Genomic DNA, 114,991 nt, shown 5'->3' on the forward strand with positions numbered 1-114,991 from the left:
GCCCATTGTCAAGGACTGCACTATGAAGACGAAATGGATGTTTGTTTCACTCCTTGCTTCGTTTTTTTTCATGCGACAGGAGACAGCATCAGCTCAGACTTGGATAGTCTGCAGCAATTGCAACACCACGGCTCAATTCTCCGCGAGTGCGCGGAGCGCCCACGGCTCGACTTGGGGGAGTGTTTTATATGGTGTTGTTAATCCAAGCAGCGGCGCCTTTATGTGGGTCCAGGTTGCCAGACAAACAGGGCCTGCACCGTTGTCAATACCTGAGATAAAGGAAGATAGGTTTGCCTTCGCTTCGGTAGAAAAACTTGCTTTCACTACATCCTCTGGAATTCGCGTAGTGGGTGTCCGAATGTCAAGTGACGCACCTACCTCATCACCTCCTGAAGAGCAATTGCCTAATTCGAGAGCGGCTGGGCCGGGAGATACTACTGTAATTACCCTGGATGCCACTGCTGTAGAGAGGCAGAAAATTCAAGATATCGTGCGTATATCAAAGAGTAGCGTCCTGTTAGCGCCAGATTATGCAACTGGTAAATTCAATAGCTACCAAGATGCTTATTACACCTATCATGCGGCATTAGATAGCGTAATTTTTACAGGATTAACCATTAATAACCCTGTCTGGACCGAGCAGTCAATGGGGGGGCTATGGAAAGCACTCTCAAATTTTTGGGGTAAGGGACCTGTGGGGTGCGTCATCTTCTTAAACGGAGATACGGCGTGCTTTCAAGTAAATCCCATGGCTCCTGGGGCGTCTCGCGTACTCTCGGGTACCGCTAAGAACGTTAATGGTGCTCAAATCAATATTGGCGGAGATAATCCCATTCCTAATGGTGGAACCTCTGTTGAAGTCCTCCCGGATAACCCTTCGACTGGTCAGGTGAGTTACGCTCCCTCTGGAGGTTTCACGCAGCCTAAAATGGCTTGCGTGATAGTCAATAAGTCAGTCCAAAGCTGCCGAGCTATTTTTTGAAAAACTAGCAATTTTAGCTTTAATCAATTGAGCCAATTTCAATAAAACGGGATTGCTGTGATGATAAAATATCTGGTGTGCGCACTTTCTGGGGCAGTTATAGGCGCTGCTGTAACGTATCCGCTTGTCTCGCCATCCGTGGAGGATTTGGCAGCGTTACAAGCCAGTCAGCTTCAACTAGAGTATGGCATTGTGGTTTCGCCGCTAGGCGAGATTCGGCCGCCAGAGATGATTGCAAAGAGTGCCAAGACAGCATTGGCTGTGCGCTTCTTAAATGTTGCTCCGCTTTACTCTAAGTTAAATAATGGGCATGCAAAAGAAAGCTTGTGGAACATGTCAAAGACGTTATTGCAGGTCAAATTTTTCGATGCTGTCGATCAGGGTAGCACTAAAGATTATAGTTACGTATCGGCCCATTGTATTGCTTCTATGAAAAAAAGTAGCGAAGATCCCTTGCCTTGTCTAAAGGCCGCTTCCGATAAATCGATGGGCGGTGCATTAACTGCGCTTTAAGATGAAGTGGCTCAATTGCATTTGAACTTAGGCTTCCCAACGCCCAGCCATTATCTAAATTGAAAAATGCAAGACCCGCTTCGGGTCTGCTGGCATCTCCACCTACCTCTGTAAGGGGTAGGTGGAGGAATAGAAGATTTTCTATGAGCGCACCTACTTGAATCAACCTGCAAAATTTTTCTGAACAAAAATGTGCGGGCTGTTCGGCGTAAACGCGAGTGTCAATTCCAGAGCTGCTCCAAGTATTTGGCGCGCCATGCTTTGATTAGTCCTTGCCGGCCATGCGCGGCAGCCCGTCCTTGGCCAGCCGGTCGATCAGCTTTTCCAGGACCTGCTGTTCCTCGGCGCTGAACACCGACATCAGCCGCTGTTCCATCTCGTTGACCAGTGGGGCAACGGTCTCGTAGACCTGGCGTCCGGCCGGCGACAGCGCCAGCATCGAGCGGCGGCGATCGTCGCCATGGGTCTCGCGGCGGATGAAGCCGCGCTCCAGCAGGCGCGCCACGGCGCGGCTGACGGCAACTTTATCCATCGCGGTGCGGTCGGAGACCTCGCTGGCCGAGGACCCCGGATACAGCGCCAGGATGGTGATCACCCGCCACTCGGGAATGGCCATGCCGTACCGATCGCCATAGACCTTGGCGATGTTGCTGCTGATGCGGTTGGACAGCACGCTCAGGCGATACGGCAGGAACTGCTCGAGGTTGAGCAGCACAGGATGTGGCGGCGGGGAGGGGGCGTCGAGATCGCTCATGTTGCACTGTGTCTTGATTTTGGTTTCATTTGCAACTACAAACCTTGGGTGGCCTGCGCATTCTCGCGGGTCTTCTGCCACCCCGCATAGCCCTGCGGACGGCCCAGCGTGGAGAAACGACGATGAGCGCACAACCGAGCAGTACCGCATCCCGCCCCAACCTGGGCATGCAGGTCACCACCTTCGACAATCCGATGGGGATCGACGGGTTCGAGTTCGTCGAATTCGCAGCGCCCGCCGACCAGGCCGCGCAACTGCACGACTACTTCCGCAAGATGGGCTTCAGCGCGGTGCTGCGCCACCGCAGCCGTGCCATTACCGTCTATCGCCAGGGCGGGGTCAACTTCCTGCTCAACGAAGACCCCGATTCGTTTGCGGCCGATTTCGCCGCCGCGCACGGCCCCAGCGCCTGCGGCTTTGCGATCCGCTTCCGCACCCCGGCCGAAACGGTACTGCAGACCGTGCTGGGCAACGGCGGCGAAGCGGTCCAGGACAAGGCCGACACCCGCGCCGTCCCGGCCCCGGTGGTCAAGGGCATCGGCGACTGCATGCTGTACCTGGTGGACCGCTACGGCGATGCAGGCAGCATCTACGACGCCGACTTCGAGCCGATCGAAGGCGCCGACCAGCAGCCGGCCGGCTTCGGGCTGACCTTCATCGACCACCTGACCCATAACCTGTACTTCGGCAACATGCAGCGCTGGTCGGACTATTACGAGCGCCTGTTCAACTTCCGCGAGATCCGCTACTTCGACATCAAGGGCGCCAAGACCGGCCTGGTGTCCAAGGCGATGACCGCCCCGGACGGCGTGGTGCGCATCCCGCTCAACGAATCGTCCGACCCCAAGAGCCAGATCAACGAGTATCTGGACGCCTACCACGGCGAAGGCATCCAGCACATCGCCTGCTTCACCGACGACATCTACAGCTCGGTGGAAAGGATGCGCGCGGCCGGCGTGACGTTCCTGGACACGCCCGACACCTATTTCGACGTGGTGGACCTGCGCATTCCCGACCATGGCGAGGATGTCGAACGCCTGCGGCGCAACAAGATCCTGATCGATGCGGATGTGGACACCAAGCAGCGCAAGCTGCTGCAGATCTTCACCACCAACTGCATCGGCCCGATCTTCTTCGAGATCATCCAGCGCAAGGGCAACGAGGGCTTTGGCGAAGGCAATTTCCAGGCGCTGTTCGAGAGCATCGAGCGCGACCAGATCAAGCGTGGGGTGCTTTGAGGGCGGGGATTGGGGATTTGCTGTTCGGGATTCGCTCAAGGCAAATCGTTCAAACACCACAGCATCGGGACCCGGTTGTCTGACAAGACAAATCCACAAGAGCTGACGTAGTCAAAGCCCCTCTCCCTGCGGGAGAGGGGTTGGGGTGAGGGTACGGTGGAATGATGAAAATCAAACCGCCATTACCCACCGTCGCGCTCACCAACGCGCGTGCGTTACGGACAGGGATGACAGAAGCAGAGCGCGCACTTTGGCGCTGTCTCCGCGGCAGTCAGCTACAAAGTTTCAAGTTCAGGCGTCAGCATCCGATTCCGCCTTTCATCGCAGATTTTTGTTGTATTGATGCGGCGTTGATTGTTGAACTGGATGGCTCGCAACACCATGTCTCAAGCGATCTCGCACGGACGCAGTGGCTTCAATCGAAAGGATGGACAGTGCTGCGCTTCTGGAACAACGATGTGTTGTTTTCGCTGGATGCGGTGGTTGAGACGATCTGCAAGATGGTCGCTGCGCCGTACCCTCACCCCAACCCCTCTCCCGGTGGGAGAGGGGCTTAATCCGCCAGGCCTTGGCTCTTCTTCGGTAGGAAAGCGGCCTGATTCCATTCAATCCCGACCTTCTGCATCCGGGGAGGGAGGGCCTAGTCCGGACGCATGCCATGCACGACACCCCGCAGTACATGACCGGTTTCGGCAACGAGTTCGCCACCGAAGCGGTGGCCGGCACCTTGCCGGTGGGGCAGAACTCGCCGCAGCGCGTGGCGCACGGGTTGTATGCCGAGCAGTTGTCCGGCACCGCATTCACCGCGCCGCGTAGCGAGAACCGGCGTAGCTGGCTGTATCGCATCCGTCCGGCGGCGGTGCATGGCGCGTTCTCATTGATCGCGCAATCCACCTTCCACAACGACTTCGGGCGCGGCCCGGTGCCGCCGGATCAACTGCGCTGGAGCCCGTTGCCGTTGCCATCCACGCCAACCGATTTCGTCGATGGTCTGTACACCATGGCAGGCAACGGCGGGCCGGAGGCGATGTCCGGCGTTGCCGTGCATCTGTATGCGGCCAATGCGTCCATGCACGATCGCTTCTTCTACGATGCCGACGGCGAGCTGTTGCTGGTGCCGCAACTCGGGCGCCTGCGCATCCACACCGAGCTCGGGGTGCTGGAGCTGGAGCCGCAGCAGATCGGGGTGATACCGCGCGGCGTGCGCTTCCGTGTCGAGCTGCCCGATGGCGCGGCGCGCGGCTATGTCTGCGAAAACTTTGGCGCATTGCTGCGGCTGCCCGACCTGGGGCCGATCGGCTCCAACGGGCTGGCCAATGCGCGCGATGTCGAAACGCCGCAGGCGGCGTTCGAACACCGCGAAGGCGCGTTCGAACTGGTGGCCAAATTCCAGGGCCATCTGTGGCGCGCGGACATCGGCCACTCGCCGCTGGATGTGGTGGCCTGGCATGGCAACTACGCGCCGTATCGCTACGATCTGCGCCGCTTCAACGCCATCGGTTCGATCAGCTTCGACCATCCGGATCCAAGCATCTTCACCGTGCTGACCTCGCCCAGCGACACGCATGGCACGGCCAACATGGATTTTGCGATCTTCCCGCCGCGCTGGCTGGTGGCGCAGCACACCTTCCGCCCGCCGTGGTTCCATCGCAACGTGGCCAGTGAGTTCATGGGGCTGGTGCACGGCGTGTACGACGCCAAGGCCGACGGCTTCGCGCCCGGTGGTGCCTCGCTGCACAACTGCATGAGCGGGCATGGCCCGGATGCGGCGACCTTCGACAAGGCCTCGCATGCCGACCTGACGCGCCCGGACGTGATCGCCGAGACCATGGCCTTCATGTTCGAAACGCGCGCGGTGCTGCGCCCCACGCAGCAGGCCTTGCAGGCTGCGCATCGGCAGGGTGACTACCAGCAGTGCTGGTCCGGCTTGCGCGCGGCGTTCCAGGTGCCACGCCCGGGCGACGCGCAGTAACGCGGATTGCTGGCCGGGTGGGCTGAGCGATTGGCAGGACAGTGCGAACGTCGCGGTCGCCGGAACGCATCGCCTGCCACGCACCGGTTGCCTGCGTCCGCGCCAGCGGCCGCACAACGACCTCCCCGGCGCGTTCACCTGCGCAGGGCCGATGCGCCCGCCCGGCCCGCATCGCTGTTCGAGACCGCTGCCGACGGCAGGGTCAGCAGCTGGCGGGGCGGGTAGCCGCCGCCAGCGACCTCAGCGCCGATCCGGATCCGGATCGGCGTGCTGCGCGGCGGTGTCTGCGTTCTCGCCGACATCGCCCCGGGTCTGCGGCGTGGGCAGGCCTTCCTTGTTCATCTCGCCGTGGTTGGGCACTTCCGGGCGGTTTTCCATCATCAGCGACAACGCCGCCTTGGCCATCAGATGGGCGCTGATCGGTGCGGTGATGAACAGGAACACGGTGATCAGCAACTCGCGCGGCTGCGGGTCCACTCCGAGGAACAGGTGGTAGCCCACCGAGCCCAGCAGCACGCAGCCCACGCCCAGGGTGCTGGCCTTGGTCGGCGCATGCAGGCGCTTGAAGAAGTCCGACAGCTTCACCAGGCCGAACGCGCCGATCAGGATGAAGAAGGTACCGACCAGCAACAGCGCGCTGAGCAGGTATTCGGTCAGGGCGATCATTCGACGATATCCCGCCGCAGCACGTACTTGCTCAGCACCACGGTGCTGCCGAAGCCCAGCATCGCGATCACCAGCGCGGCTTCGAAGTAGATCGGCGAATCCAGGTACATGCCCAGCAGCATCAGTTCGGCGATGGCGGTGACCGACAGCGTATCCAGCGCCAGGATGCGGTCGGGCACCGTCGGCCCGCGCAGCAGCCGCCACAGTGCCATCAGCATGGCCAGGCCCACCGCATGCATGCAGATGACGATGGTCGATTCGATGAAGGTGTGGCCGGTCATGGAAAGATCTCCATCAGGGGCTTCTCGTAGCGGGTCTTGATCTCGGCGATCAGCGCATCCGGATCGTCCAGGTGCAGCACGTGCACCAGCAGGTACTTGCGGTCGTCCGAGAGCGCGGCCGACACGGTGCCGGGCGTGAGCGTGATCATGCTGGTCAGCGCGGCGATGCCGTGGATGTTGGCGATGTCCAGCGGCACCCAGATGAAACCGGGGTGGATGCGCGACTCCGGCCCCAGCACCTGCCCGGCCACCTTGAGGTTGGAACGCACGATGTCGCCAGCGGCCACCAGCAGCATGCGCGGCACCGAGCGCAGCGAGCCGATGCGGGCGAACTCGCGGTCCAGCCGCGCCGCAAAGATCGGCACCACCCAGCCCAGCAGCGCGCCCAGCACCCATTGCTGGGGCCCGAAGCTGTCGCTGAGCAGCAGCCAGAAGATAAAGACCGTCACGCTCAGCGAGGGCGACGGCAGCAGGCGGCTGCGCAGCGGCATGCGCGAGCTCATGGCTGCCTCCGTTGCGGCGTGGTGGCGCGCACCTGCTCCACGTAGGCGCCGGGATCGCGCAGCTGCAGGCCGGCCGCGTCGGTGTAGCGCATCAACGGGCCGGCACCGGCCGTCATCGCCACCAGCCCGCTCAGCAACAGCAGCGTGGCGGCGGTCTCCACCGGGCGCATGCGCGCACGACGTTGCGGCTGCAGTTCGGGGACATCCTGCACCGCTTCGGGCACGCGCCAGAACAGGCGCACGCCGGCGCGCGTCAGGCCGATCACCACCAGCAGGCTGCTGCCGAGGATGGCCACCCACACCGGCCCGACCAGGCCGGCAGGCACATGCTGCAGCAATGCCGCCTTGGCCAGGAAGCCGGACAACGGCGGCAGCCCGGCGACCGCCACCGCGGCGACCATGAACATCGCCCCGGGGATCCCGCGCCGCGGCAGTGGCGCGACCACTTCCTTGCGGTCGCTGGCATTGCCGCGGCGACGCCGGATCAGGTCCGACACCATGAACAACGCCGCGGCCACGAAGCTGCTGTGCGGCAGGTAGTACAGCCCCGCACCCAGGGCGCCGGCATCGTCCAGCGAGAAGGCGATGAACAACGTCGCCGCCGAGAACACCACCAGGTACGACACCATCACCCGCAGCCGCGATGCGGCCATCACCCCGAAGGCGGCCATCAGCAGCGTGGCGATGCCCAGCCACAGCAAGGCGTGGCGGCCGAAGCCCTGCAGCGCGCCGGCACCGGCGCCAAACCACAGCGCCGACACCCGCAGCGTCGCGTACAGCCCGACCTTGGTCATGATCGCAAACAACGCCGCCACCGCCGCCGGCGCGCGCGAATAGGTCTCCGGCAACCACAGGTACAGCGGCAGCAACGCCGCCTTGCTGCAGAACACCAGCAGCAACAGGCCCAGGCTGGCCTTGGCCAGCGGCAGGTCCTGCGCCGGCAACGTGGCGATACGCTGCGACAGTTCGGCCATGTTCAAGGTGCCGAACACGCCGAACAGCAGGCCCAGCGCAATCAGGAACAGGGTCGATGCGCACACGTTGAACACCACGTAATGCAGGCCCACACGCATCTGCAGCCCGCGCCCGCCGCTGAGCAACAGGCCGTAGGAGGCGATCAGCATCACTTCGAAGAACACGAACAGGTTGAAGATGTCGCCGGTCAGGAACGCACCGTTCAAGCCCATCAACTGGAACTGGAACAAGGCATGGAAATGCGGCGCGCGCCGGTCCCAGCCGGCGCAGGCATGCAGCAGGCAGGCCGCGCCCAGGATCAGGGTGGTCAACAGCATCCACGCCGACAGCCGGTCGCCCATCAGCACGATGCCGATGCGCGCCGGCCAGTCGCCGAGCAGGTAGACCAGCACCTGGCCGTCGGCAGCGCGCGCGAACAAGGCGATCACCGACACGGCCAGCAACCCCATGCTCGCCCACGCCACCGTGCGTTGCACGCGCGGCCCGTAGCGGCGGTGCTCGACGAACAACGACGCCGACGCGCCCAGCATCGGGATCAGGATCGGCAGGATCAGCAGATGATTCATCGCCGTGCCTCGCGCGTGTCCACGCCGGTGGCGGCGTCTTCGTGCGCGTCGACATGGTCGCTGCCGTTGTCGCTGCGGCTGCGGATCGCCAGCACCAGGCTCACGGCGGTCATCGCGAAGGCGATCACGATCGCGGTCAGCACCAGCGCCTGCGGCAACGGATCGGTGTAGTGCATCAGGTCGGCCGGCACGTCTTCGCGCAGGACCGGCGCCTGGCCGCTGCGCAGCCGCCCACCGGCGAAGATCAGCAGGTTGGTCGCATAGGACAGGAAGGTCATGCCCAGGATCACGTCGAAGCTGCGCGCGCGCAGCAACAGGTAGATTGCCAATGCGGTCAGGACGCCGATCGCGCTTGCCACTGCCAGTTCCATCAATGCTGCTCCGCGGTGCGTGTCGAACGTTGGGTGGGGTCGATCTCGCCGCGCTGCGAGCTGCGCGTACGCGAAGGTTTGATCGTGCCCATCATCGACAGCATCAACATCGCCGCGCCGAACACCACCAGATACACGCCGATATCGAAACCCAGCGCGCTGGCCAGTTCCAGATCGCCCAGCAGCGGCAACGGAATCTCCAGATGCCCGCTGCTCAGGAACGGCATGCCGAACACCAGCGCACCGGCGCCACTGACCAGCGCGCACAGCAGGCCGATGCCGATCAGGCGGATGTAGTCGAAGCCGAAGCGCGATTCCACCGACGCGGTGCCCTGGATCACGTACTGCATCAGCAAAGGCACCGCCAGCACCAGCCCGGCGATAAAGCCACCACCGGGCGCGTTATGCCCGCGCAGGAACAGGAACAACGACACCGTCAGCGTCAGCGGGAACATGATCTGCGCCAGGTCGGCCGGCACCGGCAACTTGATCGGCGGGCCGGGCATGGTGCGCTCCGGCGCCATGCGCGAGCGCCGCAGCAGTGCATGCACCACCAGCCCGGCGATCGCGAACACGGTGATCTCGCCGAAGGTATCGAAGCCGCGGAAGTCCACCAGGATCACGTTGACCACGTTGCGCCCGTAGGCTTCCGGCAGCGCACGCTGCAGCAGCTCGCCGGCGACCGTGTGGCTGGGCTGGGTCATCAGGGTGTAGGCCAGGGCGGCCAGCCCGGCGCCGCCGACGACGGCGATGGCCGCATCGCGGAGTTTGCGCAGGCGCGCGGGCTCGGGCACCGAGCGCTCGGGCAGGTAATTCATCGCCAGCAGCATCAGCACCAGCGTCACCATCTCCACCAGCAGCTGGGTCAAGGCAAGGTCCGGCGCCGACAGGAACACGAAGGTCATGCTGACGGCCAGGCCGGTGCCACCCAGCACCAGTACCGCGAGCAGGCGCTGCTTGTACAGGAACAGGCTGCCGAGGGCGCAGGCGATCATCAGCAGCCAGATCGTCCAGCCCAGCAGCGGCAGCGGGGTGGGCGCCGGCCAGGCCGGCAGGGCGCCGCCCTGCAGGAACGGCGCCAGCGCCACCACCACAGCGCTCAGCACCAGCAGCATCAGCATGCGCTGCAGGTTGCCGTTGGTGACCGCATCGGTCATGCGCACGGTGCCGGCGAACAGGGCGCGCAGGTTCCAGTTGAACAGCGCCTTGCCCGGCGAGCGGTTCTGGATCGCGTACATGTCCAGCATGCGGCGCAGCGCCATGTACAACAAGGTACCGCCCACCATGCCGGCGATGCTCATCGCCAGCGGCCAGTTCCAGCCATGCCACAGCGCCAGGCTGTAGTCGGGCAGGTGCTCGCCCAGGATGGCGCCGGCACCGGCGCGCAGCACCGGCGCGATGGTCCAGGCCGGCACGATGCCCACGGCCAGGCAGATCAGCACCAGCACATCCACCGGAATCCGCATCCAGCGCGGCGGCTCGTGCGGGGTGGTGCCCAGATCGCGCGGGCCCTGGCCGAAGAAGGTGTCGTGCACGAAGCGCAGGCTGTAGGCCACGCCGAGCAGGCCGGCCAGCAGGGCGGCGATGCTGGCCAATACCCGCATCGTCTGCGGCGCCTCGGTTTCCAGCGCCACGGCAAAGAACATTTCCTTGGACAGGAAGCCGTTGAGCAGCGGAACGCCGGCCATCGCCAGCGAGGCGGTGATCGCCAGCACGCTGGTGACCGGCATCAGTCGGCGCAGATTGCCCAGCTTGCGCATGTCGCGCGTGCCGGTCTCGTGGTCGATGATGCCGGCGGCCATGAACAGCGAGGCCTTGAACACCGCATGGTTGAGGATGTGGAACACGCCGGCCACCACCGCCATCGGCGTGGACAGGCCGAACAGCATCGTGATCAGGCCCAGGTGCGAGATGGTCGAGTACGCCAGCACGCCCTTGAGATCGTGCTGGAAGATCGCATGCCAGGCGCCAAGCAGCAGCGTGATCGCACCGATGCTGGTGACCGTGTAGAAGAACAGATCGGTGCCGGCCAGCGCAGGATGCAGGCGCGCCAGCAGGAACACGCCGGCCTTCACCATCGTGGCCGAATGCAGGTACGCCGACACCGGCGTCGGCGCAGCCATTGCGTGTGGCAGCCAGAAGTGGAACGGGAACTGCGCGCTCTTGGTGAAGATGCCCAGCAGCACCAGCCCCAATGCATATGGATACAGCGGGCTGGCGCGAATGAGATCGCCGGCCACCAGTACCGCATCCAGCTCGAAGCTGCCGACGATGTCGCCGATCAGCAGGATGCCGCCGAGCAGCGCCAAGCCGCCACCGGCGGTCAGCACGAAGGCCATGCGCGCACCTTCGCGTGCGTCCTTGCGGTGCGACCAGAAGCCGATCAACAGGAACGAGCTGATGCTGGTGAGCTCCCAGAACACCATCAGCAACAGCAGGTTGCCCGACAACACCATGCCGAGCATCGCGCCCATGAACAGCATCAGATAGGCGAAGAAGCGCGACGCGCTGTCGCGCGCGCTCAGGTAGTAATGCGCATACAGCACCACCAGCGCACCGATGCCCAGCACCAGCAACGCGAACATCCACGCCAGGCCGTCGAGCCGCAGCGAGAACATCAGGCCGATCTGCGGCAACCACGCGTGCTGGCTGCCGATCACCTCGCCGCGCAGCACGGCCGGCGTGAGCATCGCCAGGATGACCAGCCCGCCCAACGGCGCGGCCGCAGCCAACCACGCAGTGATCGAACGGGAGGTGCGCCAGAGCAGCGCAGTGGCGGCGGCCATCACAAATGGCAGCGCGAGCAGGATTTCCAGCGAGAAAGGCATGCAGGGAACACAAGATTCGCGAGCAGGCCAGAGAGCTTAACAAACCGTTGACTGACGCCAGCGTCAACGTCGTGGTTGCACGCTGGCGCACATCGCCGCCGGATCGGCATCGCGCCGCTACGTGTCACTCGCTATGCTGGGATCATCCAGACTGCCTCCGAGCCCCGTGACCGCTGCCGATCCCGCTCCGTCCCCTGCCGTTTCCGCGCCACGCGCCCTGGTGTTCGGCGGCAGCGGTCAGATCGGCGAACGCCTGCTGACGCGGCTGCTCAGCCGCGGCTGGCAGGTGACGGCATGGTCGCGCCAGCCGCGCGCGGCGCGCTCCGGGCTGATCTGGCGGCAGGGCGACCTGGCCATGCCGGCCGCCGCGGGCGAGGCCTTCGAGGTGATCTTCAGCTGCGGCCCGCTGGACCATTTCGCGCGCTGGTATGCCGAAAATCCGGTACGCGCTCCGCGCATCGTGGCGTTCGGTTCCACCAGCCTGGAGGTCAAGGAACATTCGATCGACGCGGCCGAGCGCGCTGTCGCACAGCGCCTCGCGCACGCCGAACAGGCGCTGTTTTCCGCAGCCCAGGCGCGCGGTGCCACGGCGACGGTGCTGCGCCCGACGCTGGTCTATGGGGCCGGGCGCGACCGCACGCTCACCCAGATCGCCGCGATGGCGCAGCGCACCGGCGCCTTCGTGCTGCCGGCCAATGCGACCGGGCTGCGCCAGCCGGTGCATGTGGACGATCTGGCCAGCGCCGCGCTGGCGGTGGTCGCCCAGCCGGCGACACAGCAGCGCAGCTATGCCGTCGGCGGTGGCGAGGTGCTGGCCTATACGCAGATGGTGGAGCGCGTGCTGGCGGCGCTGCCGCGACCGGCGCGGCTGTACCAGGTGCCGCCCGGCCTGTTCGGCCTTGCCCTCACCGCCGCGCAGCGGCTGGGGCGCCTGCGTGGCATGAATGCGGCCGCATTGCAGCGCATGCGCGATGACCTGGTGTTCGACCTGGAGCCGGCGCGTCGCGACTTCGGTTACGCGCCGCGCGCCTTTCGTCCGCTGCCCGAAGAGCTCGGCATCGGCGAGTGATGGCCCGCAGGTCCACGTGTGTGCCCTGCAGCGCCGCGTGGCGCGCGATCGACCACGCCAGGGGTGCAGCAGGCGTGCGTCATCAGCGTGAGCCGTGGAAGCACGCAGTCGTACTACGCCGCTTCAACGCATGACCACGCCGGCGATCGGCGCTGCGCCGGGCCTGCCGGCCGTGCTCAGTACCGCCAACCCAACTGGCGATACAACTTGGCCAACACCCAGATCGGCCCGATCAGCAGATAGGTCAGGTCGGTCAGAAAGCTCGGCCTGCGGCCTTCGATCCGGTGGCCGACGAACTGCGCGATCCAGGCCAGCACGAACACCGTCAGCGCCGTGGTGAACAGGCCGCCGAGCCCGAGCCTGGCTTCGATCAACCGGCACAGGCAGCCGAAAAAGAAGAAGATGCCCAGCATGCCCAGCCCGAGCGGACGCGATAGGCGGTTGTAGTACGACCAGGCCGCGAACATCGACAACGCCGCCCATACGCCGCTGCTGAACCAGGTGCCGCCGACCGGGATGCACCACAGCAGGCCCACCACCGACCACAGGATCGCCGGCACCGCCAGCACATGGATCTGCTGATTGGTCGCGTTGCGATGGTCGTCGGAATAACTGGCGAAATAACGGTCGATCGGTCGCGCGGTCTTGGTGCGTTCGGTCATGTTCCCTCCCAGGAATGACCCAAGCATACGCGCGCCGATGGCGCTGTGGCAGCCGCGCCCCTGCCACGCGCAGCGCGCGTGACAGGGAGCGGCATCCATCAGTTGACCGACACGGCGCTCCACGCTGCGGCAACCGCGCGGTACTGCGTGGAGCTGCTGCCGTACAGATCGGTGGCCGCGCTCAACGTCGCCCGGCGTGCGGCCGCATAGTTGGTCGAGGAGGTCATGTACACCGTCAACGCGCGGTACCAGATGCGGCTGGCTGCCGCCCGGCCGATCGCCGTCAATGCCGTGTTGCCGTTGCAGACCAACCCGGCCGGCGTCACGTTCCAGCTGGTGCCCGCTCCGAAGCCGCTCGGCACCACCGCGCCTTCGGCCAGCAGGTAATAGAAATGGTTGCCCACGCCGGAGCTGTAATGCACGTCGAGCGAGCCCACGCTGCTGCTGTAGCAATCGGGCGAGTCGCCATCCAGGCTGGGCTTGAACATGTAGCGCAACGCCAGCGTTCCGCTGCTGTTGCCGGGAATGATCTTCTCGCCGATCAGGTAATTGCCCGGCTGCGCGCTGTTGTTGGCGGAATACTCCACCATCGCGCCCATGATGTCGGAGGTGGCTTCGTTCAAGCCGCCCGATTCGCCCGAATACACCAGGCGTGCGGTACGGCTGGTCACCCCATGGGTCATCTCGTGGCCGGCCACATCCACCGGCACCAATGGCGTGAAGGTCCTGCCGTCGCCATCGCCGAAGGTCATGCAGAAGCAGCTGTCCTGCCAGAACGCGTTGTTGTAGCGGCTACCGTAATGCACCCGGCTGCGTGCACCGACACCGTCGTTGGCGATGCCGCTGCGCGCATGGACGGTGCGGAAATAGTCCCAGGTCAACGCGACGCCGTAATGCGCATCCACCGCCGCGGTCACCGTATCGCTGTTGGCGCCGCTGCCCCAGGTGTTGTCGGCATCGGTGACCAGCGTGCCGTTGCCGGAGGTGCTGTTGCGCATGTTGTAGGTGGCTCCGCTGCCGCGGCCCAGATCGGTCAACTCGTAACCGCTGCTGCAACGCGTCGTCGCCAATGCCACGCTGCCTGCATACAGCGACCGCCCGGTGCCGGCCGCGCTGGTGCCACCCGCGCAGGCGGTATGCACCGTGTCCCAGGATTCGAGAATGCGTTGATTGATTGCGTCGACGATGTAATGCATTTCGGTCGGTGTCTGGTCAGGCTTGATGCCGCTGTAGATCACCTCATAGACCAGCCGCGGCGCACCCTGGCGCGCATACAAGGCCAGGCTTGCGCGCGGCGCGGCATCCGGTGCCAGATCGAACTGCGCACCGGCCGCACGCACGGCGGTGTCCGCATCGATGCCCGGCACGATGCTCGGGCGCACGCTGGTGTCCATGCTCTGGCTCAACTCACGCATCACTCCGCGCCGCGAATGCACCACCACATCGCCGCCGATCACCGGCAGGCCCTGATAGGTGCGATCAAAGCGCACATGCTCGCTGCCGTCGGCATCGACAATGCTGTCGCGCGCGACAAACGCATCGGCCGTTGCACGATTGGCCAGCGCCGCAGCGTGATTGCCCAACAAGGATTGCGCGCGCGACACCGCGGCAGTTGCGGAAAGATCCGCGGCAGTGGCGACGGCAGACAACGATAGCGCGCAGCAGATCGCCGCGCCCAGGACATGAACTTGCATGACGACTCTCTCCCCGAAAACGTGCAATGCAAAGACCGGCGGCGATACACATCACGGCCGATCGCGACTGGCAACAGGTGCCGGCAGATAAACTTGCACAGTCCATGACGGCACAGTAGTAAAAGTTACAGCTGTGTTGCGTTCTGTGCGCCGCGCCACTTTGCGATGTGGATGGCATCGCAGAGCGCCCGACGTGGCGCTGCGTGTGGGACGTCATCAGCGCTGCAGGCCATGTCTAACCCGACGTCTGGAAGGTGTGTCGATCTCCGGTGGCAAGCAATCGGCCAACGGCGAATGGCGTAAGCAAGGCGCTGATGCGTGTGTGCCGAGGTACGGTTGCCGCATCGCTCTCTGCGGCAATGCCGAAAGGACACGCACAAAAAAACCGGCCAGAGACCTGGCCGGTTTTTTCTTGCTGCACCGTTGAGCCCTCAGCGGCCGCCGATCGCGACCTTCTGCTGCTCGTCCTGCGCCTGCTGCTGCGCACCCTGGCCGGCCAGCAGGCGCGCGCTGGTCTGCTCCAGCGTAGGGGCGGGCTGGCTCAGGTCCACCGCCGCCCGAAAGCCCGGCGTGGTCCCCATGACGAACGCCTTGCCGTCCTGCACGGTGACGTTCTGCAGCTTGTCTGCCGAATCGATCCCGTTCTGCTTGGCCTGCAGGGTGACGTGGGCCGCCGTCTCGTTGGAGATCATGCTCGGCAGCTTGCTGCGGATCGCGGTGTGCAAGGCATGGTCCGGGTGCGAGGCATCGTCGAGCGACGGCCCCCTGTGCGCTGCAACCTGCGTCTCGCCGGCCTGCGTCCGTGCCTGTGCCGGCTGTGCGGACAGCGCGGCCTGCGTATTGCGGCCGACCACGCCATCGGCTTGCAGCCCGTGCTGCTTCTGGAACGCGATCACCGCCTCGCGCGTGTTGTCGCCAAAGCGGCCATCCTCGGCAAGCCGGTTGCCCTGCGCATCGCGCACGCCGAGCCGGTTGAGCTCCTGCTGCAGCTTGCCGACATCGCCGCCGTGTTCGCCATGACGCAGCGTGCCGTTGCCGGCCGGTGCCGCTGGCTGGGAGTGGCGAGCGCCCGCCGTCTGTCCATGCCCTTGGTTCCAGAACGTCTCCGGACTGGTCAGCTTGCCGTTGGCATCGCGCAGCTGGTAATGCACATGCTGTGCGTACTGGCTGTTCCCGTTCGGGCCGCGTCCACCCATCGTGCCGATCGCATCGCCCGCGGACAGCGCCTGGCCCTCCTTCACCTTGAGTGCGTCCAGGTGCAGGATTTCGTGCGAGTTACCCTGCGCATCGCGAATCTTGACGGTGCCGTAGTTGCCGCCCGCAAACGTCACGGTTCCGGAGACCGGCGAATGCACCGTCGGGTGCTGCAGGTTGCGGCCTGTCTGGCCACCTTCATAGTTGAAATCTGTACCGCCGTGCGGCCCGCGGCTACCGCGGTGCTCGCCATAATGCCCGGTGATGTGCGGATCGATGCGGCCTTGGCCAGGCAGCATGCGTTCCATCGTTTGCTGGAACGAGCTGGCTCCGGCCTGCTGAGTCGGCGCAGCGACTGGTGCTGCCTGCGGCACCGGCTGTCCGAGCTGGCCGTGTGCCAGGTTGTTCATCAGCTCTGGAGTGATATCGCGCTGCCAGCGGGCAAAGCGGTTCTCGCGGTCTGCCAAGCCATTCGGCGGATCGCCGCCGTTGATTGCAACGCCTGCCGCATGCGCGTCCTGCCTGGCGGCCTGCGGCACGTTGTTCTGCCAGTACCAGGTCGCGATGCGGGATGCGTTTTCGGGTTGTGCAGCCAGATCCGGATGCGCGACCAGATCCAGGTTCAACGCTTCGCCGGCAGCACGATACTGATCCTTGCCGGTGAGCTGCATGTAACCGCGGCCACGGTACAGGTAGCCATCGCCTGGCTCGTTATTGCCCATGCGTCCGCCATACATCAATTCGGCCAGTTTTTCCGGTTGCCCGCGCAGGGCATCCAGGCGCGCCTGCTCCAGGGCCTCGGGACCCTCGCGCAGTGCGGAGCGCACCTTCGAACTCACCTGCGAGGATCCGTGCGTATAGCGGAACCCTTCTTCCAGGCGGTTGAGGCCCATCGACTCATGACCCACCTGGGCCATGAAGTTTGCCAGCTCCTTCGGCTGGGTAATGCCTGCTGCATAGGCTGATTGGAGCAGCCCTGTTTCACGATCGGTTGCCATGGTGTAACTCCTCATTGCTCAGCAACATGAAATAACGGACTCCATCCTTGTCCGTGCAAACCATTACTTCCGTTTAATTCGCTTTCTCGGCTGCGGCGTCGTCCAATGGCGCAGCTTTCTTCAATATGGAGGGATCGAAGTCCGGGAATGCCACCGTGCCGAAATCCTTGGCGGTCAATTCCAGGGTGTTGTGGTGTTCGGTCTCGGTATCGGACAGGTCACGCACCACCTTGTCCAGCAACCAGGTCTGCTTGTCCGGCGAATACCTGAAGGTGAAGTCGTCCGCCCAGCGCTCGCGCGATCCGCCGGAAATGGACACGGTGAACTGCCCGGTCTGGATGCGCGAAAAAGCATACGGGTCGCCTGCCAGGCCGCCGCAGCGGGCGCAGGGAACAATCTCGCTGTTTTCGGCAGCCTTTTGCAGCGCACCATCGGCGGCCTGTGTCAGCAGCAGGACCGTACGCGGCTGCCCCTCGCCAAGCTTTTCGGCACCGGTGGCCGGCGGGGAAATCACCACCAGCGCATCGGAGCGCCCCGCGCCAGTCAGGTCGCCACGGATGGTCTCCAGCGCCTTCGATCCTGCCGGAATGAAGGAGTCTATCGTGCCCATAGGTACAGTCCCTTGTGTCGGTGATGCGGGGGGTGTTGCGGCAGGTGCGGACGACTGCGTCGCCGCGGTATCGGCAGCAGCCGTCGGCTGCTCGGTTGCACCGCCGGCCTGGGGGCCGTTACAGGCCGCAAGTACAACTGCCAATGCAGGGCCGATCAATCGGAAAGGACGCAAGGTTATCTCCTGGAACGTTGGCAGGTACGCCATGGACGGCGCTGCCGCTGGCGCGCAGATTACAGGGATTGGTCGTCTACCTTGACCAGCGTCCAGCATGGGCGCTGCGCGAAGTGGTAGACCTGTTGATCGCCGGTGTCCGGCGTGCGGACCAGCACCTGGCGGCCATCGGCTTCTTCGGAAATCGTGACTTCGCGGCCGCCATTGCGGGCTGCCTCAAGGTTCGGGATGACAGGCCATTCGACGTCGGCCAGCGCAACCGTACGGGTGACCGGCGCCGGCTCGGGCTGTGCATCCGGGTCGAGTTGAATCATCGTGAGCGGATCGGCCGTGGCCTTTTCCTGCACCGCGATGTCTGCACTGAAGCTTTTCAGAAACGCAGAGAAGTCAGTGGTAGGGCAGGTCGCCGCCTGAGCAGCTGTTGCCGGAACGGAGGCAGGTGTCGAAGCTGCAGGTGTGGCGGTTGCAGCAGGCGTTGCAGCGCCGGCCGGTGCTGCTTGCGGCTTGCAGGCAACCAGCGCCAGGCTCAGGACGAGCGCGTGCAGGGACGTTCGGAAAAGGGCCAAGGGATCCTCCTGATCATAACGGGGCAACTGGAGCGCGGCGGGATGTTATCTGCGCACTGCGTGCAAATGTGTGAAGGCGTGCGGAGTCGATGGCCAGGCAACCGGCCGGCGTGCAGCAGGGCGGACCCCCGGGAGGCCAACCAGTCTGCGTGCCCGGCGCTCGGGGACGTCCTCTGCCGTGTTGCCGTCGACACAAGTCAGGCCGTCTGCATCGCGCCCGGGTGAGGGCGATATCAAGTCGATCGGGGTTTGCCCGGAGAGCTACCCGGTTTACCGCGGGCGACTATATCCCGTTTGAAAACACCTCGAGTGCATCCGCGCCCACCCATCCCTGCGCGCAGTCACCGACGTACGTGCCGGGCGCGGCGGGATGGCAGCGATCGCCAGTGGCGGGCGTGGAGCGTTGGATCGGCCGGTCGCCATAGGTCCCGCATGCCAGGTTGTTCCTGCATTGGGCGACACTGTCTGCAGGGATTGCGATGACGTAGTAATACAGCGGGTTCTGTCCGGCGCGACCGATCGCTTGGATGCACACGAGCTGGCCCTGCGCCAGCCTGGCTCTGGCAACCGCGCCACTGCCAGTGGTCGGCACCGCATCAAGTGCATCCACCCCGTTTGCCTGCGCCACGCCGGCAAAGAAGCCCGCGTTGCCACATGCAGGCGAGAGCGCGACGTCATAGAAATCGCCGGCATCGACATTTCCGGCCGTGCAGCCTTTTGCCATGTCCGCATCGGCGCACTGCACGCCGCTGGCCTGCAGTAACGTCGCGAGCCGGGCATTGTCCGAAGCGCCAGCAGCAGCGGTGGCATGTGCTGCTGCAGACGCCGATGCCGTGGATGTGATTGGCGGTGCGGCAGGCGCTGCCGATTCGCCGGCGCTGCACGCGCTTGCTGCAAGCAGCACGGGCAGGAGGGCGTTGCGCAACATCGGCAATCTGCGCGAGGAAGAACAGGAGAGAGCCATTGCGACTTCCTTGGACAATGGATGGTGTCGGGTGCGTGCTTCGGCGCTCGATAACGAGCGCCGGCCGCCAGTGCTGCTTTGGCGCAGCGTCAAAGCCCCGAGTGCGGGGCCTTGAAGATCAATCAACCGAAATACCCGCCAACCGCTGCAATGCCTCGGCATATTTTGCGCGCGTGCGTTCGATCACGTCTGCCGGCAGGCTGGGGCCGGGGGCGGTCTTGCCCCAGTCCAGGGTTTCCAGATAGTCGCGCACGAACTGCTTGTCGTAGCTGGGCGGGCTGGTGCCCAGTTCGTACTGGTCGGCCGGCCAGTAACGCGACGAGTCCGGGGTCAGCATCTCGTCCATGATGTACAGGCGGCCATCGGCATCGGTACCGAATTCGAACTTGGTATCGGCCAGCAGGATGCCGCGTTCGGCGGCGAAGTCGGCGGCGAAGCGATAGATGCGCAAGGTGGCATCGCGGACGCGTTCGGCAAGCTCGGCGCCGACGGTCATGACCATCGCGTCGAAGTCGATGTTTTCGTCATGGTCGCCGACTGCGGCCTTGGTCGACGGGGTAAAGATCGGCTCGGGCAGTTTCTCGGCCTGGCGCAGGCCGTCGGGCAGTTCGATGCCGCTGATCTTGCCGGTGCGCTGGTAATCCTTCCAGCCGCTGCCGATCAGGTAGCCGCGTGCGATCGCTTCCACCGGCACCGGCTTGAGCTTGCGCGTGACCACCGCGCGCCTGGCATACAGCGCCGGGTCCACGCCGTCGGGCAGCACCTGCTCGACGGTGATGTCGACCAGGTGGTTGGGCATCAGGTGTTCGGTCTTGTGGAACCAGAAGTTGGACACCTGGCACAGCATCTCGCCCTTGCCGGGGATCGGGTCGGGCAGCACCACGTCGAACGCGGACAGGCGGTCGGTCGCCACCATCAACAGATAGTCGCCCGGGGGCGCATCGGCGGGCAGGCGCTCGCGGGGAATGTCGAAGACATCGCGGACCTTGCCACGGTGACGCAACGGCAGGCCGGGCAGATCGGATTGCAACAGCGTGGTCGACACAGGCACTCCTAAGGACGTCGCAATGACGCTGTCCCCGGGACCCGGCGGGCCCGCGGGTGGGCAGCGGGCCGCGTAGTGTACGGCGCTTCGCTGCGCGCCGCTGGATTTATTGGAGCCCGCCTGCAGGCCGGCGTGCAGGCCGCGTCAGCCAAGCCGGGCGGGCGTTCGGGTAAGATCGCCAGCCCGCCTTCCCGCCCCCCGATCGCCCATGTCCTGGTATGGAAAACTGCTCGGCGCACTGGCCGGCGCCCTGCTGTTCCGCGGCGCGCCGGTGGTCGGGCTGATGATCGGCCTGGCGATCGGGCATGCGGTGGACGCCGGCTGGTTCAAGCGCCGCGCCGACAACCCGTACGAAGCGCTGGGACTGGAGCCGGACGCCACCACGGCTGAGATCGACCTGGCCTATCGCCGGCTGATGTCGCGCTACCACCCGGACAAGGTGGCCAACGCCGAGCCGGAAGCACGCCGCCAGGCGGAGAAGAAGGCCAGCCAGATCAATGCGGCCTACGACCGGATCCAGCGCCTGCGCAAACGCTGATCCAGCCGCCGCGCTCTGGTATCGGTGCCAGGCGGGACAGCGCCCGGTGCCAGGAGCGGCATCGGCGCAGCAATCAAAAACGCCCGACCCATTGCGGGTCGGGCGCGCTCACTCAGACGCCGGAACTCAGAAGCGATAGGTCGCCGTCAGGCGCACCGCATTCGACGAGAAGTCCGTGTCGGTGCGGCGCAGATCGGTACCGGCCGGATTGACGCGCAGGAACGGGTTGGTGGCCGGTGCGGTACCCGGCCCCACGCGCACGCGGGTGTCTTCATCCTCCAGGCGGGTGAACAGGTATTCCACACCCACCGAGACGTTGTCGCTCAAGCGGCGCTGCAGGCCAATACCGGCCTGATAGCCATCGGCGCTGTCGCCGCCGCTGCTGGTGAAGCTGTTGGCGGTGTTGCTGCTGGAGAAGCTGTGGTCGAACTCGCCGCGTGCCACGCCGGCGGTGAAATAGGCCAGGTAGTCGCCCTGCGCGCCGAAGGCATAGCCGATACGGCCGCGCAGGGCAGCGGTGCGGTTGAGCTGGCGGGTGAAGGTGTAGAACGCCGGGGTGGTGCTGAAGGCGCTGACGCTGTCGCGCAGGTCGTTGCGGGTGTATTCGGCGACCACGCCGTAGACCCAGTTGCCGGCCTGCCAGTCGTAGCCCAGCCGCGCACCGTATTCGGCGCCGCCCTTGTCCTTGCTGCAGCCGCTGGCCGGAGTGCGTCCGGCCGCCGCGCCGCCGCAGAACCCGGGCGAGAAGGCATCGGCACCGGTCGGGGTGCTGACCTGGTCGCCATCGCGGCCGTCCAGGTTGGTGTCGAAGCCGAAGCGGCCGCCGGAAACGCCACTGACGTCGGCACCGCCGACATTGGCGCCGATCGAGAAACCTGACCAGTCGGCCGGGCCGGTCTGTGCCCAGGCGGACGGGGCCAGGGCCATCAAAACAAGCGCAGCGGAGGCGAGCGGGGTGGTCTTCATAAGGTGTCCTTGGCGAAAGGGCGCAGTGCGCCGGTCAGGTGCATACGCAGGCGGGACCGCCGCGGATGCACTGGCTTTGCGCGCCTGCGACAATGTGTTTTCCGTTCCTTGACGAGCTGCCCATGCAACCGACGGCGATTGCCCCGTCCATCCTGTCCGCCGATTTCGCCCGCCTGGGCGAGGAAGTGGACAATGTCCTGAAGGCCGGCGCCGACTGGGTGCACTTCGACGTGATGGACAACCATTACGTGCCCAACCTCACCATCGGCCCGATGGTGTGCCAGGCGCTGCGCAAGCACGGCATCGTCGCGCCGATCGACGTGCACCTGATGGTCGAGCCGGTGGACCGCATCGTGCCGGACTTCGCCGAGGCCGGCGCCACCACCATCAGCTTCCATCCCGAAGCCAGCCGCCATGTGCACCGCACGATCCAGCTGATCAAGTCGCACGGCTGCCAGGCCGGCCTGGTGCTCAACCCGGCCACCCCGGTGGACATCCTGGACTGGGTACTGCCCGAGCTGGATCTGGTGCTGGTGATGTCGGTCAACCCCGGCTTCGGCGGCCAGGCCTTCATTCCCTCGGCGCTGGACAAGTTGCGCGCCATCCGCAAGAAGATCGACGCGCTCGGCAAGCCCATCCGGCTGGAGATCGACGGCGGGGTCAAGGCCGACAACATCGGCGCGATCGCTGCGGCCGGTGCCGACACCTTTGTCGCCGGCTCGGCGATCTTCAACGCGCCCGACTATGCGCAGGTGATCGCGCAGATGCGCGCGGCGGTGGACGCGGTGCGATGAGCGCGCCCACGCTGCAGATCCGCGCTGCCACGCCCGACGATGTGGCGCTGCTGCACGAACTGATCACCGCATTGGCGGTGTACGAGCGCGAGCCCGATGCGGTCAAGGCCAGCCCGGAGGACCTGCGCGCCAGCCTGTTCGGCGCCGGCGCCACTGCGCATGCACTGATCTGCGAGCAGGATGGCCAGGCGCTGGGATTTGCGGTGTATTTCTTCAACTACTCGACCTGGCTCGGCCGCAACGGCCTGTATCTGGAAGACCTGTTCGTGCGTCCGCAGGCGCGCGGGCAGGGCGCCGGCCTGGCCTTGCTGCGGCATCTGGCCCGGTTGGCGGTGCAGCGTGGCTGCGGGCGTTTCGAATGGTCGGTACTGGACTGGAACCAGCCGGCCATCGACTTCTACCAGGCGGCCGGTGCGCGCCCGATGGACGGCTGGACGGTCTACCGGCTCGACGGCGAGCGCCTGGCCGCCTTCGCCGCTGGCGCCTGAGCGCGGCCTGCCGCGCCGCCGTGGCACGCAAAGAGAAGGCCGCCCCCAGGGGAGCGGCCTTCAGGAAAATTGGAGGCTGATCCTGCCTCCGCCCGTCGTCCCTGCTATGGCCTTCCACTCTCCGGGTCGTCGGTGACAGGCCGATGACAGCCCGGCGACGCTGCGTATTCACGAGGCACGCAGCGGGCCGCTGCTAGCCTGCGGCCACCACCCTCACAGCATTGGCAGCGTGCATGGCCGCGTCCCACTGGCGTCTGATCCTCAACGGCAAGTCCACCGACAACCCGGACCTGCGTGAGGCGGTGGAAACGCTGCGCACGCGCGGCATCCAGCTCGAGGTGCGGGTCACCTGGGAAGATGGCGATGCCGAGCGCTATGTCGGCGAAGCGGTTGCCGACGGCGCCCACACCGTGGTCGCGGCCGGGGGCGATGGCACCTTGAGCGAAGTGGCGGCCGCGCTGGCGCATCACACGGCCGACGCCGCCACGCTGCCGTCGCTGGGCCTGGTGCCGCTGGGGACCGCCAACGACTTCGCCACCGCCGCCAACCTGCCGATCGAGCCGCTCGCTGCGTTGACGCTGATCGCCGAGCGCCCCGCCGAGCCGATCGACCTGCTGCGCATCGACGCCGAGCACGGCCCGCACTGGTGCGCCAACGTCGCCAGTGGCGGGTTCGGCACCCAGGTCACCGTTGAAACCGACGAAGGCCTGAAGAAGATGCTCGGTGGCCTGGCGTATCTGATCACCGGCATGTCGCGGCTGGGCCGGATCGACCCGATCAGCGCCCGCTTCAGCGGTCCGGACTTCCGTTGGGAAGGCGAGTTCATTGCACTTGGCCTGGGCAACGGACGCCAGGCCGGCGGCGGCCAGGCGCTGTGTCCGGAGGCCCTGATCGACGACGGCCTGCTCGACGTCACCATCGTGCCCGCGCTCAACGGCGAGGTGGCCGCCACCCTCGGTACCCTGGTCACCGGCGGCAAGCAGGCCGCGCTGGAGCGTGTGGCCGTGCGCGCGCGGCTGCCGTGGCTGGAGATCGTCTCGCATCAGCCGCTGACCTTGAACCTGGATGGCGAACCGGAGACCTCGCTGCATTTCCGCATCGAATGCGTGCCGGCGCGGTTGCGGATGCATTTGCCGGTGGAGTGCCCGTTGCGGAGCGTTTGAGCGCTGGGAATGGGGAATCGGGAATCGGGATTGGGGAATCGGAAGCGCGATGCGCGTGGTGTTGCGGGTGCTGGAGGTCGGCGTGTACGACACCAGTGCGGACTGGCCCGGCTTTGCGGTTTGCGCGGCTTTGGCCTCGCGCCTGCTGCCCTTGCGCGGCAGTTGCGCTACAGTAGCGGCGTGTCCCGCCTGACGACTTCACGCTCCTTCTCTTCCGCTCGCCGCTGGTGGCGATGGTGGCCCGTTGCCGTCGTCCGCCCCGCCACAGAGTCCCGGAAGGAAAGTCGTCTTGATCACTGCAGAGCAGTTCCAGCGCCAGGCCGCTGAAGGTCACACCCGTATCCCTGTTGTCCGGCAAGTGCTGTCCGACCTGGACACGCCGCTGTCGGTCTATCTGAAGCTCGCCGACGGCGCCTACACCTACCTGTTCGAGTCGGTCGAAGGTGGCGAACGCTTCGGGCGCTATTCCATCATCGGCCTGCCGGCGCGGCGCGTGTACAGCTTCCGCGGGCACACGCTGGAAATCAGCGAGCACGGCGAAGTGCTGGAAACCCGCGAGGTCGCCGACCCGCTGGCCGAAGTCGACGCCTTGCGCGCCGAGCACTCGGTGCCGCAGCTCGACGGCCTGCCCGGTTTCACCGGTGGCCTGGTCGGCTGGTTCGGTTTCGAGTGCATCCAGTACATCGAGCCGCGCCTGGGCAGCGGCGACAAGCCCGATGAGCTGGGCACGCCGGACATCCTGCTGATGCTGTCCGAAGAGCTGGCGGTGTTCGACAACCTCAAGGATCGGCTGTACCTGATCGTGCACGCCGATCCGCGCCAGCCGCAGGCCTACGTGCGCGCCAACCGGCGCCTGGACGAACTGGCGCACCGCCTGCGTCAGGGCGGCGCCGGCTATCCGCAGGCGCAGATTTCCGATGCCATCGACGAGTCGGATTTCCGCTCCTCGTTTAGCCGCGAGCAATACCACGCGGTGGTGCGCAAGGCGCAGGAATACGTGCGCGCCGGCGACATCTTCCAGGTGGTGCCGTCGCAACGGCTGCGCGTGCCGTTCCGCGCGCGTCCGGTGGATGTGTATCGCGCCCTGCGCGCGCTCAATCCATCGCCGTACATGTATTTCCTCGATGTCGGCGGTACGCAGGTGGTCGGCTCCTCGCCGGAAATCCTGGCGCGCCTGCGCGATGGCGTGGTCACCGTGCGTCCGATCGCCGGCACCCGTCCGCGCGGGGCAACCCCGGAGCTGGACAAGGCGCTGGAAGAAGAATTGCTGGCCGATCCGAAAGAGCGTGCCGAGCACGTGATGCTGATCGACCTGGGTCGTAACGATGTCGGCCGCGTGGCCGAACCAGGCACGGTCAAGGTGGGCGAGCAGTTCGTGATCGAGCGCTATAGCCACGTGATGCACATCGTCAGCGAGGTCACCGGCACGCTCAAGGCCGGCCTGAATTACAGCGACGTGCTGCGCGCCACCTTCCCGGCCGGCACCGTCAGCGGCGCGCCGAAGATCCGCGCGCTGGAGATCATCCGCGAGCTGGAGCCGGTCAAGCGCAACGTCTATTCCGGTGCAGTCGGTTACATCGGCTGGCACGGCGATGCCGACACCGCCATCGCGATCCGCACGGCGGTGATCCAGGATGGGTATCTGTACGTGCAGGCCGGCGGCGGCGTGGTCTACGACTCCGACCCGGACCTGGAATGGCAGGAGACCATGAACAAGGGCCGCGCGCTGTTCCGCGCGGTTGCGCAGGCGGCCAAGGGGCTGTGATGGACGGGCAGGGCAACGCCGTGCGCATCAGCTTCCGCAACGACTACAGCGAGGGCGCGCATCCGCGCCTGCTGCAGGCCCTGGCACAGGCCAGCACCGAGCAGAATGCCGGCTATGGCACCGATCGCCATACCGCGCGTGCGGCTGCGTTGATTCGCAATGCAGTCGCGCAGGCGCAGGCCGACGTGCACCTGCTGGTCGGCGGCACCCAGACCAACCTGACCGCGATCGCGGCGTTCCTGCGCCCGCACCAGGCGGTGATCGCGGTGGAGGCCGGGCACATCGCCACGCACGAAACCGGCGCCATCGAAGCCACCGGCCACAAGGTGCTGACCGTGCCCGCGTTGCACGACAAGCTGACGCCGGCGCTGATCCAGCCGTTGCTGGACGCGCACGGCAACGAGCACATGGTGCAACCACGCCTGGTCTACATCTCCAACAGCACCGAGAGCGGCACCATCTACACGCGGGCCGAACTCCAGGCGCTGTCGCGTTTCTGCCGCGCACACGACCTGCTGCTGTACCTGGATGGCGCACGCCTGGGCGCCGCGCTGACTGCCGCTGGCAACGACCTGGACCTGCCGACGATTGCCGCGCTGACCGATGCGTTCTACATCGGCGGCACCAAGAACGGCGCCTTGCTCGGCGAAGCGCTGGTCATCGTCACTCCCGCCTTGCAGGCGGACTTCCGCTATCTGATCAAGCAACGCGGCGCGCTGCTGGCCAAGGGCATGCTGCTGGGGTCGCAGTTCGCCACCTTGTTCGAAGATGGCCTGTTCCTCGAACTGGCCGCGCATGCCAACGCCATGGCGCAGCGTTTGCGCGCCGGCTTGCTGGCCGCTGGCGCGCAGTTCACCAGCGACTCGCCGACCAACCAGCAGTTCATCGTCGTCAGCGCAGCGCAGGCCGAACAGCTCGCCCGGCGCTACGATTTCGAACGCTGGGAAACCCGCAGCGATGGCCGCCTGGTCATTCGCTTCGTGACGTCATGGGCCACCACGCCGGCGGCGGTCGATCGGCTGTGCGCGGACGTGGCCGTGCTTCTGCAGGACCCCGCGCTGTAGAGTCATCACTCGCCATCAAGGAAGACGACAATGAACAGATTCGCCGGCTGGATGCTCGCCACCGCCCTCATGCTACCTGCCGTGGGCACAGCGCAGATCAATACGCTGCCCTCGCAGCCGCACTTGCTGGTGAAGGGGCAGGCCTACCGGACCGTGGACCCGGACCGGTTCATCGTCGATCTGAAGGTCAGCAACACCAATCTGCAGCCCGATCTGGCACGCACGTTCGTCGAAGAGCGCGCCCGTGTGGTCCTGGATGGGTTGCAGCGCAACCGCGTGCTCAAGGACTCGCTGTATGCCTCCGCGCTGTCGATTGCGCCGCAATCGCGCTACGAGGCGGGCAAATCCGTCTTCGAAGGAACCCGCGTGGAGCGCAAGATCCGCGGCACCTTTACGTCCTTGAAGGATGTGCGTGCCTTTCTCGGCGGCCTGGAGGCCAACGAGCATGTCCAGGTGCTGTCGATGCAGACCGCCTACGCCGATGCCGCTGCCTTGCGTGCGGACCTCAAGCGCGAAGCCGCCGCGCAGTCGCGCGAATCGGCCCAGGGACTGGCCGCTGCTTACGGCGTGCGGCTTGGCGGGATCTACAGCATCTCCGATGTCGCCCCCAATTTTGCCTATGGTGTCCAGGCAGGCACCTGGTCGGCCCCCGCAGCGCCGAAGCCAGGCTCGGTGGTGTCTCCGCCTTCGCCGCCGGCCCCGCCGCCGCCGCCCGCGCCAAGCGCCGGAGCCCAGGGCCTCGGCGAAAGCCTGCTGACCGGCACCATTACCTACACCGAAGACATCTATGCGGTGTTCCTGATCGCGCAGTGAGGCAGGGCTGCAGCAGATTGATGTCGGGGCGAGGTTGTTGGTGAACCTTGGCACCAGTCCATGCGTTGCCGTGCAGGCCGACCATCCCTGTCCGTGCAACGCGATGGATTTGACGATGCCCGGTTCCCCGAAGGACGCGCCGCAAATGCGAACGTGGGATCTGCGCCCGGGCTGGCCCCTCCTGTAGCGTTGGCCGACACCGCCAAGCCCCATCCTTATGTCCCTATGCATCACTCGACGCCAGCTGCTGCGTGGCGCGGGCACACTCGCCCTGCTCGCGCGCCTTCCCGCTGGCTGGGCATTGCCGACCGGTCCGGCGCGGCCGCCCGGCTTCATCGATGCGTTGATCGCACGCATGAGCGTGGAAGAGAAAGCGGGCCAGCTCAGCCTGTTCAGTTCGGCGCAGCAGGATGGCAAGGCGATCGTCGCCAATCCACTGACGCGCACTGCCGATGGGAACGCGCAACTGGCTGCCGCCCGCGCCGGGCGGCTGACCGGCGTGTTCAACGGCTCCAACGTGCGCTGGCATCAGCAATTGCAGCAGGCCGCGCTGCAGAGTCGCTTGCGCATTCCGCTGCTGTTCGCAGCCGATGTGATCCACGGCTACACCACCGTGTTCCCGGTGCCGTTGGCCGAAGCAGCCAGCTTCGAGCCAACGCTGGCGCAGCGCACTGCGCGTGCCGCGGCGAGGGAGGCCAGTGCGGTCGGTCTGGACTGGACCTTCGCGCCGATGGTGGATATTGCCCGCGATGCACGCTGGGGCCGTGGCGTGGAAGGCGCCGGGGAGGACGTGCTGCTGGCGCGGCTGTTTGCGCAGGCAAGGGTGCACGGCTTCCAGGGCGATGCGGGGCTGGCCCATCCCGAGGCGTTGGCTGCCTGCCCCAAGCACTTCGCCGCCTATGGCGCGGCCGAGGGCGGGCTGGATTACAACCGCGTGGACGTGTCCGAACGGACCCTGCGCGAGGTGTATTTCCCGCCGTTCCAGGCGGCGTTTGCCGCCGGCGCGGTCACGACCATGGCCGCCTTCAACGAACTGTCGGGCATTCCCGCCACGGCCAATGCGTGGCTGCTGGAGACGACGTTGCGCCAGGAATGGGGCTATCCCGGCCTGGTCGTGTCCGACTTCAAGGCCGACCAGGAACTGGTCGCGCACGGCGTTGCGCGCGACGACCGTGACGCGGCAAGGCTGGCGTTCCTGGCCGGGGTGGATATCAGCATGGAAAGCGGCCTGTATCTGCAGCACCTGCCGGCCCTGGTGGCCGCAGGCGACGTGCCGATGGCGCGGCTGGATGCTGCGGTAAGGCGCGTACTGGCATTCAAGGCGGCGCTGGGGCTGTTCGACGACCCGTTCCGGCGCATCCGGCCCGCGCGTGCGCAGTCAGCGCAGCGCACCACCGATACCCTGGCACTGGCCCGCGAAGCGGCCTGCAAATCGGTGGTGTTGCTGAAGAACGATGGCGAGCTGTTGCCATTGCGCCGCAGCGGGCAGCGCATTGCCCTGATCGGGCCGATGGCGCGCGACTGGATCAATCACGCCGGGCCATGGAGCCTGTTCGACGAGGAAGACAGGCGCAATACGCTGGCCGCCGCACTGGCGAACGCGCTGCAGGATCCGCAGGCGCTGCAGGTGGTGGACGGTTGCGGCTTCGAGCAAGCACTGCCGGATGGGGTGCAGGACGCGGTGGCGGCCGCCAGCCGTGCCGATGTCGCGCTGCTGGCGATCGGCGAACCGTTGCGCTACTCGGGCGAAGCGCAATCGCGCAGTGAAATCTGCATCCCCGAGCCGCAGCGACAGTTGCTGGCGGCAGTGGCCGCCACCGGCACGCCTGTCGTAGTGCTGCTGAGCACCGGTCGCGCGCTGGCGCTGGAGGGGCCGGTGCTTGGCTGCGCGGCAATCCTGGTGACGTGGTTTCTGGGCTCGGCGGCCAGCGTTGCACTGGCCGACATCCTGTTCGGTGCACAGGCACCGTCCGGCCGTTTGCCGGTGAGTTTTCCGCATGCGCTCGGGCAGGTGCCGTACACCTATGCCCACCCACCCACCGGCCGCCCCACTCCGCAGCCGGACGACCTGGAGCCGTACACCACGCATTACCGGACGGCACCCAACGCGGCGCTGTTTCCATTTGGTCACGGACTTACCTATGGGCGCATCGACTATGCCGAGCTGCGCTTGAGCGATGCGCGCCTGCCAGCCGACGGCAGCCTGCGCATCAGCGCACGCATCTACAACCACGGCACGCGCGATGCGGACGAAGTGGTGCAGCTGTATATCCGCGACCGCAGCGCCAGCGTCACCCGGCCGGTGCGCGAGCTGAAGGATTTCCGCAAGCTCACGGTGCCTGCAGGCGGCAGCGCGCCGGTGGAGTTCGTGCTGCGGCGTGCGGACCTGTTGTTCATCGGCCAGGCGTTGAAACCGACAGTGGAGCCGGGGATGTTCGATGTGTGGGTGGCGCCATCGGCCGAAGCTGCAGGGGTGACGGCGAGCTTCGAGCTGGTGGATTGAACCAGCGTTCGGTGGCGCCTGTGCACCCAGGCAGAGGTGGGTGAGGATCGCGGCCGGGGATATCTACCGGAGCATATGTCGCCGGGCCGCGTTCCACGGCGGCGCGGGAGGATCCCTACCGAATGACGGCGCTGGAATCGGGCGCCGGGCGGTGAGGGCGGCGGCAGGCACCTGAGGCAGCGCCATCGCTGCCTTGCAGAGGCCTGCCGGTGCGTACCCGCTCAGCCCAGCCAGCTGCTGCAGTTGCTGGCGGCCTTGCTGTCGCAGCTGGCCTGCATCTTCTGCTGCAGCCGCGCCAGCACCGCGCCGCCTTGCTGACGATGCTGCTTGCTCCAGGTCTTGAGCGAGCTGCCAAGCGCCTGGATGCCTTGACGGTTACGCCGACCGTAGCGATCCGGCTGGCCTGCCACTTCGGCGATCACCTGCGCGCTGGCAGATTCGACGGCAGCGGCGTCCTGCGGGGTAAGCCGCAGCACGCCATCGGCATACCGCAGCGCCGACTCCACGCGCGTTGCAGGGCCCTGGGAGCCTTCGTAGGACTTTTTCAGCCACGTCACCGCCGTCTTCGGATCGTTGCGTTCTTCGGCGAGATAGGCCAGGAACTGCATGTAGTGATAAGGCGTCTTGCTACGCGTCAGTTCGCCCAGCAGCAGTTGTTCTGCACCGGCGTTGTCGCCTGTTGCGTCCAGCAGCTCCGCGGCTCCAGCAATGACGGACTCGCGTTCTTCGTCGGTCTTTGCTGCCTGCACCGCCCATTGCACGCGCTGGCGAACGGTGTCGAGCACCGCTGCCGGCAGCGGTGGCTGTGGCGTCTTTGGCGCGCTGTCGGATGTCTGACCTTGTGCCAGGCGAGCGAGATCGATTCGCGTCGAGGCCGTGATCATCCTGTCCGCGATCGGAAGGCTGGCGTCGGCGTAGACCGTGTCCAGCGCCTGATTCAGCGCCAGCGAGAGCGCAGCGCGCTCGCCAGGATCGTTGGTGGACGCCACCACCAGGCGCGGTGCAAAGCGGCTCAGCTCACTTCGATTCGCGCGCACTTCCGCGGGGTCGGCCAGCACCGACTTCAACAACGCCAGATGTGCCGGGCTGGTCACCGGCGGCGTGGTTGCCATGGACAGCGCCAGCAGCGCGAACCTGCGCTGCAAGGCGGGCTGCGGCGCGGAAGCGGCCAGATGCTCGAGCACCTCGCTCGCACTGCGCGTGTTCGCCGGCTCGCGCGCCATGCCCCACCACTCGTAGCCGGCCAGCAAGGTCCAGTCGTCGGCGCTCAGTTCCTTCGGCGTCTGCAACGCCCGCTCGAGCAGCTGCTCCGAGGTGGTGGTCCGCGTGGCAGCTACGCGCAGCGCGTCGGCCAGGCGGGCATTGTCGCCATAGCCGGCCAGGCGCGTGATCTGGCTGCGATCCGGGCGCAGCACGATGATGGTCGGATACGCCTTGACGCTGTAGTGATCGCCCCACTTCTGGGCATCTGCAAGGTCCGCGTTCAGATGCACCACCACGAAGTTGCGCGTCAATGCAATGAAGGCAGGATCCTTGAACAAGGTGGCCTGCAGCCGGTTGCACGGCGGGCACCAGGCGGCGCCCCAATAAAGCATCAGCGGCTTGCCGCTCTTCTTGGCCTCGGCGAAGGCAGCCTCGACGTCACCCTCGCGCCAGGCGATGCCGGCGCTGGCGGCAGAGGCGGCGCCGGTCCGGGTCTGCGCCGGCGGGGCTGGCGTGTCCGGCTTGCCGCAGCCGGTCAGGCTTGCCAGCACTGCCAGCAGCGCGATCGGTAAGGGCCAGGGGCGCTGGAATGGCAGCAGCATGAGAAATCACCAGATGAGAGCAGGGGAGGATCGAATGACTGGGCGCGCGGCATTGCGCCTGCGCTGGATGACGTCACGTCCTATTTAGCTCTGCCGGCAACCTGGCTGCGTCACTGGATGCGAAGTGGCGTTGGCGCCAGCGCAGCGCGTCAAGGTCTCGATGACGCACGGGGCATGGCGCCCGTCGTGCGCGACGGTCCGATCAACGGAAATTGAAATTGGAAGCGACCGCCCCGCATTGCGCGCTCCTTCGCCGGCTGTTGCCGGTGCACATCGCAGCGCTCGGCAGCGCCTGCGTGCAGGGCCCTGCGAGTCATCGATAGGCCTGGTGCTGCAGGCGTTTTGTTCGTCTCCCGATCACCGCGATCGGGGTGTCACCCTCCAGTCATCGACGGTCAACGGATCAGCGATGCGCATGGCATCGCCGGCTCGATGACAGCGCTTCTTGCTTCAGTCCAGCAACCCCATTCGCCAGGGAGCCCGGATCACCGGGCCCTCCGGCCGGTTGAGGCCTAGAACTCCTGCCAGTTGGCTGCGTCCATGGCGGTGGGAGCGGTCGGCTTTGGTGGCGCAACCGCTCGGCGTGTCGGCGTCTTGCCAGGCGCCGGGTTTTTGACCTGGGCGAGGTTCTGGGCTGCTGTTGCCCGCGCCGGGGCGTGCGCGGTGCGGACCGTGGCCGCTTCTATCTTGAACACCGCCACCGCCTGCGTGAGTTGCCCGGCCTGCTCTTCCATCGAACGTGCCGCCGCGGTGGCTTCTTCCACCAGGGCCGCGTTCTGCTGGGTGGTTTCGTCCATCTGGGTCACGGTGAGGTTGACCTGCTCGATGCCGGTGGACTGTTCCTGCGAGGCGGCGGAGATCTCGCCCATGATGTCGGTGACGCGCTGCACGCTGGAGACGATTTCCGCCATCGTGGTGCCTGCGGTCTGCACCAGGGCAGAGCCTTCGGCAACGCGCTGCACCGAGTCGTCGATCAGCCCCTTGATCTCCTTCGCTGCTGCGGTGGAGCGCTGGGCCAGGGTACGCACTTCCGAGGCCACCACCGCGAAGCCGCGGCCTTGTTCGCCGGCGCGCGCCGCTTCCACGGCGGCATTCAGCGCCAGGATATTGGTCTGGAACGAGATACCGTCGATGACGGAGATGATGTCGGCGATCTTCCTGGACGAAGCCTCGATGCCGGTCATGGTGCCGACCACCTTGTCGACGAGCTCGCCGCCCTGCGATGCCACGCTGGCCGCGCCGATGGCCAGCTGATTGGCCTGGCGTGCGTGTTCGGCATTCTGGCGGACGGTGGAGGTGAGTTCCTCCATCGAGGCGGCGGTCTCCTCCAGATTGGCCGCCTGCTGCTCGGTGCGCTGCGACAGGTCGTTGTTGCCGGCGGCGATCTCGCTGGCGGCCGCGTTGATCGACACTGCCGAGCGCTGGATGCGCCCGACGATCTCCGCCAGCTGCACGGCAGTGCCGTTGGCGTCGTCGCGCATCTGCGCGAACACGCCCTTGAATTCACCGCTCATGCGCGTGGTCAGATCGCCGGCGGCGATGGATTGCAGCAACGACGACAGCGACTGCAGATTGCCATCGGCGGTGGCCATCAGCTGATTCAGGCTGTCGACCATCACGTGGAAATCGTACTGGAAACGATCGGCGTCGCCGCGCGCGGTGAAATCGCCGTTGGCGGCGGACAGCGCGAGCTGCTTGATCTGGTCATTCATCGCGGTCAGATTGGCCTTGACCTCGTCCATGGTCTGGGTGAGTACGGCTTTCTCGCCCGGCAGGCGTTCCATCTCGTCGGAGAGATCGCCGATGGCATAGCGCCCGATGATCTGGGTCAGGCGCATCGTCACGGCGATGTGCGAACTGACCAGCGCATTGGCATCGCGGACCATGTGGCCGTACTCACCGGGGAATGCGCCTTCGTCCATGCGATAGCTCATCTCGCCCGCATCGTGTCGACGCGCCATTTCCAACTGCGCAGCGATGACTCCCTGCAGGCGATCGCGAATGCGATAGACCGCACTGGCAAGTTGCACGGTTTCGTCCTTGCCGCTGACCTTGACGTCGATATCCAGCACGCCGCGCGACAGTTGCTCGACAGCGGCCACAGCCCGCTGAATCGAGGCGGAGATGGCGTTGCCCAGGATCAGTGCGAGGCTGACGCCGGCCAGCGCAATCAGACCCAGGGCGATCGCCGACAGCGTCATGGCGCGCGTGTTGGTGGCTTGCTGCTGCTGGTAACGCAGCTTGGCGGAGCTGCCCAGTTCATCGCGCAAGGTGGCGAGGCCGGCGAAGGTGGCATTCGCGTTGTCCTTGACCTGGGTGCGGTTGACTTCCGCACCGCCCGCGATATCTCCCGCCTCGATCAATTCGATCTGGCGCTGCATGCCGGCTTGCATGGCCGCGTAGCTCGTCTTGATTTTCTGCAACTGGGCCGCGTGCTGCTGTTCGTTGTGCAGCATCTGTTCGAGTTCCACGATGCTGGCTGCTACCTGCGTGAATCGCTTCTCGTTCTCCTGTTTCCACTGCGTGATCAACTCCGGCGTGCCGATGGCAATCATGCGCAGGATGTTGATGTCGACGCGCGTCAGCTGGCCGTCGATGCTGCTGGCAAGCGAAGAGCCGATGAAGTCACGGTTGTAGAGCGTGCCGACATTGTTCTTGGAGGTGTGCAGGCTGTTGAGTAGAAACAGGCAGAGCAGGATGCTCGGGATCAGCGTCCCCAACAATGCCAGTAAGAATTTGCTCTTGATCGTGGTTAGCATGACGGGCCTGGTGATGCGGCTGAGTGGGTAGGAGAAGCCGATGGCGTGGAAACCTGGTCAGCCGGAAGCTTCACCCGGGCAGTCGGTTGGTTCAGCTTGGTAGAGGTTGCTTCGTGTCTACTGCATAGCGGCTCCGGTCGCGGGATCTTGACTGCGGTGTCGAGGGTCGCGACTTCGCCACCGGGCGCGATGCCTGGCCGGCGTTGGCCGGTGATTGGCTCCGACGACCTGTGCAAGGCGGTCTTGAGGCCGACCCGGCCAGGTCTCGAGTGACAACCGCCGCGGCAACGGCGCATAAACGGCCGCCACAGGTCGTTGGCAGTGGGCAGATAGCGCGATCATCGCTCTCCCCGGAGAGGGTGAATGACGTCCTGCCACACGCGGTCCTGCTCTTGACAAGGAAGTCATCCTTGTCGATGATTGATCAATCACTCACTCACTTAAAGGTGGCAGGGCAATGGCGCGTCCGCTGAGCGAAGAGAAGCGCGCTGCGCTCCTGCAGGCCGCCTGTGCGCTCATCGCGCAGGCGGGCACCGGGGCGCCGACCTCGAAGATTGCCAAGGCCGCGGGGGTGTCCGAAGGAACCCTGTTTACCTACTTTTCCTCGAAGGACGACCTTCTCAACGCGCTGTTTCTGGCATTGCAAGGCGAACTTGCCGAATCGGTGGCAGGACCGTATCCGGCCGACGCTTCAGCGCGTGACAGGCTCTTGCTGGTCTGGAGTCGGCTGATCGATTGGGGGCTGAACCATGCCCCGGCGCGCAATGCGCTCCGGCAGTTGAAGGTTTCCGAGCGTGTGACGGACGAAAGTCGCATGCGCTGCCACGCGATCTTTTTCGATGCGCGCGCGGTCGTGGAGCGGTGCCTGGCAGATCGGTCGGCACCCGGCAGGCTTGCCTTCTACATCGACACCGTGTTGTTCGAGCTGGCCGATATCACCATGAACGCCATCGCGGCAAAACCCGCCGAGCGCGAGGCGATTGAACAGGCCGGATTCGACCTTTTCTGGCAAGGATCGGCGGCCTGATTTTTTTTCCTTTTTTAAATGCGTAAGTACTCACTCACAATGGAGCGGCCATGTTGCTGGATCGAAGAGGCTTTACCGAAACGGATGTGCCGGATCAAGCCGGCAAGTGTTTCATCGTCACCGGCGCCAATGCCGGCGTGGGCTTTGAGCTGTCCCGGGTGCTCGCCGCGCGGGGCGCGCGGGTGCTGCTGGGCTGCCGCGAGAAGGGCAGGGCGGATGCAGCGATTGCGCGCATCAGGCAACTGACGCCTGGCGCCGACCTTGGGTGGTTGCCACTGGATCTGGGCGATCTGGAGAGCATCCGTGCAGCGGCGGCACAGGCGTCGAAGGAGCCGCGCATCGATGTGCTCATCAACAATGCCGGCATCATGAATCCGCCGCTGACGCGCACCAGGCAGGGATTCGAATCGCAGTTCGGCGTCAATCATCTGGGCGTGTTCGCGCTGACCTCGTTGCTGCTGCCCACGCTGGCCCAGGGACCCGCATCGCGCGTCGTGGTCACCTCCAGCATCGCGCATTTGAAGGCAAGCATCGATTGGGATGATCTCAACGCCGAGCGCAGCTACTCCAGGGGCGATCGCTATGCAGCGAGCAAACTGGCGAATGCCTTGTTCTTCTTCGAGCTCGATCGGCGGTTACGCGCGGCCCGCTCGCCCATCATGGCGGTTGGTGCCCACCCAGGTGTGGCCAGCACCAGCCTGGGCCGGCACATGGGGCCCATCCAGGTGGTAGGTCCACTCGTCGGCCTGTTGCTCAACACTGCTGCGACGGGTGCATGGCCCGCGCTGCTGGCAGCGACCGGGCCCGTGCAGTCCGGGGGCTATTACGGCCCCACCGGCTTCCGCGGGATCAGGGGGATCGCCGGAGAGGCCAGACGCGCCCCGCAGGCTGCAGACCCGGCGCTTGCCAGGCGGCTATGGGACATCTCCGTCGCCATGACCGGAATCGACCCCGGCCTGCCTGCGGTCTGATCTCGCCGCAGCCTGGCCGATATGGCTTGTCGCATCCCCCGGCGCTCAGGCGGTGCCCAGGTTGTCGGCTGCCGAGGTCTCAGGCCGTCGCCGCGTTGGTCGGCGCGGCGTGCCGCCGCTGGACGTCGGGTCCGGGCGAAGCGCCGAACCGGCGTCGATACTCGCGACTGAACTGCGATGGGGGTTCGTGGCCAACGGTGAATCCGGCAAGCAGCGTCGATCAGGTCAGCGGCGCGGGGGTACACCCCGCGTGCCGGCAGGCACCCTCAAGCGACAGTCGATGCCCGAATCGCCGACTCAGTCGAGACGGATACGCGGGTGCAGACGGGAGTTGAGCACGTCCACGAACCACATCAGGCTTCCTTTCCAGAACCCATGCAGCCGCGATTGATGCTCCCGGTAGAGCAGTACGTGACCCAGCTGGGCGATACGACCACGCAGCGTGACTCCCTTGAACAGGCCGGTCTTGCCCAACGAGCCGTAGGCATCGTAATCGCCCAGCGACACCAGCGATCCCATGTCCCGATACCGAAAGGCCGGCAGCGCAGCGTCCTGCTGCATGATGGCGTCGATGTGTCGGACGAAGTGGTCGGCTTGCTGGTGAGCGACCTGTGCAGTGGGCGGCAACGGGCGTTCGGCCCCGTCCATGAGCAGGCTGGAACAATCGCCCAGCGCAAAAATGGCCGGGTCACGCGTGGTCTGCAGGCTGGCGTTGACGGCCAACTGATTGGACCGTGTCGTCTCCAGGCCATCGAGGTGCTTCAGGAACGCCGGCGCCATCACGCCGGCAGCCCAGACCACCGTCGAGGCAGGGATGTGGCTTCCATCGTCCAGCGTCAGGCCTGCCGCATCGACCGACTTCACGGTGGAGTGCAGCTTGACGGTGACACCCAGGGACTGCAGCCGTTGTCGAACGGCATCTGCCACTTCCGTCGGTAGCGCAGGCAGCAGCCTGTCACCGCTTTGAATCAGCAACACGTTGACGCGAGTGTCGAGCTCGTTCGCCCCGTACGCCACCGAGGTTTGCACGAGCTGAATCAGTTCCGCGGCGAGTTCCACGCCGGTCGCTCCACCTCCGACGATGGCGATGGCGACATCGTGCCTGGCTGCGAGTGCCTGAAAGAGGCGGACGCGGACCTCGGCATTGAAGTGCACGGCCTGAGGACGCGAGTCGATCATGAAGCAATGCTCGGCAACCCCGGGCGTTCCGAAGTCGTTTGCACGGCTTCCCACCGCCAGCACCAGTCGATCGTAACCAAGCGTACGGGCCGGAAGCAGCTCCCGGCCGTCGGCGGCCAGCAGCGGCGCGATGGAGATCGTGCGCTTTGCCCGGTCCAAGCCGCACAACGCACCTGGCTGGTAGACGAACCCGGCGCTATGCGCCTGTGCCACATACGGGGTTTGCTGCTGGGATATGTCGCGGGTGCCAGCGGCAATCGTGTGCAGCATGGGCTTCCAGACGTGGGCACTGTCGTGATCCACCAGCGTGATGCGCGGTGCATTGCGCTTTCGTTGCCATTTCCGGGCCAGCCGCGTCGCCACCTCCAGCCCGGCCACGCCGCCGCCGACAACCACCAGATGCTGCCTGCCCTGGACGGACTTGGACATGTCCAGGCCGTCTTGCGCTGCGGTGTTCAACGTTGAAGTCATCGGCCTGGCGGCCGGGTCTGCATGGCGATCGTGAGTCAATGCGCGTTCCTTTCTGTGTTGAGTACCGCCGCAGGGCGGGGTGACGACGGCAGGCAGGCCTGAAGAGGGGGAGTGCCGGAGCGCTCGGCCGGATAGCAGGAGAGCGACGCGGCCAGCGCCTGCTGGTGTGATTGCTTCCTCTCGCGCACGCCGGTGCTACTGCGACACGAACAAGGGCAGGGCCGCATCAGCGAGCAACGTCGATGTGACGTCCTCGGCAAGGGAGGCAGCGTCCCGGGCATGGCGGCAAGTGCCGATCACCAGCATGCCGGCGTCTACCGAAGCGGCGTATGCCTGGAGCCTGTCATCGGTGGACGCGCCATTGGATGACATGACGGCTACATCGGCAGCGACCCGATGCCCTGCCAGGAAGCTGGCCATTTCCACCCCGCTTGGATCGCCGGGGAGGTCGGCCTGGTTCTCCGGGGCAATCACGAGCAGCTTGACCACCTCCGCAGCGGTGAGGAGGGGCAGCGCATCGACGATTGCGCGTCTTGCGTGCTCGCTGCCGTTCCATGCGACAACAATTTTCCGAGCGATGGGCTTGTCCGCCCAGGCCCGGGGGACGATGAGGATGGGGCGTCCGGTCCGCAGCAGGCTGGTGTGTGCCTCCCATGCCCGCGGGGTGCCCGAGAGCTTGGGACTGGACAGCACCAACAGGTCGCAGCTGAGGGCGTGCAGGGCGGATTCGCTGCTCGACCCGGCGAAGGAAATGATCCGAAGCTCTGCACTGCTGGCGTGCCGCTGCACCGCGCCGTTGAGGCGCTGGCCGGACGCAAGCAGGCGTGACGCCATGATGGATTGGTGGAGGGCGAGTGCTTCAGCGACTGCACCTCCAGCGGCAGAACCCTGATGCGGGGGTTCCGGACCCTGGTCCATTGCGGTGACTCCGATCAGGTGGCTGCCCAGCCCGCCCGCCAATCGCGCAGCAGTTTCCAGGATATGCAGCCCCGGAGGGCTTGCATCGAACAGCACCGCGATGTTTTTCAGGGTGGGCATGCCCGGTCCTATCCGTCGGATGCTCGGCGGGGCTGAAGCCCCGATCCGCGCATCTAGAATGATCATTCTAGTTTTTCGCATCGTACTACAATCGCGTCGGTTGCATCGCCGATCGAACCCCGAGAGTCCCCAATGACGTCTGTTGCCTCTGATCCCCTGGATGTTCACAAGGGAGAGATGCGTCGCCAGCAGGTGCTCGATGCCGCAGCTACCTGTTTTCGTCGACATGGCTTCCACGCAACGAGCATTGCGCGGATCTGCGGCGAGGCGGGCATGAGCGCCGGCCACATTTATCACTACTTCGCGAACAAGGATGCCATCGTCGAAGCCATCGCCAGGCGCGAAGAGCACGACATGGCAGAACTGGCACGCGAGATGGAACTCGATCCGCTCGGCGGCTCGGTGGCCGAGCGGCTCATCCGTCTGGTCGATGCGTCGCTGGACAAGTTTCTGGAGCCGGCGCATGTGCAACTGCGTCTCGAGCTTGCCGCAGAAGGCGCGCGCAACGAGGCGGTCCGCCGCATCCTGGCGCATTCGGACGGCATCGTGCTGAGGCAGTTCGTCGATGCCGCGGAACGGTGCGGGCTGCCGCCACGACTCGGGCGCGCCGGGCTGACGACGGCGATGATGATGCTTTCGGCAGCATTCAGTGGCGTGATGGTGCGCGCCGCAACCGGCCAGCAGCCGGAAAGGCAGGCAACCGCCCTGTTCCTGAAACGACTCATCCAGGCGTTGCTGCAGCCCGATCGTGCCTGACTCCGGCGCGGGTGGCGCCAGCGGCAGGCGCCGCGCGCCACCATGGCCACCTGTTCGCCCGACCAGCGGGATGCCGCATGGGCTCGACGTTCGGGGCGCACTCGATGGCGTGCATCGCTCCCTGAAAAGGGCAGGCATCACGCCATGCGGTGTCTGTCCGAATCGCGTGTCGACCCGCCGATACCCGCTCGCCCGGCTGCCACCGTTGCAGGTAGGCGCCCGGTCGTCGCTCGCACCCCGTCGTCGTCGCTTGGACGATCGGATCACGCTGATGCCCTACAGGGTTACCAAGCCTGCGCTCGAGACCTGGCACATGGCCATCGATTGCCTGGCGTAGTCATAGGCGGTGTCGCGGTCGGTAAAAGCCGCGCCGGGTAGGCAGTGGCGACGCAAGGTGATGCCGCCTGGCCTGGAGACCAGTAGCTCCGGCACGAACTTTCCATGCAGTGGGCAGACGTGGGCGGTGAGGAGATATTCGCCCACGCCTCGGACAGTTGGGGTATCCAAAAAACAGTCCCTCTTGCTCAAAAATAATGAACGCTGCTGAGCATGCAGCAGCGTCGGCAAATGCACGCTCCCAGTGGCGAGCGCGACAAGGCGGCAGTATCGAAGGGAGCAGATGAAGATTCTGTCGGCTTAAGTGCCCATGTTTGTAGGGATTTCCCTACAGATGCAGGCCGCGCGTTTGAGCCCGCAGGGTCCGGGTCGTCGCGGGAGGGCCCGCGTCGGTCGAGCGGCGCGTCGGCCCGGCCCGCCGTCTGGCGGGTGGCGGGGATCTTTCGCTGTGCGGTGGCTACACTCCGCGCTGACAGCGATCCCGCAGCTGCATCGAGGGGAGCGATTCACCGGCCCAAGGCCAAGCACCACAGGCCGCTGTCACGGGAGCGGATTTTGCAGTTTGGCACTGCGCTGGAGAAGTACGGCGGCTACCGCACCACCGTCTGCTTCAACATTTTTGAATGAGATGGGATTTCGCCCAGATGTCATCGAACGCCAGCTTGCGCATGCTGAGCAAAACAAGGTCAGGGCAAGCTACAACCAGGCTGGGTACCTGCAGGAACGCGTCGCAATGATGCAAGCTTGGGCTGGCTTCTTGGGCAGCTTGAGGACACAAGGCACGCGGGCTTGAAAAAGGCAGATGCCCATCCGATCAAATGGATTACCAGCCCGGGCTCGCGGCCGGCGTTTCATTCCTTGCCAAAGCGTTTCCAAGACCGACTGTTGATAGTGGTAATTTTTTCTCCGTGCTCATTGCGTCGTCTTCAACCTCTGGGGGAGTGCGCGGTCTCATTGACGTGTCCGACAACCTGTCTGGAGTTGCTGGAACCTGTTCATGATGCCTGTCGTTTTCCAAGTATGGCTTCGTGACGGCGATGAGCGCGGTATAGAAATACATCATAACTCTGCTCGGCTCCGGCTATGGCCTGGCGTCTACACGCAGGTTCCTGCGTTTTTTTCGCCAAAATAGTTCATCTGAGCATGCATCCCGCCTGGCCAGTGGCGAACATTTGTACTCGCCGCATGAGACATGTCGCTGTAATGGCATGTGCCTTTTGTCAGATCAGCGGCGTTGCCAATGCTTTGTCAATGCGAGGTCGCCTACATGTCGCTCAACACGCTTTCGACCGGGAGCAGCGCAGGTCTGATTCTCCCTCCATCGGATGAACCGTCCTCTCCGGAGCCGTCCGGATCCGGCTCTGGCATGACCGATTCCGATGTCTTGTTGGGGATGGATAATCTTTTCCTGCAGCAGATCTACCGCATGATAGCCGCTGTCTACGGCAATATTCCAAGCGATGATCCGACTGTTGACCCGTCCGCAACGCCTGCCCCTTCATTTGATGATATCCAAGCCAGTCAGCCGATCGAGAAACGCACGTCTTGGCCCACGCCTTCGACAGGGTTCGACGCCAAGGACGTCAAGGGATCCACGCTACCGCCTGCGGTTGATGGGTCTTCGGTTACATGGGATGGCGGCACGCTCACGGCATCGGAGCTTCAGATTGTCTCGACGCTCAACCAGCACAAGGACAAGATGCCCCTTGAGTTTTCAAAGCTCGACGACAAGATCAACGACCCATCTACGCCTGCGGACTTGAAGAGTGCACTGCAGGGCCTGCAAAAGGACCCACGTCTGTTCTTCGCCATCGGCTCGCAGGGCGACGGAAAATGCGGCGGCAAGATCAAAGCTCAAGATCTGTGGGATTTTGCGGATCACCATCAACAGGTGACCGATCTGGGCGGAAAAAACGCTGAATTCAATCCCAAGAATATCAAGGGAGACACGCCACCGCCGCAGGCAGAAGGCTCAACTGTCACATGGGACGGCGGTACCCTCACGCAATCTCAGCTGGAGATCGTTTCGACGCTCAATCAACACCGTGACATGACGCCGATCGAGTTCGCCAAGCTCGATGAAAAGATCAACGATCCCGCCACGCCACCCGACATGAAGAAGGCGCTGCAAGGCCTACAACAGGATCCCGGTCTGTTCTTCGCCATGGCATCCCAGGGGCACGGCAAGCACCATCACGACGATCAGGGCAAGTGCAATGGCACGTTGATTGCGGCCAATCTGTACGATTTTTCCGATCGTCATCCACAGGTCACTGCCATGGGGGGCAAGAATGCGACCTACAACCCCGAAAAGATGAAGGGACGCGACCTGCCGCCACCGGTCGACGGCTCTTCGGTCACATGGGATGGTGGGACGCTCACCCAGGACGAGCTGGAGATCGTCGCCACGCTCGATCGCCACAAGGACAAGTTGCCGGTGGCGTGGGCCGATCTCGATGCCAAGATCAACGATCCTGCGACGCAGCCGGATCTCAAGAAAGCATTGACAAAGTTGCAGAGCGATCCGCGGCTATTCTTTGCGATCGGCTCGCAAGGCGATGGCAAGTGCGGCGGCAAGATCAAGGCTGACGATCTCAGCAAGTTCTCGGCCGGTCACGCGCAAGTAGCGGAGTACGCCAACAAGCAAGCCAAAGGCTACACGCAGAACTACGTGGCTTCTGACAGCCCGGACAAGACCCAACCGACAGTCATGACCGAAAGCGATGCAATGCGCGAGTTTTATCGCTACTCGGACTACCTGCCGAAGGATCTGAACCAGGAAGCGTTCAAGCAACTGGTCGAGGGCAACAGTAATGCTCAAAAGTGCCCGCCGCAGGTTATCGCCGCGGCACAGTATTTTCGAGAGCACCCCGATCAGTGGAAGGCGCTGGCAGGAGACTCCGGTTCGATGAGCACCCCGGACTTCCTGCAAAAATCTGCTTCGCAGATGCATCTGACAGCATCCGAGCTGAAAACGCTGGACACGATCAATGGCCATCAGGATGCGTTCTTCGGCGACGGCAAGGAGGTGACGCGCGACAAGCTCGACACAATCGTCAAGGACGATAAAGCTGATCCTGCGGTTCGCGACGCCGCCAAGCAGCTATTGGGCGACCCGCTATTGTACGGGTTGTTGAATAACTCGATCACCGGCTACAAGAAGCCGCATAGCTTCCTTGGCGGTGGTCATGTCGTTGACTCGGGCAAGATCAGCCAGAAGGACTTTCAGCAGTTCTACGAGCATATGACGGCGGCCAACAAGACCGTGGAAAAATCGCCCACGCACGCGGCCACGTCACCCGAACAGCAGAAGGCCTTCGCGGACATGTTGATGGGCAAAGCCGATCAACCGGACATCAAGACGAAAAAGAAGGATATCGGCACGCTCGGCAAGGGGTTGCATGAGTTCCTGAAATGGGACAGCAAGATCCTGGACTGGGCCTCGGTCGGACTGAGTGCACTGAACGGCATCCCCGTCATCGGCGAGTTTGCCGATGCGGCAGCGGTGGCACTGGAGGGCGAAGCGCAGGCCGCACAGGTGCTCGATACGGCACTGCAAGGCGGCGATATGTCGCTTGCGTGGAAACTCGCCGGCATCAACATGGCTGGAGCGGTCGTTGGTGCAGCCGGTGGGCCGGGCGCCAGGATCGCAGCCAAGGGGGCTGCCAAGGGAGTCGCGGAGGGTGCCGCCAAGGCAGCGAGCGAGAGTGCGACCAAGGGCGCTGCTGAGGGAGCGGGCAAGGCCACGACCGAAGGAGCAGTGAAGGGCGCTACCGAAGGAGCAACCAAGGGTGCTGACGAGGGTGCAACGAAAGGCGCCACCGAAGGAGCAACGGAGGGTGCAGCCGAGGGGGCAACCAAAGGTGAAACGAGGAAAGAGAAAGTCGTCGCCTTGGCAAAAAACCATGTGGTCGGCGGAACCATCGGTATATACACGGACCTGCTGAAGGTTCCTGTGATGGCGGGCTTGCATTACGAAGAAGTGCAATTGGACAAGGAGAGGGATCATGGCGACATCCGCCAGAATCTGGAAGACGCAGGCGGCTTGCCGCTAGGCAAGCAGACCATCCCCGTGTCCATCGCAGACAACTTTGAGGCCGACACGAAGGAAAATATCAGGAGTTTGAGGGGTGGGTGGCGCAGGTAATGCCCGTTCCTGATCGGCATCCTGTTGCGCGAACGGACGGGCGATCAGCATGATCGTCCGATTCGTCAGTGGGCTGTTCAATTCGGTCTGCAGGCAAGGCCTTGGAGAACCGGAAATGTGCCAGCGCCAGTCAAGTAAAAATGTCGTTCTATAACGGCAGACTTGGCACTGCGAGCCACTGCATGCGCTTTCCACCGTGAATTCATAGCTGCGCCAGCCTTCGAGTCGGTTGCAGTTCACGGTGGAATCTAAGCAAGAGCCAACATGGCAATAGTGTTTTGTTGGTCGTCGTGGTTCGGTGCGGATTGTACGGGTCGTTGGCCCCCAATCTCGCGCTGACCGGTTTGAACGTTTCGAGTCGATCCGGGCGCAATGCCAGATCGACGCTGCCCCGCGCCATGCGCGCTGTCCACGTGCGGAAACGAAGGAGCGCTTGGGAAGCCTCAGAGAAATCTGCCGTGGCGTATCCTCTGAACTCGTTTGTCAATCACAACTTTCGTTGGGGATGTTCAAGAAGGTTGGAACAATCCATCAGTCCTCTTATTTCAATCTCATTGAAGTACTTGGCGCGACATCGAAACGCTGGTTGTCAAGGCGATCGCCTGAAGTTTGCACGACGACTGGATGTCGGAAGAGGAGTGCCTTGCCTACTGGCCCGATACCGGTACTTGAGCAAGCAAGGCGCAAAGATGGCGTATTTCTTGCGCTTTCCAGGCTACTTGGCCCGAATGCTCTGGCGTGTACGGTAGTTACGCGTCTGGCGAGACAGTCAAAACGGAACGCTTGCTCAAACGTGCTTATCCACGCCGCTATGGAGCATGCGTGTAGTTCCGCCACCGGCGGTCTTTCAAGCGACTCATCTGCCGCTCCACAGACCTAGGCTGCGTATGACACAGGTCTCGATTGCGCGATTTCCAGCCGGCAAACTTCGTGTGCGGCGCAAGTCATTCGCGGTGTCCTGCGCGGGGTATGTACCGCGAGCCAGACACTGCGTGCTACCGAAATGGTGTATCGGTACCCATCGCATACTTTCTCGAGGATTTCGGACAATGTCGGAATTGGGAAATATCCACACAGCGAACGACACATTTTTCACCAACATGGGAGCCCGTCTTGGCTTGCCCGAGGAGCTTGCGCAGCGACTCGGCCAGGGCGAAACCATCCTTGGTCCGGCAGGCATGCTGTGCCGTGTCCACACGCAGATGCAGCAGGGCGAACTGATGGCGTTTCCGGAAGTGATCCTGCCCCTGGCCGCACGCGAGCTTGGCGGCGATGAGGTGGCGACGCTGCTGGCGCTGCAGGAACAATTGCTGACCCAATACGGCTGGCGGCTCACGCTCTCGGACCTTGGCCTGCTGTGTGTCTGCCCGCTGCTGCTCGAACGCACGGCCGATGCCGTGACCACCGCGCTGGAGCGCGGGCAGGTGGTCGCCCGTGTGGTGCTGGACGCGCTGGTGACACAGGCCGGCAGTGTGGCCGAGGTGGCCTCATGAAGCTCACCAGCAACACCGGAACCTCTTCCGGCAGCCGCGCCACGTCTTCTGCAGCCGCACGCCTGACGCAGGGTGAGGAGGCGGTTCCTCCCCCACAGACGCGCTTGCCGACCGGCCCGCTTGCAGGCTTGTCTTCGGGACCGGTGCTGCGCGGTCGTCGCGCAGCGTCATCACGTCGCGTGACCACCGGCACGAATGACGCCGAAGCCTCGCATGGCGGATTACATCGTTCTGAGTCATCGCAGTCGTCACACTCTTCGGCTTCGACGGATGCAACGTTTTACACTCCGCAGGCAAGCCTCGCGTCCTCGGACGTCGATGAGCCGCATGCACCTGCCGCTGCGGCAACCTATGCGCAGCGCAGCGCTGCGGCAGCTACTGCATTGAAGGCGCAGTTACGTGCTCGCCTGGGCAATCTGCACTTCGCAGAGCACTCGTATGAGCAGGAGGAACTGCAGGCCACGTATCTGCAATGGGCGGACGCGCGCGTGGACGAACGCATCGCCGCATTCGGGCCGGATGCCGGATATCAGATTGTCGGCGATATGAAGACGGCAGGCGCAAAGGCAGCGTGGCCGATCGCCTACGAGTGTCTCAGAGCCTTCATCATCGGCTCGATGCGGACCCCGTTCGGTCTCGCGGCGGGCGCTGCCTACGACGGCGCGCGTGCGCCCGGATCGGAGACGCTGAGTACCACGGCGATGTCCGGTGCGGCGGCAGGCCTGATGTCCTATATCAGCGATACGTTGCTGATCCCGGCGATGGATCGGCGCGCGCGCGTGGCCAACCTGCCGCGGTTCCAGGCCATCGACCCGAAGATCCTGGTGCCCGATCCGCCGCCGGTCCTGCTGAAAATCGATGGCGAAAGCAAGCGCTTCACGCGTCCCGGTGAGGGCGACAGCGAAACGCTTCCCGAGCTCAAGGCGCAGGCCTACGACCTGCGTGCAGGTGTTACCCAGTGGCAATCCACGCTGGACGACAAGTCCCTGGATACCTTGTTGCTCAAGCCGACGATCAATGCAGGATTCAACGCAGCGCGGCGGACCTCCGACGACCCGGGTACGCTCACGCCGGCCGGCCAACTGGGCTTGAGCGCGCTCGCCATCGGCGGGGCAGGGGTCGTGCAGAAGGCAATGCTCGAAACCGGCAAGGCGGTTGCGCGTAGTGGCCAGATGCGCGTCCCCGACCTGCTTGGCGAACAGCAGCGGCTGAATCTGTTTGCGCTGGCGTTGCCGGACAAGACGCGTCGGCCCGCGCAATGGTCCGACGCTGTGCGTTTCCCCAACTATCTGCTGGAAACCGGGATGGAGGGCCTCGCGTTGGCCAGGCAGGCCTTGAGCACCACCAATGCGATCACCACTGCGGCACGCGATCTGCTGGGCCGGCACATGCTCAGCAACGTGTTGACCAATTTCGCTTCGCTCGGTGCCGCCCGCCTGATCGCTTCGCCCTTGCGCGGCGGAGACGCAAACGGCCGCGTTGCGGGCGAGGCCATCGATTCCACCGCGACGATCGTGCAACAGGCTGCGCAGACCCTGTTCAACGACACGTTCTGGAATGCGCTCAAGGCCAAGAATGGCAGCAACACCACCCAGGCGGCGCGCCTGGATCAGGAGCGCGCCGCTAGCGCCGCCGGTCACCAACGCACCATCGCACGCACACTGCAGGCGCTGGCCGAACCCGTCGACGCGGCCATCGCGCTGTTTTCGGCGCCGACGTCAGAGGAGATTGCGCGCGCCGTGGAGGAAGGGCAGCCGCTTGCGCCTGCAGCGGGGCCGCTTGCGGGGAGATTGCGTGAGGCGCTGGAGGAATTACGCACGGAGATCGGCACGCAGTCCGTGTCGATTGCGACCATCGGCACCGTACTCGACCGCCTGCACGCCGGGCAGGCGGCAATGTTCAGCGGTGTCCCAAGCAACGACCTGACGCATACGCTCAGGACCGAACTCCACAGGCTCAAGGATGTATTGCACGACAGCGAGCAGCTTCGCCAGTGGGAAAATGGCCTGGCATAAGCGATCAATCCTGCAGGTCATCCACGGCGTAGCGCAAACCGCAACGACAGACATAACCACCGTTGCGTCTGTCGTGTGTTGGCGCTCCCGGTGCGCGCCACGCACCGGCTGCAGCCTGCGATGTGTTTGCATAGTAGCGCCTTCCAGGTGGCCAGCACCTGGTGGGCGTGTGGGAGTTGCGTTGGCTTAGTCAGCCAATCGCAGCTCGGGGCTGGCATGCGTGCTTGTGTCATGCTCCAGGCGATGGGCAGGCAGCAGTGCTGCACGTTCCAGTGCAGCTGCCTAGCGCGCCTCGATCCGGGTGCCGCGAACAGGGGGTGGCTTGGACTGCTGCAAAAACCAGCTAAACACGGGCCAAATCGCTAACGGCATGGATTACTTGCTCGACACCACTAGGCGCCGCTGCCCAGTAGGGGCTGCAATGAAACGCAACGGCCTGGCAATGGACGTGCCGCGCCGGCCAGTACAGTGGCAGGCAATCAACCGTTGTGGTCCTTCTGGACAATACGGTCGTCCCGACGGCCTGGGAGATGGCGGGGCGGGCAATTACCCTCGTCGGCACGTCTGTCTTCACGCTTATGTGCGCAGCCGTAGATGATTTTCCATCGCGATTCGTTCAAAAATGTCGTCGTGCGCGATGAAGATGGTGATGTTCCAAGAACGACCATGGTCGGCGTCATGTGCGAGCAGGTCGCAGATCCATGCGCTATCGATGTCATCACGTAAAGGAGCGCGCATGAGCGAGATGATGACCCCGGCATCGTTCAATCGGCGGCGCGCCTGGCCATGCGCGTACGCCGGCAGATGGGGTTCCGGCCATAGCCGCAAGACCGCCAAGGTCCGTCAAGCAGGAACGAGGCCGTAGGAGGTGCGCAGGTACGGTGCCTCTTCTTCCGGCGGGTGCTGTGCGGCATCGTCGGTCTGGGCTCCGGGCACGTGCACATAGGCCTCAAGCCCTCCACCCACGGCACGCATCAGCTGGGCACCGTCTGGACATCCAGCATGTCCCGTGATTCGCTCACCTGCCGGGCGATCACCTCGGATCGGTGTTGCTTGTCTGCGGGGAAACACGCGCAGGGCTAACGAGTAGCCCTGCGTCATGTCAAGGGGGAGGGGGCTTATTGACCGACCAGGCTTTTTGCGTTGTCGCCGGCCTTGCCGATGTACTTGTTGGTCGTTACGTTGAAATCGAGGGCGTTCTTGCGCATGGTGATCTCGTTGTTCATGTGCGTCTGATTCGCGTTAGATGTGCCGAGATCGTCGAGCAACGACTCGATCTGCTGGTTTGCCACATGCGTTGCAGCTGCACCGGAAAGTTGACCTTGGTCGGCGATCTGCTGCAGCCTGTGTTGCTCCACAGAGGAGTGTTGGCCCATTCGTAGCGCCTCATGTTGCTCCACGAATGGATAGTCGCCCATAAGCGACGGCGGATATTGCGCCACGAATGGATGTTCGCCCATCGGTAACGGCTGATGATCCAGAGATGGATCTCCGCCGCGCTGCGCCATCTCATGGTGCTCCATGGATGGATCGAGGCCCCTCTTTTGCGACCTGCTGGGACGCGCCCCCAGGGACGCCCTCAGCCCTGATAGCTCCGGCGATTGAGGCGTCGTGACGCTAGCGGGGCTGGGCGCAGCGGGAGATTGAGACGAATTGCCCCTGTCATGTATGTCCTCCGATTCAGCGGCGGAGGGTTGGGGCGACCCGGATAATTCGGAGAGCGAAAGTCTCATGTCTGTTCACCTTCATTCAATATGTTTGAAGTGGCTAGCGTAAATAGGGAGGTTTGCCTCCCCCGCCCACTTACTTTCCCCCCCGCGTGCCGTTAGCGATGACCTAGATCTGGAAGATCTCGACGTCAACCCGAAGCGATGCAGTGGTACCGCGATCCGATGATCGTGAGAACTTCAGGTCGGTTCGCCATCCGGAAGGAACCTGTAAAATCCTCCGCTGACAGCACGTTGGCTCGCTTGGGGCTTTTACCAGTCCCTGTCGGCTTCGACTTGAGTGTGCTGTTGGCAGGACTGCGAACAGGGAAGCGAAAAAACGCGGTAGCGAACATGTGTTGTGTTACGGCGCACGGCGCAAGCCAGTTGACGGGTGCTGTAATCAGACACAGCATCCGCCGGGCGATCGACGCACAGTGTGGCTAACGGTGGCATCAGCCGCTGTAGGCTTTGTGGCCGAAACTTTTCGCTCCGATGGCCTGCGACGTGTTGGGGGCAATCACCTCGTCGGGCGCATCGGTCGTGAGGTTTGCCAGTGTCACCGTCGCGCCGGGTGCGTCGGTGCGGAACACCGCTTCCTTGACCTGGTTGAACTCGCAGTTTTCGACCCGAAGGTTCGTGTCGATATCGGTATGTCCACCATTGGTACGGAAGACCTTGCCGGCGCCCTCGACAGTGTCACCCGACATCATGACATCGGCAGCGCCGTTGTCCTGCACGACCTTGTCCGAGGCATTCTTGAACGTGCAATTGATGATCTCGACCTTCGGCCGGCCGCTGAGCCCCGGGCTGCAACCTGCAATGCCGGCATCATGCTCGCGGTTTCCCTGGCCATCGATGGTGACCGCATCCTCGCTGACATCTTCGTTGACACAGTTGACCATCTTGCCGCTCTGCATGAAATGCACACCGTCGCCACCGCCTTTCATATGGACGTTGCAGAGGCTGCCGCCGTCCTCGACGATGAACAACGGCTGCTGGTGCTCGTTCTGTGAGCCATCACCAAGTCCAGGCCCGCCGATGTAGGTCTGGCCCTTGCCATCGAAGACCTCGCCCTTGTGCACCACGATGGGCTTGTTCTGGATGCCGGGCGGCGCGGTGACGACCTTGCCGGTAGGAAGTGGCGCCGGCGATCCGGCTGGGCCTGGCATGCCCGGAGTACCGTTGGTTGGCGTGGGCGTTGCCGCGTGAGTCGGAGTAGTGGTGGATGTGCCGCTGTAGGTTTCCGTTCCGTTGCTGCTCCCCCTTCCGGAGGTATCGCTGCCGTTACCACCGTTGTTCCCATTCCCATTGCCGGTACCGCTTCCGTTTTGCCCGCCTGAGTTGGTGGAACACGGCGGGTTCGATGGCGGCATCGACGGCGATGACGATGGTGTCGGATTGATCTCGTTCGGCGGCTCAGGGCCATTGGACGGTTTGTTACCAGCCTGCAGCATGTCGCTGAGCATGCGTTGCAGGCAGTACGCCACCATGCTCATGATCACCGCAGTCAAGTCTGGTTGCTGCGAGGGGGAGAATGAGGACGGCTGTAAGCTCGCTGTGGTACTTGAGGGAATGGCGAGATTCATTGGCAAATGTCCTGTGCGAGTGAACTACGGGCCGAGTCACGCGGACGGGAAAGGCTACTCTGCCACCGGTGGCGATGCGCCGCGACGCTGTGGATGGAGCTGCTACCGATTGCAGACACAATCGGCCCGATGCGGAGTTCAACGTCCATCACGCGCGTAGCCATAGATAATTTCCCGTCGCGATTCCTTCGAACATTTCGTCGTGTGCAATGAAGATGTTGTTGTTCCAATAACGGCCATGCTCGGCATAGTGGGCGAGCAGGTCGCAGATCCACGCGCCGTCGACGTCATCGTCCAGCGGGACGCGCACGATCAGAACGATCACGCCGGCATCGTTCAAACCGAGTTGCGCCTGGTCCTGCGCGTACACCGACAAGTTGGCTTCCAGCAACAGCCGGAACACCGTCAGGGTCCGTCCGGCAGGAGCAAGGCCATAGGAGATGCGTAGGTAGAGTGCTTCTTCCTCTGGCGCTTGCTGTGCTTCTTCGTCGGCCTGGGCTGAGGGCATATGCAGATAGACTTCAAACCCGTCCACCCACAGCACACGTTTGCTGAGCACCCCCTGCACATCCGGCAGGTTCAGTGCTTCGCACATCTGCTGGACGATCGCTTCGAATCGGGCGTTGCTCATCTGCAGTGAAACATGCGCAGGGCGGTGGATTAGCCCTGCGTCATGTCAGAAGCCGTTACTGACCGACTAGCTGTTTGGTGTTGTCACCCGCCTTGCCAATGAACTTGTTGAGTGTCACGTTAAAGTCGAGATCGTTCTTGAGCATGGTGACCTTGTTGTTCATGCCCTTTTGCTTCTCATTACTTGCTTCGAGGCCACTTAGCAGGGAATCGATCTGATCGTCTGAAGCGTTCAGAGCATTGTGATTAGAGTAGTCGCTCTTGAAGCCGGCCAGATGGCCATCCTTTCCCTGATCGAAGCGGGAGTGGAATGTATCTAATTTCGGAAGCATATCGGGACTCCTCAGAGATGGGTAAGTAACATGTAGCGCCTGATGGCGCGGTTTTACTTGGTCAACACGACCAAGGAAATCAATGATCAAGGCATGCCGGCGATATGAGCGACGATGCCGAGGGCAGCATTGATGCCCTCGTGCAAGACGGCAAGTTCGTTTCGCGCAACCTGATCGTTAGCTGCGGACCAGTGCCCACGGATCTGCTGCGCTGTCGCATCGAGCGCGGTCTCGATGTTGAGCAGCCGCTCGCCGGAGACGTCCAGCGCCTTCGTCTGTAATATCTTGTTCATATCCTGAGTGACGGTGTCGGTCATTGCATCGAACATGGTACGGCTCTCACGGCGCCGCTTGCTGCGGCAGGAAAGTCAGATGCTTGGTGCCGTCCGGCGTCTCGACGTAATGCAGCCCGTCGGCGAGCAGAGCTGCGTCGTAATTTGCGGGGGGCTTCACGGACGGGTCTTGCTGGCTGATCTCAACATGCAGCGTGCGGATCTCCGGGCCTAGATCGCTGCGTAGATCGGCGATGCGTCGGGTCGCACGCTCGGCGTTGTCGCTGCTTCCGGTAATCGAAAAAACGCCACTACCGTCGTAATGCACGCTGAGGTCGCGGTCCGCCAGGGTGTCGCGCAGCGTTGCCAGTACCTCGTCCACTACCACCACATCGACCGTGACGGCTTGATGGTGCCGATGCAACTCAGCGCGCAGGCGGGCCGCGTCGGCGCTGCTGGTCACCAGGCCTACCACCCGCACGCGCGTGCCAATTTGCTCCACGCGCGCTTCGCGCAAGCCCAGTTGGTTCAGCAAGGGTCTGACCTGATTGGCTTGGTTGTCCCGATGCTGCGGGGTGGCAGCGTCGGAAAGGAACGCCGGTTGCAGCGAGGGCAGCAACGCTGTGGCGGCCAGCGCTAGCATGGCGCCCACCACTGCACGCACTGCCTTGCGCCTAGGCGCGGGCGGCGCCGACGTCGGGGCTGGGGAAAGCAGCCGCTCAAGCAATGCCACGTCGTCTGGCCAATCCGCCGCAGAATCACCAAGGCACAGCACCAATGGACCAAAGCGCACTGGATGCAGCGCGATAAACGATGTAGTTGGCAACGCGTCGCCGCGATAATGCATCTGACCATCATGATCCACCTCGATGATAAGCGAGCAGCCAGGCCAGTCTTCGATTCGGATATCGGCTTGGGGATCGGCACCCAGCGTGTAGCATCCTGGCTCCAAATCTAATCGTGCACCGGCATGGACTCCTGTCAGGACACGAAGTTGCATGGTCATGCGCGAATCTCCTGGGCTGCCCGCTCCGGCTGCTCGATCAGCAGTGTGTTCAGACGTGTGATGGCACGGGAGCGATCGAGGCGTTTACGCGGTTTTCCCGCGTTGAGCAGTATCAGCGGCAGCAGTAAATGGAAATTGCGCAGCGCTGGAGATGGCTCCGGTTGCGCAGGCACCAACTCCACCAGAAGCTTGCGTAGCGCCTGTATGTTTTCGGTAGGCGTGCTTTCACTGCCGCTGCGTAGGTGTTCGCGCAACAACCTCCAGACCATGCTTGTCAGCGGTGTCGCGGCAGGATGCGCAATGCTGATCGCGCGCAGTTCGACAAGCGCAACGGAAAGCGCGTGTCGCCCTCCCGTCGGGTCCGTGGCGCGCCGCTTTGCGTAGCCCTCGAGAACGCCATCGACGCTCGCGCGCACGCTGTTGTCCACTTGCACCGGCGAGGCGCCTTGCCATGGCCCTGCCTGCGGATCGCCAGCATGGGGGTCTCCGCCATCGCCGTGCTGATCGTCCTGGCTTTGGCCCTGGTCCTGCGGCTTTGCGACTGCGATGCTGACCCGGCCGCGTAGCGCCGACACGCGCGCGGCTTCGTCTTCTTCCTGTTCGGTGGCATCCAGCTCGTCCAGGCCGTCCAGTGAGTGCAGGCCACGTCGCCGCTTGCGCGGCGGAGCAGGGCGTAAACGCTGCGCATGCGTTGCGGCGTCGGCGACCGGAGACGCGCTGGCGTGCGCCGCATCGGTATGCGCGTGCGAAGCGGTATGTGCGCCCGGAACCGATGGTGGCACGGCACCGGGGAAGATGCGCCGGATCATGGAAATGCCGCCTGCATCAGCGTCTGGCCGAACTGCATGATTGCCGAGGCACCCCAAGGCGCGGTGACTGCAATGGCGGCTACCACCACTACCAGCTTGAGTGCGAACGAAATCGATGCATCCTGCAGCGACATCACCGCCTGAATGAAGGCGATCAACAGCCCGGCTAGCGCGGCGACGCCGACCACCGGCAGCGACACCTTGAGGCACAGCAACAAGGCTTCGGAGGTGAATCGCACCAGATCATCTTGGTCCATGCGTCACCGATAACTCAGAACCAGGCCGTGGATCAGCATGGACCACCCATCCATCGCCACGAACAACAACAGTTTGAACGGGATCGCCACATTGGTGGGCGTTACCTGCGAAAGACCCATGGCCATCAACGCATTAGCCACCACCAGGTCGATGACGATGAACACCAGATACAGCAGAAAGCCGATGCGGAATGCTTCAGTCAATTCGCTGAGCGTGAAGGCAGGTGCCAACACGAGCAGATCGTCGGGCTTGAGTGTGTCGGCCTTGTCCTTGGGCCAGATCTGGCGCGCGGAGCGAATGAAAAACGCCTTCTCGCGCTCGCGGGTGTGCTTGAGCAGAAACTGCCGAAACGGCTCGCGGCAGGCATCGAGCAGCACTACCACGCGGCTGTTATCCGAGCCGGCACTGTAGTTCTGCGTAGCCTTGAACGCCTCCATGCCCACTGGCGCCATCACAAAGCACGACACCAGCAACGCGACACCATTGAGGACCATGTTCGGTGGTACCTGCTGCACGCCGATGGCATTACGTAGCAGACCGAGCACAACCACGATCTTGGTGTAGGAGGTAACTACCATCGCTGCGAAGGGCAGCAAGCCGAGCATGATGACCACTAGCAGCAAGGAGCCGACGTCAGGCATCTGCATGCGTGGTCTCCGACATACTCAGGATCTGTACGCCAAGATGTTCGCCCACTGCCAACAACCTACCGATGCCGATGGTCTGGCCGTAGACCACCAGGCGAATGTCGGCCTGGTCGACCGGTACCGATAGTTCCAGGATCTGACCGGGCTGCAATCCCGACAGCATCGAGAGTGGCAGTGCGAGCTGGTCCACTTCCAGCTGCACCGGCAGTTCCAGTGCTGCCACATCGGTGGTGGACGGCGAGGGGTCAGACTCGGAGGTATCGTGCTGCATGGTGGGGTAGGTCTCCAGAATCATCTGTTGCAAGTCCAGGCGCACCGTTGCGTGCAACGCCGCGCCTCCCGGTATGCCCCACAGCAGTTCGCCGCAGTGCAGCGGAGACGATGAAATGCAGTGCAGCAAGACATCGCCCGGCCGCAGCGACTGCAGCAGCAGTGTTGATGCGGTGCGCCTGCCGATGCGCAGGCGTGTGTTCACCCGCAGTGCGCTCAACCAGGCGGGCAGCGGCGTTGGGGCTGCCAGTGCGGCGATGGCCGTTTGCAATGCAGCAAGCATTGACGGGCTTGCCGTCAGCGCGATCGCGTCGATCTCACCCAAGGTAATGCCGATGCCGAGAGACTCGGCGGCCTCTGAGTCGCGTTCGAAGGCGACGACTTCGGCAGCGCCCAGTCCGAGCGGTAGGAAAGCGTTCAGGCAATCGCTTAACAGCACCCCGGCAATCGACACGCGCAGTGCGTCGTCGGCTTCGTTCAACAGCAGTGCCAGACCGTCCCGTGCGGCAATCCGCAGCTCCATGCTGCCGGTGTCCAACTGCAGCTGCAGTCGCCCGGCGTCCATGGCGCCAATACCACGGCAGTGCGTGGTAAGGGCGCAGTGGCGGGCGGTACGCGCATCGCCGAGCAACCTGCCCAGCTGCGCACGCGCGGAAGGCACCCGTCTCAATACCTGAGAGAGCGCACGTGCCGGTGGAACTAGGCCTGGCTCGGTTGGCAAGTCGCGATCCCTCCTCATGGCTGTTATGCCGCGCGTGCGGACTCAAACAACCTCGATGCTGACCTGGAGCGTGTCACTGAGTGTGGCCTTCAGCGCAGTATTCAAGCGCTTTTCTCCACTGCAAAGTACCGCGCGTGCGTCGGGCGAGTTGGTGTTGAAGCGAAGCGATAGCTGGTCTGGCGAAAGCCTCAAGAACAGCGTGGTTTGCGCAAGCAGGTCGTGGTTGATGTCCAGCCACGCCTCCCAGATGCCAGTGCCGCGCACCGTCGTGGCATTGCAGAACTCGGCCACACGGAGCGCGATATGGTTGATGGCCATCTGCCCGCGTTGAGTGCGGATCCACTCGGTAGCGATCTGTCGGCCCAGCGCGTCGCTGTCGTTGCCTCGGGTGACCTGTCGGTGATGAACCTGATCGAGACAGGATGACGGGTTACCTTGCGCCGGCGCAGGATCAAGCGGCTCGCTGGCGGACTCCCCGGCGTCCGTCGTCTCTTCAGCCACGGGCAGCGGCGGATCGTCAGCGTACTCGTCCTGCAACAGCGAACCCGGCAACACCAGCTGCGCACCGTTCAAGCGTCGACGCAGTTGCACAAAGCCGGCGCGTTGCGCCAGTCGCTGCGAGGTTGCCGGAGTACCCGGCCACAGTGGTGCTCCGGCGAGCGGAAGGATGCGCACATGGCGGACGGGTGGCTTGCGCATCAGGCCACCACTCTCCCGATCGGCTGCAACTGTACCTCCGCGCCCAGTTCCTGAAACGAATAGACTTCCAGCCAGCCCAGGCGCGCCTCAATCATGCGACGCACATAACGACGCACGTCCATCGATGCGACCACCGCCATCGGATGCCGTGCCTGATCGCCCACGATCCTCTCCACCTGCTCGACGAGCTGACTAGCCTGCTCCGGCGGCAGGGCCAGGAAATTGCCGGCCGGGGTGGCGCGAATCGACTGCCGGATCAGTTGTTCCACCGCGTGGTCGAGCATCACCGCGGGCAGCTGCCCGGTGCCCGCGGTCGCGGTATGCGCAAGATAGCGGCCCAGATCGCAGCGCACATACTCGGTGAGCATCAGCAGATCCTTTTCCTTCGGCCCCCATACCACCAGGCTCTCCAGAATGCTCTTGATATTGCGCACCGGGATGCGTTCTTCCAGTAACCGTCGCAACACATCGGCGATGCGCTGGGCTGGCATCGCCTTGTTGACCTCCGCGACTAGTCCTGGATAGTCCGCGCCCACCTGTTCCAGCATCCACTGCGTTTCCTGGATGCCCACGAACAGGTGTGCGCGCGCGTGCAGCGGGGCAATGGCCTGCTGGGCCAGCGCCTCCTGCATGTCTGCGGTGTCGTTCAGTTCGGCACGGGTCTCGGGGACGTCGTGGATCAACACTTCGTATTGCAGGCCCTGCAGGGCTTCGCTCTGCCATATCGCGATTCCCGGGAACGGCAACCCCAGCAGCTCGACCAACCGTCTGCGCCCGCTTTCGATCGCCTGATCCAGCAGCGCCGAGTCGAGCCGTGCGGCCAGTTGCGGTGAAAGCCGCATCGACAAGGGTGAGGCAAAATCCGGTGCGCTCTTGCGGATATGCGGCGCATCCCCCTTGGCACCTTTGCGGCTGGTGGATGGCAGCGCGGGCTGATCACTCCCACTGATGTCGCGTTGCTTGCGCCAGATCGTATAACCCCCGGCACCGACCGCCGCCGCCAGCAGCAGGAACAGCACCGCCGGAAATCCCGGCACGCACGCAAAGCAGGCCAGCAGCACGCTCGCTGCCAGCAAGGCACGCGCGTTGCTGGTGAGCTGGCGGCCGATGTCGAGCCCGAGCGAGCTGACCTTGGTCTCGTTCTCGTTGGCCACGCGGGTGATCATGACGCCGGCCGCCACCGAGATCAGCAGCGAGGCGATCTGCGACACCATTGCGTCACCTACCGACAGGATTGCAAAACGGTTGGCAGCCTCACCTGCGCTCATGCCGTGGTAGGTCACGCCCACCACGATGCCGGCGAGTATGTTGACCATGGTAATCACCAGGCCGGCGATCGCATCACCCTTGACGAATTTCATGGCGCCATCCATGCCGCCGTGCAGTTGACTCTCGATGGCCAGCCGTGCGCGCTTGCGGCGTGCTTCGTCTGCGCTCAGATTGCCGCCACGCAGGTCCGCATCAATGCTCATCTGCTTGCCGGGCATCGCATCCAGGGTGAAGCGCGCACCGACTTCCGCAACGCGCTCGGAGCCTTTCGCGATCACGATGAACTGTACCGTGGTGATGATCAGAAAGACTACCAGGCCCACCACCAGGTTGCCGCCCACCACCAGCTCGCCGAAACTCTCGATGATGTGGCCGGCCTCGGCGTGCAGCAGGATCGACTTTGTCGAGGCGATGTTCAATGACAGCCGCAGCAGCGTGGTGAACAGCAACAATGAGGGAAACGATGACAGCGAGATCGAGTCGGGCACATACATCGTGACCATCAGCAACACCACGCTCAGGGTGATGTTGATGCCCAGCAGCGTATCGATCAGCGGGGTGGGAAGCGGCAGGATCATCAAGCCGATGACCGCCACCACCAAGGCGGCGATCGCCACCTCGCCGCTGTATGCCAAATACCGTGTCAGGCGCATGCGATCTCCTAGCAGGACAGCGGGCTGCTGCCGTCGTCGTGGTCGCGGCCCAGTTCATCGACCCAGCGCAACACCACTGCCACCGTTTCGAAGAGCGACTCGGGCACTGCATCGCCCAGATCGACCTGATGTAGAGCACGTGCCAGAGGCGGATTGGCAACGATCGGTATACCGTGGTTGCGCGCAAATGCGCGCAGTTCCAGCGCACCGTCGTCCACACCCTTGGCAACCACCTGCGGCAAGCCGAAGCCGTCCGGTTCGTAGGCGAGTGCGACCGCGTAATGGGTCGGGTTGACCACCATCACCTTGGCCTTGGCGACACGTTCGCGCGGGTCGCCGAAGACCAGTTCCTTGGCGAATTCTTTGCGCTTTCCCTTCACTTCGGGATCGCCTTCGCTCTCCTTGTGTTCGCGCTTCTGCTCGTCCTTGCTCATGCGTTTGTCGCGAATGAATAGCCAGCGTTGTATGCTCCAGTCCGCTGCACCAACCAGCACAAAGACCAGTACCGCCAGGGCGCATAGCGTGCCCAGCGTACGCCAGCCGATTTGGGCGATGTCAGGCGTTGGCTCGTAGGCAAGCCCGATGATCATCGGCATGAGCGCGCGTATCCCAAACCACATCACCACGCCGATCAACATGGCTTTGATGCCCAATTTGAGCAAGTCGATGAGACTTCGCAACGCGAAGAGTTTCTTGACCCCGTTCACGGGATTGAGCGAATCGAACTTGGGCGTCACCGGTTTGAGCGAGGCGTTCAGACCGGTCTGGAGAAACGTGCCGATCACTCCAGCCACCAGGCAGGCGACCATGAACGGCAATACCAGCAACAAGCCCTCAGTGCCGATGCGAGCGAGCGCACGGTTCATGGCTGCTGCATCGCGGGTGTTGGCGGTGAAATCGAAGCCGATCGACATCAATGTACGCATGTGTTCCACACAGTAAGTGCCAGCCAGTTTCATCACCAACAGGGCACCGAGCAGCACCGCAGCTGCGGTTACGTCCGGGCTGATCGGGATTTCCCCATCCCTGCGCGCATCCTGCAGTTTCTTTTCGGTCGGCTTCTCGGTTTTCTCATCCGACATGGCGCTCTCCGGCCACCGTTGCTGCGTGCCGATTGTGGTTGAGCGGTCGTCGGGCAATCCGCTTTTGAGGCGAACGTGTGCGTGGGTGGGCGAAGTCGGCAAGGTTTGTTCGCCAGGGTGTTCCGATGTTCGCTTCTGAAACGTTCTGCTTGGTGCGGACGCGTAGCGTTATGCACAGCATGCTGTCCACAGCCATTGAATGACGAGGTGCGGTATGGAAAAGATGGAATGCCCAGGCGCGGTCGTGAGTGGTCTGATCGAGCTGATCACGGTCGGGCTGACCCACGAAAAAATCGACGAGGCTGCAGCGGTGCTGGCAGCGGTGCGCGTGCTGCGGCCAGAGCTGAAGGCGCTGGATACTTTCGATGCGTGGATTTCGATCAAACGCGGTGATTATCTGGAGGGCGCCCGCCTGCTGCGTGAGCTGGAGGCCGATGCGGGCTCTAAACCGTTGTGCAAGGCGCTGTACGCCTGCTGCCTGTTTGCGGTGGGCGATCAGTCGTGGCATGGCGTTGCACAGGGGCTGATCGAAGAAGACGCCGATGCCGACGCGGTCGGCCTGGTGAAGGCGCTGTCCGGGCGCTACACCCCGACGCCCGAGCCAGTGGAAGCGCAGACTGAAGCCTCGATACAGATGGAAATTCCCAACGCGCAGTATCTGCGCGCCTGAGCATCGCCAGACCCGACCCTGCCGGAGCAAGTCATGACGCTCATTCCGCCCGTCCCACCGATCACCGCAAGTAGCGGTGTTTCCACGCCAGCGTTGTCGCCGACGGCGGCGGCGCCGAACCAGGCGCTGGTCAGCCGCTTTCAAGCGTTGATGCAGTCTTCAAATCCGTTGCCGCCTGCCATGCAGCGTGCGGGCGAACCCAGTATGGTGAGCAGGGTGATCGATGTGCAGAACGATGGTGTGCGAACCGTGGCCGAGCATATCGATGCCTTCAGCATGCAGGCGCCGACCATGGGGCTGCAGGAAATGACGGCGCAACAGATAAAGTTGATGCACGAGCTCACGATGGTCGGCTTCAACCTCAATGTCAGCGTCGGCGTGGCGCAGTCGGGCAAGAACGCCGTGCAGACACTGTTCAAGAACCAATAGCATGCGCGCGCTCAGATGCGTGGTGGTGGTGCTGGTGGCACTGCTGCTGGCTGCCTGCAGCCAGCAGCTGTATTCCGGGCTCACCGAGATCGATGCCAATGACATGCTCGCGGTGCTTTTGCGCGCCGGTGTGGATGCGGAAAAGGTCACACCGGATGATGGCAAGACCTGGGCGGTGAATGCACCGCACGATCAGGTGTCGTATTCGCTGGACGTGCTGCGCGCGCATGGCATGCCGCATGAGCGGCACGCCAATCTTGGCGAGATGTTCAAGAAAGACGGCCTGATCTCCACGCCTACCGAAGAACGCGTGCGTTTCATCTATGGCGTGTCGCAGCAGCTTTCGCAGACCTTGTCGAATATCGATGGCGTGATCGCGGCCGATGTGGAAATTGTGCTCCCCAACAACGACCCGCTCTCGGCATCGGTCAAGCCCTCCAGCGCCGCGGTGTTCATCAAATTCCGCGTTGGTAGCGACCTGACCGGGCTGGTGCCCAGCATCAAGACGCTGGTGATGCACAGCGTGGAAGGACTCACCTACGAAAACGTGAGTGTCACGCTGGTGCCGGGCGGTGCGGAGAGCGATGCGCAGTTCGACGCATCGGCGCCGCCACGTTCCTGGCCTTGGCCATGGCTGGTCGGAAGCGCGTTGGCGCTCTGCGTGGCGCTTGCCGCGGCAGCGCTGTATTGGTGGCCGAGCGCCGATGCGCGCCGCTGGGGCGGCTGGCAGCGGCTGCGTGCGTTGACCAGAAAAAATGCCGGATGAGGTCAGCGGATGGACAACGCACGTATCGACAACACAGTACGGTGGATTGAACGCTGGGCGGCCATGCTGGCGGCATTGGCGCAATCGCTGGATGCCGAGCGGGTAGCGCATTGGCTTGGTCCGGTCGCAGCGATGGGCTGGGCGCAGGCGCCTGTGCATCGCCGTTTGCGGGTGATCCAGGCCTGGTCGGGGTGGTCGGGCCTGCCGCTAGCGGCGCTCGAACAGCCGGCTAGCACGCTGGTCCTGCTCACACCCGCCTCGCTGGCCAAGGTCCTGATCAGCCGCGCCCTATTCTCGCGCGGACTGGCGCTGCGCCGCTGCATCGAGCGCGAGCGCCTGGGTTGGTTCGAGCAGCGTGTGGGGCCAGCGGTACTTGAGCATGTGCGCCAGCGCGCGGTCACTGGCCTTCGGGTGCTGCTCTTGCCGCGCGATGCCGATCAGGCCGCATGGATCGGCGATGGCTGGCGTCGGATGCAGGCCGATGGTGTGTGGCCCGATCCCGGCGTGGCCAAGCTGCTGGCGCTGTCCTTGCCGCTGGGCGCCGCGCAGGTCGCGCCTGTCGCTGCAGACGGCGAGAGCACTGCATTTCTGCACGCGCTTCCCACCCTGCTGCCGGAGCTGCCATGCGTCTGTGGCTGAGGTCCGCACCCGAGGCGGTCGGCCTGGACGGCGATGTCATTCCGCGCGAGGCGTTGGCCTCGGTGCTGGCACTGGATGCGGCAACCGCGCAGGTGCACGCACGTTGCGCGCAGACCCTGGCCGAGGCTCAGGCACGTGCACAGGCGCTGATCGACGAGGCGCAACAGCAGGCCGAGGCGATCCTCGACGATGCCCGGAACAAGGCAGAGCGCAGCGCACGCCTGGGCTATGCAGCCGGGCTGCGCCAGCAGCTCGATGCGTGGAACGAGCGCGGCCTGCGCCATGCCTTCGCCACCGAGGCGGCCGCGCAGCGCGCGCGCGCGCGCCTGGCCGAGATCGTCGCGCGCGCCTGCGAACAGGTCGTCCACGGGCATGATCCCGTCGCGCTGTATGCGCGTGCGGCACACGCATTGGAGGGCGCCCTGGACGAGGCGAAGGCCCTGCGGGTGAGCGTGCATCCCGATGCGCTGGACGACGCACGGCGCGCCTTCGATGCGGCCGCGGCGGGCGCAGGCTGGAGCATGCCGGTGGAGCTGTGCGGCGACGGAAATCTGGCCCTGGGCGCCTGCGTGTGCGAATGGGATACCGGCGTGTTCGAGTCGGATCTGCGCGATCAGCTACGCAGTCTCGGGCGCGTCATTCGCCGGGTGTTGGCCACGCCGCAGGCGGTGTCGGATGCTTGCTGAGATGCCGCTGCTGGAGACGACGCTCGAAGGGGAATTGGCGGCGCTCGCGTTCGGTCGCCGTTACGGCAAGGTAGTCGAAGTGATCGGCACCATGCTCAAGGTGGCCGGTGTACAGGTCAGCCTGGGCGAGGTGTGCGAGTTGCGCCAGCGCGATGGCAGCGTGTTGCAGCGCGCCGAGGTGGTGGGCTTCAGTCGCAATCTCGCCTTGCTGGCACCGTTCGGCGAGTTGGTCGGGTTGTCGCGCGAGACGCGTGTGATCGGATTGGGGCGGCCACTGGCGGTGCCGATCGGGTCGGCGCTGCTGGGACGCGTGCTCGATGGCCTGGGCGAGCCGGCGGACGGGCAGGGACCGGTCGCTAGCGACACCTGGGTACCGATCCAGGCGCAGGCGCCCGACCCGATGCGCCGGCGGTTGATCGAACACCCTATGCCGACCGGCGTGCGGATCATCGATGGCTTGATGACGCTGGGCGAAGGCCAGCGCATGGGCATCTTTGCTGCAGCCGGCGTAGGCAAAAGTACCTTGATGGGCATGTTGGCGCGCGGCACGGAATGCGATGTCAACGTGATCGTGCTGATCGGCGAGCGCGGGCGCGAGGTGCGCGAGTTCATCGAGATGATTCTTGGCGAAGAGGGCCTGGCACGCAGCGTGGTGGTGTGCGCGACCTCCGATCGCTCCTCCATCGAGCGTGCTAAGGCCGCCTACGTCGGCACCGCCATCGCCGAGTACTTTCGCGATCAGGGCATGCGCGTTCTGCTGATGATGGACTCGCTGACCCGCTTTGCCCGCGCGCAACGCGAGATCGGTCTGGCCGCCGGCGAGCCGCCGACGCGGCGCGGCTTTCCACCGTCGGTGTTTGCCGAGCTGCCGCGTCTGCTCGAGCGTGCCGGCATGGGCGAGAGCGGATCGATCACCGCGTTCTACACAGTGCTGGCCGAGGACGACACCGGCAGCGATCCGATCGCCGAAGAAATGCGCGGTATCTTGGATGGGCATCTGATTCTCTCGCGCGAGATCGCTGCCAAGAACCAGTACCCGGCCATCGACGTGCTGGGCAGCCTGAGCCGGGTGATGAGCCAGATCGTCTCCGCACAGCAACGCCAGGACGCCGGCCAGTTGCGGCGCCTGCTGGCCAAGTACAACGATGTGGAGACCCTGCTGCAGGTCGGCGAATACCGCCAGGGCAGCGACGCAGTCGCCGATCAGGCAATCGCCAGGATCGATGCGATTCGCGATTTCCTCGGCCAGCCCACCGATCAGCTCAGCGACTATGAAACCACGCTGGAGCAGCTTGCCAGCGTTATCGACGATGCGTGAGCACGCCGACACCTGGACAACATTGCAGCAGCTGAAGACGCGCCGCTGCGAGCGCATGCAGGAGCGCCTGGGCGATTGCAAGCATGCGCTGGAACAGTGCGAGCGTGAACGCGCCAGTTGCAGTCAGGAGGCCGACGCCTGCACCACGCGCTTGGCTACGTTCGACGCTGCACTGGTCGACCAGGCCGGTACGGGTGAGCCGATCGGTATCGCCACCATCCTGCAGCACGAGCACTTCCGCGTAGTGCTGCAAGAGCGCTGTCGCGCCGCGGAGCAAGCGCTGGCGATGGCCAGCCAAGCCCTGCAGAGTGCACGCGATGAGCTCACGTCCGTGCAACAGGCGCTGAGCAAGCTGCAGGCACAGGCGCAGGTATATGCAGAAAAAGCTGTCAGTGCGCGCCGTGCCCGGCAAGCGCACCGCGAAGCAGCAGAGGAAGAAGACGCGGTCGAAGCGTTGGTTGCTCGACGCGCGCATCGTGCCGCGTGCGGGGCGGCACGATGAACGACACCGCCAACGCGCTGCTGGCACTTTCATCGCAGGGTCTGCCGTTAGTGACATTACTGGCGCTATGCGGGGTGCGTGTGTTCGTGATGTTCTCCGTGTTGCCGGCAACCGCGCAGGACAGCCTTCCCGGAATGGCGCGCAACGGCGCGATCTATGTGCTGAGTTCGTTCATCGCATATGGGCAACCGGCCGATGCGCTAGCGAGGATCCAGGCGGCTGGCCTGGTGGGAGTGGTTTTCAAGGAAGCCTTCATCGGCCTGCTGATCGGCTTTGCCGCATCGACGGTGTTCTGGATCGCCGAGAGCGTGGGCCTGCTGATCGACGATTTGTCCGGTTACAACAATGTGCAGATGACCAATCCGCTCAGCGGGCAGCAGAGCACGCCAGTCTCCACGGTATTGACGCAGTTGGCGATCGTGTCGTTCTACGCGCTGGGCGGCATGTTGATGCTGCTCGGTGCGTTGTTCGAATCGTTTCGCTGGTGGCCGCTTAGCCAGCTGTCGCCCGACATCGGCGCAGTTGCCGAGTCGTTCGTCATCCAGCAGACGGACGACATGATGGCGGCAGTTGTCAAGCTTTCAGCGCCGGTGATGTTGGTGCTGGTGCTGGTTGATCTGGCCATCGGCTTTGTGGCGCGCGCCGCCGACAAGCTTGAACCTTCGAATTTGAGTCAACCAATTCGTGGGGTACTGGCGTTGCTCCTGCTCGCCTTGCTGACCAGCGTGTTCATCGCGCAATTCGGTGACGCATTGGGCTTCCTGCATTTCCAGCAGCAGCTGCACGATGCCGCGCAAATGAGTGGTAAGGGAGGCGCATCGCACTGATCTTTGTTGAGACATTCCCAGTGGTGCGCTGCCTACAATGTGCGCATGACCACTGGATTTACGGCCGAAGTCCTTGCGCGCGGCTCGGCGGCATCCTGTGCGCACTTCCGGCCGACGCCTGCATTCCAGGGGCCCTAACGACTTCTTTCACTGCCTCGCAGAGGGAACGCCATGGCATATGCCTATCCTCCAGTTCACCGCCGCCGACGCGCGCCATTGGCCGCAGCACTGCTGCTCGGCCTGCTGCCGCTGCTGCCCCCGCAAGCCAATGCCGCGCAGGTGCCGTGGCATTCGCGCACCTTCAAATACGTTGCCGACCACAAGGATCTCAAGGAAGTGCTGCGCGACCTTTCCGCCAGCCAATCCGTCACCACTTGGATTTCACCGGAGGTGACCGGCACGCTCAGCGGCAAGTTCGACGCCAGCCCGCAGAAATTCCTCGACGATCTGTCGGCGACGTTCGGCTTCGTCTGGTACTACGACGGCGCCGTGCTCAGAATCTGGGGCGCCAACGAAACGAAGAATGCGACCTTGAATCTGGGCGCCGCGTCGACACGTGCGTTGCGCGATGCGCTTGCGCGTATGCGGCTGGACGATCCGCGCTTTCCGGTTCGTTACGACGAGGCAGCGCACGTGGCGGTGGTGTCCGGCCCGCCGGGGTATGTGGATACCGTCACCGCGATCGCCAAGCAGGTCGAGCAAGGCGCGCGCCAACGCGACGCCACCGAAGTGCAGGTGTTTCAGCTGCATTATGCGCAGGCAGCCGATCACAGCACCCGCATCGCTGGGCAGGACGTCCAGGTCCCGGGCATGGCCAGCCTGTTGCGTAGCATGTACGGCGTGCGTGGTGCGCCCGCAGCAGCGCTGGCCGGGCCGGGCGCGAATTTCGGGCGGCTGCAACCGATCGGCGGTGGCTCATCCAACACTTTTGGCAACGGTGGACAGGGCCAGAATGGCGGTGGCAGCAACACGGGTATCCTCGGATTGCCTGCATCGTGGTTCGGTGGTGCGTCGTCGTCCGATCGGGTGCCGGTCAGCCCGCCATTGCCGGGCAATAGCAACGGCGCAAATGCGCCGGCCAGCGTGTGGCCGGAAATGAGCCAGGCCCGCCGCGATGCAACAGTGTCGGTGGACGCCGGCAGCGTTGGGGAGCCGGCCTCCGACGCGCCGGTGATCGAAGCCGATCCGCGCACCAACGCCATTCTCATTCGCGATCGCCCGGAGCGGATGGCCGCCTATGGCACATTGATCCAGCAACTCGACAACCGGCCCAAGCTGCTGCAGATCGATGCCACCATCATCGAGATCCGCGACGGCGCCTTGCAGGATCTCGGCGTCGACTGGCGTTTCCATAGCCGGCGGGTGGACGTACAGACCGGCGACGGGCGAGGCGGCCAGCTTGGCTACGATGGCAGCTTGAGCGGTGCGGCCGCTACAGGTGCCAACGTGCCCTTGGGGGGCACGCTGACGGCGGTCCTGGGGGACGCAGGGCGGTACCTGATGACGCGCGTCTCGGCGCTCGAACAGACCGACAAGGCCAAGATCGTGTCCACGCCGCAGGTGGCGACGCTGGACAACGTGGAAGCGGTGATGGATCACAAGCAGCAGGCATTCGTGCGTGTCAGCGGTTATGCATCCGCAGACCTCTACAACCTGTCTGCAGGCGTGTCGCTACGCGTCTTGCCGAGTGTGGTGCCGGGTTCGCCAAATGGGCAGATGCGCCTGGATGTGCGCATCGAAGACGGGCAGCTGGGCGACAATACCGTCGATGGCATTCCTGTCATTACCTCGAGTGAAATCACTACGCAGGCGTTCGTCAACGAGGGCCAGAGCCTGCTGATCGCCGGCTATGCGCAGGATACCGATCAGACCGCCTTGAACAAGGTCCCCGGGCTGTCCAAGATTCCAGTGGTCGGCAACCTGTTCAAGCATCGCCAGCAGAGCGGACAGCGTCTGCAGCGGTTGTTTTTGCTGACCCCGCATATCGTCTCGCCCTGAGCAACGTGTCGGGGGTGCCGTTGATGCTGTAAGAAACGTGCAGCCTGCCGCATCACGCGGCAGCCTGCACGCCCTGCCTATCAAGCCTGTCCGCTGAGACCCGAAAAGTTGGTGTTGAAGCCGCCGCCCATGCCGGTGCCAGCCGACGCGCCGCCGCCCATGCCGGTGCCGCCTTGGTTCTGCATCAGCTGCATCACGATCTGCATCAGCATCTGCGTCAACGGACTCAGGCCGTCCTGCTGCTGTTCGTTTCCACAGTCCTGATTGGCATCGCTGCCTTGGCTCTGCTGGAGCATCATCATGATGAACATGGCGAGCAGCTGATCCAGCTGCTGCTCGGAGTCAGCCGAGGGCGAACGCTGACTGGCATCCTGGGCTTGCTGGGGCGCGATGCCCATCGTCTGCAAGGTGCTGGTATTCGAAAAATTTGTTCCGATGGATGAGTCCATGGTGATTCCCGTCTCAAGTGGGTGAACTGGATACATCGCGGATTGCCGGAAAGCTGCATCGGCAAGATCGCAACGGGAGCGCTGTGCCGCCCCCGACCGCAAGGTAGAAGAGGCAACTGGGAAACATCGGCCAGGACGCGAAAGTGCGCTTTTTCTTGCGAACCTGGCCGCCAAAAAATGCGGGGAAAACGCTAGGGGAAACCTATATAACAGCGATACGTACCTCGATTTCGTTTATGTCATAGGCGCTTCGTCCGAGGTATGCATGCGTGTGAAAAGCGCCGTTATGGTGCTGCGCTCGAGTGGAGCGATGGATCAACCGGAGTGCGTGTTGCTTCGCTGGGTTGATGAATCCAACGACGATCAGGTGACAGACATGACAGATACCGAGGCGACCAAGTGCCCGTCCGTGTACGGCACGCGTATGTGGCGTCCGCAGCATTGGGCCGCGCTCTCCAGGAACATGCGTGTGAGCGAGCGATGGTACGCAGTCCGGCCCTGGCTTGCTGTCGCGCCTGGGCGACACGTATTGATTGCAGCGACACTGCTGTGCGCCGCACCGCTTGCACGCGCAGACTGCTTTGAAGAAGCCGCAGGCTATCAACATGTCAATCCATGGGTACTGCGCGCCATTGCCTGGCAAGAATCACGTGGCCGTGCCGATGCGATCCATCGCAATGACAACGGTACGATCGATTACGGAAAAATGCAGATCAATTCAATCCACCTGCGGCGTCTTTCCAGCTACGGAATTTCCAGGGACGCGCTGATGCATCCCTGCGTCAGCGTGTATGTGGCGGCATGGCGGCTGCGCGAGATGACTAACAAGTATGGAAATACCTGGGCCGCTGTGGGCGCCTATCATTCTGAAACGCCAGCAGAGCGCGATAAATATGCCCATGCCATTCACGCGATTCTGATCAGACGCGGCGTGATTATCGAATGACGCTGTTGCGACTGCAGCGACGCATGTAGTGCAGCGCACCACCGTGCCTGCCGGGTGGCAGGCGCGGTAGTTTGAGGGTTGTGCTTACCCCGCCTGCACGCGAGACGCTTCGGCTCCGCGGACCGCTGCGTCGGCCTGCCAGGTGGCGCCGATGGTCTTATATTGCATGCCGGCGACCACGCCGGACATCGTATTGGCGAGCAATGCGCTGCGTGCAGGCGACAACCCGACCCAGGCACCAATCATGTTGATGGCGGTGCCAAGCGCGATATTGGAATTGATGGCGGCCGTGCGCGCGACCGAATGATCCAGGACCCGCTCGTAGTCCTCTCGCTTGCCCTTCCACGCGGGTTCCCAGATTTGCATCGTCCCGGCTTCGTCGGCTTCGTGCTGGGTGACGTTGATCCAGTCCATGGTCTCCAGGCTTACATTCAAGGCCGTGGTCACGGCTGATTGACGAAAGATGACACTGGTCGCCTCGCCTTTGGTGAAAGGCGAGTTCAACCCGGCCCAGCGCTCCCTGGCTGCTGCAAAGTTCGGCGATGCCAGCTCGTTCGATGCCAGGTTAGTCAGCACGTTGGCCATGCCGTAGAACCTGCCAGCGCTGGTGATGTGCGGATCGCTGACTCCGCCATTGGTGGGGCCGCGCATTCCCACCATGCTGAATGTTGCCTGGATGGTGTCGCGGGCTGCCGCATAGGCGGCAATCTTCAGGTCGCTGGCCAATAGCCTGGCCGCCATCTCCGGTTCGCCGGACGCCTTGCCGGCCGCACCCACGGCGATGTTGCTCAGGATGCCACCCAGCGCGAGGCGGGTGACCAGATCCGAGTAACGTTGCTGCTCGGCTTTCTTGTCGTCGCGTTCGTCTTCAGACAAAGCATCCCATTGTTCGTGACTGAGATTGTGGAAACCTCGCGCTGCAGCATCCAAGTTGCGTTTCTCGCGGTTGCGTCGCAATGTATGCAGCGCCATCTGCAGCGTACCCGACACAGCCTGCATGGCAACGACCGCTTCGGGTGGGAGCTGGCGAAGAGCGGCAAACAATCCTTCGCCCAGCAACTCGCGCGCGAATGTGGTCGGCCCAACGGAAGTGGACTGGTGCACCATGTGCCCCAACACTGCGCCCAGGTATTGCTTGTCGACACTGATGGGCAGTGCGCCACGCGCTGCGGCCATCACCGCGGTGGCGGTCGGTCCAAGGACGACGCGCACGCCATGCGTTGCGCCTGATCGTATCGATGCCGCCAGTGCACCCACACGCTCGGTGCGTGTTGTCGGGGTGGTTGTTGCAGATGTGTGCACTTGCGGATCGCGTGGTGCAGCGTGTTGATGGGGAATGGAAGGTGGATCGAATGATTCAAAAGAGTCTATGGCGTCGAAGAAACGCTCGCTCGTGCTCTCGTTGCCATGCAGCATCGACGCGCCTGAGGCATGTAGCAGCGGGCTCTCACCGGTGTGCTGGTTTCTATCGGTGCTGCTGCCAGATCCTTTCCTATGGTCCGAATTGCCGCGTCGTCCTGAGGGCTTGCTTGCCAGACCCGATAGTGCAGGATCCGTCACAGGGGGCGGTGTCTGGTTGCGGCCTTGTAGTGGCGGCATTTCGATGACCACTTCTTCACTTGTCGATCGCGGTGGCTGCGAAGTGCTAGCTGAAGGAATCTTCGTCACGGCATGTCCTCGCTGTGGGAGAAACGGCGGCGTGCTGCCGCCCGGGCTTGCGGGGTTGTTGATGTGCGGCGTTGACGGCAGGCACATCATTCCACCGATGCAGGGCTGCGCCAGGCTAGATTGCACTGCAGGGGTCGCCGCCGGCAGGGCGACGCATCGATCGCAATATCAAGGTCGATGCGTGGCCTGCAGATGCGGCCCTGGCGTAGCTGCCGCTTCAACTGTCCGGGTAATGGCAGTGCGGACTTCCCAGCGTGCAATCAAGGTGCTCAGGCGCGTGGTGGCATTCACTGCCACCTTGCACGGCATACGTCATCATCGTCAGTGACTTGAAAATGACATCGAGCGGCAGATCCGAGAGCCTTGAACTGCGAAATGATCACTCCACAACGGAACATGACATTCCGTATGCCGACGTAACACGTCTGTCGTTGGCCATGTCTTCGCTTGCACGACCACGCCCTCGTTCTCGCAGCGACGATTTCCGTCGAGAGGCGGACCGTTAGGGTAGGGGCCGAGCACCGGCAGCGAATGCTTCACGGCTGATGCTGCGCGAGCCGTGCAGTGCGTGTGACCTGCGTTAGGGAACCGCTGAACAACGCATTCGCAGATATGCGACACTATCACTCACGTTGCGGAGTGATGCATGCAACTGGCGTTCGGTGACGCTGAGGGCCTGGGCAAGCGTCAGCAGACCCGCCGCGAGATCTTCCTGGCCGAGGTGGAGCAGGTGGCTCCGTGGCAGCAATTGCGCGGTCCGATCGCGCCGCACTATCCGATGTCGGGGCGGCCTGGGCGGCAGTCCTACGCGCTGGCGACGATGTTGCGGATTCATCGGCTGCAGCATGGGCATGCATCGAGCGATCCGGCGATGGAAGAAGCGTTGCACCAGATCCCGACCTTGCGGCGTTTTGCCCGGCTCGGTGGCTTGGACAATGTTCCTGACAAGACCACGATTCCCAACGTTCGCCGGCTACTGGAAACCCATGGCCTTGCCGCGCAGATACGGGAGGCCGTCAACGCGCATCTGGCGCGCAAGGGCCAGAGGTGCAGACAAACGGGAAGAACTGCAGACCTGCAAGGCTGCATTTTTCATGGCCGCTGAACGCTCGACGATGCAAGCCATTGCCAACAAACGCGAGCGTGCCNGCCGTCAACGCGCATCTGGCGCGCAAGGGCCAGAGGTGCAGACAAACGGGAAGAACTGCAGACCTGCAAGGCTGCATTTTTCATGGCCGCTGAACGCTCGACGATGCAAGCCATTGGCAACAAACGCGAGCGTGCCCGGGAAGAACATCGGGAACACGTCAAGGCCAGTGCGCGTGCAACGGTGGAACATCCGTTTGGCGTGATCAAGCGCCAGTTCGGCTACACCANCCTGCAAGGCTGCATTTTTCATGGCCGCTGAACGCTCGACGATGCAAGCCATTGCCAACAAACGCGAGCGTGCCCGGGAAGAACATCGGGAACACGTCAAGGCCAGTGCGCGTGCAACGGTGGAACATCCGTTTGGCGTGATCAAGCGCCAGTTCGGCTACACCAAGGTGCGCTACCGCGGCTTGGCCGGGAACACGGCGCAGATGCCGACATTGTTTGCGCCGTCAAACCCGTGGATGAAGCGAAAGCAGTTACTGTCCGCCGCGGGGAGCGTGCGCCTGTAATCGGGAGATGAGGTCCGGATCGCGCCGAAAATGGTGCAACTTCTGACGCTCCAGACGCAGCTCCTTGGAGGAATGCACGTCCCGCGTCCTCAGGTCTCATCGATCGGAGCATCCCTGGCGCAACAGCGCTTGGCCAGCCTCACTGCTCCTGGCCGATCTTTTCCGCCTGTGCGTTGAGATAGTGGGTTACCGGCGCACCTCGGTAGTGAACGTTCAGTCGTCCCAGCGATTCGGCGCGAGCATCCACCGCGCGCCGTGCTTCGGGATCGTGCTGGAACTCTGCGCTATGGTCCAGGACGCGGCCTTCTCGCACGGCCGCCACCAGCGCCGGGTCGGCCGGCTTGGATGCTGCGCGGAATTGGCTGGTGCGCTGCTGCACGATCTGCGCATCGCGTGCGCTGTCGATGGGGGTCTCTGGCGGCAGGTCCAGTTCCAGGCCGGTATGGCCACGCGCCAGCACGCGGTTTTCCAGTAGTGCGGGCAGTTCTTCTTCTGGCTGGTCTGTCAACAGGCTCTCGCCGGCATCGCGAAAGGTACCGGCAGTGGTGCGCTGGACGCCGAAGGCTTCGCCGTCGAGCTTCTGCATTTCGCCGAAGTTGCGCCAGACGTAATAGTCCTTGTCATGGTTGGCGCGCGGCAGGGAGAAATCCTCGTAGCGGTAGCCGGACGAAAACGCCGCCTGTGCGTAGGCCGAGTCCGGCTGTCGCAACTGTGTGCGGGTCAGTTCCATGGCTTTGCCCGCATCGCTGTCCGCGTCTGTGGCCACCGCCTCTACGATGACCGGGCGCATCCTGCTCCAGCTTTCGAGCCAGTGCACCGCCGTGTCGGCTAATCCTTCCGGCCCAGTGTCCTTTCCGGGGAAGAAGTCGCGCAGCTGCGGGTCGTCCAGCATTCCCTGGCTGAAGACCGGCACCACGTTGATCTTGGCCAGCAGGCGATCGAGCGCAGCACGGCGTGGCGCATCTTGGGAGTGCAGTGGGTTGATCTGGTAATGCCTGTACAGGTTGGACAAAACCTGATCGAACCCGCCGGTGTAGTACTTCGCATAAAGCCTGATCGCCGCACCCTGGCGCAGATGCGGCCGACGCATCAACACCATCGCCACCGCCTCGGCGGTGTCTTCCTTGCAATCGAGTGCGACCGACATCGCTTCCGGCTTGTGCAGCGCGTGCTCCAGCGCCTGCTCTATGGCAGCAATGGTTTGGTCATGAAATTGCCGTCCACCGGGTTGCGGGTCACCAGCGGCATCTCGCGCAGCTGCGCGAACGGCACCTGCGACACCAGCCTGTTCTGCGGGTCGCCGGTCATGCGGCCTATGCTGAAGTCGTGCATCAGCACCGGTACGCCGTCGGCGCTGACCTCGACATCCAGTTCCAGATTGCGACACCCCTGCTCGTAAGCGCGATCGATGGCCGCAAGCGAGTTCTCCGGAATACCGGCATGATTGTCGAATAAGCCCCGGTGCACCATCACGTCCTTGCCCAGGGCGCGCGTGCTGGGAGCCTAGAAATAGTTCTCGTGGATAAGCTCCTTGCGGTGCTTGCGCAGCGACGCCTGCTTGCCGGCCACCAGATGATGGTCGTTGGCCTTGAAGAATGCCGCGCCGCCGTCCCGCGCCGGTATCTCGTGGCCGTGGTACCGAGCGGCTTGCTGTAACTTGCGACGCGGCTGCGCGGACGATCCCGGCTGTAGCCATTCCGGCGTGGCTAGTCCAAGACCGGGCAGATCCAGCGCCCTGCTCAATGCGCTGCGCGCTGGATCGCTGAAGTTGTCGCCGGCGGCAAACGCGCGTTTCAAGTCAAAGATGATGCGGCCGTGCTCAGCATCGACCAGTACCGGTCCTGCCGCGGCGCGTGCGCGACCGGTGGCTTCGCAGGCGATCAGGACCGGCGGCAGATTGGGCTGCGCGTGGGAATGCGGCATGGCCAGCACATAGCCCTACATCATTTCGAAGCTGAGGGTGACGCCGGTGCAGACGCGGAACTGTTTGCTAGTGCTCATGGCCGCACCTGCGCGCACAAGGGATCGACTGCAGCGATTGCTGCATCGCTGTCGGCAAACGTGACGGTGTGGATGGCGTTGCGTGCGCTTGCGAGGTGCGCCATCAGACTCAGCCATGCCGCATGACTGCATTCGAAAGCGTTGGCGATCAGATCGATATGGTGGCCGATCTGGCGCGGCACAGACGCGGGTGCTTGTTGGGTGTTGTAGAACATGGTGCTGACTCCAGTTCAATGAGCGAACCATCCATCACGCCGCCAAGCAGGGTGGACGACCGAACGGGGTTGGCGGACCGGGTCAGCGCCGGCAGGCTTTGCAGCCTCCCCGTCCGACCGTCCATAAAAACAGACAACGCCGGGCACGAAAAAGCCGCAGAGCATGCTCAATGCGGCTTTCGCCGCTGACAGTCAGGCCGCCAAGCCTGGTCGCCGATGATGCGGCGACGCCCGAATACTCGCTCCAGCTCACGGCCGGTGTCAACGCGAAAGCCTTGGAGTCGGGGGAGCTCCTTTCGAGAACCTCCGGCAGTGCTCGGTCATGCCTGCCGCATCTTCAGACTGGGCGCTAGTAGTCGATGTGCGAGCACACGGGTCGACGGTCAAGGCAGGTGGCCATGTCGCCCAACCTCTAATGTCGGGCATTGACCAACGCGGCCGTCTGGCCGCGTGTGGCTCTCACACCGCGTTGTCATGCCCACGCTGCCGAGGGTTGTTGGAAGGTCCATCAAGGCTGGATGGGGCAGGGGCGGTCGATGACGCGCCGCCGGCGATCACGCGTACCGCCAGCTCAATGGAAGACGCGTCACTCAAACACCCCTCCACACGCGGTGCAGCCTGGCGCAGGAGCATGCCGATGCGCGCTGCGATAGCTTCATTGCGGCGCATTCGCAGCGCGCAGCGCCAGCCGCCGGCGGATGCATCGGAGGTGGATGCCTGTGCTTCAGGTTGCGGCCGGATAGTCGATGTAACCCTCGGCGCCGCCGCCGTAGTAGGTGTCGCGATCCGGAGCGGCGAGCGGGACACCTGCCTGCAGGCGTGCGACCAGGTCCGGGTTTGCAATGAAAGGCTGGCCGAACGCGGCCAGGTCGATCATCCCCTGGTCGATCAACCGAGTGGCCCATTCCAGGGTCAACTTGCCCGCAAGGATCACGGTGCCGCCGTAGCTGCGCTTGAACGCTGCAAGGAATGGTTCGCTCATGTCCGGCGAGCCGTTTGCGTGGTTGTCGTTCAGATGCACATACGCAAGCGCATGCTTGGCCAGTTCCTCGGCCAGGTACAGGTAGCTGGCCTCGCTCTCCGCGTACGCGGGCATGTCGAACTGGCGATTGTTCGGTGCAAGGCGGATGCCCACCTTGCCCGAGCCGATGCGCGCTGCCACCGCATCCACGGTCTCGAGGATGAGCCGCGCCCTGTTCTGCAGCGAGCCGCCGTAGGCGTCGACACGGTCGTTGGTGATCGGGTTGAGGAACTGCTCGAAGAGGTAGCCATTGGCCGCGTGGATCTCGATGCCGTCGAAGCCTGCATCGATCGCGCGTTGGGCCGCCTGCTCGAAATCCCTGACGATGCCCGGCACTTCTTCGGTCTCGAGCGCACGCGCCGGGCTGGGCTCAGCCGTCCCCCGCGTTCCGTCCTCGCGGTAGATGAATGCAAAGCTCCTGGAGCTGGATGCAACCGGGCGCGTGCTTGCGCTCACCGGATCGGCGCCATCGGGCTGCAGCGAGGTATGCGACATGCGGCCCACATGCCACAGCTGGGCGAAGATCTTGCCCTGCCGCGCATGCACCGCGTCGGTGACCACCTTCCAGCCGGCAACCTGCTCCTGCGACCAGATGCCGGGCACGTCGATATAGCCCTGGCCTTGCTGCGAGACGGGCGTGCCCTCGCTGACGATCAGGCCTGCGCTCGCGCGTTGGGCGTAATACCTCGCCGTCAACGCGTCCGCAACGTATGCCGGATTGCGGGCGCGGGTCATCGGTGCCATCACGATGCGGTTGCTCAGCCGGGTGTCGCCGAGATCGAAGGGTTGGAAAATCGTTGATGTCATGGGGGTATTTGGTGGGGACAGGCTAAAGAAGGTAAGGTTGACTTCGAGGCACATAAAGGCGCCAAGCGTCCCGCCATTGGGGACATCAATTCCTCAACGGAACTCGGATGATTGCTGTCGAGACACTCAACGGGCTGGTCACCTTCGTCACCGCGGCACGTTCCAGCACCTTCACCGAGGCGGCCGCGTCGCTGGGGATCTCGCGCTCGGCGGTAGGCAAGGCAATCGCCCGCCTGGAGGCGCGGCTGCGCGTGCGCCTGTTCCATCGCACCACGCGCCGCATCGCGCTCACCGCTGACGGCGAATCCTATTTCGCTGCATGTGCGGCCGCGTTGGAAGAGATCGCCAGTGCAGAAGCCGGCCTGGCCTCGCAGTCGTCATTGCCCACCGGCCGGCTGCGGGTGGACATGCCGTCGTCGTTCGGCCGCCACGTCATGTTGCCGATCCTGCTTCGCATCGGCGCGGCGCATCCGGACCTCCACTACACGCTCTCCTTCAACGACCATCTGATCGACCCGGCCCAGGAAGGCATCGACCTGACGATCCGGTTTGGCGGACTCGAACGTTCGGGTGGCCTGGTGGCACGCAAACTGGGACGCCAGCGCCTGGTGTTGTGCGCATCACCCGCGTATCTCGCTGCGCACGGCACTCCCCGCACGATCAAGGAGCTGCAGGCGCATCGCAGCATCGTCGGCTTCCGCAATGGTCAGCCGGTCGGCTGGAGGTTTGGCGGCAAGCTGACCGAGCGCGATTTTGTGCCGCAAGGAACGCACCAGTTGAATGACGGCGACGCCGTCATCGACGCTGCGATCGCAGGCCTGGGCATCTGCCAGATGCCGATCTCGCTGGTGCGCCCGCACATCCAGTCGGGCAGGCTGCAGCTCGTCCTGGAAGAGTGCACGGGCTATTGCATCGAAATCTTCGCGCTCTGGCCGCGCACGCGCCACCTGCGCCCGAAGGTGCGCTACGTGGTGGACGAGTTGATGCGGCTTGCTGCTATCGGCAGCTTCGATTGAAGCAGCAGCGCAATGCGCGGTGCAGCCGTCATCCATACGCGCTGCGGCGCACAGGTTGAAGCGCTACCCGCCTAGCCGGCCTCAGATCCATGCCGCGCCTGATGCCGTCGAGTAGTTCTCCATTTCCTCAGGGTTCCAGCGCTGGCCATGCCGAGTGGGCAGTCCAGGGTTCTTGGACGGGGAGTTCGTGAACGTAGCCATGCCGCTGCTTCCATGCTCTTCACGCGGTGGTTCAAGGCTCCGGCCCGGACACAGCTTGGGCGCAGCGCGAGGGCTCTTGTCTTATCAACCATCTCATTGTGGGTTGATCTGTCAGCCACGCGACTATCAGGCCCCCGAGGCTGAGCGATAGCTTTCGACTTGCACCGCCCACACGTCACGTCGAGTGGCGTTGACCGACTTGTCCGGCTCGCAGGCTTGCAGCTGTACAGGGGGCCCGAAGGCTCGAGCCAGCCCGTGCGAAGATATGATCCGGTGTTGCTCGCTCCCCCCAGCAGCTCGGGTATCAAACGAGTGAGTGGGTATCAGCGCGGTGTTAGTGAGCTTTTTCGGGCTTTGTCCCTTTTAAAAACAAATAGATAGGCCTGATATGTTGCTGATGCTCGACAACTACGACAGCTTTACCTACAACCTCGTGCAGTACCTGCAGGCCCTGGGTGCCGAGGTCACGGTGGTGCGCAACGACGCGATGAGCGTGGAGCAGATCGCCGCGCTCAGGCCCGAGCGCATCGTGATCTCGCCCGGCCCATGCACTCCGAACGAGGCCGGTGTCTCGCTGCAGCTGATCGAGCAGCTGGGCCAGACCACGCCGATCCTGGGCGTGTGTCTTGGGCATCAAAGCATCGGTCAGGTCTACGGCGGCGATGTGATTCGCGCCGACAACATCATGCATGGCAAGACCTCGCCTATCCGCCACCAGGGCAAGGGCGTGTTCGCCGGCCTGCCGGACAGCTACGAGGCCACCCGTTACCACTCGCTGGTGGTGGACAAGGCCACCTTGCCCGACGCACTGGAAGTCACCGCCTGGACCGAGAATCCGGATGGTTCGATCGAAGAGATCATGGGTCTGCGCCATCGCCAGTTCCCGGTCGAAGGCGTGCAGTTCCACCCCGAGTCGATCCTGACCCAGCACGGGCACGCCCTGCTGAAGAACTTCCTGCAGCGTTGATCGACGTGCGCACCGCGGGGACCGCCAGCGTGGCTGCATCCATCGGCAGTCGCGGTGCAGTCTTCCGCAGCGTCGATGCACCGACGCGCCAGGAGCGCAATGCCTGCAATCACCTGCGCGACCGCGTGCGGCGGCTTTGCCGCCCATCGCCGTTCACGCCCGCATCCGGATCACGATGAGCATTCCCAGCGACCGCTTCCACTTCTACGAACCAGGCCAGGGCCACGGGCTGCCGCACGATCCGTTCAACGCCATCGTCGGTCCGCGACCGATCGGCTGGATCGGCTCGCGCAGCGCCGGGGGCATCGCCAACCTGGCGCCTTACAGCTTCTTCAATGCGTTCAACTACGTGCCGCCGATCGTCGGCTTTGCCAGCATCGGTCGCAAGGACAGCCTGCGCAACATCGAGGCCACCGGCGAATTCACCTGGAACCTGGCCACGCGCCCGTTGGCCGAGGCGATGAACGCCAGTGCCGCGATGGTGCCGGCGGAGGTCGACGAGTTCGCATTGGCCGACCTGGAAATGGCGCCGTCGCGGCTGATTGCTGCCCCGCGCGTGGCGGCCAGCCCGGTCAGTTTCGAATGCCGGCTCAGCCAGCTGCTGCCGCTGCAGGGCGCAGGCGGGCAGGCCATCGAAACCTGGCTGGTCCTGGGCGAAGTGGTCGGCGTGCACCTGGCGCACGCGGCATTGCAGGACGGCATCTACGATCCCGCGGCCGTGCAGACGATTCTGCGCGCGGGCGGCGCCGCCGATTACTTCGAAGTGCAGGCGCAGGCGCGCTTCCGCATGCGGCGTCCGGGACAATGAGCGCTGCGCATCGCAGTGCTGCATGGCATTGCCGCCATGCGCGACTGCCCCGGCCGGCTTGATTGATCACGCGCACTCCCGCATCTCTTTCCCACGTTTTGCCACGGTCCTCGCTCATGCCCATCACCCCGCAAGAAGCCCTGCAGCGCACCATCGAACACCGCGAAATCTTCCACGACGAAATGGTCGAGCTGATGCGCCAGATCATGCGTGGCGAGGTCTCGGACATGATGGTCGCGGCCATCCTCACCGGGTTGCGGGTCAAGAAGGAAACCATTGGCGAGATCGCCGGCGCAGCCACGGTGATGCGCGAGTTCTCGCGTCGCGTGGACGTGGGCGATCGCCGGCACATGGTCGACATCGTCGGCACCGGCGGCGATGGCTCGCACACGTTCAACATCTCCACCTGCGCGATGTTCGTCGCTGCCGCCGGCGGCGCCAAGGTCGCCAAGCACGGCAACCGCAGCGTCTCGTCCAAGTCCGGCAGTGCCGACGCGCTGGAGGCCCTGGGCGCGGCGATCGAGTTGCAACCCGGGCAGGTGGCCGCCTCGCTGGCGCAGACCGGGATCGGCTTCATGTATGCGCCGGTGCATCATCCGGCCATGAAGGTGGTGGCGCCGGTGCGTCGCGAAATGGGTGTGCGCACCATCTTCAACATCCTCGGCCCGCTGACCAACCCGGCCGGCTCGCCCAACATCCTGATGGGCGTGTTCCACCCGGACCTGGTCGGTATCCAGGCGCGCGTGCTGCAGGAGCTCGGTGCCGAGCGCGCGCTGGTGGTATGGGGGCGCGATGGCATGGACGAACTCTCGCTCGGTGCCGGCACCCTGGTCGGCGAGCTGCGCGATGGCCAGGTGCGCGAGTACGAAGTGCACCCGGAGGATTTCGGCATCGCCATGTCGGCCAGCCGCAACCTCAAGGTGGCCGATGCGGCCGAGTCACGCGCGATGCTGCTGCAGGTGCTGGACAACGTGCCCGGTCCGGCGCTGGACATCGTTGCGCTCAACGCCGGTGCGGCGCTTTACGTGGCAGGCGTGTCCGACAGCATCGCCGGGGGCGTCGTGCGTGCGCGTGCGGTCCTGGCCGATGGCTCGGCACGTGCAAAGCTGGATGCCTATGTCGCCTTCACCCGGCAGGTCGCCCGGCAGTCCTGACCGTGTCCCATCGCGCCGGCAAGCACGCGTCGGCCTCCTCACGCCACCGCTGGCATGCTGCGCGCAGGCGCGTGGCGGCCAGTTGCGGCCGTCTTGACCGATAATGCCCGCCCGCCAGGACCCGATACGATGAGCGACATCCTCAATACCATCCTTGCCCGCAAGGCCGAAGAAATCGCCGAGCGCAGCGCGCGCGTGCCGCTGGCCGAGCTGGTCGCGCGCAGTGCCGACCTGCCGCTCACGCGTGGATTTGCCGCCGCCATGCAGGCCAGCATCGCCGCCGGCGAGCCGGCGGTGATCGCCGAAGTGAAGAAGGCCAGCCCGTCCAAGGGCGTGATCCGGCCCGACTTCCACCCGGCCGACATCGCGGTCAGCTACGAATTCGGCGGCGCCAGTTGCCTGTCGGTGCTGACCGATGTGGATTTCTTCCAGGGCGCCGATGCCTATCTGCGCCAGGCGCGCGAGGCCTGCACGCTGCCGGTGCTGCGCAAGGACTTCACCGTCGACCCGTACCAGGTCTACGAAGCGCGCGTGCTCGGCGCCGACTGCATCCTGCTGATCGTCTCGGCGCTGGACGATGGGCAGCTGGCCGAGCTCTCCGGCCTGGCCATGCAGCTGGGCCTGGACGTGCTGGTGGAAGTGCACGATATCGACGAGCTCGAGCGCGCGGTGCAGGTGCCGGTGCCGCTGGTGGGCATCAACAACCGCAATCTGCGCACCTTCGAAGTGACGCTGCAGACCACCCTGGACATGCGCGCTGCGGTACCGCGCGACCGCATCCTGGTGACCGAAAGCGGCATCGTGACGCCGGCCGACGTGCAGTTGATGCGCGGCCACGGCGTGAACGCGTTCCTGGTCGGCGAGACCTTCATGCGCGCGCCCGAACCCGGCGAGTCGCTGCGTCAGCTATTCTTCGCGCATGACTGAGGCGTATCCCGTACCGCGCGACGACGCACCGCTGGTGGTGTTCGATTTCGACCACACGCTGTATGACGGCGACTCCGGCAGCCACCTGTTCGCCTGGCTGATCAAGCGCAATCCGTTGCGTCTGCTGGTGGCGCTGCTGGCCTCGCCGATCCTCGGTCCGATGGTGGCGATGCTGCCCACCCGCCGCCGCGGCGTGTCCGGGTATGTGTGGATCGCCACCTTCGGCCTGCACCGCACGCGCGAATTCAACCGTTTCATCGATGCGTACGTGCTCAAGCACGAAGCGCAGATCCGGCAGCGCCTGTTGCCGCATGCCCTGAAGGTGTTCACCGACCACCGCGCCGCCGGCGACCGGGTGGTGGTGGCCACCGGCGCGCCGCCGGAACTGGCGCGCGCGATTCTCGGCTTTGTCGCGCACCAGGACGTGCCGGTGATCGGCAGCCTGGTCGGCCCGCGCCTGGGCGCGGTCACCGCACGGCGTCATTGCCACAACGAAGAGAAGATGCGCATGCTGCGCGAGCGTGGTTACGCCGACATCGCCATCGCCTATTCGGACAGTACCGCGGATCTGCCGCTGCTGAAGGCGGCGCGCGCGCCGGTGGTGGTCAACCCGAAGGCCAACCGCGAAGCGCTGTTCCGGCAGGTGTTGCCCGCGGGCACGCCGATTCTCAACTGGGGGTGTCGCGATCGCGGTGGCAAGGCGCTGTAGCGCTGGCGCTGGACGCGCCCGATTGCATCAGTCCGCATGCCGCGCGGCATGCGGTTGCCGCTGCGGTTGGTGCGGTGCCGCACCAACCGCGAGCATGGCCGCCTAGCGCGTGCCGTAGAGCACGACGGTCTTGCCGCGTGCATGCAACAGGCCGTCGGCCTGCAGCTTCTTGAGCACGCGTCCGGCCATTTCGCGCGAACAGCCCACCAGCCGTGCCAGTTCCTGCCGCGATACGCGCAGCTGGGTGCCCTGCGGGTGACTCATCGCTTCCGGCTCCTTGGACAGGTCGTGCAGGGTGCGCACGATGCGGTCGGTCACGTCCAGGAACGCCAGGCGGCTGGCTTTCCTGGTGGTGTCGAGCAACCGCTTGGACAGCTGGACGCCAATCGCGTACAGGATGCGGGGCGCATCCGGCGACAGGCTGGTCTGGAACAGCTGCTGCAGCCGCTCGTAGCTGATCTCGGCCAGCTCGCACTGGGTGCGGGTGCGCAGGATCACCTCGCGGGTGTCGGATTCGATGAACAACCCCATCTCGCCGACGAACTCGCCGCTACCGAAGTAGCCCAGCACCAACTCACGATCGTCATCTTCCTCGGCAATGATGCTCACCGAGCCACTGATCACGTAGTAGAGGGTGCCAGCCGGGTCTCCCGGCCGGAACACATCGGTCCGGGTCGGATAGCGCCTGCGATGGCTGTGCGCCAGGAAACGCTCGATCGTGCCCGCGTCCAGCGCCAGAGAAGGGGTAGCGTTACGTACCGTCGTAGTCACAACCGTCGTGTTTCCTGGGCTCATGGTAGTTCCGCGTGTAATTCCCGAAGCTTAACGGCATGAGTCATGCAAGGTAAACCATTCTTAACATCGGCGTTTCGTTGCTGGGATCTTTGGCTCATAATTGTCTCCTTTCCCGCCTTCCATAAGGACAGACCGACGTGGTCAAGCCGTTGCCTCGCCTGAGGCTACAGGGGTTCAACAACCTCACCAAGGCGTTGAGCTTCAACATCTACGACGTCTGTTACGCGCGTACCGAAGAGGAGCGTCAGCGCTACATCGAATACATCGATGAGCAGTACGACGCCGATCGTCTGACGCAGATCCTGACCGATGTTGCCGAGATCATTGGCGCCAACATCCTCAATATCGCACGCCAGGACTACGATCCGCAGGGCGCGTCGGTCACGATCCTGATCTCGGAAGAGCCCGTCATCGACAAGAAGCAGGCCGGCAAGGAGCTGATTTCCGATGCCGTGGTCGCTCATATGGACAAAAGTCATATCACTGTCCATACGTACCCCGAGACGCATCCGCAGGAAGGCATCGCCACGTTCCGCGCCGATATCGACGTTGCCACCTGCGGCGTGATCTCGCCGTTGAAGGCGCTCAACTACCTGATCGAGAGCCTGGAGTCGGACATCGTGATCATGGACTACCGCGTCCGTGGCTTCACCCGCGATGTGAAGGGCAAGAAGCACTACATCGACCACAAGATCAACTCGATCCAGCACTTCCTCGCCAAGAACGTGAAGTCGCGCTACGAGATGTTCGACGTGAACGTCTACCAGGAAAACATCTTCCACACCAAGATGCACCTGAAGGACTTCGACCTCGACCAGTACCTGTTCGAAGAGCGCGCCAAGAACCTCTCGTTCAAGGAGCGCATGAAGATCGAGACGCTGCTCAAGCGCGAGATCGAAGAACTGTTCCACGGGCGCAACCTGAGCGAGTAGGCGCAGCGAGCGAGCTGTTGCGCTGCCTGCAGGCGCGCGAAAGAACCAAGGCGGGACGGCCCGCCACGCGATGACCTCGCGTTCCACAGCCGACGGCGGCCCAGTGTGCAAGCACTGGGTCGCTTTTTTTTTGTGCGTTTTTCAACTGAGGAGTACTGCGATGCCCTGGATCTACCTGCTGCTGGCCGGCCTGTTCGAAATCGGCTTTGCCATGGGCCTGAAGTACAGCGACGGCTTCACCCGCCTGTGGCCAACGGTGCTGACGATCGGTCTGGCAGGCATCAGCCTGTGGTTTCTGACCCAGGCGCTGAAGACCATCCCGGTCGGCACCGGTTATGCGATCTGGACCGGGATCGGCGCGCTGGGCGTGACCATCGCCGGCATCGCGCTGTTCGGCGACAGCGCCTCATGGTCGCGGCTGGCCTGCATCGGCCTGATCGTGGCCGGCGTGATCGGGTTGAAGTTGGTCGGGTAGTCGTGGTCAGTCCCGCGTGGTCAGCCCCACTGCGTGGGTCTGATCCCCAGGGGTTGCTACGCAAGCCTTGGACCCCACGCGTAGTCAGCCCCACTGCGTGGGTCTGCCCCCCAAAGTTTGCTACGCAAACCTTGGGCCCCACTGCGTAGCATCCTATCCCCGCGCCTTCGGCGCGCCCCCTTAACAAAGGGGGCTCTGCTCCAGTTGGGTGCAAGTGTGGGGCCTGGTTTGCTGGGCGCCGCCAGCCGCCAGCCGCCAGCCGCCAGCCGCAAATCCCCAATCCCCAATCCCCAATCCCCAATCCCCAATCCCGCCGGCTACAGCCGGTAGGCCACGGCCTTCATCAGCTTGGAGGCCAGGGCCATGGCGCCGGGGATCGGCGGCGGGAGGAGGCGCGCGCCGGCCTGTTCGGCCTGGTCGGCGTGGCGTGCCTCGTCGATCTTCATCACGCGCAGGATCGCGCGGCTGCGCTGGTCGACCTCAGGGAGGGTTTCCAGGTGTTCGTCCAGATGGGCTTCGACCTGGCGCTCGGTCTCGACCACGAAACCCAGGCTCCAGTCGTCGCCGCGCAAGCCGGCCAAAGCGCCGAGCGCGTAGCTGCTTGCATACCAGAGCGGGTTGAACAGGCTGGGGCGGCTGTCCAGCTCGTGCAGGCGGTCGGCGCACCAGGCCAGGTGGTCGGTTTCTTCCTGCGCCGCCTCCAGCAGATGCTGCTGGGTGTGGGCGTCGCGGGCGACGGCGGCCTGGCCGAAATACAGGCCTTGTGCGCAGACTTCGCCGACGTGGTTGATCCGCATCAAGCCGGCGGCGTGGCGACGCTGGTCCGGTTCCAGCGCGACGTCGGGGGTGTCGGCGGCCGGGTTGGGCCGCTCGGCGGGCGGATTGCCGAACACCGTGTCCAGCGCGCGCTGGGCTTCGACAAGCAGCCGGTCGAGCGGGCCATGCAGTCGGAAAGAGGAGGTCTGGGTCATGCACCGATTCTGGCCCCCGGACCGGCCCGCTGCCAACCGCCAACGCCGCCGCCGGCCGGCGACTTGCGTGGCCTGGTGCTGTCCCGTACAATCCCGCCTCTTCTGTTTCGCCTTCACAACGCGTGGCAAAGTTCCAGCGGTCATTGCCGCTGCAATCCGCCCGACCACTCAAGAGTTTTCTCATGACTACGTTCACCGCCAAGTCCGAGACCGTCCAGCGCGACTGGTATCTCGTTGACGCCGCCGGCAAGACGCTCGGCCGTCTGTCCACCGAACTGGCCCGCCGCCTGCGCGGCAAGCACAAGCCGGTTTATACCCCGCACGTCGATACCGGCGATTACCTCGTGGTGATCAATGCCGAAAAGATCGTGGTCACGGGCAACAAGCTGAAAGACAAGAAGTATCACCGCTTCACCGGCTACATCGGTAACCTGAAGACCGAGAGCCTGGAGCAGGCGCTGCAGCGCCACCCGGAGCGTGTGATCGAAATCGCCGTCAAGGGCATGCTGCCGAAGGGCCCCCTGGGCCGCACCATGTACCGCAAGCTCAAGGTCTATTCGGGTGCCGAGCATCCGCACGCCGCCCAGCAGCCGCAAGTTCTGGATATCTAATCATGGCTATCACGCAAAACTACGGCACTGGCCGCCGCAAGTCCTCCACCGCTCGCGTGTTCCTGCGCAAGGGTACCGGCAACATCACCGTCAACGACCGTCCGCTGGACGAGTTCTTCGGCCGTGAGACTGCGCGCATGATCGTGCGCCAGCCGCTGGAACTCACCAAGAACACCGAAAGCTTCGACATCCTGGTCACCGCCTCCGGCGGCGGCACCACCGGCCAGGCCGGTGCGATCCGTCTGGGTATCGCCCGTGCACTGGTCGAGTACGACGAAACCCTGAAGTCCGAGCTGCGCAAGGCCGGCTTCATGACCCGCGACGCCCGCGAAGTCGAGCGTAAGAAGGTCGGTTTGCACAAGGCCCGTCGCGCGACCCAGTTCTCCAAGCGCTGATCCATCGCGTTTGCTGCGTCCCGGTTCGCCGGGGCGCCCGCTTCAAAGGCCCGGCCATGCCGGGCTTTTGTCGTTTATGGGTCTGCGCATTCCCGCGGTGGGAATGGCCGGGTGCATCCATCCCTCGCTGGGTGCGCCGCTGCTGGGCAGGCGTGAGCGGGCAACAAAAAAGGCCCGATCGTCAGATCGGACCTTTCGTGTTTGGCTGCCCCGGATGGATTCGAACCACCGATGCCTGAGTCAGAGTCAGGTGCCTTACCGCTTGGCGACGGGGCAATAAAACGTGTTGGACCAAGATTATTGCATGCCCGTGAGCGCATGAACACCTTGGTGGCTATGGGTGGACTCGAACCACCGACCCCAGCATTATGAGTGCTGTGCTCTAACCGGCTGAGCTACATAGCCTAGGGAGCCGGCAATTCTTACCAAGTGCCCGCGTGTTGTCAAGCATTTCGTTTTCAGCTTGTGAGCCGGCCGTCGCCGTGGCAGAGTCGGGGACAGTAGATTTTCAGGAGTCCGCATCGTGATCGATCCGGACGGTTTCCGGCCAAACGTCGGCATCGTGCTGATGCGAGAGGATGGTCAGGTGTTCTGGGCACGACGTGTGCGCAGGGACGGCTGGCAGTTCCCGCAAGGTGGCATGAATACCGATGAGACACCCGTGGAAGCCATGTACCGCGAGTTGCGCGAAGAAACCGGGTTGTTGCCCGAGCATGTCGAATTGCTCGGTGCCACCCCTGGATGGCTGCGCTATCGCCTGCCGAGCCGGGCGGTACGCCGCAACGAGCGCCAGGTCTGCATCGGCCAGAAGCAGGTGTGGTTCCTGCTGCAGTTCACCGGCCACGAATCCCACCTCAAGCTCGACCACACCGACACGCCCGAGTTCGATCACTGGCGTTGGGTGGATTTCTGGTATCCGGTCGAGCATGTGGTGATGTTCAAGCGCGGGGTCTATGCGCGCGCGCTGCGGCATCTGGCTCCGCTGGCGCAGACCATCGCCGGCTCGGCGGCGGTCGGGGTGATGCCCGAGCGTGCGCTGGAGGCGTGGTTGCCGGGCAGCAGCGCGGCCGGGCACGACAGCCCGCGCAAGCGTCCACGCAAGCGGGGCGGGCCTCGTGCGGTGCGGATTAATAATGATTAACGTTTGGAATTGACACCTATTCTCGTTTGCGGTGCAATCGGTGCCGGTCCTCTCCGGATCGCCAGCACCCGACCGATACCGTGTACGTCTGCATCTGCAATGGGGTCACCGACCACCAGATCCGCGAAGCGGCCGAGAATGGCTGCGCCAGCCTGGCCGAGCTGACCATGCGCACCGGCTGTGGTTCAAACTGTGGGTCGTGCCTGGAGATGGCGGGCGATGTGCTGAGCCAGGCCCATGCCAGCCGCGCCTTGCCGTTGCCCATGCTGGGCCTCGCCAGCGCCGCCTGAGCATCCAGCCGGGAGCGGGCAGGCGTCCCGCAACTGATCACGATTCGCGTTCCTTCATGCGCCGCGTCAACGCGCTACAGTGCGGCCGGCTCACTGTCTCGGAGACATCGCATGAAGGGCGATACCAAGGTCATCGAGTACCTCAACAAGGTGCTCTACAACGAACTCACTGCGATCAACCAGTACTTCCTGCACGCCAAGATGCTGAAGAACTGGGGCCTGAAGGAACTGGCCGAGCATGAGTACAAGGAATCCATCGACGAGATGAAGCATGCGGACAAGCTGTCCGACCGCATCCTGTTTCTCGAAGGGCTCCCGAATTTCCAGGCGCTGGGCAAGCTGCGCATCGGCGAGAACCCCACCGAGATGTTCCGCTGCGATCTGGCGCTGGAGCGCGAGGCGGTTGCCGTGCTGCGCGAGGCGGTGGCCTACGCGGAGACCGTCAACGACTACGTGAGCCGCCAGCTGCTGGTGGACATCCTGGAGTCGGAAGAAGAGCACATCGACTGGCTGGAAACGCAGCTGGATCTGGTGGCGCGCATCGGCGAGCCGAACTACCTGCTGACCAAGCTGGACGACTGAGGCCGCTGGCCGGGCTGCGCCGCCGCTGTCCGGTGGCGTACTGGTTTGTGGCTTGCGCCTGCATCCGCACCCTGTGGGGCCTGTCACGGCGTCAGCCGCTTCCATGGCGAGAAGAACGCCGGCGGGGACGAGCTCACGCGAGCATGCAGCGTGGCTGCCGGCGCGATGGTTCTTGGAGTGGCTGACAGATGATCGCGCAGCCGTCAGGCGGTTGCGGCCGGAGCGCGAAGCGGCATCTACCGCTTGCGCCCTCCGGATCTGCGCGCCCCCTCCGCATCCCCTAGACGACCGTTCGCCAGATGGTGTCAACCGCTCTCAGTTGGCGGCGCCGGCCTTGGTCTGCAGGCGGGCGACCTGGCCGAGCAGTGCCAGGCGGGCGCGTGCGTATTCGGCGATGACCAGGGCCACCATCACCGAGGGGCGCTCGATGGTGCCGGTACGCGCGGCCAGTTCGATCCGGCGCGCGGCATTGGCCAGCGCCTGGGCGCCGACGTTGGCGCTGGAGGATTTGAGCGTATGCGCCAGGTCGCGCAGCTGCATGCTGTCGCGATTGGTAGCCGCGGTTTCCAGGCGTTCGATGATGCCTGGCGCATCTTCCAGGAACAGCTGCAGGATGGTGATGGTGTCCGCGCCCGCCACCTCGTACAGCTCCTCGATCACGCTGTTGTCCAGGATCGGCAGGGCGCGCGCCTGCGCGGCGGCGCTGGCGCTTTCGGGGGCGACTGCGGCCTGGCTGCCATGGGGCGTGCCGGCGGGCAGCGGTTGACGCGGCAACCAGCGTTGCAGGCAGGCGTCGAGCTGCTCGCGGGCGACCGGTTTGGACAGGTAGTCGTCCATGCCGGCAGCCAGGCAGCGTTCGCGATCGCCGGCCATGGCGTTGGCGGTCATCGCCACGATCGGGATCGGGCGGCCACCGCTTTCGGTTTCCATCGCGCGCCAGCGGCGGGTGGCGGCGTAGCCGTCCAGCACCGGCATCTGGCAATCCATGAACACCATGTCGTAGCGGGTGGACTCCATGCTGCTCAGCGCGGCTTCGCCATCGGTGGCGGTGTCGGCGTCGAAGCCGAGCACTGCCAGCAGCTTCTGCGCGACCAGCAGGTTCACCGGGTTGTCCTCCACCAGCAGGATGTGCACATCGCGTGCGCTGGCCTGCGCCGGCGCGACCGGCTCGGGAATCATCGCCGCGGCCAGCGTGGCCGCGTGGGCCGGCCTTGGATCGGGCGGCAGCACCAGCGAGCGCAGGGTCTCGTCCGGGCTCTGCCGCGGCACCAGGCTGGCGTCGTCCTGCAGCTCGGAGGGCACCGGCTCGTCGCCATACAGCCAGATCAGGCGCGCGCCGCCGAGGTCGTCGGGGCGCGCAAGTGCGCGATGCACGGCGCGTGCGCTGTAGCGCAACGTGTCGTGGTCGGCAATGACGCAGCGGAAGCCCTCGCTGTCGCTGTGGCGACGCATCCGTTCCAGCGCTTCCTGGGTGGTTTCCATCAGCACGTGCGACACGCCCCAGCTGTCGAGCAGGCGCTTGAGGCGTTGCGACAGGCGGGTGTCGGAGCTGATCACCATCACCCGCGCGGCATCGGTGGCGGTGCTCTGCTGCAGGTCGCCGATGACCTTGAGCAGCGGAATCTCGAACCAGAACGTGGCGCCGCGCCCGGGCTCGGATTCCACGCCGATGCGGCCGCCCATCAGGTCGATGATGCGCTTGCAGATCGCCAGTCCCAGCCCGGTGCCGCCGTACAGGCGCGTGGTGGAGGCGTCGGCCTGGGCGAAGGAGCGGAACAGGCGGGCCTGCTGGTCCGCGGCGATGCCGATGCCGGTGTCGCGCACCTGGAAGCGCAGCAGATGCTGGGCGCGGGTTTCGCCCAGGCGACGCAGCTGGATGTCGACGCTGCCGCGTTCGGTGAACTTGATCGCGTTGCCGATCAGGTTGCCCAGCACCTGGCGCAGGCGGATCGGGTCGCCGCGCACCAGCAGGCGCACCGACGGCTCGATCTCCAGCCCCAGGCGCAGCTGCTTGCCTTCGGCGGTGCGTTGCAACAGCTGCACGACGCCGTCGAGCAGCTCGCGCAGGTTGAAGGTGGTGATTTCCAGTTCGAGCTTGTTGGCTTCCAGCTTGGAGTAATCGAGGATGTCGTCGACGATGCGCAGCAGCTGCAGCGAGCTGCCGGTGGCGGTCTGCAGCATGTCGCGCTGGTCCAGGCTGAGCTGGCCGCTGGAAATAAGCTCCAGCATCGGGATGATGCCGTTGAGCGGGGTGCGGATCTCGTGGCTCATGGTGGCCAGGAATTCGCCCTTGGCCAGGGTAGCGGCTTCGGCGGCCTGCTTGGCGCGCAACAGTTCCTGTTCGAGTTCGCCGTGGCGCTGCAGCTCCTGCTGCAGGCGCTCGCGGGCGACGTCGGCCTCTTCCAGGCGTTGCGTCAGGGCGTGCTGGGCGCGCGCGCTGCGGTAGCCGGCAACTGCGGCGCACAGGCCGAACACCACGGCCAGTGCGGCGGATACCACCGTCACCGTGCGCCACGGCCCGTCGATGGCCGACCACTGCAAGCCTGCCCCCAGCGCTGCAACCAGTGCAGTCAACACGGCCAGGCCACTCCAGGCGCGCAGGCCTCCTGCCCGTGCGGTCACTCAGAGCACCGCGTTCGTGAAGTCGAAGTCCAGTTCCTTGCCGACCGTCTGCACCAGGTTGCCCTGGATGAAGTCCACGCCACTCATCCACATCGCCGCAGCCGACTGCGGATCTTCGATGCGTTGGCCGATGATCAGCAGGCCGCGCTGATGGGCGATATCGATCACGCCACGCAGTTGGTCGCGGACTGCCGCGTTGCCGTGGGCATCGGCGAAGCGGTTGGCCATGCGCACGAAGCTCAGCGGCAGCTGGCTCAGCAGGGCGTTGGCTTCGTCGCCGGGCTCGAACTGGCTCAGGCAGAACTGCACGCCGGCCGGCATCAACCTGGCGCAGAACTGCTGCACGGTGACCGCATGGATCAAGGCATCGTCCAGGCGCAGGTCGACGATCAGCGATTGCCCGGCCACGCCGCGTTCGGCCAGCGCCTTGAGCAACCAGTCGGCGAAGGCATCGCGCGCCAGCGTGCGTGGCGACTGCGACACGAACAGCCGCAGCGGCGGATGGGCGTGCTGGTACAGATGCAGCAGGCCGAGCGCGTGGTCCATGACCTGCTGGTCGAGGTCGGCGATGCGTCCGGCCGCTTCGGCGGCGGGAATCACCTGGCCGGCCGACAGCAGGGTGCCGTCGGCCTGGCGCAGCCGCAGCAGCACCTGGTATTGCGCCGTGTCGCCGCCGGCCACCGCCACGATCGGTTGATACGCCAGTTCGAGCTGGCCTTCGACCAGGCGCAGCTGCTCCTGCTGTTCGGCCTGGCTGGGGGCCAGGTAGGCCTGCACGCCGTCGCTGCGCAGGCGTGCCTGCAGCGCGGTGCGCTCGACCGCTTCCAGCGCGCTGCCGGTGTCCTCGAAGCCAAGGCCCAGCGGTGCCACGCCGATGGCGCAGCGCACGTGCACCGATTCTTCCTCGCGCACCGGGAAGGCATGCGCGGACAGCCGCTGGCGGATCTCCAGCGCGTGCTGTTGCAGGCTGGACTCGGGCATGTCCACGCCCAGCAGCAGGAAGCTGTTGTCGTTCAGGCGCGCCAGCGGGTACGGATGCGCTGCGCTGGCCAGGCGATGCCCGGCCTGGGTCATCAGGCGCTCGTAGGCGGCATAGCCGTAGCGCTCGCGCAGGCCGAGCGCGCTGGCGATCTCGATGAAGAACAAGCCGCCGGTCTGCCTGCGCGCAAGGGCATCGGCGAGCAGTTCCATCACGTGGCCGCGCGTCGGCAGGCCGGTTTCCGGGTTGCTGCGTACGCTGACCTGTTCGCCGGCCTGCTGCAACGCCTGCTGGCGTGCGCGGCGGATGCGGTTGGAGACCGCGGCGATCAGGTGACGTGGGCGGATCGGCTTGGTCAGGAAGTCGTCGGCGCCGCTGTCGAGCACTTCGAACTGACGCTCCGGGTCCGGGTCGCCAGTGAGGAAGACGATCGGCAGCAACTGCTGGCCGGGCTGCTGGCGGATCAGGGTGGTCAGGCGGATGCCGTCCAGCTCGGGCATGTGCAGGTCCATCAGGATCAGATCCGGGTGGTAGTCCTGGATCGCGTGCGGCACGCTGGCGGCGGTCATTTCCACCTGCGCATGCATGCCGGCGCCATGCAGCACGCTCTGCGCAAACAACGCCTGCGAGCGGTCGTCCTCGACGATGAGTACCCGGTACGGTGCGTCGGCGGCGACGTTGTCGTCGCCTTCGCGCGACGTCGAGGCAGGCGCCGCGGTCGGCGCCGCGGCTGTGACGCGCGTGCTGCTGTCCTGGGCGCTGGCCTGCGCTGGTGCCATCGACACGATCGATGCGGGTGCGGCAGCGCGCGCAGGCGCCGGAATGATCGCCGCACTCACCGGCTCGGCAAGGTTGGGCGCCGCTGCGGCCTGATCGGCCCAGCGGCGCCAATGGTCGGCCGGCGGCGTCTCGGCGCGCAGCGGACGATGACGCGTGGCGGTGTCGTCACGGGTGAAAGGAACCGGATCTCGGGCGGCCATCGATACTCCCTGCAGTCGCGATGATTATGCGATGAACTTCACGATAGCGGGGAGCGACGTGCAGCCGGCGTGGTGGCAGTGCGCAGCGGCGCTACCAGCCGGCGCATGCCCCGCCACAGCAGCCGCCACACCCACCACACCACCAGCGTGGCGAGCACGCTGGAACCCACCGCAACACTGAGTGCCAGCCATGGGTGCGCCAGTGCCAGCGCCAGCGCGGTGGTGGCGATGGTGTCTTCGGCCAGCGAGGCGATCCAGTTGCTGGCCGGTTCCGGCGAGGTGTTGAGCAAGGCGCGGGTGCCGGCCTTGAGGGTGTGGCTGGTCAGCGCCACGCCGGCCCCGGCCGCCAGCGCGCCGGTGCTCAGGTCACCGTCCGGCGACAGCGTGGCCGCGGCCAGGAAGGCGCCGGCCGGCACCCGTGCCAGGGTCTGCAGCAGGTCCCAGCCCGAATCCACGCCGGGGATCTTGTCGGCGAAGAATTCGGCCACCGCCAGTGCACCGGAGGTGCCCAGCACCCACCACGACTGCGCCGGGTGCAGCGCGGGCGGCAGCTCGATCCAGCCGAGCAGGCCGGCCAGGCCGACACCGAAGACGGTGAGATAGACACGGATGCCGGCCAGCCAGGCCAGCAGGATGCCGATCACGAACAGATGCGCCTCGCTCATGGCGGTATTTCCTGCGGACAATGCAGAACTATCGGATAACCGCCGTTCCGGCGCCAGCGCGACGGTTGCCGACGCTCTGGCACACTACGCCGCCCATGACTGCGCCGGCCCGTCCGGATCCGATGCCCATGCGACCAGCCGCACGCGTTCAGCTCGTCCAACGTGACTCCGGCGGCGGCCGTTCCGGCGGCCGCTGGCGGTGGCCGGTACTCGCGCTGGTGTGGCTGGCATCGCTGGGCGGGACGTGGTGGATGGCCAGCCGTACCGCGGCGCCGCGCCTGGTCGAGGCCGAGGCGGCGCTGCAGCAGGCGCAGCGCAGCCAGGCCGAGCAGCGTCGGCAGATCGCGCAGTTGCAGCAGCGCCAGGTCAACCTGGCGATGTCGGACAAGATCAGCCGCGCCGCCAATACCGAGGTGCAGGCCTCGCTGGCCGAGCGCGACGAGCAGATCGCCGCGCTGCGTGCGGATGTGGCGTTCTACGAGCGCCTGGTGGGCTCCACCGCGCAACGCAAGGGGCTCAATGCGCATTCGGTGCAGTTCACCGCCGAAGCCGGCGGCACCTGGAACTACAGCGTGGTGCTGACCCAGAACCTCAACCGCGGCGCGATCAGCCAGGGCCAGCTGCGCCTTGCGGTGGAAGGCGTACGCGCCGGCAAGCTGGTCACGGTGAGCTGGAACGAACTGCACCAGAAGCCCGATGCGGCCGGGCAACCGTACTCGTTCCGCTATTTCCAGCAGTTGGACGGCAGCGTGATCCTGCCGAAGGATTTCACTCCGCAACGTGTCAAAATCTCCCTGAGCGGCGACGGGGCGCCGGTCAATCAGACATTCGACTGGAAAGTCGCCGGCAATGGCGCGGGGGAGTAGCTCATGTTCGGAAACAAATCCAACCGTGGTGCGCAGACCGTGGTCGACACCTTGATCGGGCCGCAGGTGGTCATCCGCGGCGACCTGGTGTTCAGCGGCGGGCTGTATGTGGAAGGCCGCATCCTGGGCAAGGTGATTGCCGAAGACGGCGCCGGCGCCATCTTGACGGTGGCCGAGCAGGGCAGCATCGAGGGCGAGGTGCGCGCGCCGGTGGTGATCATCAACGGCCAGCTGACCGGCGATGTGCATGCGGCCGAGCGCGTCGAACTGGCCGCCAACGCACGGGTGCAGGGCAACGTGCATTACCAGGTGGTGGAGATGAGCGCCGGTGCGCAGCTCACCGGGCGCCTGATCCATGCCGCCACCGCCGGCGCGACCGCCGCGTTGCCGGCACCGGATGCCGGCCGCGCCGAGCCGGTCAAGGCCTTGCGGGCCGAGACGGCCGACGCCTGAGGGCGTGGCCTGCGGCTGCCGCGCGATGCCGGATTTGGCAGGCAGCGCTTGAAGTGGTGCCGCCTGGCCCCCATGCTGACGCCATGAGTACGCTCGTTTCGCTTCCCACCGCCGCCCCGGCCCCGGACTACCAGTCCATCGACCGGCCGCTGAACTTTTCCGTGGCCGCCGCCAGCAAGGTGCGCGAGCTGATCCAGGAAGAAGGCAACGCCGAGCTGGCCTTGCGTGTCTACATCCAGGGCGGCGGCTGTTCCGGCTTCCAGTACGGCTTTGAATTCGACGAGAACCGCGCCGAGGACGACCTGGCCGTGGCCACCGACGGGGTGACGCTGCTGGTCGACCCGCTGAGCCTGCAATACCTGATGGGTGCGGAAGTGGACTACACCGAGAGCCTGACCGGGGCGCAGTTCGTGATCCGCAATCCGAACGCCAAGACCACCTGCGGGTGCGGCAGCAGTTTCAGCGTCTGAATCGACGCAGCTGGCGGTCTTCGAGGCGCAGGCGATCTGCTGCGTGCAGCGTTTCCATGGTCAACGCGGCGTGGTGAGTGCGGTAGCGGCATAAGTGCGGCGACAGGGCCGCAGGCGGTATGTGGCTTGCGTGCACTGCCGGTCTTCTGGACGCGATCCATGTCGTGCGTCATCAACACCGATACCGATACCGTTCGCCGGGCGCAGTCAAGACGCCGAGCGATATGCGCCACGCATTGCGCAGACGATCGCCACCGGGACGTTCGCCATGGGGTGATATGGCGCCACGCGCTCTCGATGTGCATGTCTAACGCGCTGTAAACATTTGCGTGCTGCGGGTTTCGCCATGCGCGCGCAAGCTTCGTGCGCGTCGGGTGGTGCGCGTGCGGCGGCGACCATACTGCAGGCCTGCTCAGCGCCGGTGCCGGACATGCCCGTTTCACCCATGCCTCGCGTCCTGTCTTGCGTAACGCACGCCGGCGGTGGTCGGCGCATGGACCCAGCGTGCCGCGCACAGCCCCGATTCCACCGCATGGTGCAGCCAGCGCGCTGCCCAGCTCGCGCAGGTTGATCCAACGACAGATCTCGATCCTTCCTCGCGCAAGTCCCCTCGCCCGTTGCATCCATCCACGAGAGAACGTTCATCATGTTGCAGACCAGGTCCCGATCGACGTTTGGCCTGCTGGCCATGCTTGGCATTGCCAGCGCAGCGCTTGCGCCCGGCGTGCAGGCATCGCCCGCACGCGGCAGCTTGCTTGGCAGCAATTTCCTGACCAGCTACACCCGGGAGGCGATTGCCGCATCGCTCACCTCCGAGCCGGCGGCCGAACAGCCCAAATGCAACGTGCGCGTGGCCGAGTTCACCTATGCCACCATCGGCGTCGACGGCGAACCGGCCACTGCGTCGGGCGTGATGCTGATTCCAGGTGGCGAGCGTTGCACCGGGCCGTACCCGTTGCTGGGCTGGGGGCGCTCGACCGCGACGATCCGCAACGAGGAACAGGCCAAGGACATCCGTGACGCCAAGGGCAACGACCCGCTGGTCACGCGTCTGGCCAGCCAGGGCTATGTAGTGGTCAGCAGCGATTACCTGGGCCTGGGCAAGTCCAGCTACGCGTTCCATCCCTACCTGCATAGCGCATCCGAGGCCAGTGCGACGATCGATGCGCTACGCGCGGCGCGCAGCGTGCTGCAGCGGCTGAAGACCCCGTTGTCCGGCAAGGTGATGCTGTCGGGATACTCGCAAGGCGGCCATGCCGCCCTGGCAACCCAGCGGGAGATCGAGGCGCATCTGTCCAGCGAGTTCCATCTGGTTGCCAGCGCGCCGATCTCCGGGCCGTACGCGCTGGAGCAGACCTTCGTGGACAGCTGGAGCGGGCGCAACGCCGTCGGTGAAAGCAGCTTCGGCCTCGTTCTGGGCAGTTACGCCATCGTCGCAATGCAGCACACGTACCGCAATCTCTATCTGGCTGCCGGACAGGTGTTTCAGGATCCGTGGGCGGCCAGGGTCGAGGGGTTGTTCCCCGGCAAGCTGGGCCTGACCGATCTGTTCCTTGGCGATGCGCTGCCCGGGATCGATCAGCTCAAGGCGTATTTCCAGCCCGGGTTCTATCGTGACTTCGCCAGCAATCCCGACAATCCCTTCCGCAAGGACCTGGCGCGCAACGACGTGCTGGACTGGGCGCCGCGGACGCCGACACTGCTGTGCGGTTCGTCCAACGACGCCACCATCCCGCTGAAGAATGCGGTGACCGCGATTGCCGGGTTCAAGCGTCGCGGCAGCAACCAGGCAGCGCTGGTGGACATCGGCAGTGGCGATCCCAACGACAACTCGGCGTTCGTGCATCTGACCACCAATGAGCCGTGCATCGTCGCCGTACGGCATCAGCTGCTGGACAAGCAGCGCTGAGCCCGGGAGGGCGTGTCGCCGGCAGTGCCGAGGATCGTCGCGCCCTGAATCCGCCTGACGCGTCATGCTCCGATTGAACCTTGTCGCTGTTGCAGGCGACAGGGCGGAGCATGCCGGGGTGCGGCGCTGGTTGGCGGCACACCGTGTCGGTCGCGCGTGCGCTGCGATGCGACCTGGCGCACCCTCCGATGCGCTCACGATCGCCCGGCAAGCGGCGGGCCATGTCGTCGTCTGAACGCGCGCTGCCGACCGGCATTGCCGGCGTGGTGCGCCGGTTGCGGGCGATGCCGATTATCGGCAGGCTTGCGCCGATGTCAGAGACTTCTTTTTCAAGCTCCGGTTTTGCCTTCACCCATGCGCCGCTGGATCGCGGCGACCTGCTGCGTGACGATGCCGATGCGCTGGCGCGTCTGTGGCCGCAAGGCCGCGTGCTGCTGCTCGATGCCAAGGGCACTGCGCTGGCCGATGCCGAGGGCCAGCCGCTGCTGATGGATGGTGCCGCGCTTGGCGACGGGCCGGACGGGGCGATCTTTCTCGGGCTGCGCGATGAGGTCGGCTGGTTCTGCCTGCCGTCCGATGTGCTGGGTGTGGAAGCGCCGCAGCGCATCGACCTGCGCCAGGCCGCCGCCGACTGGCCGGCAGACCTCTCCACCGCCTTCGCCTACGCGCGCGCGATGCTGCACTGGCAGTCGCGCACGCGCTTTTGCGGCGTCTGCGGCGGCGCCATTGCGTTCCGCCGGGCCGGCTTCATCGCCCATTGCACGCAATGCCAGACCGAGCATTATCCGCGCGTGGATCCGGCCATCATCGTGGCGGTCAGCGATGGCGCGCGCCTGCTGCTGGGGCGGCAGGCGAGTTGGGCGCCGGGACGCTACTCGGTGATTGCCGGCTTCGTCGAACCCGGCGAGTCGCTGGAGCAGACCGTGGCGCGCGAGGTGTTCGAGGAAACCCGCGTGCGCGTGCAGGACTGCCGCTACCTGGGTGCGCAACCGTGGCCCTTCCCGGGCGCGTTGATGCTGGGCTTCAGTGCGCGTGCCGCGGCAAGCGAGGTGCCGCAGGTCACCGGTGAGCTGGAAGATGCGCGCTGGGTCAGCCATGCCGAGGTCACTGCGGCCTTGGCCGGCGACGGCGAGATCGGGTTGCCGCCGCGCATCTCCATCGCGCGCGCGCTGATCGAGCATTGGCATCGCGTCCATGGCTGAGCCGGGGCGAGCGGCGCAGCGCACGCAGATCGGGTGCGCGTGCAGCGGCTCGGCTAGACTCGGCTGAGGAGGCCCACCCATGTTCACTACCCTGGTTGCCGTCGTCGTCGCACTCGCACTGGGCCATCTGGTGCCTGCCCAGGTGGCGCGGCTGCGGCGTTTCGAATGGTTCGGCCAGTGGCTGCGCCGGCTGGACAGTCATGCCGCCGGGCGCGGTGCGTGGCAGGGGCGCTATGGCGTGCTGCTGGCGCTGTTGCCGGCCTTGCTGGTGATCCTGCTGCTGCAATGGCTGCTGGATGACGTATGGCGCGGGTTCTGGGCCTTGCTGTTCGGCGTGGCGGTGCTGGCCTGGACCTGGGGGCCGCGCGATCTGGACCGCGATGTGGAAGCGGTGATCGATGCCGACGAGCCGGCGCTGCGGCGTGAAGCCATCTCGCACCTGCAGGCCGCCGGCGGCAGCGTGCACGAGGATGCGCCGTCGCTGGTGGAAGCGGTGGTGGTCAACGGGCTGCGGCGCTGGTTCGCGGTGCTGTGGTGGTTTCTGCTGCTGGGGCCGTTTGGTGCGGTGCTGTACCGGCTGACTGCGCTGGCGGTGGAAAGTCCGCTGTCGGTGCTGCTGCCGCCACGCAACCTGGCCGGCGCGCGCTGGCTGCTGGCCGCGCTGGAATGGCCGGTGGCGCAGTTGATCACGGTATCGATGGCGCTGGTGGGCAATTTCGACACTGTGTTCCGTGCCTGGCGTGAAGCGCATGGCAATCGGTGGTCGCTGGAGCCGCATTTCCTCGGTGCGGTGGCGCGTGCCAGCGTCAGCGCCGAGCTGCGCGAGGAAGCGCACGACTACACCGATGCGGGCCTGGTGCCGGTCTGGCGCCGCCTGCCGGAAGTACGCGATGCAATGAGCCTGGTCTGGCGCGTGCTGCTGCTGTGGATGGTGGTGCTGGCGTTGCTGGTGATCGCCGGGTGGGTGCGTTAACACCAGGCCCGATTAGAGGCAGTTAATCACCTGTGCAATCGGTGATAGAAAGCTCAAGAGCATCGCCATTGACGTCCACGAAGAGCCGGCTTCCATCTTCGAACTGGATGACGACTTCGCCAGGTCGGTGACGTCTAACAGACTTAACAATCTTTCCGACTAGTAGCTCAGTGGCGTGCTCGGATTCTTGCTCTAAGTTCACAGATTTGATCCTTGCGGTCTAACCCGGTGCCAGCAAGGTAAACGGGTACCAAGGCAAATTCCTGGCAACCCAATACGTCGGCAATGCCCACAACCAGAACTTCGGCTCGGACATGACGGCCACCACGGGTGCGAACCAGCGCGCGCGCCAGCCGGCCTTCCAGGCGATCAGGCCGGGCAGGGTGCACAGGCCGAGCACGGCGGCCGGGTTCATGGCGAAGGCGCCGGGCAGATCGAAGTGCACCAGCGCATACAGCGCGCGGGTCATGCCGCAACCGGGGCAATAGCAGCCGGTCACGGCACGGAATACACAGGGCGGGAACGGGCTGTTGCTCGCGTTCGGATCAAAGCGATACAGCAACGACACGCCGAGCGCGGCCACGCTGGTGGCCGCCCCGAGTCCAAGCCAATGGCGTGGACGCAATTCCATTACTGCATGTGCTGCAACTGCTGCATGTAGTCCATGTAGCCCTGCATGCCGCCGGTGGCGACCATGCCGATGTTGATCAGCAGGCCGATCACGGCCAGCACGCTGGTCACGATGCACCAGGTCTTGGCGGTGTTGGAGGCACGCCGTGCGCCATCGATGTCGCCCTGGTTGAGCAGGCCGTTGACCTTGCTGGAGAACACGATCGCCACGATGCCGGTGATCAGGGCCGGGCAGCACAGGCAGAAGCCGAGCACGGTGGAGACGATCGCCCAGATCAGGTGGTTGGGGATCGGGCCGGGTGCGGCGCTGGACGAAGGATGGATCGGCGGCGGGATGGCACTCATGGTGAAGCTCCTTGGTGGTAAACAACAGCGAGTGGTAAACGACAACGAGCGGTTGCAGCGTGTGGGAAAGGCGGGTTTCGGCCGTGCAGGCAGCGTCCCCCGGTCACGGCAGACGCGTCCGGCACGAGGATATGGCGTACGACGACTTCCCCCTGGGTCTTCCTGTCGCGCCCGCCAGGCGAGCGCGGCGGCAATCCGTGCAATGGCGCACAGGCTACTCGCGGCGCGCGACGGACGCAAAGCCCGCGCCGGCCGCACTCACGGCTGATCCTGGCGCAGTGCACGGACCTGCTGCTCGAGCAGCGCGGCGGTCGCGGCGTTGCCGGGAACCGCTGCGGCGGCGGCCACTTCGATGTGCGCGCGTACCCGCCGCGGCACGCGCATGCGGCCCAGGCGGGTGTCGCGGCGGCTCCACATGCTCGACCACATGCCACGCAGCGCCATCGGAATCACCGGCACCTGGCGACGTTGCAGGATCTTTTCCACGCCCGACTTGAACGGCGCGATCTCGCCATCCCGGGTCAAGGCGCCTTCGGGGAAGATGCACACCAGTTCGCCGTCGGCCAGCGCCGCGTCGATGCGGTCGAAGGCCTGCTGCATCAGCGCGGCATCCTCGCGCGCCCCGGCGATCGGGATCGCCTTGGCGGTGCGGAAGATCCAGCGCATCACCGGGATGCGGAAGATCTTGTAGTACATGACAAAGCGCACCGGGCGCGGGATCACCGCCGACAGGATCAGCGCGTCCATGTAGCTGACGTGGTTGCACACCAGCAGCGCGGCGCCTTCCTCGGGCACATGGCGGTCGATGTCGCGCGCGCGCAGCCGGTACAGCACGCTCACCAGCACCCAGCTGAGAAAGCGCATCAGGAACTCGGGCACCAGGGTGAAGATCCACAGCGCCACCAGCGTATTGGCCAGCGCCAGCGCCAGGAATACCTGCGGAATGCTCAGGCCCGGCAGCGGAATGCGCACGCCGAACAGCGCCAGCTGCGGCAACTGCAGCGCAATGCCGACGATGGCGGCGGTGACGATGAACAACGAGTTCTGGATGTTGAGCCCGGCGATCACGCGCGAGAGTTCGGCCTTGGGGGTGCGGCTCTGGATCAACGCGAACAACGGCACCACGAACAAACCGGTGAACAGGCCGATGCCGACCAGATCCACGATCAGCCGCACGCTGCCGGCCTGCTGCACGAACTGGCCGATCGACAGACCGGTGGCGGGCGCGGCGCCCGGGCGCGCGAAATACAGGTCCAGCAGGAAGGCGCTGATGCCGAACGCGCCCAGCGGCACCAGGCCAATTTCCACGGTGCGCCCGGACAGCCGCTCGCACAGCAGCGAACCCACACCGGTGCCGATCGAAAACAGCGCCAGCGCGAACACGTACAGGTCCTGCTGCCCGCCAAGATTGACCTGCGCGTAGGTGGGCAGCTGCGCGGTCAGCACGGTGCCGACGAACCAGAACCACGACACCCCCAGCACCGCGTTGCGCACCGCCGGCGTGCGCCGGGTCAGGCGCATGATGGCGCGCGATTCGGGGATCGGGTTCCAGTTGATGGTCAGCTCGGGCGCGCCGGCATCGACCTTGGGCACCAGCCGCGCAACCAGGTTGCCGGTGACGGCAATGGCAATGACCGCGGTGGCCGCGGCCTCCGGGCCGTGGCTGCCGGCGATCTGGAAGATCAGCCCGCCGAAGATCATGCCGCACAGGATCGAGATCGAGGTGCCCATCTCGACCAGGCCGTTGCCGCCGGTGAGTTCCTCNGGCCGCGGCCTCCGGGCCGTGGCTGCCGGCGATCTGGAAGATCAGCCCGCCGAAGATCATGCCGCACAGGATCGAGATCGAGGTGCCCATCTCGACCAGGCCGTTGCCGCCGGTGAGTTCCTCGGGCTTGAGTACCGAAGGCAGGATGGAATATTTCACCGGCCCGAACAGCGTGGACTGCAGGCCGGTGCAGAACAACGCGATCAGCAGGATCACCATGTTCTCGGTGAGAAAGCCCACCGCCGCCAGCGACATGATCGCGATTTCCATCGTGGTGGTGATCACGATGAGCTTCTGCTTCTCCAGCTTCTCGGCGATCTGCCCGGCCAGCGCGGAGAACAGGAAGTACGGCAGGATGAACAGTGCCGGCGCCAGGTTGGTGTACAGCGTGCGCTGCGCCGCATCGATGCCCAGGTAGAACAACAAGCCGATGATGGCCTGCCGATAGACGTTGTCGTTGAATGCGCCCAANTACAGCGTGCGCTGCGCCGCATCGATGCCCAGGTAGAACAACAAGCCGATGATGGCCTGCCGATAGACGTTGTCGTTGAATGCGCCCAACGCCTGCACGGCGAAGAACGGCAAGAAGCGGCGCTGCCTGAGCAGGGCGAACTGACTGTGACCGGGCATGCAGTTTCCTTTGCGAACGCGCGCAGCCTAGCAGGCTTCCACGGNAACGGCAAGAAGCGGCGCTGCCTGAGCAGGGCGAACTGACTGTGACCGGGCATGCAGTTTCCTTTGCGAACGCGCGCAGCCTAGCAGGCTTCCACGGTGGGTTGGTGGATGCTGCTAGGCGCGCTTGGAACATGCCGCGTCACTGCCCACACTGCGGGTCTCTCCCAACCATACTCCTGTCATGGCCGTCCAATCGGCTGCGCATCCACCATTGCCGCGCCGGCTGGTGCTGCAGATGGGGGCGGCCAAAGGACTGGCGGCGGCGAGCAAACATTGCGCGCCGCCGTTGCCGGAGACGTTGGCGCAGGCACTCGGGACCCAGGTGCGCAGTGACGGGGAAATGGTAACTGCCGCGCAGCTGGCCTACGCGGCGGGGCTGCTGTTGCTGGTGCCGCCGGGCGACCGGTTGGAGCGGCCCGGGCTGATTGTCGGACTGTTTATGCAGTCCGGAGGTTTCTAACGAACTGGCTCTTTTCCGCATGAATCCCAACAAATCCTCTTACATGGCCTTGCTCGTCTGCTCTGGCGGGGGCGCCGGTATCGTCATCGATACCGGCGCCCCGTGATCCAGCGGAGGGAAGACTGGATCCTCTCGATAGTTCAGTGCTCCGGCGGCACGACAGGAGGCCGGGGCAGTGAGTCCAGCTGGGTTGCTGCTGCCAGAACGGATTCCACTGCGGACTGGTGCGCGGAAGTATCGGTATCCATTCCGTAAGTTTCCTGAATCATCCGTGATGCGATTTTCCGTCGTTGCTCTTCAGGACAACGGGACAATACCTCGCGTACTCGGCTAGCGAATTCGGGTGAGATAACTTGTGGTTCTCCATATTTTATCCATGACGTGGGTTCCTTCTGCTCCTCCCTCAGATTCGCGGCAGTGGACTGGCTCCTGTCCGGATGCAGTAACGGAATCCAGTGCTCAAGGCTTTCTTTCAAGGACTCAGCGCCGCCCTTGTCCATTGACCAAGGATTTTTCTGAATCGTCGCTCCGCTCCATGCGCTGTCTTTCAACCGAACAGCTGGACCGTTGGCCCAGGCATCCATGACCACGGTCGAACTAGGGTTGCGACCTCCTCGCCGTAGTTCGTTCCAAGCGTGCCCTGCTTGGACCGTGATCTCATGACCTTCGTTGGTCACCTGCTTCATCGGCACGTAAGCGCCAACGGTCTCACTCAACTCGTCGGCAGCCATGTGTGGAGCGTGGACGATGGCGCAGAGGGGAGCGGACTGATCGCAGAGCGCCGCTCCCATCACTACAGCCGTTGCAACGTTAACGGCTTCGTCGGGTGCCATCCTTGCGACCGACGATCCGATCCCGTTGTGGCTGTGCGAGGGAATGTCGTCCGCCTTCACATTTCCCCGGCCATGCTTGAGCAGCAGGCGGACGTCGTGAACGGTTTGCCCGGCTGCCGCGAATCTTGTCGGACTCGTGACCTCGTCACCTACGACATACGCCCCCATATGGTAGGCGGCCTGTTGAATCTGATGTTGCTCCAGAGCCGCATCTCCGCCTGTCCGCAACCTCTCGGGTCGCGTACCCAAGGCGACCCTCAGCGCTGACACCTGCGGCGATTGCGGTAGCGAGTTGCTTTCAACGACGGGCGCAGTGGATGCTCGCGAAGACCCTTCGCTATCATATGAGGAATGCGTGCCATATGAGGGGCTTGCATTCAATGTGGGGGATTTGGATGCGCAAAGTCCCATTATCTGTTCACCTGTAGTCGAGTGATTGATCGCCGCATGACGGTATGCGTAGGAAAGTTGCCTGACCGCCGGGGCGGAATACTTGGATTGGAAAAATTAAAGTGTGGGAGGTATTCGCTCGCCTGATGGGTGCAATGCAGTCACGTTGAGCTGCTCCAATATCTTTCGGCTGCGCACGTGCGCGGTGCACTGCAATTGCGAGCATTTTGCCGAGGAAGCGAAGCCACGCAGCAGCCACCGGGGCTTGAGGGTCGACAGGGACTCACGCGGAATGCAGCCATTTGTTTTCGTAGCACATTCTTGGGAACCAGGCGTGCCACCAGGTTGCCGGTGACGGCGATGACGATCACCGCAGTGGCCGCAGCAATCGGGCCGTGGCTGCCGGCGATCTGGGCGATCAACCCGCCGAAGATCATGCCGCACAGGATCGAGATCGAGGTGCCCATCTCGACCAGGCCGTTGCCGCCGGTGAGTTCCTCCGGCTTGAGCACCGAGGGCAGGATCGAATATTTCACCGGCCCGAACAGCNCCCGCCGAAGATCATGCCGCACAGGATCGAGATCGAGGTGCCCATCTCGACCAGGCCGTTGCCGCCGGTGAGTTCCTCCGGCTTGAGCACCGAGGGCAGGATCGAATATTTCACCGGCCCGAACAGCGTGGACTGCAGGCCGGTGCAGAACAGCGCAATCAGCAGGATCACCATGTTCTCGGTGAGAAAGCCCACCGCCGCCAGCGACATGATCGCGATCTCCATCGTGGTGGTGATCATGATGAGTTTCTGCTTCTCCAGCTTCTCGGCAATCTGCCCGGCCAGCGCGGAGAATAGGAAGTACGGCAGGATGAACAGTGCCGGCGCCAGATTGGTTTACAGCGTGCGCTGCGCCGCATCGATGCCCAGGTAGAACAACAAGCCGATGATGGCCTGCCGATAGACGTTGTCGTTGAATGCGCCCAACGCCTGCACNAGAACAACAAGCCGATGATGGCCTGCCGATAGACGTTGTCGTTGAATGCGCCCAACGCCTGCACTGCGAAGAACGGCAAGAAGCGGCGCTGCCTGAGCAGGGCGAACTGACTGTGACCGGGCATGCAGTTTCCTTTGCGAACGCGCGCAGCCTAGCAGGCTTCCACGGCGGGCTGGTGCATGCCGCTACGCTCAGCGCGCCGCGCGGCCTGGGCGCGCAGCAGCGCCACGAAGGCGCGTGCAGCCGGGGTGGGGTCGGGCCGCCATACCGCATAGGTCAAAAAGCCGAAGCGCTCCTTCAGTGCAACCGTCACCACCCCGCGCATGGCCGCGGCCATGGTCTGCGGCACGATACCCACGCCCAGGTCGGCGGCGACCAGTTCGCGCATCAGATCGGCGTGGGTGACCTCGTATTGCTGGCGTTGCCGCACGCCGGCCTGCGCGAAGGCCGCATCGACGATGCCGCGCACGCCGGCGCCGGCGATCAGCCCGGCCATCGGTTCGTCGTCCAGCTCGGCCAGCGCCACCCGCTTGCGCGTGGCAAAGCGATGGCCGGGCGCCACGATCAGCGCCAGGGCTTCCTCGTGCAGCAGCAGCCGCTGGTTGGGCACCGCGACCTGCGGGCCGACGCCGACCAGCGCCACGTCCAGCCGGCCTTCGCCCAGGTCGTGCAGCAGGGCCTCGCTCATGGCGGTGCGCAGGTGCACGTCCACCCGCGCATGCGCGTTGCGAAACGCGCGCAGCAGCGCCGGCAGCTGCACGGTGGTGAGCGAGGAAATCTGCCCCAGCGTGAGCTGGCCACGCACCGTGCCCAGGGCCTGGGCCATTTCCTCGTGCAGGCGCTCGGCCGCGCGCAAGGTGGCGCGGGCGTTGTGCAGGAATACCTCGCCGGCCGCGGTGGGCCGCACCCGACGGGTACCGCGCTCGAACAGGCGCGCTCCAAGGGTCTGCTCGATCTTGGCGACCTGGTGGCTGAGCGCCGATTGCACGGTGTTGCACCGGCGCGCGGCGGCGGTGAAGCCGCCTTCGTCGGCCACGGCCACGGCGAACTCCAGTTGGCGCAGGGTCAGCATGCGATCTCGAAACACGATGGACACGGTGAAAACAATACATTGGAAAGATGCCGCGTCGCTGTCCACACTGCGCCCCTTCCTTCAGCAGGCACCTGCCATGACCGTCGAACCGATTGCCCACCCGCCATTGCCGCGCCGGCTGGTGCTGCTGATGGCCGCCGCCACCGGGCTGGCGGTGGCGAGCAATTACTACGCGCAGCCCTTGCTGGAGACGCTGGCGCAGGCGTTCGGGATCCCGGTGCGCAGTGCCGGGGCGGTGGTGACTGCCGCGCAGCTGGCCTACGCGGCGGGGCTGCTGTTGCTGGTGCCGCTGGGCGACCGGCTGGAGCGGCGCGGGCTGATCGTCGGGCTGTTCGTGCTCAGTGCGCTGGGCCTGCTGGTGAGCGCCGCCTCGCACAGCTTCGGCATGTTGCTGGCCGGCACCATCGTCACCGGTGCCAGTTCGGTGGCGGCGCAGATCCTGGTGCCATTCGCCGCGACCCTGGCCGCCCCGCACGAGCGCGGGCGGGTGATCGGCACGGTGATGAGCGGCCTGTTGCTGGGCATCCTGCTGGCGCGCACCGCGGCCGGGGTGCTGGCCGGCGTCGGCGGCTGGCATACCGTGTACTGGATCGCCTCCGGCCTGTTGCTGGTCACGGCCTGGCTGCTGTGGCGCGGGCTGCCGCGGCATCCAGGCAATGCGCAGCTGTCGTATCCGCAGCTGGTGGGATCGGTGCTGACGCTGCTGCGCGACGATGCGGTGCTGCGCGTGCGCGCGGTGCTGGGCGGGTTGATCTTTGCCGGCTTCAGCATGTTCTGGACCACGCTGGCGTTCCTGTTGTCCGGGCCCGCCTATGGCTATGGCACGGCGGTGATCGGGCTGTTCGGCCTGATCGGTGCGGCCGGCGCGCTGGCGGCCAACCGTTCCGGTCACTGGTCCGACCACGGCCATGGCGACCGCGTCAGCTGGGGCGGGTTGGTGATGCTGCTGCTGTCGTGGGGGCTGCTGGCGTTTGCGCCGCAGTCGCTCGCGCTGCTGATCGTCGGCGTGCTGCTGCTGGATATCGCGGTGCAAGGCGTGCACATCGCCAACCAGAGCGTGATCTACCAGCGCAATCCGAACGCGCGCAATCGCATCACCTCGGCCTACATCACCTGCTATTTCATCGGTGGCGCGGTGGGCTCCACGCTGGGCACGGCGGCGTATGCGCAGGCCGGCTGGAACGGCGTGGTGATCGGCGGGGCGGTGCTGGCGGTGGCGGCGCTGGGTTGGGTGGCGTCGAGCGTGGCGCGCAAGCAGTGGAAGTAGGCGCAAGCTGGCGGAGCGACGCCGCAGGCGTTGGACGGGCGCGGTGCGGGCGTGCATCGCATCGCCCGGCACCGCGCTTGCGTGCGGGTGCAGGCGTGCCTGCGGCGGCGTCCAGGCGCACCGACAAGGCTGCGCTAGGCCTTGGTGGCCACCAGCCGCGTCGGGGTCTCCGTGGGTGCCGTGGTGACCGCCAGGGCCGCGGCACGCAGCTTGGGCAGCAGCCGCAGGGTCAGTGCCAGCTGGTCGCGCACCAGGCGCTGCTTGGGCGGCAGTTGCACGGCGTGCTGTTCCAGCGCTTCGGCGGTGGCGATTTCCTGGCTTTCGTCGTGCACCGGCAGCGGCTGGCGTTCGCGCAGGGCGGTGGCGATTTCGCCCAGCGCGCGCTGCAGGTAGTCGCCGGCCTGCACGATGGCGGGATCGTGTTCGCCATCGAGCGCGGCGCGATGCGCGCCAAGTGCGGATAGATAGCCGAGCAGGGTGTTGGACAGTGCCAGGAAGCGGAAGCCGGCATCCAGGTTGCGCCGATAGCGGCCCGGTTCGCGCAGCATGTTGGACAAGGCCACCGACAACGCGGCATCGGCGTTGTGCATGTCGCGCCGGGCGATGCGGTAGGGCAGGTCGTCGCGCATGCCACTGGCGTATTGCTCCAGCACCTGGGCCAGGTAGCGCGCGCAGCTGGCCAGCACCGTGGCCATCACCTGGTTGAGGCGGCGGCCCTGCCAGTCCGGCAGGATCAGGAAGGAGGCGGCCGCGGCGATCGCGCAACCGATCAGCGTGTCGATCAGGCGCGGCCAGATCAGCACGAAGCCATCGCCGAGCAGGTTGAAGCAGAACAGCGCCATCACGGTGATGCCGGCGGTGGCCAGCATGTAGCGATCGGTGCGGGTGATGAAGAAGACCAGCGCGGCGGCCAGTGCCAGCAGCAGCTGCACTTCGATGCCGGGGAACAGCTGCATCAACGCCCAGGTGGCAACCAGGCCGATCAGGGTGCCGGCGATGCGCTGCACCAGCCGCAGGCGGGTGGCGCCGTAGTTGGGCCGGCACACGAAGGCGGTGGTGAGCAGGATCCAGTAGCCGTTGTCGGCATGGATGGACTGCATGATGGCGTAGCCGACCACCAGCGCGATGGCCATGCGCAGGCCGTGGCGGAACAGCACCGAGCCGGGCGTGAGTTGCTGGCCAAGACGCGCGGCCATTTCGCGCAAGGTATGCGGCGAGGAATCGCGCAGGCGGGTGTCGAGGTTGTCGCTGGTGGAATCGGACTGCGCCGCTTCCGACAGCTTGCGTTCGATGCTCTGCAGGTTGGTCACCAGCAGTTCCAGCGCGCCGAGCAGACGTGCGAGGGCGGGGTCGGCACGCGCGTGCAGGTAGTCCAGCGACTGGCGCAGGTCTTCGGTGGCCAGGCGGCTGTTGTCGCCGTAGTCGAACGGCTGGCGCAGCCGGATCGCTTCGCCCAGGGCTGCGCAGGCCTTGCCCTGCAGCGCGAGCAGGCGCTGGCAGCGGTACAGCACGTCGCTGTGGAAGAACGCGTCGGTCAGCGCCTCGTAGGGATAATGCGAGGAACTGGCGCGCTCGTGAAATTCCTGCGCCATGTAGTACAGGCGGAAATACAGGCCCGATTGCACGCCCGGCCGCCCCGAGCGGCCGAAGCGGCTCATGATCGCGGTCTTGGCGGCGTTGAGCGCGCCGACCACCTTGGCGTTCTGCTCGGCCAGCGCCAGCCGGCGCGCATGCAGGTCGCTCTGCCGCACCGGTTCGAACAGGTCGGCCTTGAGCCTGAGATAACGGCCCAGCTCGAAGAACAGCCGTGACAGCCGCTCGCGCACCGGGCGGTTGGCGAACAGGATGGTCCACAGGATCGACAGCACGCCGTACCAGGTGGCGCCGATCAGCAGCAGCGCCGCGCCGTGCCAGGCGATCAACGGATCGTGGCTGCCGTGCTGGTCCATGCCGATCATGGCGTAGATCGACAAGGCCACGGTGGCCTGCGCGATCGAGGCGTAGCGCTCGCCCAGCGCGCCCAGCAGGGTCAGCGAAAACGTCGCCACCGCCATGCCGGTCACGAATGGCAGCGGATACGGAAACAGCAGCACCACCGACGCGGCGGCAGCGGCGAAACACAGCAAGGAGAGCAGCACCGACTTGATGCGGCCCAGCCAGTTGTCGTCGGTCTCGGCGATGGCGCTGGCGATGGCGCCCAGGAACAGCGCCGGTACCGCAGTGAGCTGCTGCCAGTGCCAGCACACGCCCATGGCGACTGCCAGCGCGATGAACACGCGCAGGCCATAGCTGGCCTTTTCATGGGCCCACAGGCGGCTCAGGCGGGTTTCGAAGGAGGGAGTGGCCACAGTCTCTGCAAGGCAAGGTGCCTGGGCATTATTGCCGCAGGCACGTGCCGCCGGGGTGGAAGGCGGCTAATTCTTTGTCAGTAGCCGCGTGATGTCGCTCGCCGCAGCTGGCTGGCACTGACGTGGTCCAGATGCGTCGCGGTGCCGCGCGAAGGCGCGTCGATAGCCGTGCTGCGACAGCGCACGCTGGGGGCAGCTGTCGCAGGCATGCGGCAGTTATGCCTGGGTGTCCTGCTCGCGGGCGATCGCACGCCAGCCGATGTCGCTGCGCTGGAAGGCGCTGGCCCAGTGGATCGGCTGCAGGCCGGCATAGGCGTTGCGCTGCGCATCGCGCACCGTGTTGCCCAATGCGGCAACGCACAGCACGCGGCCGCCGGCACTGACGACCTCACCATTTGCATTCAATGCGGTGCCGGCATGGAAGACCTTGGCCGTGGCGGGCACGGCATCCAGGCCGGTGATGACCTCGCCGGTGATCGGCGCCTCCGGGTAGGGCCGGGCAGCGATGACCACGCCCAGCGACGGACGCGGGTCCCAGTGCGCCTGCGCCTGGTCGAGCTTGCCGTCGATGGCCGCGTCGAGCAGGTCCACCAGGTCCGACTGCAGGCGCAGCATCACCGGCTGGGTCTCCGGGTCGCCGAAGCGCACGTTGAATTCGATCACCTTGGGCGCGCCCTGCGCGTCGATCATCAGCCCGGCGTACAGGAACCCGGTGAACGGCACGCCGTCGGCGATCATGCCCTGCACGGTCGGCTCGACCACCTCGCGCATGACGCGTGCATGCACTTCCGGCGTGACCACCGGGGCCGGCGAGTACGCGCCCATGCCGCCGGTATTGGGGCCGGTGTCGCCATCGCCCACGCGCTTGTGGTCCTGGCTGGTGGCCATCGGCAAGGCGTGGCTGCCGTCGACCATCGAGATGAAGCTGGCTTCCTCGCCATCGAGGAATTCCTCGATCACCACGCGCGCGCCGGCATCGCCGAACGCATTGCCCGAGAGCATGTCGCGCACCGCGTCTTCGGCCTCGCCCAGCGTCATCGCCACGATCACGCCCTTGCCGGCGGCCAGGCCATCGGCCTTGACCACGATCGGCGCGCCTTTCTCGCGTACGTACGCAAGCGCGGCGTCCACCTCGGTGTGTACGGCGTAGTACGCGGTGGGGATGCCATGGCGCGCCAGAAAGTCCTTGGCGAAGGCCTTGCTGCCTTCCAGCTGCGCGGCCTTGGCGGTCGGCCCGAAGATACGCAGGCCAGCCGCATGGAAACGGTCGACCACGCCCAGCACCAGCGGCACTTCCGGGCCGACCACCGTGAGCGCGACATCTTCGCGCTGCGCCAGGGCAAGCAGGCCATCCAGGTCATCGACCTTGACCGCCACGTTGCGGCACTTGGTTTCGGTCGCGGTGCCGGCATTGCCCGGCGCCACGAGTACCTCGCTCACTTGCGCGGACTGCGCGATCTTCCAGGCCAGGGCGTGTTCGCGGCCGCCGGAGCCGATGACGAGGATTTTCATTTTAAGGCCGAGATTGGGGAGTCGTGATTGGGGATTGGTTGAAGCAAGGCGGAGACCGGAACAGGAGAGACCAGAGCGACGTTGCCACTCCCGAATCCCGAATCCCGAATCCCGGCTCTATCAGTGCCGGAAATGCCGTACGCCGGTGAACACCATCGCGATGCCGTGTTCGTCGGCGGCGGCGATCACTTCGCCATCGCGCATCGAACCGCCAGGCTGGATCACCGCCTTGATGCCGGCAGCGGCAGCGGCATCGATGCCGTCGCGGAACGGGAAGAACGCATCCGAGGCCATCACCGAGCCGGCCACCGTGAGCCTGGCTTCCTCGGCCTTGAGCGCGGCGATCTTGGCGCTGACCACGCGGCTCATCTGCCCGGCGCCGACACCAATCGTGCGGTTGTCCTTGGCGTAGACAATGGCGTTGGACTTGACGTACTTGGCCACGCGCCAGGCGAACAGCAGATCGCCCAGCTCGGCCTCGCTGGGCGCGCGCTGGGTGACCACGCTCAGCTCGCCCAGCGACATGCCGCGGTTGTCGGACGACTGCATCAGCAGGCCCGAGCCGATCCGCTTGGTGTCGTAGTTGTTGAGGCCGTTGCCGTGCGGGATCTTGAGCACGCGCACGTTGGCCTTCCTGGTCGCGTAGTCGAGCGCGCCGGGCTCGTAGTCCGGGGCGATCAACACCTCGACGAACTGGCGGTCCAGGATGGCTTTCGCCGTCGCCGCATCGAGGGTCTTGTTGAAGGCCAGGATGCCGCCGAAGGCGCTGGTCGGGTCGGTCGCATAGGCCAGCTCGTAGGCATCGCCGCAGGCCGCGCCCACCGCCACGCCGCAGGGGTTGGCATGCTTGACGATCACGCAGGCCGGCGCATCGAACTGGCGCACGCATTCCCATGCCGCATCGGCATCGGCCAGGTTGTTGTAGCTGAGCTCCTTGCCCTGCAACTGCTGGAAGGTGGCCAGCGTGCCCGGCACCGGATACAGGTCGCGGTAGAACGCGCCGGCCTGGTGCGGGTTCTCGCCGTAGCGCAGGTCCATCACCTTGACGAAGTTGGAATTGATCTGCGCCGGGAACGGGCTGCGCGTGGGCACCGCTTCGGCGCTGTCGGCCACCGCCGACAGGTAGTTGCTGATCGCCGCGTCGTACTGCGCCACACGGTTGAACGCGGCCACCGACAGCGCAAAGCGCTTGGCCGCCGACAGCTGGCCGTCGTTGGCATCGAGTTCGGCCAGCAGCTCGGCGTACTGCGCCGGGTCGGTGGCCACCGCCACGCGGGCGAAGTTCTTCGCCGCCGAGCGCAGCATCGCCGGGCCGCCGATGTCGATGTTCTCTACCGCATCGGCCAGCGTGCAGTCGGCCCTGGCGGTCACCGACTCGAACGGATACAGGTTCAGCACCAGCAGGTCGATCGGCAGGATGCCGTGTTCGGCCATCACTGCCTCGTCGACGCCGGCGCGGCCGAGCAGGCCGCCGTGCACCAGCGGGTGCAGGGTCTTGACGCGGCCGTCCATCATTTCCGGGAACCCGGTCAGCTCGGCGACGTCGGTGACCGGCAGGCCCGCCTCGCGCAGCGCCTTGGCGGTGCCGCCGGTGGACAGCAGCGCGACGTTGCGCGCGGCCAGCGCGCGGGCCAGATCGACCAGGCCGGTCTTGTCGGAAACGGAGAGCAGGGCCCGGCGCACGGGCAGGAAATCAGTGGCCATTGGTGGGGGGGCTATCAAGGCGGGGCAGCCGATATTGTAGGCCGCACCGGCGCTCGAATGGGCTCGGCGGTCCGTGATGGCGTCGATCCCAGCGCTGGCAGGACGCTCCCGGGCGCTGCTGCGGTCGATGCCGGGCGTGGCGTCTCGCGGCGGCATCACTGCCTGCCGGGTGACGCTTGCTGCGGCTTGGGCGGCGTCTGCGTGGAAGCCCCGCACGGCATTGCCACGGTGCGCGGCGCGCATGGTGGCGCATGGCGATGGCGTTGCCTGTGCATCCGGACATTTTTTCCGCGACGGAATTTGATGGACGCGCGAAACCATGTCGGGTCGGTGCGTGCACTGACGAACACAATCCGGAGCCGGTCGCAGATTGCGCAAAAACACCGGCCTCCGGGCGTGCAGCGGCTGCCTGGTCTTCGGTAATGCGAACCTGTCTTCTGTTGCAGCGAGAGCAGTCGCGCCCGGCTGACCGACGATCAGTGCTCGCCGATCGATTCACTCAACCGGTTCACCAGCAACGACGCTTTCGGCGAGGCGTCCCGTTGCCAACGCTGCAATGGCTGTCGCGCAGGAGCCAGCCTTGCCATCACTCCCCGCTGCGTCTTGCCGTCACGGCCGTCCATGACCC

The 114,991-nt window shown here is 64.9% G+C and carries 99 protein-coding genes, 2 tRNA genes and 8 pseudogenes; 52 read left to right on the top strand and 57 right to left on the bottom strand.

Features of this window, described 5'->3' with window-relative positions:
• Positions 1-22 precede the first annotated feature (22 nt).
• Both C0541_RS20570 and C0541_RS20575 read left to right on the top strand, forming a co-directional pair.
• Positions 23-982 (top strand): hypothetical protein, encoded by a 960-nt coding sequence (locus C0541_RS20570; RefSeq protein WP_153064931.1) that lies wholly within the window; start codon positions 23-25, stop codon positions 980-982.
• Positions 983-1,042: 60 nt separating this feature from the next.
• On the top strand, positions 1,043-1,495 hold the full coding sequence (locus C0541_RS20575) for a hypothetical protein (protein WP_153064932.1): 453 nt from the start codon (positions 1,043-1,045) through the stop codon (positions 1,493-1,495).
• A 265-nt stretch (positions 1,496-1,760) separates the two neighbouring features.
• On the opposite strand, the gene C0541_RS00785 is transcribed toward C0541_RS20575, so the two are convergent.
• The gene (locus tag C0541_RS00785; RefSeq protein ID WP_115045285.1) at positions 1,761-2,249 is read right to left on the bottom strand and encodes a MarR family winged helix-turn-helix transcriptional regulator; all 489 of its coding nucleotides are present in this window, start codon (positions 2,247-2,249) and stop codon (positions 1,761-1,763) included.
• A gap of 122 nt (positions 2,250-2,371) precedes the next feature.
• Between C0541_RS00785 and hppD the strand changes: the two genes are divergently transcribed.
• The 3 genes from hppD (at position 2,372) to hmgA (ending at position 5,459) form a co-directional block, all read left to right on the top strand.
• Positions 2,372-3,487, top strand: coding sequence for a 4-hydroxyphenylpyruvate dioxygenase (gene hppD, locus C0541_RS00790; protein ID WP_161959815.1), 1,116 nt, complete (start codon positions 2,372-2,374; stop codon positions 3,485-3,487).
• A gap of 164 nt (positions 3,488-3,651) precedes the next feature.
• A complete protein-coding gene (locus tag C0541_RS00795; protein ID WP_115045635.1) occupies positions 3,652-4,044 on the top strand; it encodes an endonuclease domain-containing protein in 393 nt (130 codons plus the stop codon).
• A gap of 101 nt (positions 4,045-4,145) precedes the next feature.
• The gene (gene hmgA / locus C0541_RS00800; RefSeq protein ID WP_115045287.1) at positions 4,146-5,459 is read left to right on the top strand and encodes a homogentisate 1,2-dioxygenase; all 1,314 of its coding nucleotides are present in this window, start codon (positions 4,146-4,148) and stop codon (positions 5,457-5,459) included.
• Between the two features lie 240 nt (positions 5,460-5,699).
• Here hmgA and C0541_RS00805 read toward each other — a convergent pair whose 3' ends face one another.
• The 6 genes from C0541_RS00805 to C0541_RS00830 are packed head-to-tail and all read right to left on the bottom strand — an operon-like array spanning position 5,700 to position 11,649.
• Positions 5,700-6,125 (bottom strand): Na+/H+ antiporter subunit G, encoded by a 426-nt coding sequence (locus C0541_RS00805; RefSeq protein ID WP_115045288.1) that lies wholly within the window; start codon positions 6,123-6,125, stop codon positions 5,700-5,702.
• On the bottom strand, positions 6,122-6,406 hold the full coding sequence (locus C0541_RS00810) for a K+/H+ antiporter subunit F (RefSeq protein WP_115045289.1): 285 nt from the start codon (positions 6,404-6,406) through the stop codon (positions 6,122-6,124). The genes C0541_RS00805 and C0541_RS00810 overlap by 4 nt, the downstream gene beginning before the upstream one ends.
• On the bottom strand, positions 6,403-6,909 hold the full coding sequence (locus C0541_RS00815; RefSeq protein ID WP_115045290.1) for a Na+/H+ antiporter subunit E: 507 nt from the start codon (positions 6,907-6,909) through the stop codon (positions 6,403-6,405). The genes C0541_RS00810 and C0541_RS00815 overlap by 4 nt, the downstream gene beginning before the upstream one ends.
• Entirely contained in the window at positions 6,906-8,450 is a 1,545-nt protein-coding gene (locus C0541_RS00820; protein WP_115045291.1) for a monovalent cation/H+ antiporter subunit D, read from the bottom strand. The genes C0541_RS00815 and C0541_RS00820 overlap by 4 nt, the downstream gene beginning before the upstream one ends.
• Entirely contained in the window at positions 8,447-8,821 is a 375-nt protein-coding gene (locus C0541_RS00825; RefSeq protein WP_115045292.1) for a Na+/H+ antiporter subunit C, read from the bottom strand. Before C0541_RS00825 ends, C0541_RS00820 begins: the two co-directional genes overlap by 4 nt.
• The gene (locus tag C0541_RS00830) at positions 8,821-11,649 is read right to left on the bottom strand and encodes a monovalent cation/H+ antiporter subunit A (RefSeq protein ID WP_115045293.1); all 2,829 of its coding nucleotides are present in this window, start codon (positions 11,647-11,649) and stop codon (positions 8,821-8,823) included. Before C0541_RS00830 ends, C0541_RS00825 begins: the two co-directional genes overlap by 1 nt.
• A 166-nt stretch (positions 11,650-11,815) precedes the next feature.
• Here C0541_RS00830 and C0541_RS00835 point away from each other — a divergent pair, with 166 nt between their 5' ends.
• The gene (locus tag C0541_RS00835; protein WP_161959816.1) at positions 11,816-12,718 is read left to right on the top strand and encodes an NAD-dependent epimerase/dehydratase family protein; all 903 of its coding nucleotides are present in this window, start codon (positions 11,816-11,818) and stop codon (positions 12,716-12,718) included.
• A 176-nt stretch (positions 12,719-12,894) separates the two neighbouring features.
• On the opposite strand, the gene C0541_RS00840 is transcribed toward C0541_RS00835, so the two are convergent.
• The 7 genes from C0541_RS00840 to C0541_RS00870 form a co-directional block, all read right to left on the bottom strand.
• Positions 12,895-13,380 (bottom strand): DUF962 domain-containing protein, encoded by a 486-nt coding sequence (locus tag C0541_RS00840; protein WP_115045295.1) that lies wholly within the window; start codon positions 13,378-13,380, stop codon positions 12,895-12,897.
• Between the two features lie 98 nt (positions 13,381-13,478).
• A complete protein-coding gene (locus tag C0541_RS00845; protein ID WP_115045296.1) occupies positions 13,479-15,074 on the bottom strand; it encodes a M4 family metallopeptidase in 1,596 nt (531 codons plus the stop codon).
• Between the two features lie 431 nt (positions 15,075-15,505).
• Entirely contained in the window at positions 15,506-17,266 is a 1,761-nt protein-coding gene (locus tag C0541_RS00850) for a peptidoglycan-binding protein (protein WP_115045297.1), read from the bottom strand.
• Positions 17,267-17,339: 73 nt separating this feature from the next.
• A complete protein-coding gene (locus C0541_RS00855) occupies positions 17,340-17,876 on the bottom strand; it encodes a hypothetical protein (RefSeq protein WP_115045298.1) in 537 nt (178 codons plus the stop codon).
• A gap of 233 nt (positions 17,877-18,109) precedes the next feature.
• Entirely contained in the window at positions 18,110-18,616 is a 507-nt protein-coding gene (locus C0541_RS00860) for a hypothetical protein (RefSeq protein ID WP_115045636.1), read from the bottom strand.
• A gap of 283 nt (positions 18,617-18,899) precedes the next feature.
• Entirely contained in the window at positions 18,900-19,580 is a 681-nt protein-coding gene (locus C0541_RS20820; RefSeq protein ID WP_193725842.1) for a hypothetical protein, read from the bottom strand.
• 118 nt (positions 19,581-19,698) lie between these two features.
• Complete coding sequence (locus C0541_RS00870) at positions 19,699-20,625, bottom strand: phosphoribosylaminoimidazolesuccinocarboxamide synthase (protein ID WP_161959818.1); 927 nt, start codon at positions 20,623-20,625, stop codon at positions 19,699-19,701.
• Positions 20,626-20,833: 208 nt separating this feature from the next.
• On the opposite strand from C0541_RS00870, the gene C0541_RS00875 reads away from it, so the two are divergent.
• Complete coding sequence (locus C0541_RS00875; protein WP_104569187.1) at positions 20,834-21,163, top strand: J domain-containing protein; 330 nt, start codon at positions 20,834-20,836, stop codon at positions 21,161-21,163.
• 126 nt (positions 21,164-21,289) lie between these two features.
• Here C0541_RS00875 and C0541_RS00880 read toward each other — a convergent pair whose 3' ends face one another.
• Positions 21,290-22,129: an outer membrane protein gene (locus C0541_RS00880; RefSeq protein ID WP_115045300.1), complete on the bottom strand. Its 840-nt coding sequence runs from the start codon at positions 22,127-22,129 to the stop codon at positions 21,290-21,292.
• A gap of 122 nt (positions 22,130-22,251) precedes the next feature.
• Here C0541_RS00880 and rpe point away from each other — a divergent pair, with 122 nt between their 5' ends.
• The 7 genes from rpe to C0541_RS00915 all read left to right on the top strand — a co-directional run bounded on the left by rpe (position 22,252) and on the right by C0541_RS00915 (position 30,719).
• A complete protein-coding gene (gene rpe, locus C0541_RS00885) occupies positions 22,252-22,923 on the top strand; it encodes a ribulose-phosphate 3-epimerase (protein WP_115045301.1) in 672 nt (223 codons plus the stop codon).
• Positions 22,920-23,411 (top strand): GNAT family N-acetyltransferase, encoded by a 492-nt coding sequence (locus tag C0541_RS00890; RefSeq protein ID WP_115045302.1) that lies wholly within the window; start codon positions 22,920-22,922, stop codon positions 23,409-23,411. Before rpe ends, C0541_RS00890 begins: the two co-directional genes overlap by 4 nt.
• A gap of 233 nt (positions 23,412-23,644) precedes the next feature.
• The gene (yegS, locus tag C0541_RS00895) at positions 23,645-24,574 is read left to right on the top strand and encodes a lipid kinase YegS (protein WP_115045303.1); all 930 of its coding nucleotides are present in this window, start codon (positions 23,645-23,647) and stop codon (positions 24,572-24,574) included.
• A 289-nt stretch (positions 24,575-24,863) separates the two neighbouring features.
• Positions 24,864-26,339, top strand: a complete 1,476-nt coding sequence (gene trpE, locus C0541_RS00900) for an anthranilate synthase component I (protein WP_115045304.1) — start codon at positions 24,864-24,866, stop codon at positions 26,337-26,339.
• Positions 26,339-27,403: a threonine aldolase family protein gene (locus tag C0541_RS00905; RefSeq protein ID WP_115045305.1), complete on the top strand. Its 1,065-nt coding sequence runs from the start codon at positions 26,339-26,341 to the stop codon at positions 27,401-27,403. Before trpE ends, C0541_RS00905 begins: the two co-directional genes overlap by 1 nt.
• Positions 27,404-27,433: 30 nt before the next feature.
• Complete coding sequence (locus tag C0541_RS00910) at positions 27,434-28,216, top strand: SIMPL domain-containing protein (protein WP_115045306.1); 783 nt, start codon at positions 27,434-27,436, stop codon at positions 28,214-28,216.
• 217 nt (positions 28,217-28,433) lie between these two features.
• Positions 28,434-30,719 (top strand): glycoside hydrolase family 3 N-terminal domain-containing protein, encoded by a 2,286-nt coding sequence (locus C0541_RS00915; protein ID WP_115045307.1) that lies wholly within the window; start codon positions 28,434-28,436, stop codon positions 30,717-30,719.
• Positions 30,720-30,940: 221 nt separating this feature from the next.
• On the opposite strand, the gene C0541_RS00920 is transcribed toward C0541_RS00915, so the two are convergent.
• Together C0541_RS00920 and C0541_RS00925 are read right to left on the bottom strand one after the other, a co-directional pair.
• Positions 30,941-32,524: a thioredoxin family protein gene (locus C0541_RS00920; protein ID WP_115045308.1), complete on the bottom strand. Its 1,584-nt coding sequence runs from the start codon at positions 32,522-32,524 to the stop codon at positions 30,941-30,943.
• Between the two features lie 512 nt (positions 32,525-33,036).
• Positions 33,037-35,283: a methyl-accepting chemotaxis protein gene (locus tag C0541_RS00925; protein ID WP_115045309.1), complete on the bottom strand. Its 2,247-nt coding sequence runs from the start codon at positions 35,281-35,283 to the stop codon at positions 33,037-33,039.
• Between the two features lie 457 nt (positions 35,284-35,740).
• Between C0541_RS00925 and C0541_RS00930 the strand changes: the two genes are divergently transcribed.
• Both C0541_RS00930 and C0541_RS00935 read left to right on the top strand, forming a co-directional pair.
• Positions 35,741-36,310 (top strand): TetR/AcrR family transcriptional regulator, encoded by a 570-nt coding sequence (locus tag C0541_RS00930; protein ID WP_115045310.1) that lies wholly within the window; start codon positions 35,741-35,743, stop codon positions 36,308-36,310.
• A 50-nt stretch (positions 36,311-36,360) separates the two neighbouring features.
• The gene (locus C0541_RS00935) at positions 36,361-37,281 is read left to right on the top strand and encodes an oxidoreductase (RefSeq protein WP_115045311.1); all 921 of its coding nucleotides are present in this window, start codon (positions 36,361-36,363) and stop codon (positions 37,279-37,281) included.
• A gap of 297 nt (positions 37,282-37,578) precedes the next feature.
• On the opposite strand, the gene C0541_RS00940 is transcribed toward C0541_RS00935, so the two are convergent.
• On the bottom strand, positions 37,579-38,889 hold the full coding sequence (locus C0541_RS00940; RefSeq protein WP_115045638.1) for an NAD(P)/FAD-dependent oxidoreductase: 1,311 nt from the start codon (positions 38,887-38,889) through the stop codon (positions 37,579-37,581).
• A gap of 237 nt (positions 38,890-39,126) precedes the next feature.
• Positions 39,127-39,969, bottom strand: coding sequence for a universal stress protein (locus C0541_RS00945; protein ID WP_115045312.1), 843 nt, complete (start codon positions 39,967-39,969; stop codon positions 39,127-39,129).
• 132 nt (positions 39,970-40,101) lie between these two features.
• On the opposite strand from C0541_RS00945, the gene C0541_RS00950 reads away from it, so the two are divergent.
• The gene (locus C0541_RS00950; RefSeq protein ID WP_115045313.1) at positions 40,102-40,725 is read left to right on the top strand and encodes a TetR/AcrR family transcriptional regulator; all 624 of its coding nucleotides are present in this window, start codon (positions 40,102-40,104) and stop codon (positions 40,723-40,725) included.
• Between the two features lie 276 nt (positions 40,726-41,001).
• Here the strand turns inward: C0541_RS00950 and C0541_RS00955 are convergent, their stop codons facing one another.
• Positions 41,002-41,292 carry a hypothetical protein gene (locus C0541_RS00955; protein ID WP_153064933.1) on the bottom strand — a complete coding sequence of 97 codons (291 nt, stop codon included), beginning with the start codon at positions 41,290-41,292 and terminating at the stop codon, positions 41,002-41,004.
• A 1,036-nt stretch (positions 41,293-42,328) separates the two neighbouring features.
• On the opposite strand from C0541_RS00955, the pseudogene C0541_RS00965 reads away from it, so the two are divergent.
• From C0541_RS00965 to xopF1, 3 genes and pseudogenes are all read left to right on the top strand, one after another.
• A pseudogene (locus C0541_RS00965) lies at positions 42,329-44,815 on the top strand (HrpF/NolX family T3SS translocon protein); the annotation flags it as partial.
• A gap of 1,442 nt (positions 44,816-46,257) precedes the next feature.
• Positions 46,258-46,701 (top strand): Hpa3 family type III secretion system protein, encoded by a 444-nt coding sequence (gene hap3 / locus C0541_RS00970; protein WP_115045315.1) that lies wholly within the window; start codon positions 46,258-46,260, stop codon positions 46,699-46,701.
• Entirely contained in the window at positions 46,698-48,716 is a 2,019-nt protein-coding gene (gene xopF1 / locus C0541_RS20825; protein WP_161959819.1) for a type III secretion system effector XopF1, read from the top strand. Before hap3 ends, xopF1 begins: the two co-directional genes overlap by 4 nt.
• A 576-nt stretch (positions 48,717-49,292) precedes the next feature.
• Here the strand turns inward: xopF1 and C0541_RS00980 are convergent.
• The 14 genes and pseudogenes from C0541_RS00980 to sctU form a co-directional block, all read right to left on the bottom strand.
• Positions 49,293-49,687, bottom strand: a pseudogene (locus C0541_RS00980) (CesT family type III secretion system chaperone).
• 147 nt (positions 49,688-49,834) lie between these two features.
• Positions 49,835-50,239 carry an HrpE family protein gene (hrpE, locus tag C0541_RS21220; RefSeq protein WP_238601230.1) on the bottom strand — a complete coding sequence of 135 codons (405 nt, stop codon included), beginning with the start codon at positions 50,237-50,239 and terminating at the stop codon, positions 49,835-49,837.
• A 638-nt stretch (positions 50,240-50,877) separates the two neighbouring features.
• Positions 50,878-52,011 carry a pectate lyase gene (locus C0541_RS00990; protein WP_161959820.1) on the bottom strand — a complete coding sequence of 378 codons (1,134 nt, stop codon included), beginning with the start codon at positions 52,009-52,011 and terminating at the stop codon, positions 50,878-50,880.
• A 148-nt stretch (positions 52,012-52,159) separates the two neighbouring features.
• Positions 52,160-52,642, bottom strand: coding sequence for a CesT family type III secretion system chaperone (locus tag C0541_RS00995; RefSeq protein ID WP_115045316.1), 483 nt, complete (start codon positions 52,640-52,642; stop codon positions 52,160-52,162).
• 55 nt (positions 52,643-52,697) lie between these two features.
• Positions 52,698-52,973, bottom strand: a complete 276-nt coding sequence (gene hrpE / locus C0541_RS01000) for an HrpE family protein (RefSeq protein WP_238601231.1) — start codon at positions 52,971-52,973, stop codon at positions 52,698-52,700.
• A gap of 86 nt (positions 52,974-53,059) precedes the next feature.
• Entirely contained in the window at positions 53,060-53,302 is a 243-nt protein-coding gene (gene hrpD6 / locus C0541_RS01005; protein WP_115045317.1) for an HrpD6 family protein, read from the bottom strand.
• A gap of 10 nt (positions 53,303-53,312) precedes the next feature.
• Entirely contained in the window at positions 53,313-54,251 is a 939-nt protein-coding gene (gene hrpD5 / locus C0541_RS01010; RefSeq protein ID WP_115045318.1) for an HrpD5 family protein, read from the bottom strand.
• On the bottom strand, positions 54,248-55,060 hold the full coding sequence (locus C0541_RS01015) for a 4-hydroxyphenylacetate catabolism regulator HpaA (RefSeq protein WP_115045319.1): 813 nt from the start codon (positions 55,058-55,060) through the stop codon (positions 54,248-54,250). Before C0541_RS01015 ends, hrpD5 begins: the two co-directional genes overlap by 4 nt.
• Entirely contained in the window at positions 55,057-55,317 is a 261-nt protein-coding gene (gene sctS, locus C0541_RS01020; protein ID WP_115045320.1) for a type III secretion system export apparatus subunit SctS, read from the bottom strand. The genes C0541_RS01015 and sctS overlap by 4 nt, the downstream gene beginning before the upstream one ends.
• 3 nt (positions 55,318-55,320) lie before the next feature.
• The gene (gene sctR / locus C0541_RS01025; RefSeq protein ID WP_115045321.1) at positions 55,321-55,965 is read right to left on the bottom strand and encodes a type III secretion system export apparatus subunit SctR; all 645 of its coding nucleotides are present in this window, start codon (positions 55,963-55,965) and stop codon (positions 55,321-55,323) included.
• A complete protein-coding gene (sctQ, locus tag C0541_RS01030) occupies positions 55,952-56,974 on the bottom strand; it encodes a type III secretion system cytoplasmic ring protein SctQ (RefSeq protein WP_115045322.1) in 1,023 nt (340 codons plus the stop codon). Before sctQ ends, sctR begins: the two co-directional genes overlap by 14 nt.
• A 24-nt stretch (positions 56,975-56,998) precedes the next feature.
• A complete protein-coding gene (gene sctP, locus C0541_RS01035) occupies positions 56,999-57,655 on the bottom strand; it encodes a type III secretion system protein SctP (RefSeq protein WP_115045323.1) in 657 nt (218 codons plus the stop codon).
• On the bottom strand, positions 57,655-59,577 hold the full coding sequence (locus C0541_RS01040) for an FHIPEP family type III secretion protein (RefSeq protein ID WP_115045324.1): 1,923 nt from the start codon (positions 59,575-59,577) through the stop codon (positions 57,655-57,657). The genes sctP and C0541_RS01040 overlap by 1 nt, the downstream gene beginning before the upstream one ends.
• 8 nt (positions 59,578-59,585) lie before the next feature.
• Entirely contained in the window at positions 59,586-60,659 is a 1,074-nt protein-coding gene (gene sctU, locus C0541_RS01045; RefSeq protein ID WP_115045325.1) for a type III secretion system export apparatus subunit SctU, read from the bottom strand.
• A 214-nt stretch (positions 60,660-60,873) separates the two neighbouring features.
• Here sctU and C0541_RS01050 point away from each other — a divergent pair, with 214 nt between their 5' ends.
• From C0541_RS01050 to sctC, 9 genes are all read left to right on the top strand, one after another.
• Complete coding sequence (locus tag C0541_RS01050) at positions 60,874-61,329, top strand: HrpB1 family type III secretion system apparatus protein (protein ID WP_115045326.1); 456 nt, start codon at positions 60,874-60,876, stop codon at positions 61,327-61,329.
• Between the two features lie 33 nt (positions 61,330-61,362).
• Positions 61,363-61,758, top strand: coding sequence for a type III secretion protein HrpB2 (locus C0541_RS01055; RefSeq protein WP_115045327.1), 396 nt, complete (start codon positions 61,363-61,365; stop codon positions 61,756-61,758).
• A gap of 1 nt (position 61,759) precedes the next feature.
• On the top strand, positions 61,760-62,524 hold the full coding sequence (sctJ, locus tag C0541_RS01060; protein WP_115045328.1) for a type III secretion system inner membrane ring lipoprotein SctJ: 765 nt from the start codon (positions 61,760-61,762) through the stop codon (positions 62,522-62,524).
• 9 nt (positions 62,525-62,533) lie between these two features.
• Positions 62,534-63,163 carry a type III secretion protein HrpB4 gene (locus tag C0541_RS01065; protein ID WP_115045329.1) on the top strand — a complete coding sequence of 210 codons (630 nt, stop codon included), beginning with the start codon at positions 62,534-62,536 and terminating at the stop codon, positions 63,161-63,163.
• Positions 63,148-63,849 carry a type III secretion system stator protein SctL gene (sctL, locus tag C0541_RS01070; RefSeq protein WP_115045330.1) on the top strand — a complete coding sequence of 234 codons (702 nt, stop codon included), beginning with the start codon at positions 63,148-63,150 and terminating at the stop codon, positions 63,847-63,849. Before C0541_RS01065 ends, sctL begins: the two co-directional genes overlap by 16 nt.
• The gene (sctN, locus tag C0541_RS01075; RefSeq protein WP_115045331.1) at positions 63,839-65,167 is read left to right on the top strand and encodes a type III secretion system ATPase SctN; all 1,329 of its coding nucleotides are present in this window, start codon (positions 63,839-63,841) and stop codon (positions 65,165-65,167) included. The genes sctL and sctN overlap by 11 nt, the downstream gene beginning before the upstream one ends.
• The gene (locus tag C0541_RS01080; protein ID WP_115045332.1) at positions 65,160-65,669 is read left to right on the top strand and encodes a type III secretion protein HrpB7; all 510 of its coding nucleotides are present in this window, start codon (positions 65,160-65,162) and stop codon (positions 65,667-65,669) included. Before sctN ends, C0541_RS01080 begins: the two co-directional genes overlap by 8 nt.
• The gene (sctT, locus tag C0541_RS01085; RefSeq protein ID WP_115045333.1) at positions 65,666-66,496 is read left to right on the top strand and encodes a type III secretion system export apparatus subunit SctT; all 831 of its coding nucleotides are present in this window, start codon (positions 65,666-65,668) and stop codon (positions 66,494-66,496) included. The genes C0541_RS01080 and sctT overlap by 4 nt, the downstream gene beginning before the upstream one ends.
• Before the next feature lie 171 nt (positions 66,497-66,667).
• A complete protein-coding gene (gene sctC / locus C0541_RS01090; RefSeq protein ID WP_115045334.1) occupies positions 66,668-68,494 on the top strand; it encodes a type III secretion system outer membrane ring subunit SctC in 1,827 nt (608 codons plus the stop codon).
• A gap of 80 nt (positions 68,495-68,574) precedes the next feature.
• On the opposite strand, the gene xopA is transcribed toward sctC, so the two are convergent.
• Entirely contained in the window at positions 68,575-68,943 is a 369-nt protein-coding gene (xopA, locus tag C0541_RS01095) for a XopA/Hpa1 family type III secretion system protein (protein WP_115045335.1), read from the bottom strand.
• 424 nt (positions 68,944-69,367) lie between these two features.
• On the opposite strand from xopA, the gene C0541_RS01100 reads away from it, so the two are divergent.
• Entirely contained in the window at positions 69,368-69,889 is a 522-nt protein-coding gene (locus C0541_RS01100; RefSeq protein WP_429001326.1) for a lytic transglycosylase domain-containing protein, read from the top strand.
• Positions 69,890-69,973: 84 nt separating this feature from the next.
• Here the strand turns inward: C0541_RS01100 and C0541_RS20830 are convergent, their stop codons facing one another.
• On the bottom strand, positions 69,974-71,557 hold the full coding sequence (locus C0541_RS20830; protein ID WP_238601232.1) for a hypothetical protein: 1,584 nt from the start codon (positions 71,555-71,557) through the stop codon (positions 69,974-69,976).
• A gap of 646 nt (positions 71,558-72,203) precedes the next feature.
• Here C0541_RS20830 and C0541_RS01120 point away from each other — a divergent pair.
• Positions 72,204-73,218 (top strand): annotated as a pseudogene (locus C0541_RS01120) (transposase).
• 139 nt (positions 73,219-73,357) lie between these two features.
• On the opposite strand, the pseudogene avrBs2 reads toward C0541_RS01120, so the two are convergent.
• From avrBs2 to C0541_RS01145, 3 genes and pseudogenes are all read right to left on the bottom strand, one after another.
• Positions 73,358-75,078 (bottom strand): annotated as a pseudogene (gene avrBs2, locus C0541_RS01135) (type III secretion system effector avirulence protein AvrBs2); the annotation flags it as partial.
• 137 nt (positions 75,079-75,215) lie between these two features.
• A complete protein-coding gene (locus tag C0541_RS01140) occupies positions 75,216-75,434 on the bottom strand; it encodes a hypothetical protein (protein ID WP_115045338.1) in 219 nt (72 codons plus the stop codon).
• A gap of 724 nt (positions 75,435-76,158) precedes the next feature.
• Positions 76,159-77,262 carry an alkene reductase gene (locus C0541_RS01145; RefSeq protein WP_115045339.1) on the bottom strand — a complete coding sequence of 368 codons (1,104 nt, stop codon included), beginning with the start codon at positions 77,260-77,262 and terminating at the stop codon, positions 76,159-76,161.
• Between the two features lie 107 nt (positions 77,263-77,369).
• Between C0541_RS01145 and C0541_RS01150 the strand changes: the two genes are divergently transcribed.
• The 6 genes from C0541_RS01150 to C0541_RS01180 all read left to right on the top strand — a co-directional run bounded on the left by C0541_RS01150 (position 77,370) and on the right by C0541_RS01180 (position 83,044).
• A complete protein-coding gene (locus tag C0541_RS01150) occupies positions 77,370-78,278 on the top strand; it encodes a LysR family transcriptional regulator (RefSeq protein WP_115045340.1) in 909 nt (302 codons plus the stop codon).
• A gap of 589 nt (positions 78,279-78,867) precedes the next feature.
• Positions 78,868-79,446, top strand: coding sequence for an anthranilate synthase component II (locus tag C0541_RS01155; RefSeq protein WP_115045341.1), 579 nt, complete (start codon positions 78,868-78,870; stop codon positions 79,444-79,446).
• Between the two features lie 175 nt (positions 79,447-79,621).
• Positions 79,622-80,254, top strand: coding sequence for a flavin reductase family protein (locus C0541_RS01165; RefSeq protein ID WP_115045343.1), 633 nt, complete (start codon positions 79,622-79,624; stop codon positions 80,252-80,254).
• A 116-nt stretch (positions 80,255-80,370) separates the two neighbouring features.
• Positions 80,371-81,408 carry an anthranilate phosphoribosyltransferase gene (gene trpD / locus C0541_RS01170; protein ID WP_115045344.1) on the top strand — a complete coding sequence of 346 codons (1,038 nt, stop codon included), beginning with the start codon at positions 80,371-80,373 and terminating at the stop codon, positions 81,406-81,408.
• A 54-nt stretch (positions 81,409-81,462) separates the two neighbouring features.
• On the top strand, positions 81,463-82,335 hold the full coding sequence (gene trpC, locus C0541_RS01175) for an indole-3-glycerol phosphate synthase TrpC (RefSeq protein ID WP_429001321.1): 873 nt from the start codon (positions 81,463-81,465) through the stop codon (positions 82,333-82,335).
• Entirely contained in the window at positions 82,328-83,044 is a 717-nt protein-coding gene (locus tag C0541_RS01180) for a haloacid dehalogenase-like hydrolase (protein WP_016902427.1), read from the top strand. Before trpC ends, C0541_RS01180 begins: the two co-directional genes overlap by 8 nt.
• Before the next feature lie 102 nt (positions 83,045-83,146).
• On the opposite strand, the gene crp is transcribed toward C0541_RS01180, so the two are convergent.
• Entirely contained in the window at positions 83,147-83,839 is a 693-nt protein-coding gene (gene crp / locus C0541_RS01185; RefSeq protein WP_024938194.1) for a cAMP-activated global transcriptional regulator CRP, read from the bottom strand.
• Positions 83,840-83,976: 137 nt separating this feature from the next.
• On the opposite strand from crp, the gene speD reads away from it, so the two are divergent.
• Positions 83,977-84,771, top strand: a complete 795-nt coding sequence (gene speD, locus C0541_RS01190; protein ID WP_005990692.1) for an adenosylmethionine decarboxylase — start codon at positions 83,977-83,979, stop codon at positions 84,769-84,771.
• Between the two features lie 160 nt (positions 84,772-84,931).
• A complete protein-coding gene (locus C0541_RS01195; RefSeq protein WP_003483069.1) occupies positions 84,932-85,246 on the top strand; it encodes a DMT family transporter in 315 nt (104 codons plus the stop codon).
• Positions 85,247-85,563: 317 nt separating this feature from the next.
• Here the strand turns inward: C0541_RS01195 and coq7 are convergent, their stop codons facing one another.
• Positions 85,564-86,217 carry a 2-polyprenyl-3-methyl-6-methoxy-1,4-benzoquinone monooxygenase gene (coq7, locus tag C0541_RS01200; RefSeq protein ID WP_115045346.1) on the bottom strand — a complete coding sequence of 218 codons (654 nt, stop codon included), beginning with the start codon at positions 86,215-86,217 and terminating at the stop codon, positions 85,564-85,566.
• 182 nt (positions 86,218-86,399) lie between these two features.
• Between coq7 and rplM the strand changes: the two genes are divergently transcribed.
• Entirely contained in the window at positions 86,400-86,828 is a 429-nt protein-coding gene (rplM, locus tag C0541_RS01205) for a 50S ribosomal protein L13 (protein WP_003483082.1), read from the top strand.
• A 2-nt stretch (positions 86,829-86,830) separates the two neighbouring features.
• Positions 86,831-87,223: a 30S ribosomal protein S9 gene (rpsI, locus tag C0541_RS01210; RefSeq protein WP_016902423.1), complete on the top strand. Its 393-nt coding sequence runs from the start codon at positions 86,831-86,833 to the stop codon at positions 87,221-87,223.
• 202 nt (positions 87,224-87,425) lie between these two features.
• Here the strand turns inward: rpsI and C0541_RS01215 are convergent.
• Positions 87,426-87,499 (bottom strand) — tRNA-Gln (locus C0541_RS01215).
• Between the two features lie 52 nt (positions 87,500-87,551).
• Positions 87,552-87,628, bottom strand: a tRNA-Met gene (locus C0541_RS01220).
• Positions 87,629-87,746: 118 nt separating this feature from the next.
• Here C0541_RS01220 and C0541_RS01225 point away from each other — a divergent pair.
• From C0541_RS01225 to bfr, 3 genes are all read left to right on the top strand, one after another.
• Positions 87,747-88,364 (top strand): RNA pyrophosphohydrolase, encoded by a 618-nt coding sequence (locus C0541_RS01225; RefSeq protein ID WP_024938192.1) that lies wholly within the window; start codon positions 87,747-87,749, stop codon positions 88,362-88,364.
• A gap of 80 nt (positions 88,365-88,444) precedes the next feature.
• Positions 88,445-88,654 carry a (2Fe-2S)-binding protein gene (locus C0541_RS01230; RefSeq protein ID WP_024938191.1) on the top strand — a complete coding sequence of 70 codons (210 nt, stop codon included), beginning with the start codon at positions 88,445-88,447 and terminating at the stop codon, positions 88,652-88,654.
• 111 nt (positions 88,655-88,765) lie between these two features.
• A complete protein-coding gene (gene bfr / locus C0541_RS01235; protein WP_005990707.1) occupies positions 88,766-89,236 on the top strand; it encodes a bacterioferritin in 471 nt (156 codons plus the stop codon).
• A 315-nt stretch (positions 89,237-89,551) separates the two neighbouring features.
• Here the strand turns inward: bfr and C0541_RS01240 are convergent, their stop codons facing one another.
• The 3 genes from C0541_RS01240 to C0541_RS01250 are packed head-to-tail and all read right to left on the bottom strand — an operon-like array spanning position 89,552 to position 94,482.
• Positions 89,552-91,819: an ATP-binding protein gene (locus C0541_RS01240; RefSeq protein ID WP_161959855.1), complete on the bottom strand. Its 2,268-nt coding sequence runs from the start codon at positions 91,817-91,819 to the stop codon at positions 89,552-89,554.
• Between the two features lie 39 nt (positions 91,820-91,858).
• Positions 91,859-93,817, bottom strand: a complete 1,959-nt coding sequence (locus tag C0541_RS01245) for an EAL domain-containing protein (protein ID WP_161959821.1) — start codon at positions 93,815-93,817, stop codon at positions 91,859-91,861.
• Positions 93,818-93,855: 38 nt separating this feature from the next.
• A complete protein-coding gene (locus C0541_RS01250) occupies positions 93,856-94,482 on the bottom strand; it encodes a DUF4126 domain-containing protein (RefSeq protein ID WP_115045348.1) in 627 nt (208 codons plus the stop codon).
• A 128-nt stretch (positions 94,483-94,610) separates the two neighbouring features.
• Here C0541_RS01250 and C0541_RS01255 point away from each other — a divergent pair, with 128 nt between their 5' ends.
• The 6 genes from C0541_RS01255 (at position 94,611) to C0541_RS01280 (ending at position 100,355) form a co-directional block, all read left to right on the top strand.
• Entirely contained in the window at positions 94,611-95,348 is a 738-nt protein-coding gene (locus tag C0541_RS01255; protein WP_115045645.1) for a DUF6776 family protein, read from the top strand.
• Positions 95,349-95,351: 3 nt separating this feature from the next.
• Entirely contained in the window at positions 95,352-95,801 is a 450-nt protein-coding gene (locus tag C0541_RS01260) for a bactofilin family protein (RefSeq protein WP_115045349.1), read from the top strand.
• Positions 95,802-95,884: 83 nt separating this feature from the next.
• Positions 95,885-96,271: an iron-sulfur cluster insertion protein ErpA gene (gene erpA, locus C0541_RS01265; RefSeq protein ID WP_024938186.1), complete on the top strand. Its 387-nt coding sequence runs from the start codon at positions 95,885-95,887 to the stop codon at positions 96,269-96,271.
• 646 nt (positions 96,272-96,917) lie between these two features.
• Positions 96,918-98,180, top strand: a complete 1,263-nt coding sequence (locus tag C0541_RS01270) for a lipase family protein (RefSeq protein WP_115045350.1) — start codon at positions 96,918-96,920, stop codon at positions 98,178-98,180.
• A 311-nt stretch (positions 98,181-98,491) separates the two neighbouring features.
• Positions 98,492-99,382 (top strand): NAD(+) diphosphatase, encoded by an 891-nt coding sequence (gene nudC / locus C0541_RS01275; RefSeq protein ID WP_115045646.1) that lies wholly within the window; start codon positions 98,492-98,494, stop codon positions 99,380-99,382.
• A gap of 79 nt (positions 99,383-99,461) precedes the next feature.
• Positions 99,462-100,355, top strand: a complete 894-nt coding sequence (locus C0541_RS01280; RefSeq protein ID WP_115045351.1) for a cobalamin biosynthesis protein — start codon at positions 99,462-99,464, stop codon at positions 100,353-100,355.
• A gap of 220 nt (positions 100,356-100,575) precedes the next feature.
• Here C0541_RS01280 and C0541_RS01290 read toward each other — a convergent pair whose 3' ends face one another.
• The 4 genes and pseudogenes from C0541_RS01290 to C0541_RS21615 all read right to left on the bottom strand — a co-directional run.
• Positions 100,576-100,986, bottom strand: coding sequence for a DUF2752 domain-containing protein (locus C0541_RS01290; RefSeq protein ID WP_115045352.1), 411 nt, complete (start codon positions 100,984-100,986; stop codon positions 100,576-100,578).
• Positions 100,986-101,330, bottom strand: a complete 345-nt coding sequence (locus C0541_RS01295; protein ID WP_115045353.1) for a CD225/dispanin family protein — start codon at positions 101,328-101,330, stop codon at positions 100,986-100,988. The genes C0541_RS01290 and C0541_RS01295 overlap by 1 nt, the downstream gene beginning before the upstream one ends.
• Positions 101,331-101,588: 258 nt before the next feature.
• Positions 101,589-103,094, bottom strand: a pseudogene (locus tag C0541_RS01300) (MFS transporter); the annotation flags it as partial.
• A gap of 13 nt (positions 103,095-103,107) precedes the next feature.
• Positions 103,108-103,593, bottom strand: a pseudogene (locus C0541_RS21615) (MFS transporter); the annotation flags it as partial.
• Positions 103,594-103,951: 358 nt separating this feature from the next.
• On the opposite strand from C0541_RS21615, the pseudogene C0541_RS01310 reads away from it, so the two are divergent.
• Positions 103,952-104,218, top strand: a pseudogene (locus C0541_RS01310) (MFS transporter); the annotation flags it as partial.
• A gap of 152 nt (positions 104,219-104,370) precedes the next feature.
• Here C0541_RS01310 and C0541_RS20835 read toward each other — a convergent pair.
• From C0541_RS20835 to C0541_RS01330, 4 genes and pseudogenes are all read right to left on the bottom strand, one after another.
• On the bottom strand, positions 104,371-105,312 hold the full coding sequence (locus tag C0541_RS20835) for a type III secretion protein (RefSeq protein ID WP_161959822.1): 942 nt from the start codon (positions 105,310-105,312) through the stop codon (positions 104,371-104,373).
• A 302-nt stretch (positions 105,313-105,614) separates the two neighbouring features.
• Positions 105,615-105,989 (bottom strand): hypothetical protein, encoded by a 375-nt coding sequence (locus tag C0541_RS20975; RefSeq protein WP_193725835.1) that lies wholly within the window; start codon positions 105,987-105,989, stop codon positions 105,615-105,617.
• Between the two features lie 14 nt (positions 105,990-106,003).
• Positions 106,004-106,563: pseudogene (locus C0541_RS01325) on the bottom strand (MFS transporter); the annotation flags it as partial.
• Between the two features lie 27 nt (positions 106,564-106,590).
• Positions 106,591-107,511, bottom strand: coding sequence for a LysR family transcriptional regulator (locus C0541_RS01330; RefSeq protein ID WP_115045354.1), 921 nt, complete (start codon positions 107,509-107,511; stop codon positions 106,591-106,593).
• Positions 107,512-107,608: 97 nt separating this feature from the next.
• Between C0541_RS01330 and C0541_RS01335 the strand changes: the two genes are divergently transcribed.
• Complete coding sequence (locus tag C0541_RS01335; RefSeq protein WP_115045355.1) at positions 107,609-108,799, top strand: MFS transporter; 1,191 nt, start codon at positions 107,609-107,611, stop codon at positions 108,797-108,799.
• 134 nt (positions 108,800-108,933) lie between these two features.
• On the opposite strand, the gene yccS is transcribed toward C0541_RS01335, so the two are convergent.
• The 3 genes from yccS to purH form a co-directional block, all read right to left on the bottom strand.
• Positions 108,934-111,147 carry a YccS family putative transporter gene (gene yccS / locus C0541_RS01340; protein WP_115045356.1) on the bottom strand — a complete coding sequence of 738 codons (2,214 nt, stop codon included), beginning with the start codon at positions 111,145-111,147 and terminating at the stop codon, positions 108,934-108,936.
• 216 nt (positions 111,148-111,363) lie between these two features.
• Positions 111,364-112,659 (bottom strand): phosphoribosylamine--glycine ligase, encoded by a 1,296-nt coding sequence (purD, locus tag C0541_RS01345; protein WP_115045357.1) that lies wholly within the window; start codon positions 112,657-112,659, stop codon positions 111,364-111,366.
• 120 nt (positions 112,660-112,779) lie between these two features.
• On the bottom strand, positions 112,780-114,363 hold the full coding sequence (purH, locus tag C0541_RS01350) for a bifunctional phosphoribosylaminoimidazolecarboxamide formyltransferase/IMP cyclohydrolase (RefSeq protein ID WP_115045358.1): 1,584 nt from the start codon (positions 114,361-114,363) through the stop codon (positions 112,780-112,782).
• Positions 114,364-114,991 lie beyond the last annotated feature (628 nt).

Source organism: Xanthomonas arboricola (genome assembly GCF_003353015.1).
Lineage (GTDB): Bacteria > Pseudomonadota > Gammaproteobacteria > Xanthomonadales > Xanthomonadaceae > Xanthomonas > Xanthomonas arboricola_E.

Bases quoted from the DNA above. Each gene is read 5' to 3' on its own strand.
- sctS (WP_115045320.1), bottom strand. From the start codon at position 55,317: ATGGACCAAGATGATCTGGTGCGATTCACCTCCGAAGCCTTGTTGCTG.
- hrpE (WP_238601231.1), bottom strand. From the start codon at position 52,973: ATGCTTCCGAAATTAGATACATTCCACTCCCGCTTCGATCAGGGAAAG.
- nudC (WP_115045646.1), top strand. From the start codon at position 98,492: ATGTCAGAGACTTCTTTTTCAAGCTCCGGTTTTGCCTTCACCCATGCG.
- C0541_RS01080 (WP_115045332.1), top strand. From the start codon at position 65,160: ATGCGTGAGCACGCCGACACCTGGACAACATTGCAGCAGCTGAAGACG.
- rpsI (WP_016902423.1), top strand. From the start codon at position 86,831: ATGGCTATCACGCAAAACTACGGCACTGGCCGCCGCAAGTCCTCCACC.
- sctC (WP_115045334.1), top strand. From the start codon at position 66,668: ATGGCATATGCCTATCCTCCAGTTCACCGCCGCCGACGCGCGCCATTG.
- hap3 (WP_115045315.1), top strand. From the start codon at position 46,258: ATGTCGGAATTGGGAAATATCCACACAGCGAACGACACATTTTTCACC.
- C0541_RS00935 (WP_115045311.1), top strand. From the start codon at position 36,361: ATGTTGCTGGATCGAAGAGGCTTTACCGAAACGGATGTGCCGGATCAA.
- C0541_RS01055 (WP_115045327.1), top strand. From the start codon at position 61,363: ATGACGCTCATTCCGCCCGTCCCACCGATCACCGCAAGTAGCGGTGTT.
- coq7 (WP_115045346.1), bottom strand. From the start codon at position 86,217: ATGACCCAGACCTCCTCTTTCCGACTGCATGGCCCGCTCGACCGGCTG.
- C0541_RS01145 (WP_115045339.1), bottom strand. From the start codon at position 77,262: ATGACATCAACGATTTTCCAACCCTTCGATCTCGGCGACACCCGGCTG.
- C0541_RS01180 (WP_016902427.1), top strand. From the start codon at position 82,328: ATGACTGAGGCGTATCCCGTACCGCGCGACGACGCACCGCTGGTGGTG.
- C0541_RS00820 (WP_115045291.1), bottom strand. From the start codon at position 8,450: ATGAATCATCTGCTGATCCTGCCGATCCTGATCCCGATGCTGGGCGCG.
- C0541_RS00880 (WP_115045300.1), bottom strand. From the start codon at position 22,129: ATGAAGACCACCCCGCTCGCCTCCGCTGCGCTTGTTTTGATGGCCCTG.
- bfr (WP_005990707.1), top strand. From the start codon at position 88,766: ATGAAGGGCGATACCAAGGTCATCGAGTACCTCAACAAGGTGCTCTAC.
- C0541_RS00910 (WP_115045306.1), top strand. From the start codon at position 27,434: ATGAACAGATTCGCCGGCTGGATGCTCGCCACCGCCCTCATGCTACCT.
- purH (WP_115045358.1), bottom strand. From the start codon at position 114,363: ATGGCCACTGATTTCCTGCCCGTGCGCCGGGCCCTGCTCTCCGTTTCC.
- C0541_RS00890 (WP_115045302.1), top strand. From the start codon at position 22,920: ATGAGCGCGCCCACGCTGCAGATCCGCGCTGCCACGCCCGACGATGTG.
- sctQ (WP_115045322.1), bottom strand. From the start codon at position 56,974: ATGAGGAGGGATCGCGACTTGCCAACCGAGCCAGGCCTAGTTCCACCG.
- C0541_RS00915 (WP_115045307.1), top strand. From the start codon at position 28,434: ATGTCCCTATGCATCACTCGACGCCAGCTGCTGCGTGGCGCGGGCACA.
- C0541_RS01050 (WP_115045326.1), top strand. From the start codon at position 60,874: ATGGAAAAGATGGAATGCCCAGGCGCGGTCGTGAGTGGTCTGATCGAG.
- C0541_RS01280 (WP_115045351.1), top strand. From the start codon at position 99,462: ATGTTCACTACCCTGGTTGCCGTCGTCGTCGCACTCGCACTGGGCCAT.
- C0541_RS20820 (WP_193725842.1), bottom strand. From the start codon at position 19,580: ATGGCTCTCTCCTGTTCTTCCTCGCGCAGATTGCCGATGTTGCGCAAC.
- C0541_RS01335 (WP_115045355.1), top strand. From the start codon at position 107,609: ATGACCGTCGAACCGATTGCCCACCCGCCATTGCCGCGCCGGCTGGTG.
- sctN (WP_115045331.1), top strand. From the start codon at position 63,839: ATGCTTGCTGAGATGCCGCTGCTGGAGACGACGCTCGAAGGGGAATTG.
- C0541_RS00950 (WP_115045313.1), top strand. From the start codon at position 40,102: ATGACGTCTGTTGCCTCTGATCCCCTGGATGTTCACAAGGGAGAGATG.
- C0541_RS01330 (WP_115045354.1), bottom strand. From the start codon at position 107,511: ATGCTGACCCTGCGCCAACTGGAGTTCGCCGTGGCCGTGGCCGACGAA.
- C0541_RS00840 (WP_115045295.1), bottom strand. From the start codon at position 13,380: ATGACCGAACGCACCAAGACCGCGCGACCGATCGACCGTTATTTCGCC.
- C0541_RS20570 (WP_153064931.1), top strand. From the start codon at position 23: ATGAAGACGAAATGGATGTTTGTTTCACTCCTTGCTTCGTTTTTTTTC.
- C0541_RS00825 (WP_115045292.1), bottom strand. From the start codon at position 8,821: ATGGAACTGGCAGTGGCAAGCGCGATCGGCGTCCTGACCGCATTGGCA.
- C0541_RS01040 (WP_115045324.1), bottom strand. From the start codon at position 59,577: ATGCGCCTGACACGGTATTTGGCATACAGCGGCGAGGTGGCGATCGCC.
- C0541_RS01260 (WP_115045349.1), top strand. From the start codon at position 95,352: ATGTTCGGAAACAAATCCAACCGTGGTGCGCAGACCGTGGTCGACACC.
- C0541_RS01195 (WP_003483069.1), top strand. From the start codon at position 84,932: ATGCCCTGGATCTACCTGCTGCTGGCCGGCCTGTTCGAAATCGGCTTT.
- yegS (WP_115045303.1), top strand. From the start codon at position 23,645: ATGGCCGCGTCCCACTGGCGTCTGATCCTCAACGGCAAGTCCACCGAC.
- C0541_RS00850 (WP_115045297.1), bottom strand. From the start codon at position 17,266: ATGGCAACCGATCGTGAAACAGGGCTGCTCCAATCAGCCTATGCAGCA.
- C0541_RS01015 (WP_115045319.1), bottom strand. From the start codon at position 55,060: ATGATCCGGCGCATCTTCCCCGGTGCCGTGCCACCATCGGTTCCGGGC.
- hppD (WP_161959815.1), top strand. From the start codon at position 2,372: ATGAGCGCACAACCGAGCAGTACCGCATCCCGCCCCAACCTGGGCATG.
- C0541_RS00995 (WP_115045316.1), bottom strand. From the start codon at position 52,642: ATGAGCAACGCCCGATTCGAAGCGATCGTCCAGCAGATGTGCGAAGCA.
- C0541_RS00855 (WP_115045298.1), bottom strand. From the start codon at position 17,876: ATGGGCACGATAGACTCCTTCATTCCGGCAGGATCGAAGGCGCTGGAG.
- C0541_RS20575 (WP_153064932.1), top strand. From the start codon at position 1,043: ATGATAAAATATCTGGTGTGCGCACTTTCTGGGGCAGTTATAGGCGCT.
- C0541_RS00945 (WP_115045312.1), bottom strand. From the start codon at position 39,969: ATGCCCACCCTGAAAAACATCGCGGTGCTGTTCGATGCAAGCCCTCCG.
- sctU (WP_115045325.1), bottom strand. From the start codon at position 60,659: ATGTCGGATGAGAAAACCGAGAAGCCGACCGAAAAGAAACTGCAGGAT.
- purD (WP_115045357.1), bottom strand. From the start codon at position 112,659: ATGAAAATCCTCGTCATCGGCTCCGGCGGCCGCGAACACGCCCTGGCC.
- C0541_RS01155 (WP_115045341.1), top strand. From the start codon at position 78,868: ATGTTGCTGATGCTCGACAACTACGACAGCTTTACCTACAACCTCGTG.
- hrpD5 (WP_115045318.1), bottom strand. From the start codon at position 54,251: ATGACCATGCAACTTCGTGTCCTGACAGGAGTCCATGCCGGTGCACGA.
- crp (WP_024938194.1), bottom strand. From the start codon at position 83,839: ATGAGCCCAGGAAACACGACGGTTGTGACTACGACGGTACGTAACGCT.
- C0541_RS01150 (WP_115045340.1), top strand. From the start codon at position 77,370: ATGATTGCTGTCGAGACACTCAACGGGCTGGTCACCTTCGTCACCGCG.
- C0541_RS01255 (WP_115045645.1), top strand. From the start codon at position 94,611: ATGCGACCAGCCGCACGCGTTCAGCTCGTCCAACGTGACTCCGGCGGC.
- hmgA (WP_115045287.1), top strand. From the start codon at position 4,146: ATGCACGACACCCCGCAGTACATGACCGGTTTCGGCAACGAGTTCGCC.
- C0541_RS01065 (WP_115045329.1), top strand. From the start codon at position 62,534: ATGGACAACGCACGTATCGACAACACAGTACGGTGGATTGAACGCTGG.
- C0541_RS01100 (WP_429001326.1), top strand. From the start codon at position 69,368: ATGTGGCGTCCGCAGCATTGGGCCGCGCTCTCCAGGAACATGCGTGTG.
- hrpD6 (WP_115045317.1), bottom strand. From the start codon at position 53,302: ATGTTCGATGCAATGACCGACACCGTCACTCAGGATATGAACAAGATA.
- C0541_RS00830 (WP_115045293.1), bottom strand. From the start codon at position 11,649: ATGCCTTTCTCGCTGGAAATCCTGCTCGCGCTGCCATTTGTGATGGCC.
- hrpE (WP_238601230.1), bottom strand. From the start codon at position 50,239: ATGGAGCACCATGAGATGGCGCAGCGCGGCGGAGATCCATCTCTGGAT.
- trpC (WP_429001321.1), top strand. From the start codon at position 81,463: ATGCTGCGCGCAGGCGCGTGGCGGCCAGTTGCGGCCGTCTTGACCGAT.
- C0541_RS00815 (WP_115045290.1), bottom strand. From the start codon at position 6,909: ATGAGCTCGCGCATGCCGCTGCGCAGCCGCCTGCTGCCGTCGCCCTCG.
- C0541_RS00845 (WP_115045296.1), bottom strand. From the start codon at position 15,074: ATGCAAGTTCATGTCCTGGGCGCGGCGATCTGCTGCGCGCTATCGTTG.
- C0541_RS00810 (WP_115045289.1), bottom strand. From the start codon at position 6,406: ATGACCGGCCACACCTTCATCGAATCGACCATCGTCATCTGCATGCAT.
- sctT (WP_115045333.1), top strand. From the start codon at position 65,666: ATGAACGACACCGCCAACGCGCTGCTGGCACTTTCATCGCAGGGTCTG.
- C0541_RS00795 (WP_115045635.1), top strand. From the start codon at position 3,652: ATGAAAATCAAACCGCCATTACCCACCGTCGCGCTCACCAACGCGCGT.
- C0541_RS01295 (WP_115045353.1), bottom strand. From the start codon at position 101,330: ATGAGTGCCATCCCGCCGCCGATCCATCCTTCGTCCAGCGCCGCACCC.
- erpA (WP_024938186.1), top strand. From the start codon at position 95,885: ATGAGTACGCTCGTTTCGCTTCCCACCGCCGCCCCGGCCCCGGACTAC.
- C0541_RS00805 (WP_115045288.1), bottom strand. From the start codon at position 6,125: ATGATCGCCCTGACCGAATACCTGCTCAGCGCGCTGTTGCTGGTCGGT.
- sctJ (WP_115045328.1), top strand. From the start codon at position 61,760: ATGCGCGCGCTCAGATGCGTGGTGGTGGTGCTGGTGGCACTGCTGCTG.
- C0541_RS00925 (WP_115045309.1), bottom strand. From the start codon at position 35,283: ATGCTAACCACGATCAAGAGCAAATTCTTACTGGCATTGTTGGGGACG.
- C0541_RS01245 (WP_161959821.1), bottom strand. From the start codon at position 93,817: ATGGCCGCCCGAGATCCGGTTCCTTTCACCCGTGACGACACCGCCACG.
- C0541_RS00990 (WP_161959820.1), bottom strand. From the start codon at position 52,011: ATGAATCTCGCCATTCCCTCAAGTACCACAGCGAGCTTACAGCCGTCC.
- rplM (WP_003483082.1), top strand. From the start codon at position 86,400: ATGACTACGTTCACCGCCAAGTCCGAGACCGTCCAGCGCGACTGGTAT.
- C0541_RS00940 (WP_115045638.1), bottom strand. From the start codon at position 38,889: ATGTCCAAGTCCGTCCAGGGCAGGCAGCATCTGGTGGTTGTCGGCGGC.
- C0541_RS00905 (WP_115045305.1), top strand. From the start codon at position 26,339: ATGGACGGGCAGGGCAACGCCGTGCGCATCAGCTTCCGCAACGACTAC.
- trpD (WP_115045344.1), top strand. From the start codon at position 80,371: ATGCCCATCACCCCGCAAGAAGCCCTGCAGCGCACCATCGAACACCGC.
- sctR (WP_115045321.1), bottom strand. From the start codon at position 55,965: ATGCAGATGCCTGACGTCGGCTCCTTGCTGCTAGTGGTCATCATGCTC.
- C0541_RS01290 (WP_115045352.1), bottom strand. From the start codon at position 100,986: ATGGAATTGCGTCCACGCCATTGGCTTGGACTCGGGGCGGCCACCAGC.
- sctL (WP_115045330.1), top strand. From the start codon at position 63,148: ATGCGTCTGTGGCTGAGGTCCGCACCCGAGGCGGTCGGCCTGGACGGC.
- xopF1 (WP_161959819.1), top strand. From the start codon at position 46,698: ATGAAGCTCACCAGCAACACCGGAACCTCTTCCGGCAGCCGCGCCACG.
- C0541_RS00785 (WP_115045285.1), bottom strand. From the start codon at position 2,249: ATGAGCGATCTCGACGCCCCCTCCCCGCCGCCACATCCTGTGCTGCTC.
- sctP (WP_115045323.1), bottom strand. From the start codon at position 57,655: ATGCGCAAGCCACCCGTCCGCCATGTGCGCATCCTTCCGCTCGCCGGA.
- C0541_RS00930 (WP_115045310.1), top strand. From the start codon at position 35,741: ATGGCGCGTCCGCTGAGCGAAGAGAAGCGCGCTGCGCTCCTGCAGGCC.
- C0541_RS01165 (WP_115045343.1), top strand. From the start codon at position 79,622: ATGAGCATTCCCAGCGACCGCTTCCACTTCTACGAACCAGGCCAGGGC.
- C0541_RS01270 (WP_115045350.1), top strand. From the start codon at position 96,918: ATGTTGCAGACCAGGTCCCGATCGACGTTTGGCCTGCTGGCCATGCTT.
- xopA (WP_115045335.1), bottom strand. From the start codon at position 68,943: ATGGACTCATCCATCGGAACAAATTTTTCGAATACCAGCACCTTGCAG.
- C0541_RS01250 (WP_115045348.1), bottom strand. From the start codon at position 94,482: ATGAGCGAGGCGCATCTGTTCGTGATCGGCATCCTGCTGGCCTGGCTG.
- rpe (WP_115045301.1), top strand. From the start codon at position 22,252: ATGCAACCGACGGCGATTGCCCCGTCCATCCTGTCCGCCGATTTCGCC.
- C0541_RS01140 (WP_115045338.1), bottom strand. From the start codon at position 75,434: ATGTTCTACAACACCCAACAAGCACCCGCGTCTGTGCCGCGCCAGATC.
- C0541_RS00875 (WP_104569187.1), top strand. From the start codon at position 20,834: ATGTCCTGGTATGGAAAACTGCTCGGCGCACTGGCCGGCGCCCTGCTG.
- C0541_RS00920 (WP_115045308.1), bottom strand. From the start codon at position 32,524: ATGCTGCTGCCATTCCAGCGCCCCTGGCCCTTACCGATCGCGCTGCTG.